This window comes from Flavipsychrobacter stenotrophus, from assembly GCF_002954265.1.
Classification (GTDB): Bacteria; Bacteroidota; Bacteroidia; order Chitinophagales; family Chitinophagaceae; genus Flavipsychrobacter; species Flavipsychrobacter stenotrophus.
In genome coordinates, this window is sequence record NZ_PPSL01000006.1 from 288,356 (window position 1) to 388,279 (window position 99,924).

General features: G+C 43.8%; 106 protein-coding genes (1 of these 106 running past the window's edge). 28 read left to right on the plus strand and 78 right to left on the minus strand.

Going from position 1 to position 99,924, the window contains the following annotated elements:
* The 13 genes from CJD36_RS19615 to CJD36_RS19675 form a co-directional block, all read right to left on the minus strand.
* A protein-coding gene (locus tag CJD36_RS19615) for a DUF7619 domain-containing protein (protein ID WP_105040900.1) crosses the window boundary here: on the minus strand, positions 1-905 show its 5' portion. 805 nt of this gene lie to the left of the window's left edge; the window shows 905 of its 1,710 coding nt (coding positions 1-905); its start codon is at positions 903-905; the stop codon falls past the left edge of the window.
* A gap of 130 nt (positions 906-1,035) precedes the next feature.
* Positions 1,036-2,751 carry a DUF7619 domain-containing protein gene (locus CJD36_RS19620; protein ID WP_105040901.1) on the minus strand — a complete coding sequence of 572 codons (1,716 nt, stop codon included), beginning with the start codon at positions 2,749-2,751 and terminating at the stop codon, positions 1,036-1,038.
* Positions 2,752-2,844: 93 nt separating this feature from the next.
* The gene (locus tag CJD36_RS19625) at positions 2,845-3,237 is read right to left on the minus strand and encodes a hypothetical protein (RefSeq protein ID WP_105040902.1); all 393 of its coding nucleotides are present in this window, start codon (positions 3,235-3,237) and stop codon (positions 2,845-2,847) included.
* Positions 3,238-3,304: 67 nt separating this feature from the next.
* Positions 3,305-5,182: a T9SS type A sorting domain-containing protein gene (locus CJD36_RS19630; RefSeq protein WP_105040903.1), complete on the minus strand. Its 1,878-nt coding sequence runs from the start codon at positions 5,180-5,182 to the stop codon at positions 3,305-3,307.
* A gap of 265 nt (positions 5,183-5,447) precedes the next feature.
* On the minus strand, positions 5,448-8,288 hold the full coding sequence (locus CJD36_RS19635) for a TonB-dependent receptor (RefSeq protein ID WP_105040904.1): 2,841 nt from the start codon (positions 8,286-8,288) through the stop codon (positions 5,448-5,450).
* 114 nt (positions 8,289-8,402) lie between these two features.
* Positions 8,403-9,539, minus strand: coding sequence for an N-acetyl-alpha-D-glucosaminyl L-malate synthase BshA (gene bshA / locus CJD36_RS19640; protein WP_105041010.1), 1,137 nt, complete (start codon positions 9,537-9,539; stop codon positions 8,403-8,405).
* A 116-nt stretch (positions 9,540-9,655) separates the two neighbouring features.
* A complete protein-coding gene (locus CJD36_RS19645; RefSeq protein ID WP_105040905.1) occupies positions 9,656-10,540 on the minus strand; it encodes a DUF4292 domain-containing protein in 885 nt (294 codons plus the stop codon).
* Positions 10,533-12,266, minus strand: coding sequence for a tetratricopeptide repeat protein (locus tag CJD36_RS19650; protein ID WP_105040906.1), 1,734 nt, complete (start codon positions 12,264-12,266; stop codon positions 10,533-10,535). Before CJD36_RS19650 ends, CJD36_RS19645 begins: the two co-directional genes overlap by 8 nt.
* The gene (locus CJD36_RS19655; protein WP_105040907.1) at positions 12,263-13,270 is read right to left on the minus strand and encodes a sugar nucleotidyltransferase; all 1,008 of its coding nucleotides are present in this window, start codon (positions 13,268-13,270) and stop codon (positions 12,263-12,265) included. Before CJD36_RS19655 ends, CJD36_RS19650 begins: the two co-directional genes overlap by 4 nt.
* A gap of 66 nt (positions 13,271-13,336) precedes the next feature.
* Complete coding sequence (gene dut, locus CJD36_RS19660) at positions 13,337-13,771, minus strand: dUTP diphosphatase (protein WP_105040908.1); 435 nt, start codon at positions 13,769-13,771, stop codon at positions 13,337-13,339.
* A gap of 56 nt (positions 13,772-13,827) precedes the next feature.
* Positions 13,828-15,045, minus strand: a complete 1,218-nt coding sequence (locus CJD36_RS19665; RefSeq protein ID WP_105040909.1) for an O-antigen ligase family protein — start codon at positions 15,043-15,045, stop codon at positions 13,828-13,830.
* Complete coding sequence (locus tag CJD36_RS19670; protein ID WP_105040910.1) at positions 15,032-16,156, minus strand: glycosyltransferase; 1,125 nt, start codon at positions 16,154-16,156, stop codon at positions 15,032-15,034. The genes CJD36_RS19665 and CJD36_RS19670 overlap by 14 nt, the downstream gene beginning before the upstream one ends.
* Positions 16,157-16,308: 152 nt before the next feature.
* Positions 16,309-17,379, minus strand: coding sequence for a glycosyltransferase family 4 protein (locus CJD36_RS19675; protein WP_105040911.1), 1,071 nt, complete (start codon positions 17,377-17,379; stop codon positions 16,309-16,311).
* A 57-nt stretch (positions 17,380-17,436) separates the two neighbouring features.
* On the opposite strand from CJD36_RS19675, the gene CJD36_RS19680 reads away from it, so the two are divergent.
* The 5 genes from CJD36_RS19680 (at position 17,437) to CJD36_RS19700 (ending at position 22,561) form a co-directional block, all read left to right on the plus strand.
* Complete coding sequence (locus CJD36_RS19680) at positions 17,437-18,183, plus strand: ABC transporter permease (protein ID WP_161499392.1); 747 nt, start codon at positions 17,437-17,439, stop codon at positions 18,181-18,183.
* Between the two features lie 6 nt (positions 18,184-18,189).
* Positions 18,190-18,918 carry an ABC transporter ATP-binding protein gene (locus tag CJD36_RS19685; protein ID WP_105040913.1) on the plus strand — a complete coding sequence of 243 codons (729 nt, stop codon included), beginning with the start codon at positions 18,190-18,192 and terminating at the stop codon, positions 18,916-18,918.
* A gap of 139 nt (positions 18,919-19,057) precedes the next feature.
* A complete protein-coding gene (locus CJD36_RS19690) occupies positions 19,058-20,821 on the plus strand; it encodes a glycosyltransferase family 2 protein (RefSeq protein WP_161499393.1) in 1,764 nt (587 codons plus the stop codon).
* A 101-nt stretch (positions 20,822-20,922) separates the two neighbouring features.
* The gene (locus tag CJD36_RS19695; RefSeq protein WP_105040915.1) at positions 20,923-21,663 is read left to right on the plus strand and encodes a sugar transferase; all 741 of its coding nucleotides are present in this window, start codon (positions 20,923-20,925) and stop codon (positions 21,661-21,663) included.
* A 73-nt stretch (positions 21,664-21,736) separates the two neighbouring features.
* Positions 21,737-22,561: a universal stress protein gene (locus CJD36_RS19700; protein ID WP_105040916.1), complete on the plus strand. Its 825-nt coding sequence runs from the start codon at positions 21,737-21,739 to the stop codon at positions 22,559-22,561.
* Here the strand turns inward: CJD36_RS19700 and CJD36_RS19705 are convergent.
* The 4 genes from CJD36_RS19705 to CJD36_RS19720 form a co-directional block, all read right to left on the minus strand.
* A complete protein-coding gene (locus CJD36_RS19705; RefSeq protein WP_105040917.1) occupies positions 22,558-23,295 on the minus strand; it encodes a menaquinone biosynthetic enzyme MqnA/MqnD family protein in 738 nt (245 codons plus the stop codon). The genes CJD36_RS19700 and CJD36_RS19705 overlap by 4 nt on opposite strands.
* Positions 23,296-23,356: 61 nt before the next feature.
* On the minus strand, positions 23,357-24,619 hold the full coding sequence (locus tag CJD36_RS19710) for an alpha/beta fold hydrolase (protein ID WP_105040918.1): 1,263 nt from the start codon (positions 24,617-24,619) through the stop codon (positions 23,357-23,359).
* A gap of 22 nt (positions 24,620-24,641) precedes the next feature.
* On the minus strand, positions 24,642-25,193 hold the full coding sequence (locus tag CJD36_RS19715; protein WP_105040919.1) for a hypothetical protein: 552 nt from the start codon (positions 25,191-25,193) through the stop codon (positions 24,642-24,644).
* Positions 25,190-25,480 (minus strand): DUF2089 family protein, encoded by a 291-nt coding sequence (locus CJD36_RS19720; RefSeq protein ID WP_105040920.1) that lies wholly within the window; start codon positions 25,478-25,480, stop codon positions 25,190-25,192. The genes CJD36_RS19715 and CJD36_RS19720 overlap by 4 nt, the downstream gene beginning before the upstream one ends.
* Positions 25,481-25,676: 196 nt before the next feature.
* On the opposite strand from CJD36_RS19720, the gene CJD36_RS19725 reads away from it, so the two are divergent.
* The 6 genes from CJD36_RS19725 (at position 25,677) to CJD36_RS19750 (ending at position 33,755) form a co-directional block, all read left to right on the plus strand.
* A complete protein-coding gene (locus CJD36_RS19725; RefSeq protein WP_105040921.1) occupies positions 25,677-26,258 on the plus strand; it encodes a hypothetical protein in 582 nt (193 codons plus the stop codon).
* A gap of 63 nt (positions 26,259-26,321) precedes the next feature.
* Complete coding sequence (locus CJD36_RS19730; protein WP_105040922.1) at positions 26,322-28,796, plus strand: YfhO family protein; 2,475 nt, start codon at positions 26,322-26,324, stop codon at positions 28,794-28,796.
* 103 nt (positions 28,797-28,899) lie between these two features.
* Positions 28,900-29,775 carry an acetaldehyde dehydrogenase (acetylating) gene (locus CJD36_RS19735; protein ID WP_105040923.1) on the plus strand — a complete coding sequence of 292 codons (876 nt, stop codon included), beginning with the start codon at positions 28,900-28,902 and terminating at the stop codon, positions 29,773-29,775.
* 10 nt (positions 29,776-29,785) lie between these two features.
* Positions 29,786-30,799 (plus strand): 4-hydroxy-2-oxovalerate aldolase, encoded by a 1,014-nt coding sequence (gene dmpG / locus CJD36_RS19740; RefSeq protein ID WP_105040924.1) that lies wholly within the window; start codon positions 29,786-29,788, stop codon positions 30,797-30,799.
* A gap of 11 nt (positions 30,800-30,810) precedes the next feature.
* Complete coding sequence (locus CJD36_RS19745; RefSeq protein WP_105040925.1) at positions 30,811-31,881, plus strand: NAD-dependent epimerase/dehydratase family protein; 1,071 nt, start codon at positions 30,811-30,813, stop codon at positions 31,879-31,881.
* A gap of 47 nt (positions 31,882-31,928) precedes the next feature.
* Entirely contained in the window at positions 31,929-33,755 is a 1,827-nt protein-coding gene (locus CJD36_RS19750) for a thiamine pyrophosphate-binding protein (RefSeq protein ID WP_105040926.1), read from the plus strand.
* 28 nt (positions 33,756-33,783) lie between these two features.
* On the opposite strand, the gene CJD36_RS19755 is transcribed toward CJD36_RS19750, so the two are convergent.
* A complete protein-coding gene (locus CJD36_RS19755) occupies positions 33,784-34,824 on the minus strand; it encodes an NAD-dependent epimerase/dehydratase family protein (protein ID WP_105040927.1) in 1,041 nt (346 codons plus the stop codon).
* A gap of 149 nt (positions 34,825-34,973) precedes the next feature.
* Between CJD36_RS19755 and CJD36_RS19760 the strand changes: the two genes are divergently transcribed.
* Complete coding sequence (locus tag CJD36_RS19760; protein ID WP_105040928.1) at positions 34,974-35,915, plus strand: glycosyltransferase family 2 protein; 942 nt, start codon at positions 34,974-34,976, stop codon at positions 35,913-35,915.
* A 21-nt stretch (positions 35,916-35,936) separates the two neighbouring features.
* On the opposite strand, the gene CJD36_RS19765 is transcribed toward CJD36_RS19760, so the two are convergent.
* The 5 genes from CJD36_RS19765 to CJD36_RS19785 form a co-directional block, all read right to left on the minus strand.
* Positions 35,937-36,875, minus strand: coding sequence for an FkbM family methyltransferase (locus tag CJD36_RS19765; protein ID WP_105040929.1), 939 nt, complete (start codon positions 36,873-36,875; stop codon positions 35,937-35,939).
* A 120-nt stretch (positions 36,876-36,995) separates the two neighbouring features.
* Positions 36,996-38,615, minus strand: coding sequence for a Na+/H+ antiporter (locus CJD36_RS19770; protein ID WP_105040930.1), 1,620 nt, complete (start codon positions 38,613-38,615; stop codon positions 36,996-36,998).
* A 104-nt stretch (positions 38,616-38,719) separates the two neighbouring features.
* Complete coding sequence (locus tag CJD36_RS19775; protein ID WP_105040931.1) at positions 38,720-39,010, minus strand: DUF1330 domain-containing protein; 291 nt, start codon at positions 39,008-39,010, stop codon at positions 38,720-38,722.
* Between the two features lie 59 nt (positions 39,011-39,069).
* Positions 39,070-40,143: a PA0069 family radical SAM protein gene (locus tag CJD36_RS19780; protein WP_105041011.1), complete on the minus strand. Its 1,074-nt coding sequence runs from the start codon at positions 40,141-40,143 to the stop codon at positions 39,070-39,072.
* A 12-nt stretch (positions 40,144-40,155) separates the two neighbouring features.
* Positions 40,156-41,484 (minus strand): DNA polymerase Y family protein, encoded by a 1,329-nt coding sequence (locus CJD36_RS19785; RefSeq protein WP_105040932.1) that lies wholly within the window; start codon positions 41,482-41,484, stop codon positions 40,156-40,158.
* Positions 41,485-41,807: 323 nt separating this feature from the next.
* Between CJD36_RS19785 and CJD36_RS19790 the strand changes: the two genes are divergently transcribed.
* Complete coding sequence (locus CJD36_RS19790; RefSeq protein ID WP_105040933.1) at positions 41,808-44,480, plus strand: NHL domain-containing protein; 2,673 nt, start codon at positions 41,808-41,810, stop codon at positions 44,478-44,480.
* A 1,961-nt stretch (positions 44,481-46,441) separates the two neighbouring features.
* Here CJD36_RS19790 and CJD36_RS19800 read toward each other — a convergent pair.
* The 23 genes from CJD36_RS19800 to CJD36_RS19910 form a co-directional block, all read right to left on the minus strand.
* A complete protein-coding gene (locus CJD36_RS19800) occupies positions 46,442-47,224 on the minus strand; it encodes a DNA adenine methylase (RefSeq protein ID WP_105040935.1) in 783 nt (260 codons plus the stop codon).
* A gap of 68 nt (positions 47,225-47,292) precedes the next feature.
* Complete coding sequence (locus CJD36_RS19805) at positions 47,293-48,120, minus strand: hypothetical protein (RefSeq protein WP_105040936.1); 828 nt, start codon at positions 48,118-48,120, stop codon at positions 47,293-47,295.
* A gap of 9 nt (positions 48,121-48,129) precedes the next feature.
* The gene (locus CJD36_RS19810) at positions 48,130-48,633 is read right to left on the minus strand and encodes a hypothetical protein (RefSeq protein ID WP_105040937.1); all 504 of its coding nucleotides are present in this window, start codon (positions 48,631-48,633) and stop codon (positions 48,130-48,132) included.
* Positions 48,630-49,451, minus strand: coding sequence for a nucleotidyltransferase (locus CJD36_RS19815; protein ID WP_105040938.1), 822 nt, complete (start codon positions 49,449-49,451; stop codon positions 48,630-48,632). The genes CJD36_RS19810 and CJD36_RS19815 overlap by 4 nt, the downstream gene beginning before the upstream one ends.
* 1 nt (position 49,452) lies before the next feature.
* On the minus strand, positions 49,453-50,193 hold the full coding sequence (locus CJD36_RS19820) for a hypothetical protein (RefSeq protein WP_105040939.1): 741 nt from the start codon (positions 50,191-50,193) through the stop codon (positions 49,453-49,455).
* Positions 50,194-50,209: 16 nt separating this feature from the next.
* On the minus strand, positions 50,210-50,518 hold the full coding sequence (locus CJD36_RS19825) for a hypothetical protein (RefSeq protein WP_105040940.1): 309 nt from the start codon (positions 50,516-50,518) through the stop codon (positions 50,210-50,212).
* A 4-nt stretch (positions 50,519-50,522) separates the two neighbouring features.
* Positions 50,523-50,816: a hypothetical protein gene (locus CJD36_RS19830; RefSeq protein ID WP_105040941.1), complete on the minus strand. Its 294-nt coding sequence runs from the start codon at positions 50,814-50,816 to the stop codon at positions 50,523-50,525.
* Positions 50,809-51,438 carry a hypothetical protein gene (locus CJD36_RS19835; protein ID WP_105040942.1) on the minus strand — a complete coding sequence of 210 codons (630 nt, stop codon included), beginning with the start codon at positions 51,436-51,438 and terminating at the stop codon, positions 50,809-50,811. Before CJD36_RS19835 ends, CJD36_RS19830 begins: the two co-directional genes overlap by 8 nt.
* A 10-nt stretch (positions 51,439-51,448) precedes the next feature.
* On the minus strand, positions 51,449-52,465 hold the full coding sequence (locus CJD36_RS19840) for a hypothetical protein (RefSeq protein ID WP_105040943.1): 1,017 nt from the start codon (positions 52,463-52,465) through the stop codon (positions 51,449-51,451).
* Positions 52,465-53,073 (minus strand): DUF6046 domain-containing protein, encoded by a 609-nt coding sequence (locus CJD36_RS19845; RefSeq protein WP_105040944.1) that lies wholly within the window; start codon positions 53,071-53,073, stop codon positions 52,465-52,467. The genes CJD36_RS19840 and CJD36_RS19845 overlap by 1 nt, the downstream gene beginning before the upstream one ends.
* 64 nt (positions 53,074-53,137) lie before the next feature.
* Positions 53,138-54,964, minus strand: coding sequence for a tape measure protein (locus CJD36_RS19850; RefSeq protein WP_105040945.1), 1,827 nt, complete (start codon positions 54,962-54,964; stop codon positions 53,138-53,140).
* A gap of 42 nt (positions 54,965-55,006) precedes the next feature.
* Positions 55,007-55,192 carry a hypothetical protein gene (locus tag CJD36_RS19855; RefSeq protein ID WP_105040946.1) on the minus strand — a complete coding sequence of 62 codons (186 nt, stop codon included), beginning with the start codon at positions 55,190-55,192 and terminating at the stop codon, positions 55,007-55,009.
* 20 nt (positions 55,193-55,212) lie between these two features.
* Positions 55,213-55,578, minus strand: coding sequence for a hypothetical protein (locus CJD36_RS19860; protein ID WP_105040947.1), 366 nt, complete (start codon positions 55,576-55,578; stop codon positions 55,213-55,215).
* A gap of 45 nt (positions 55,579-55,623) precedes the next feature.
* On the minus strand, positions 55,624-56,049 hold the full coding sequence (locus CJD36_RS19865) for a hypothetical protein (RefSeq protein WP_105040948.1): 426 nt from the start codon (positions 56,047-56,049) through the stop codon (positions 55,624-55,626).
* Between the two features lie 64 nt (positions 56,050-56,113).
* Positions 56,114-57,265: a DUF2586 family protein gene (locus CJD36_RS19870; protein WP_105040949.1), complete on the minus strand. Its 1,152-nt coding sequence runs from the start codon at positions 57,263-57,265 to the stop codon at positions 56,114-56,116.
* Between the two features lie 258 nt (positions 57,266-57,523).
* A complete protein-coding gene (locus CJD36_RS19875) occupies positions 57,524-58,009 on the minus strand; it encodes a hypothetical protein (protein ID WP_105040950.1) in 486 nt (161 codons plus the stop codon).
* Positions 58,010-58,039: 30 nt separating this feature from the next.
* The gene (locus CJD36_RS19880) at positions 58,040-58,579 is read right to left on the minus strand and encodes a CHAP domain-containing protein (RefSeq protein WP_205685653.1); all 540 of its coding nucleotides are present in this window, start codon (positions 58,577-58,579) and stop codon (positions 58,040-58,042) included.
* A 2-nt stretch (positions 58,580-58,581) separates the two neighbouring features.
* Positions 58,582-59,196 carry a hypothetical protein gene (locus tag CJD36_RS19885; protein ID WP_105040951.1) on the minus strand — a complete coding sequence of 205 codons (615 nt, stop codon included), beginning with the start codon at positions 59,194-59,196 and terminating at the stop codon, positions 58,582-58,584.
* On the minus strand, positions 59,193-59,447 hold the full coding sequence (locus CJD36_RS19890; RefSeq protein ID WP_105040952.1) for a hypothetical protein: 255 nt from the start codon (positions 59,445-59,447) through the stop codon (positions 59,193-59,195). The genes CJD36_RS19885 and CJD36_RS19890 overlap by 4 nt, the downstream gene beginning before the upstream one ends.
* Complete coding sequence (locus CJD36_RS19895; RefSeq protein WP_105040953.1) at positions 59,444-59,728, minus strand: hypothetical protein; 285 nt, start codon at positions 59,726-59,728, stop codon at positions 59,444-59,446. The genes CJD36_RS19890 and CJD36_RS19895 overlap by 4 nt, the downstream gene beginning before the upstream one ends.
* 56 nt (positions 59,729-59,784) lie before the next feature.
* On the minus strand, positions 59,785-60,360 hold the full coding sequence (locus CJD36_RS19900) for a hypothetical protein (RefSeq protein WP_105040954.1): 576 nt from the start codon (positions 60,358-60,360) through the stop codon (positions 59,785-59,787).
* Between the two features lie 99 nt (positions 60,361-60,459).
* Positions 60,460-61,620, minus strand: coding sequence for a phage capsid protein (locus CJD36_RS19905; protein WP_105040955.1), 1,161 nt, complete (start codon positions 61,618-61,620; stop codon positions 60,460-60,462).
* 70 nt (positions 61,621-61,690) lie between these two features.
* Entirely contained in the window at positions 61,691-62,788 is a 1,098-nt protein-coding gene (locus CJD36_RS19910) for a head maturation protease, ClpP-related (RefSeq protein ID WP_161499394.1), read from the minus strand.
* Between the two features lie 313 nt (positions 62,789-63,101).
* On the opposite strand from CJD36_RS19910, the gene CJD36_RS19915 reads away from it, so the two are divergent.
* From CJD36_RS19915 to CJD36_RS19950, 8 genes are all read left to right on the plus strand, one after another.
* Positions 63,102-63,554, plus strand: coding sequence for a DUF1804 family protein (locus CJD36_RS19915; RefSeq protein ID WP_105040957.1), 453 nt, complete (start codon positions 63,102-63,104; stop codon positions 63,552-63,554).
* A gap of 14 nt (positions 63,555-63,568) precedes the next feature.
* On the plus strand, positions 63,569-65,185 hold the full coding sequence (locus CJD36_RS19920; protein ID WP_105040958.1) for a hypothetical protein: 1,617 nt from the start codon (positions 63,569-63,571) through the stop codon (positions 65,183-65,185).
* A gap of 18 nt (positions 65,186-65,203) precedes the next feature.
* The gene (locus CJD36_RS19925; RefSeq protein ID WP_105041013.1) at positions 65,204-65,653 is read left to right on the plus strand and encodes a phage protein Gp36 family protein; all 450 of its coding nucleotides are present in this window, start codon (positions 65,204-65,206) and stop codon (positions 65,651-65,653) included.
* 1 nt (position 65,654) lies between these two features.
* Entirely contained in the window at positions 65,655-66,995 is a 1,341-nt protein-coding gene (locus tag CJD36_RS19930) for a phage portal protein family protein (RefSeq protein WP_161499395.1), read from the plus strand.
* A gap of 20 nt (positions 66,996-67,015) precedes the next feature.
* On the plus strand, positions 67,016-68,263 hold the full coding sequence (locus CJD36_RS19935) for a PBECR2 nuclease fold domain-containing protein (protein ID WP_133162724.1): 1,248 nt from the start codon (positions 67,016-67,018) through the stop codon (positions 68,261-68,263).
* Between the two features lie 126 nt (positions 68,264-68,389).
* Entirely contained in the window at positions 68,390-68,956 is a 567-nt protein-coding gene (locus tag CJD36_RS19940) for a phage virion morphogenesis protein (RefSeq protein WP_105040961.1), read from the plus strand.
* A gap of 5 nt (positions 68,957-68,961) precedes the next feature.
* A complete protein-coding gene (locus tag CJD36_RS19945) occupies positions 68,962-69,546 on the plus strand; it encodes a hypothetical protein (protein WP_105040962.1) in 585 nt (194 codons plus the stop codon).
* Positions 69,547-69,575: 29 nt separating this feature from the next.
* Positions 69,576-70,262 carry a hypothetical protein gene (locus CJD36_RS19950; RefSeq protein ID WP_105040963.1) on the plus strand — a complete coding sequence of 229 codons (687 nt, stop codon included), beginning with the start codon at positions 69,576-69,578 and terminating at the stop codon, positions 70,260-70,262.
* A 59-nt stretch (positions 70,263-70,321) separates the two neighbouring features.
* Here the strand turns inward: CJD36_RS19950 and CJD36_RS19955 are convergent, their stop codons facing one another.
* From CJD36_RS19955 to CJD36_RS20060, 22 genes are all read right to left on the minus strand, one after another.
* Positions 70,322-70,648 (minus strand): hypothetical protein, encoded by a 327-nt coding sequence (locus CJD36_RS19955; RefSeq protein ID WP_161499396.1) that lies wholly within the window; start codon positions 70,646-70,648, stop codon positions 70,322-70,324.
* Between the two features lie 95 nt (positions 70,649-70,743).
* A complete protein-coding gene (locus tag CJD36_RS19960; RefSeq protein WP_105040965.1) occupies positions 70,744-71,310 on the minus strand; it encodes a hypothetical protein in 567 nt (188 codons plus the stop codon).
* A gap of 145 nt (positions 71,311-71,455) precedes the next feature.
* The gene (locus CJD36_RS19965) at positions 71,456-71,827 is read right to left on the minus strand and encodes a hypothetical protein (RefSeq protein WP_105040966.1); all 372 of its coding nucleotides are present in this window, start codon (positions 71,825-71,827) and stop codon (positions 71,456-71,458) included.
* Positions 71,824-72,300 (minus strand): hypothetical protein, encoded by a 477-nt coding sequence (locus CJD36_RS19970; RefSeq protein ID WP_105040967.1) that lies wholly within the window; start codon positions 72,298-72,300, stop codon positions 71,824-71,826. The genes CJD36_RS19965 and CJD36_RS19970 overlap by 4 nt, the downstream gene beginning before the upstream one ends.
* Position 72,301: 1 nt before the next feature.
* Complete coding sequence (locus CJD36_RS19975) at positions 72,302-73,036, minus strand: hypothetical protein (protein ID WP_105040968.1); 735 nt, start codon at positions 73,034-73,036, stop codon at positions 72,302-72,304.
* A gap of 16 nt (positions 73,037-73,052) precedes the next feature.
* Positions 73,053-73,433, minus strand: a complete 381-nt coding sequence (locus CJD36_RS19980) for a hypothetical protein (RefSeq protein WP_105040969.1) — start codon at positions 73,431-73,433, stop codon at positions 73,053-73,055.
* 13 nt (positions 73,434-73,446) lie between these two features.
* Entirely contained in the window at positions 73,447-73,740 is a 294-nt protein-coding gene (locus CJD36_RS19985; protein WP_105040970.1) for a hypothetical protein, read from the minus strand.
* On the minus strand, positions 73,700-74,686 hold the full coding sequence (locus tag CJD36_RS19990) for an RNA-directed DNA polymerase (RefSeq protein WP_105041014.1): 987 nt from the start codon (positions 74,684-74,686) through the stop codon (positions 73,700-73,702). Before CJD36_RS19990 ends, CJD36_RS19985 begins: the two co-directional genes overlap by 41 nt.
* Before the next feature lie 214 nt (positions 74,687-74,900).
* On the minus strand, positions 74,901-75,269 hold the full coding sequence (locus tag CJD36_RS19995; protein ID WP_105040971.1) for a hypothetical protein: 369 nt from the start codon (positions 75,267-75,269) through the stop codon (positions 74,901-74,903).
* 30 nt (positions 75,270-75,299) lie between these two features.
* Entirely contained in the window at positions 75,300-75,668 is a 369-nt protein-coding gene (locus tag CJD36_RS20000; RefSeq protein ID WP_105040972.1) for a hypothetical protein, read from the minus strand.
* 35 nt (positions 75,669-75,703) lie between these two features.
* Positions 75,704-75,892 carry a hypothetical protein gene (locus tag CJD36_RS20005; RefSeq protein ID WP_105040973.1) on the minus strand — a complete coding sequence of 63 codons (189 nt, stop codon included), beginning with the start codon at positions 75,890-75,892 and terminating at the stop codon, positions 75,704-75,706.
* Positions 75,893-76,114, minus strand: a complete 222-nt coding sequence (locus tag CJD36_RS20010) for a hypothetical protein (protein ID WP_105040974.1) — start codon at positions 76,112-76,114, stop codon at positions 75,893-75,895.
* Positions 76,111-76,332 carry a hypothetical protein gene (locus CJD36_RS20015; RefSeq protein WP_105040975.1) on the minus strand — a complete coding sequence of 74 codons (222 nt, stop codon included), beginning with the start codon at positions 76,330-76,332 and terminating at the stop codon, positions 76,111-76,113. Before CJD36_RS20015 ends, CJD36_RS20010 begins: the two co-directional genes overlap by 4 nt.
* 70 nt (positions 76,333-76,402) lie before the next feature.
* Positions 76,403-76,936 (minus strand): host-nuclease inhibitor Gam family protein, encoded by a 534-nt coding sequence (locus CJD36_RS20020; protein WP_161499397.1) that lies wholly within the window; start codon positions 76,934-76,936, stop codon positions 76,403-76,405.
* A 1-nt stretch (position 76,937) separates the two neighbouring features.
* Positions 76,938-77,153: a hypothetical protein gene (locus CJD36_RS20025; protein ID WP_105040977.1), complete on the minus strand. Its 216-nt coding sequence runs from the start codon at positions 77,151-77,153 to the stop codon at positions 76,938-76,940.
* A complete protein-coding gene (locus tag CJD36_RS20030) occupies positions 77,150-77,485 on the minus strand; it encodes a hypothetical protein (RefSeq protein ID WP_105040978.1) in 336 nt (111 codons plus the stop codon). The genes CJD36_RS20025 and CJD36_RS20030 overlap by 4 nt, the downstream gene beginning before the upstream one ends.
* Positions 77,485-77,730 carry a hypothetical protein gene (locus CJD36_RS20035; RefSeq protein WP_105040979.1) on the minus strand — a complete coding sequence of 82 codons (246 nt, stop codon included), beginning with the start codon at positions 77,728-77,730 and terminating at the stop codon, positions 77,485-77,487. Before CJD36_RS20035 ends, CJD36_RS20030 begins: the two co-directional genes overlap by 1 nt.
* Positions 77,720-78,220, minus strand: coding sequence for a hypothetical protein (locus tag CJD36_RS20040; protein WP_105040980.1), 501 nt, complete (start codon positions 78,218-78,220; stop codon positions 77,720-77,722). Before CJD36_RS20040 ends, CJD36_RS20035 begins: the two co-directional genes overlap by 11 nt.
* Positions 78,220-79,143, minus strand: a complete 924-nt coding sequence (locus CJD36_RS20045) for an AAA family ATPase (RefSeq protein WP_105040981.1) — start codon at positions 79,141-79,143, stop codon at positions 78,220-78,222. The genes CJD36_RS20040 and CJD36_RS20045 overlap by 1 nt, the downstream gene beginning before the upstream one ends.
* A 35-nt stretch (positions 79,144-79,178) precedes the next feature.
* A complete protein-coding gene (locus CJD36_RS20050; protein ID WP_133162725.1) occupies positions 79,179-79,457 on the minus strand; it encodes a hypothetical protein in 279 nt (92 codons plus the stop codon).
* A 38-nt stretch (positions 79,458-79,495) separates the two neighbouring features.
* On the minus strand, positions 79,496-81,580 hold the full coding sequence (locus tag CJD36_RS20055) for a hypothetical protein (protein WP_133162726.1): 2,085 nt from the start codon (positions 81,578-81,580) through the stop codon (positions 79,496-79,498).
* Positions 81,581-81,591: 11 nt separating this feature from the next.
* Positions 81,592-81,828, minus strand: a complete 237-nt coding sequence (locus CJD36_RS20060) for a hypothetical protein (protein WP_133162727.1) — start codon at positions 81,826-81,828, stop codon at positions 81,592-81,594.
* A 76-nt stretch (positions 81,829-81,904) separates the two neighbouring features.
* Here CJD36_RS20060 and CJD36_RS20065 point away from each other — a divergent pair, with 76 nt between their 5' ends.
* The 5 genes from CJD36_RS20065 (at position 81,905) to CJD36_RS20085 (ending at position 91,215) form a co-directional block, all read left to right on the plus strand.
* The gene (locus CJD36_RS20065; RefSeq protein WP_133162728.1) at positions 81,905-82,912 is read left to right on the plus strand and encodes a S24 family peptidase; all 1,008 of its coding nucleotides are present in this window, start codon (positions 81,905-81,907) and stop codon (positions 82,910-82,912) included.
* 178 nt (positions 82,913-83,090) lie between these two features.
* Positions 83,091-87,437 carry a beta strand repeat-containing protein gene (locus CJD36_RS20070; RefSeq protein WP_105040986.1) on the plus strand — a complete coding sequence of 1,449 codons (4,347 nt, stop codon included), beginning with the start codon at positions 83,091-83,093 and terminating at the stop codon, positions 87,435-87,437.
* A gap of 217 nt (positions 87,438-87,654) precedes the next feature.
* A complete protein-coding gene (gene ffh, locus CJD36_RS20075; protein WP_105041015.1) occupies positions 87,655-88,995 on the plus strand; it encodes a signal recognition particle protein in 1,341 nt (446 codons plus the stop codon).
* A 114-nt stretch (positions 88,996-89,109) separates the two neighbouring features.
* The gene (gene gldB, locus CJD36_RS20080; RefSeq protein WP_105040987.1) at positions 89,110-90,177 is read left to right on the plus strand and encodes a gliding motility lipoprotein GldB; all 1,068 of its coding nucleotides are present in this window, start codon (positions 89,110-89,112) and stop codon (positions 90,175-90,177) included.
* A gap of 27 nt (positions 90,178-90,204) precedes the next feature.
* On the plus strand, positions 90,205-91,215 hold the full coding sequence (locus tag CJD36_RS20085) for a DUF3078 domain-containing protein (protein ID WP_105040988.1): 1,011 nt from the start codon (positions 90,205-90,207) through the stop codon (positions 91,213-91,215).
* Between the two features lie 167 nt (positions 91,216-91,382).
* Here the strand turns inward: CJD36_RS20085 and yiaA are convergent, their stop codons facing one another.
* The 7 genes from yiaA to ftcD all read right to left on the minus strand — a co-directional run bounded on the left by yiaA (position 91,383) and on the right by ftcD (position 96,435).
* Positions 91,383-91,820, minus strand: coding sequence for an inner membrane protein YiaA (gene yiaA, locus CJD36_RS20090; RefSeq protein ID WP_105041016.1), 438 nt, complete (start codon positions 91,818-91,820; stop codon positions 91,383-91,385).
* Positions 91,821-92,090: 270 nt separating this feature from the next.
* Complete coding sequence (locus tag CJD36_RS20095) at positions 92,091-92,651, minus strand: Crp/Fnr family transcriptional regulator (protein WP_105040989.1); 561 nt, start codon at positions 92,649-92,651, stop codon at positions 92,091-92,093.
* Positions 92,652-92,694: 43 nt separating this feature from the next.
* Entirely contained in the window at positions 92,695-93,348 is a 654-nt protein-coding gene (locus tag CJD36_RS20100; protein WP_105040990.1) for a GldM family protein, read from the minus strand.
* Between the two features lie 11 nt (positions 93,349-93,359).
* Positions 93,360-93,716, minus strand: coding sequence for a GldM family protein (locus CJD36_RS20105; RefSeq protein WP_133162729.1), 357 nt, complete (start codon positions 93,714-93,716; stop codon positions 93,360-93,362).
* A gap of 18 nt (positions 93,717-93,734) precedes the next feature.
* Entirely contained in the window at positions 93,735-94,148 is a 414-nt protein-coding gene (locus CJD36_RS20110) for a DUF3830 family protein (protein WP_105040992.1), read from the minus strand.
* 19 nt (positions 94,149-94,167) lie between these two features.
* Positions 94,168-94,605 carry a hypothetical protein gene (locus tag CJD36_RS20115; protein WP_133162730.1) on the minus strand — a complete coding sequence of 146 codons (438 nt, stop codon included), beginning with the start codon at positions 94,603-94,605 and terminating at the stop codon, positions 94,168-94,170.
* Between the two features lie 141 nt (positions 94,606-94,746).
* Positions 94,747-96,435: a glutamate formimidoyltransferase gene (gene ftcD / locus CJD36_RS20120; protein ID WP_105040994.1), complete on the minus strand. Its 1,689-nt coding sequence runs from the start codon at positions 96,433-96,435 to the stop codon at positions 94,747-94,749.
* 250 nt (positions 96,436-96,685) lie between these two features.
* Here ftcD and CJD36_RS23070 point away from each other — a divergent pair, with 250 nt between their 5' ends.
* A complete protein-coding gene (locus CJD36_RS23070) occupies positions 96,686-96,880 on the plus strand; it encodes a hypothetical protein (protein ID WP_133162731.1) in 195 nt (64 codons plus the stop codon).
* An 18-nt stretch (positions 96,881-96,898) separates the two neighbouring features.
* Here CJD36_RS23070 and CJD36_RS20125 read toward each other — a convergent pair whose 3' ends face one another.
* Positions 96,899-97,282, minus strand: coding sequence for a hypothetical protein (locus CJD36_RS20125; protein ID WP_105040995.1), 384 nt, complete (start codon positions 97,280-97,282; stop codon positions 96,899-96,901).
* A gap of 143 nt (positions 97,283-97,425) precedes the next feature.
* Here CJD36_RS20125 and CJD36_RS20130 point away from each other — a divergent pair, with 143 nt between their 5' ends.
* Entirely contained in the window at positions 97,426-98,634 is a 1,209-nt protein-coding gene (locus CJD36_RS20130) for a hypothetical protein (protein ID WP_240609390.1), read from the plus strand.
* A 13-nt stretch (positions 98,635-98,647) separates the two neighbouring features.
* On the opposite strand, the gene CJD36_RS20135 is transcribed toward CJD36_RS20130, so the two are convergent.
* Positions 98,648-99,139, minus strand: a complete 492-nt coding sequence (locus CJD36_RS20135) for a GNAT family N-acetyltransferase (RefSeq protein ID WP_105040996.1) — start codon at positions 99,137-99,139, stop codon at positions 98,648-98,650.
* Positions 99,140-99,160: 21 nt separating this feature from the next.
* Positions 99,161-99,652, minus strand: a complete 492-nt coding sequence (msrA, locus tag CJD36_RS20140) for a peptide-methionine (S)-S-oxide reductase MsrA (protein ID WP_105040997.1) — start codon at positions 99,650-99,652, stop codon at positions 99,161-99,163.
* Positions 99,653-99,924: the final 272 nt, after the last annotated feature.

Consider the following 99,924-nt stretch of genomic DNA (forward strand, 5'->3'; position numbering starts at 1 on the left):
ACTACACCAGTAACATACACGAACTCGACAGATGATGGAGGGGAAAAAACCCACTTATACGTATTGCCACTTATCAGGGTAGGTGCTGGGTACGTAGTTGAATAATTGTATTTCGGGCTCAAATTCATTGTCAGTGTGTCAGCTGAGTAGTTGCACACTGCCCGTGCAATTGACACTGACGCATCAAACCTATTCCTGGATGATCTGGTAGACACATATTCTGAAAGATCGTTACCGTATCCGAGAGAGAGGCAATCAAAGCCAAAATATTTTGTCCTGTGAGCGCCAACTACAAACGTCAAAGTATCATATATAACGGCAGTTGCCGGGATGGTTGACAACGGAGATGATCCATAATTAAAAGCGCGAAAAGTATAAATGTCCCCGGCAGAACCCGACACTGCATAAGCCCAGTTATAGTTTACATAAAATGTATCCACTGTAATTCCATTAGAATCAACCGAAACCCAACAACCATAGTAGTTACTATATTCGGTAGCAGCGTCGTAAATACCATTGCCATTGTTGTCAAAAAACGTGCCGAGTGAAAGTGTCTGACAATTGTCGACAATATTAGTTTCAATTACAGAATCGACGGCTGTAGATCCATAAAAAAGCACACGTTTAACACTGTATGTACCTGAAAATGGATAGGTGTGATAGTATTCAGCACCACCACCTACTACTCCACTATCAGCAATGGGTGTTATATCACTTGTGCCATCTCCATAGTAGGTCTGCAGAGAAAGGCCTGATGCGTAGCTATTGGTGTTAATTTTGAAAACTGCAAAGGAACAGGACGTATATGGGTAATAACTTATACTATGCACTGTTATGACGTATTGTGCGCTAGCCTTGCCAATAAACAGTATAATAAAAACAAATAAGTAAAATATTTTTTTCATACTCAATGATTTATAAGTTGTTGAATCATATATGCAGACGAGTGTAATGCCGTAAATGTTAGTAATTTCATAAAAATAAAAAGAGGTCGCTCATACGAACGACCTCTCAACGGTAAAAAATAAACATTCATTACATCTTCTGGAAGCGCTCTACCTTTACCCCACTATTTCCTTTTACAGAAATATAGTAGCTGCCGGCAGGAAGTGCTTTTACGTTCAGCTTTGTGCTTGTTCCGTTTACATCCTGCTTCATTACTACCTGGCCAACGCTGTTAATCACACTGATAGTGCTGAAAGTACCCTTGCTGATCTTTACAGTCAGTTCGTTTTCGGCAGGGTTAGGGAATAGCTGAAGATTAGAACCTGATACATTTCTCATGTCATCAATTCCATCAGGAATACCAACAGTCGTTACAACAGTATTGGTCAATACAACGGGATTAAAATCAAAATAAATACCACCACGATTAAGGATCTGGGTGCCATATGGCAGTGAAGACTGTGTATAAATGCTGAATGTTACAAAACCGTCGCACAAACCATGGTGGGTACTATCCAGCAAATTAATATGCGGAAAATCAAACTTGGCAATATTCAGACCACCAACGTGCTGAATACTCAAATTCATGGCTGCCGAGCTACCTAAAATAGCAAGAGATTTTACATTCAGTTTATCAGATAAGGTATCCATAATGTGGATATTGAATGCTGTATCGTTACCCGTGTTTTCAAATCTAAGCGTGTAGGTTAGCCTGGTACTCACGTTATCAGGAATATTAGTATTGGGCATTACTGCCTTGTCATTAGGGTCGAAAGAGCTTCTTACCGTGTCTACAAGAATTACAGTGTTATCGCTCAGATCACCATCACCTGCCGTAGGTGTAATGTAATAGGAAGAGTGCACCGTATCACCGGCTATCAACCATGCCCCAGGCACCTCACCATGCACATATATAAACTGAGGTGTGATAGCGGTCAGAGAAGGGAATGTCCATGTAAGTGTGTGCCCTGAGATGGTAGTAGGGGCTGGAGTAGCATTTACAAAATCGTACTTGGGGCTCATATTCATAGTTACGGTCACCCCGGCAGGAGTGCAATACTGATTTGTAGCCAGTATCTCTGCCACAAATGAATGACGGCCCGCCCTGGTTGTAACTAATTCGCCGGCATCATAACCTGACGCGCCTGAGCAATCGAAACCAAATTCTTTGGAGATATAATCATTGACTATCATTGAAATAGTATCATAGATCACTCCTCCTGCAGGGCATGTAAGCACAAGGCCGGTACCGGAACTGATAACTGAAAAGGCATAAATATCACCAGGATTACCGGTAGCCTGGTAATGCAAGCCGCTGGTGGTAACGAATGTATCGATCCTGATACCATTTGAATCAACAGCAATTGAAATAGGTGTAATGATAAAATTTTCAGATGCGCTATCAAAAACGCAATTACCATTAGCATCATAAAATGAGCTGAAGTTAAATGTCTGGCAGTATTTGGAGTCATAAAAAGACACCAATGAATCAATAGAAGCACCACCCAACTCCAACACCTGTTTAACAGTATATGTACCAGCTGAAGTATAAGTATGCGTGTAAGAGGCGTATCCCCCTACGAATGCACTCATTACCGGATTAACATTATCTGTACCATCTCCGTAATAGGTATGTACTGCCAGGCCTGAAGAAAACCCGCTGGTATTGAGGCTAAATACCGGATCAATACAATTGGAGTCGGCAAACGTGCTCACGTTGCTATATGTAATAGTGTACTGCGCATGCACTTTGTTAGTAAACAAAGCAAACAACGCCACAATAGGCAAGTAAAATATTTTTTTCATAAAATCCGTTTTAAATGATGGTGAATATCATTAATGACGAATATTTACGTACAAATGTTAGGATAACAGAATAAAAAAAGGAGCTAATAACTATCAGTTATTAACTCCTCCCTGATCCATCCATCTTTTCACCTTGTTCAGGCTACAGCTATCTACTACATAGGTAGGCGGCATTGGCAATGCGAGGCTACTGTGCAACATACAATGATATAGTTTGGAGCCATATACTCCGTCTCCCCTGAATCCATTTTGAAGATAGGCCTTAAGCGAGGTAAAATCCTCGAGATCCAATCCCCCACCCTGTGTTACTGCTGTAGCGTGGCATGAATAACAGTTGGCTGCCAGCATAGGCTTAATATCAGCATGGTAGGTTACAACCGTTGTGTCGCAACCGACTGGTGCTACCACTACAGGTGCAACATATGCCTTGTGCGTGCACGCGCTTAAAAAGTAAAACAAAACCAACAAAAGCAGCGATCTTTTCATTTTTATTTAATCAAAAAACCGGTTTGAGTAAACTACTCAAACCGGTTTGTAAAAGAAAACATATTGATTAGTTCATTACACTCAACTTAGTAATAGACTGTTTGCCATTAACCAGAGCTGATATTACATACATACCGTTAGCCATGTCTGTAGTAGAGAACTGATAAGACTGTGTACCAGTAGCAGATGTACCGTTAAATACTTCTTTAACAACAGCACCTGTTCTGTCAAGGATAACGATCTTCACAGAAGAAGATGCCTTGATATCTAAAGAAACTGTAGCCTGAGACTGAGCAGGGTTAGGATAAACCTTGATAGAACCCATGTTAGAATAAACGTCATTTACACCTACAGTTGGATCAACTGTGTAGCAAGTAACATCATAATCAGTATTCAAAGGATCGAAATTGCACCATCCGTTCATCCAGTTGTCATTGATACCTGTACGAGCAAATGCACCTACATAGTTAACGTTGGTAAAGAAAGGATTGCTGGCTTTAGAATTTACAAAGTCAGGAGCAAAGCCAGGAACGTTGTAAGTAGCAGGGCTTGTTGTATCATAGTTCAATGGCATTGTCGGATCGAATACATCGTTAACACCAGTTGCCCAACTTGGATAGTGTACAGAGCTGTAAACTATAGGAGAGGTACTGTTTGGAACCAAAACCGGGTTAGCAAGGTTGAAAGGATTACCTAACTGAACACCACCAGATACAGTTGAATAAGACTTATTCTTGTATGCAGGGTTTTTGAACCATGTAATAGGACCCAGGTTTACGCCACCTGCCAATACTGACCAATCGGTACCTGTAGCTGTAGTATCAGAATTTGCAGTTGTAGGAGTAAGGCTACGTGCACCATCCTTTACAAAAACTACATCCTTATTGAAAGAAGTATTAGCAGTACCTGCTATGATGTTGTTACGGAACTGAAGGATGCCATTACCAATATTAGCAACTGTAGAACCATATGATGATGATGACTCATCGACCAACACTGCGCAAGGCCATCCCAGGATAAGGCTGTTCAAAACACTCATTGCACTACCGCGACGCAAATGAACACCTGCAACGTAGTTAGGATCTGCACCTGTGAAAGCAGGGCTATTCAACGGACCTACCAAAGTTGCATTACAGAAAATGCTTCTGTTAACCTTAGTTGTATCACCTGCAAGACCACTTACAGTACCTGACAAATAACTATCACTTTCAAAAGCCTTAGAACCGCTCTGGTCAGCTGCACCTGCATCTCTTACTGCAACGATGAACTGATTCATACCAGCATAACCGTTATCAGTATCATAGTCATCATCCCATGTGCCAAAAGCAACCATGTTTTTTGTGTTCACGGTGCCACCAAAAAATTCGTAGCTATCATCTCCGCTGTAAGAAACCTGTATGTGGTTAACAACTGTAGCATTACCTACACCGCAGAACGTAAGACCATTTACTTCATTGTTAGGAGAGAATGCAATACCACCAAATTCAATACGGCAATAAGTCATTACGCCGCTATTGTCATTAGGGTTTACACCACCATAGAAAGAACGTGGGCCGCCTTCTACCTGAGCCTGACCAGCAGTCCAGTTTACAGGAGCCTGTCCGCAAACGATTACACCACCCCAATCACCATAAGAGCGATTTCCCGGAGCCTGATTAGATGTAAATACGATTGGATGCATAAGCGTACCCATAGCCATGATCTTAGCACCACGCTCAATGATCAGCGCACCCTTAGTGATCTTGTCACCCTTGATGATAACACCTGAATCGATCGTCAGTGTATGGCCCGCAGTTACGTAAACGTAACCTTTCAATAAATACTGCTGATCACACGTCCAGTGCGTATCGGTTGCAATACTGTCCTGGATAACATTGGTTGTATAGGCCATTGAAGTACCGATACAGCTTAAAAGCAAAGAAGATGCTAGTAGAAACTTTTTCATAACATTTTTATGTTTGAATGCAAAAGTATCTCGCCAATGTTACGGCAAAATGAACGACCTGTTACGTTAGTATGAAGTAATAACCAGCCGTTAATAGTTGTACACATGGTACTCACAAAACACTGGCTAATAACGAAGTGCAGAATTAGGGTGAAAGGCGAATTCCGAAAAACATCTGAAAATTATCAGATCAGTTTTATAAACAGAAAAAGGCGGCCTGCTGATCAACTCAGCAGGCCGCACTTTACTAAACACAATATTATTTCTAGAACTTAACCTTTAGGCCAATAGTGAAATATCTGCCCGGTTTGTACATTTTGTAATCACGATCAATAGTGTTGCTATTGAACTTGCCGTCGCGATCACTATCCTTCACAAAATGTACTTTTGAATCTAACAGGTTCTGTATACCAAAGTTGACCATATAATGATTTTTGAATATCTTAGATACGGTAAGGTCTAAAGACTGGAAAGGCAACTCACCAATGCTCTCACCTGCTTTCTCAGTAGTACCTACAGCATATAATCTTGCACCTGATACATTATATAACAATGAGCCCTGGAAACCGCTGGTAGTGTTCTGATAGAACATACCAAGGTTAACGATATATGGTGACTGGCCCTGCAATGTTGCATTTTGTATCTGTGATCTTGCTTTAGATGTATCAAAGGTTAACTGGCTCTTTGACAATGCAAGATTACCTACAACACTAAAGTCTTTAAGGAACTTAGTACCCAACTTGTTATCAAGGAAAACAAGGTTCTTACGTAGATCCAGTTCAACACCTGCAGTGTAGGCATTTTCCGCATTAAGGTAAGTGAATGCTTTATTATCACCCGTCTGACCTGGTATCAATACACGCTGAATAGAGTTCTTGATAGTTTTGTAGAAACCACCGATCTGGATCATTTCTCCTGAAGATGGATACAACTCATAACGAAGATCGATATTGTTCACTTCAGCTACCTTGAGCTGTGTACCATCGGGGCTGATGATAGTCGGGAACAATGAACCCTTATTACCTGCCAACTCATCAAAGTCATAGAAGAATATTGGTGCAAATTCTCTAAATTCTGGTCTGTTCAATGTTTTACCATATGCAGCTCTTACAAGGCTCTTTTCAGAAAAGTTATAAGAAGCATTGACAGATGGCAACATGAAGTCAGTAGTGATCTTAGGAGAAACCGGATTCTGATTAATATAACCATCAATAGATTGTACATTATGCTCATAACGTACACCACCAACTATAGTAATATGTTTACCCAAAGGCAACTTAGCAGAAATAAATGATGCGATCAACTCATTCTTTGCATTGTACTTATCAAAGATGTTAGTTGTTTCATCCATGAGGAACTTCTTAGTAACACCAACATTTGAATCAGCAAAAATAGTATTGATATCAAGGTGAGTAAGTCTGCTCGCATTTGCACCATTACTAATTGTCTGTATGGTATAACCCAACTGCCTCATATCGAACGCTCTGCTCTTGAATTCAAGATAGTTACCGGCATTCAGGTCAAAGCTATATTCCTTGATCTTTATCTTTTGAGTGATCTGGTGACTGAAGCTATATCCTTTTTCATAAAGGGTCTGATACAAACGACCACCACCATTTATAGGATCTACCTGGTTAGCTATCGGGGCCTTATATACAGTATCGCCGCCTGTCTTTGTGTACTTTATCCTTCTCAGATCAGGCATATTCCTGAATACATCAGTATACCCAATTGTCCATGTATATTTTCTGCTATCGGTCTTGTTCTTGTGTGTACCTGTAAGCTGACCTGCGTAGGTAGCTTTGCTGTCATAACCCATAGCGTAAGACTGCTCATCTGCATTAGCAGCATACTCAGTATCACGTACACTGTTTCTGATAGTTACAAAAGACTTGCCTACCTGGCTATACAAATTCTTAAACTCAATTTTAGTGTTACCCATTGAGAAACCAACGTTCTCCACTATACCTACACTGGCATTGTTGGTGAACTGCCTGTCCATGTAGTTATAGCTTTTAGAATTGGTTGTATCCCAGTCCTGGCGGCTGATATTGAAATTGGTCTTTGTGTTAGAGTAAGACAAGCCGAATGTATTGCCGATGCTGAATGTTTTGCGCTTAAATACATTAGACAAAGCCATTGAGAATCTAACATCCGGACTAGCTGCTTTAGAATTGATAGCCCAATCATTACCAAATGCCTTTGAAAGAGAGTTGATGTTAGGATCTGTTCTCTCTAATCTTGCAGGTGTGCCCTTAGGTATATTACGGCTACCATCATCATAACCCAGCCAATCTGTACTTGAAGCTTTATTAGCGGTGAACTGCTCACCGGTAGTGTTCTGGCGAGAAGATGATGAGAGACTAACACTCAGCTGATTCTTTTCCGGAAGTGATGTTGTGTATACCTTAACCATACCACCGGCAAAGTCGCCCGGCAATTCCGGAGAAGGAGTTTTGAAGATCAGTATCCTGTCTATCAATCCACTCGGTATTATATCAAAAGAAAATGATTTTTTATCAGACTCACTACTTGGCGCACCGGCGTCGTTCAACCATACAGTATTGTAACGATCAGGTAACCCACGCACTACTATAAAACGGTCATCTTGTATGGCTACACCCGGTATACGTTTTACCACATCCGCAGCACTGCGGTCAAGGGTCTTAGATATCTGCGATGCGCTGGTACCGCTTACTACCGCATTACTCGTCTTTATTTCATTTATTACAGCCGCTTCGGTATTAGTAGTTCTTTTAGCCCTTACTTCTACCGATTTCATTTCCTGCACCTCGGCCTTCATCCTTATATCTAAAGTAACATCGCTACCTTCCAGCTTTACGTTTCTTTTCTCTGTAGTAAAGGTGATATAGCTTACGCTCACAATATATTCACCGTTCTTAACGCCTGTAATTTCATACTTACCATCAATATCAGTAACCGCACCACCATTTGTTCCGTTAACTGTATCTACACTCTTGTAAGTCACAATAACACCCACCAACGGAGCACTATTTTTATCTTCTACTACGGTACCTTTTATTACGCCACCAAATGACGTAAACGAAAGAAGCATACAGAATAAAGGAAGGAAAAATTTGGCCATTTCTTTTTTTTCTGCAAAATTATAAAGGTCGCTCCTGCAAAAGGAGCGACCAATGTTATCAAATTGCTTCGTCAATATTACCTTAATGTTAACACAGACGTATATCCTGTTTACTTACTTTTTATATGCATCCACTACCTCGCGGTATAGCGCCTCGTAAAGTGGAATAATGTGCTGCCTTTCAAACTTTTTGGCCTGCGCCAGTGCTGCCTTTTTGAAATGGGCCATCTGATCTTCATCCTTTAGTATCAACATAGCATTGGCCGACATATCAGCCACATCACCAACGTTACTTAAATAACCTGTGACACCGTGTATATTGATCTCCGGCAATCCACCTGAATTTGTTGAAATAACAGGTACACCACAAGCCATGGCTTCTAATGCCGACAATCCAAAGCTCTCAGTTGCAGACGGCAGAATAAACAGATCAGTAATACTGAGTATCTCACTTATCTGCTCCTGCTTGCCCAGGAATCTTATATCATTAAATATGCCCAGCTCTTTGGCCAGCTCTTCTACATTCTGCCGCTCAGGACCATCGCCTATCATCAGCAATTTAGAAGGTATCTCTTTCTTCACATTATCAAATATCCTTATCACATCCTGCACTCTCTTTACCGCCCTGAAGTTGGACACATGCACCAGTATGCGTTCACCATCGGGCGCCATCATCTGCTTAAAGTGGTTCTTGTCGGTCTGGTGAAAGCGCTTTACATCAACAAAATTGGGGATAACATGTATGGGCTTCTCTATAGCAAATGAACGGAGCGTTTCTTCCCTCAGGTTATCAGACACGGCAGTTATGGCATCACTCTCGTTAATAGAAAAAGTGACAACCGGTGCATAGGTAGGGTCTTTTCCTACCAATGTAATATCGGTACCATGCAGCGTAGTAATAAAAGGAATATCCAATCCACTCTTTTTCAATATCTGCCGTGCGAAAAATGCGGCAGACGCATGAGGAATTGCATAATGCAGGTGAAGGAGATCCAGCTTATTATTAGTTATCACATTTACCATAGCACTTGCCAAGGCAGTTTCGTATGGAGGAAATGCAAATAAAGGATAAGTTGGCACCTTTACTTCATGAAAATAAATATTGGGATGAAAGCTCTGGCTCAATCTTACCGGCTGCTCATAGGTAATAAAATGCACCTCGTATCCCTTGTCAGACAAGGCCATACCCAGCTCGGTAGCCAAAACGCCACTACCACCAAATGTAGGGTAACAAACTATACCTATTTTCATATTCATGGTTATCGCCGGCAAATATCATCTTATTGCGGCAATTTGCAGCAATAGCAATATTGGTTTTAATAATAAGGTAAGATTGCGTTTTTAACCCGCAATGAAAATGATCAGGATCACTTTGTAGAATAACTCGTCGGAATGGCAAAAGGAGTTTCTAATTGTTTATCAAACTCCATATTCTGTAATTCCATCTCCAGCAAGAACTTATCATTCCCGTTCTGAATATTTACAGATCTGGACGACGGTATTTTTTTCCCGTTTACCGCTTCAAAATTATCATATCGCAGCGTAGCCTGCGGGCCATTTGGGGCGAGTGTACTTACCCGATTGCTCAACAATACACTGTCCAATTTCCTGTAATCAAGATCTTGTGCGTAGCTACTATCCTGCACTTTTACTAACCATGAATTGCCCAATACCGCTATATCCCTAATATTACCGGGCCTGAGTGGCTCACCAATTATGAGGTTCTGTAACGTAGCAAAATCAACCTGTGTAGGCAGTATCTTGGCCACATCGGTAAGTGCTATTCGGGTGCCCGTTTTCTGAATATAATTGATCATAAAGAAACTATCGCGGGTGATGTACGCCCTCGCAGCATGCACCATGCCGCCAAGAGCTGTAATATCTACCCATATTACAGAATCTTTCTTCACTCTTATATTGGCTGTAAAGTCCTGTTTATCCTCAGGCCCCTCAAAATGCACTTTCGCCTTGCTTGTAAAAGTCACAAACTGAACCCTGTTGTTGTAGATTGGTAAGATCATATCTACAAGCTGTTTCATCATTCCCGTGGTATCAGGTAGCATGCCAACAGTATCCTGCTCAGGGAGCACTATCCTCCTCCGGTTGGGATCATTAACTACTATTTTGGTAGTATCGGGAACTGTAACAGTTGTGGTCTGCCTTTTTTTACCGGACGCTAGTCGCTGTAAAGAGCACGAGTCCAGCAAGAACATTACTGAGAGCAACAGGCTGCCGCATAAAAATCTATTCATACAATTTCTCTTCGCTGATCTTTTTATCCAACCTTGGGTCGGCAACGCCTTTTTCTTTGGCAATTTTCCAGTTCTGGAGTGCCTTTGCCTTGTCTTTTAATTTATAATACACATCTCCGAGGTGATCATAAATCGTACCATCAGCTTTGCGGTCATTGGCATTGGCAGCCCTTTCTATATTTTCACGTGCCTTCTCATAGTCGCCCATCTTATATAATATCCAGCCGTAGGTATCCAGGAAGGTTGTTTCGTTGGGCCGCAACTGCAATGACTTTTCAGACATCATCCTGGCCTTATCCAGCTTCTCCCCTCTTTCCGACAAAAAGTAGCTATAGTTATTCAAGACGGTGGCGTTCTTTGGTTCTTTTTCAAGTGCTTTGTCAAATGAATTATCCGACAACTGATATTGTTTAGTGGTGTTGTACACTTCCCCAAGCATTGAATAGAAATCCGTCAGCTTCTTTGTATCAGAGTCCGGTATCATATCAATTGCCCGGTTAATGGCACTGATAGCAGCGGGATATTCTTTCTTATTATAATGACCCAAACCATTATAATAATGGACAATAGCCTGGTTAGGGAACAAACGAAGTACCTTCTCGCTATACTTGATCAATGAATCAGTTGCATTCTGATAGGCATAGGCATTCAATAACCTATTCCATATCTCAAAGTTGGATGCCTTTACAGCCAATGACTTTTTGTACTCAACAATAGCCTTATCGATCTGCTGATCAGAAGCAAGGAAGTCGCCATAAGTACCCAGCAATTGTGCATCTCCCGGATGTTGGTCAATTAACTGCAACAATAAAGGAATTCCCTCGGTGTTTTGCGCGGCATCTGATAAGTTCTGAATGTAAATGTAAAAGAGTTGTATTTGGGTTGTGGCGTCGAGTTTTGGATTCAATATCCCCTTTTTCGCATAAGCACGAAAGTTTAGCGAATCACCTGTTTTCAAATAGTATTCAGAGAGTCCCATCTCAATTACCGGGTCTCCGGGAATGGCCTTTTCGGCATCCTTGTACACCTCCAATACCTTTTCGGGCATCTTGTTATTTTCGTAGAGGTCGCCAAGCAGTTTGTAATACTTGCTATTCCTGGCATCCTGGCTGATCAGCTGACGGGCCACGTCAGTGGCTTTATCTACTTTATCCATCTCCAGGTAAATACTTACCTTCTGCATCAGGATATCGTCATCAGACCCGCTTAGTACCAGTGCTTTGTCCAGGTAGATCAAAGCTTCACTGTATTTTTTTGCCCTTTCGTAGTAGGAAGATGCCTGCATGGCATAATTAGCGTCCCCATTCTCCTTGTCCGCTACACGGGCAGCAACATCGGCAGCTTCCAGAAACTTACCTTGCCTTGCCAGCAAAGCAGAATAATTAATATTATACCACTTATTGTCTTTTGAAAGAGCAATTGCTTTTTTGATATTTGCTTCCGCTTTATCAGTCTTTCTAGCCTCGTCATACAATACCGATAGCTCATAGTATCCTACAGCATTATTAGGATCCAGAACAGTAAATTGTTCAAACAGATCTATAGCGCCTTTAGTATCGTTATGTTGTTTGGCTTTCTGTGCTTCAAAATACAATTCATTGACTTTCACAGACTTTACATCTGTGCGATGAGCCAATGTATCGAGCACTTCCTGTCCATACACATTGTTAGCAGCTATAGCTGCTAACAATGGCAAGACGGTATACAATAAGAATTTTAACCTCATATTTGTGTTGAAAAATCACCAAGGCTCATTTCCCTTGGCTTTTCACTGTAATTTACCTCTTTTCCCAACATTGATGTGTGGAGGTTGGCATTTTTAACAATAGTATTTACGCCTATAATGCTGTTCACTATACGTGAGTCTTCAATTACCGCACCTTTTTCAAGAGATACGTGAGGGCCAACAACTGAATTGCGCACCACAACGTTCTCGCCAATAAAGCATGGCTGTATGATCACGGAGTTATCTATTGTTGCAGAAGCCGCAGTCAACTTTTCGGTCTTTTGCTTTATCTCCAGTATACGCTGATTAGTGTAAACAGTTGCAGCCATGTTACCGCAATCCAACCACTCCTGTACCTGGTCGGTATAGAACTTCACGCCATTTTGCAGCATGTGATCCATTGCATCGGTGATCTGGTATTCACCTTTCAGCATAATATTATTATCGATAAGGCGCTGCAGTTCTTTTTTCAGGCCTGCGCCGTCGCGGAAATAGTAAACGCCTATAATAGCAAGATCAGATACGAAATCCTTCGGCTTTTCTACAAATGCTTCGATCTCGTTATTAGCATTCAGCTTTACCACACCAAATGCACTGGGATCTTCTACCTTCTGCGTCCATACTATTGCATCTTTGCTCTTGTCAATGCTGAATTTTGCATCAAACAATGTATCGGCAAAAGCAATGAATACATTACCATCCAGCGTATCAGATGCGCACAAAATAGCGTGCGCTGTTCCCAAAGCTTCATGCTGATAGCATATCTTACCCTTGGCACCAAGCGCTTCAGCTACTTCTACCAGGTGCTTTTCTACTTCCTTTCCAAAAGTAGGGCCTATGATAAAAGCTATTTCTTCCACTTTTTCATTGCTTGTTGCCAAAATATCTTCAACAAGGCGCTGAACGATAGGCTTACCAGCAACATGCAAAAGTGGTTTAGCTGTAGTTAAAGTGTGCGGGCGCATACGCTTGCCCATTCCTGCCATTGGGATAATGATATTCATCTGAAATGTTAGTTATTTTTTGAAAGAATAAATTAATAAATAAAAACCGAGCCATATTAGCTCTCACTATACGCCAGAGTGCCCAAACCCTCCGGCACCTCTAGTAGTTTCATCTAGCGATGCCGTTTCCAGCCATTCTACCTTTTCGTACCGGGCCACTATCATCTGCGCAATACGCTCACCGTCATTAATTACCTGGTCTTCGGTAGACAGGTTGATCAATGGCACCATTACTTCTCCCCTGTAGTCGCTATCAATTGTTCCAGGTGTATTTACCAGACTCAGGCCTCTTTTTATTGCCAATCCGCTACGTGGGCGGATCTGCGCCTCGTACATCTCAGGCAAGGCCATAAACAACCCTGTTGGTATAAGCCTGCGCTCCATTGGCTTCAATGTTAGCGGTTCGGGCAACCATGCCTTTATATCCATACCGCTCGATCCTGCGGTTTGATACGCCGGTGTGTCGTGCGGAGATTTATTTATTATAGCTACCTGTACCATGTTTTTTATGAATGCGTGCAAAGGTAAAAAATATGAGATAAGTTTTATGTTATTACTTACCCCGCGATTTTTTGCCTGTTAAAAAATAATAATGAACTAAAAAATGCGTAAAAAAGTAATCCATGCTGTGTAGCCAACACACTCTCAGTAAAGAAGGTGATGCCTAACACCAGCAATAAGTAAATGTATAAATTATCGCGATTCTTTAACGCCTTAAAAAAATGCATGCCTAGAGCCAGAAGAAATAAAGCTATCCCGGGTATTCCGAGTGATATCCAATGATAGAAATATTCATTATGGGGATCGAATGCATTGACATCGCGACCATAGTACATGGAGTAAAAAAAGTACTTCTGTTTTAGCAGGTACAATAGCCTGCCGGGGCTACACCCGGTCACACCATACCTTTTCACCATGTCCAGATCTACAGCCAGTATCATCTTCCGCTCATGTATCGAATTATCTGTTACATTTTGTTTCAGACTGGTACCCATCCCGGCCATTTCGTTTACCCTCTGGCTTACAAATGGCACAAAAACATACGATAGAACCATTAATGCGGCTACACCAACAAACAACCATTTATATTGCTTCAGCTTACGCCTTCTTAGCCATGCAGTGTGAATGAACATCAGTGCCAGGGCTATTAATGGCGACTTTGCCAGTAGTGGCAACAAAAATGCCAGCTGTATATAAAACAGGGAATACTTCAATATCCTGTTCATATTATCTGCATTCAATAGCAATATACCTATTGCCAAAACCAGGTACATGCTAATATAGGTAGGGTGAATACTTGTAAGGTCCTCAAAGAAAATACGATACGTGACGTGGTTCACACCATGAAATCCATCCGGCGCAAGGGCATATTTCACCACAAACCACCCATTAGCTATAACACAGATACCTACGGAAAAATAGACGAACCAGGCTAATTCACCAATTATCGTCCTTATTTTTTGCGGAGAAATTGAAGCGTAAACAAGAGGCAATAGCAGGTAAGAAAGTTTGTACTCACAAAGTGTCTCGCTTACATGCCGGTAGCTGGCGGGTGTAAATAGCACTGCAACGAGGTATAATAGATACAATGCACCTAAACCTAAAGCCGGTATATAATTGCCAATAGGTGTCCTTTCCTCATCCTCAAATGTTCTAAAAATAAACCATGCAGATGATACAAATAGTGCGATAACCTGCACCTGCATGGGCAGAAAAAAGGAGAGCATCAGCACCCTTGCAGCATACTTGTCTATAACTGCTTTATTTCCGCCCATAAAACGTTTTATAACATTCGTCTACATACTGCTTCAATTCCTGCCTGAACCGTTCATCAGAAAAACGAAGCGAATTATCCCTTATGGCTTTGTGATCGGTAAGCGGTGTTTGCTCGAACTTATTTACTGCCGCTATCAGGCTTTCTTCATCCTGCTCAGGAAACAAATAACCGCTTACACCATCGTTCACAGTCTCAGTGTAGCCTCCGTAGTCCAAAGCTATTACCGGCGTACCACAAGACTGTACTTCCACACATAAAATACCGAAATCTTCTTTGGCGGCAAACAGGCAGGCCTTAGCCTCCTGTATATACCTGATCATTTCTTCATCTTTCCTGTATCCAAGCCACTCTATATTTTTAGAATGTTCCAGTATCTCAGTAAATTGCTTTGTGCCATACCCCTCACCTATCAGTACCAGCTTTTTATCAGGCATCTGCTGAAAAGCTCGCACTATCATATCTATCTTCTTATACGGCACAAATCTACCGAGACACAAGTAGTAGTCTTTACGCTCTCCTTCATACAAAGAGAATTTGTTAGTTCTTACCGGGGGGTAAATAACCTTTGCATCCCTGTTGTAACTAGCCATTATCCTTCTTCTTACATGCTCAGAATTGGCTATGAAGTAATGCACATTCCCCGCCGTTTTCAGGTCCCACTTTCTTATATAATGTATGAACCACTTGTATAAAAAGAACTTACCGACTGCATGGTGGGCCACGTAATCATCGTACATATCCCACACATAACGCATGGGCGAATGACAGTAGCATATATTTAAAATAGCAGGATCAGCACCAATTCCCTTGGCTACAGCATGACTTGTTGATAAGACCAGATCATAGTTTTTCAACCTGAATTGCTTCATCAGCCAGGGCATTACCGGCAACATATACCGATATATCTTCGACACAAAAGGGATATACTGCATCAATGAGGTCTTCACCACATGATCTTTCAGTATTTCCTTCCGGTCCGATTCATTGAATTTATTGAACAGAGTATAGACAGTCACATCTTCACCTTCATACACATCAAGTATCTCACCGGCCACTTTTTCAGCTCCGCCATTTGCCTTGAACCAGTCATGCACAAATGCTATCTTCATTATTGTTTTGTTTCAGCCTCTCACGGCTTTCTTCGGGTCACAAAAAGCAACGCAAAGGTCTTGTTTATTTTAAGAACGCAAAGCATAATTCCCAGAACGGCCTACTTCGGTCTCTGACCACTACTATCCGGCCGGACCTTTTTTAGATTTTACTACTTCTGCCCTTTCCGTGACCCTAGAGTCGCTGCAGCAATAATTACTTCAGCTGCTCGCATGTAATTATATTTTTCCAGTAGCTTGCTAACGGTGTCCTCATCAAACACCCTCGGCTTCCCCACCACCTCATTTAGCTTCAACGCTATCTCCTTTATATCTTTCTGATTGCAGAACACTGCATGCTCACCAAATAACTCCCTGTACACCGGTATATCCGAACACAACACTTTACATCCAAACTTCAATCCCTCAAGCACCGGTATTCCAAACCCCTCGTATTCAGATAGCGAAACTATCACTTCTGCCTTTCTATAAAACTCAACCAGATCTGTATCAGAAACGTTACTAAATACTTTAATACTGCTGCTTTTCAGATTCTGTTCATTCAGGCCCACATCGGCAAACACTTTGTTTTTATCTCCTATCAGCACCAACTTATATTCATTACTTACCTCGCTCTCCAGAAAACCTTTTATCAGTTTATCCTGATTCTTCCGCATATTAAAAGTTCCAACTGATAGTATTATCTTTTCTTTCTGCGCCCCAAAAGCGCCATTCTCTTTTAGAAAAATGCCAGATAATCCATTATAGGTCACCGATATTTTTGCAGGGGGCAACTTATAATGCTCGATCAATTCATTCTTTATCGTGTTGCTCACTGTAAAAACATGCTTGCTGTTCATAGCTATACGAGGTATTAATATATTATACCACGTCGAAAAGCTCTTGCTATTCCATTCAGGATGATGAAAAAATGCCAGGTCATGTATCACCACATAATTATTGCCATATAATATCGGTGCTGTATTGGCCAGATTAATAAGCGGCTGGCTCTTCTGTTTCCACATGTATAGTGGCAGGTCAAGCTGCTCCCACTTATGTCCTGTCCGTTTACCTACAACGACAGCACCCAATTCAACTGCAACTTCTTTATTAATAATGTCATGCGGCGTTACAAACACCGACTCAGGGTATAATTCTTTTATTTGTCTGCTACATTCTATTGCATACCTTTGCACCCCCGAAATTGGTTGTGTAAGGAAGCGTGCGTTTATAAATAATTTCATTTAATTTTATCAACCGACATTTAATATCGGGTGTAAAATATCAACAAAATACTCAACGTGCAAAATATAACACGCATATACGCATTAAGTAAGCGTAATGTTATTTTAAGGTACAAAAATTCGCTCGTTGGGTTTTTCTGGGGCTTCTTCAAACCGTTGCTTTACCTGCTTATACTCATTGTTGTATTCAGCCAGGTTTCTAATATCGAAAATTTTGTATTGTATGCAACTTCAGGATTGGTATTCTGGTTCTACTTTGCCAATGTCACCAATCAGTCTATTGCCAGTATCATAAGTTCAGCAGGAATTATCAAGTCATTAAATATCCCTGTCATCTTCTTCCCATTGTCTGAAACCTTGAGTGAGCTGTTCAACCTAATGCTCACTCTGGTAGTATTCTCCATAGTCATGCATTGGTTTGGTATGGTCTACTCCTGGAAATTGTTGCTGGTGCTACCTGCCGCATTCTTATTTAGCTTCTTTACATTGGGCATTACACTCATTTTGTGCTCATTAAATGTTTTCTTCAGAGACATTGGTATTCTTTGGACTACCATGCAGCCCGCCCTATTTTACCTCACGCCTATCGCCTACCCCGAAAGCATTATTACCAATCACTATGCATTTGTGGTTAAATTCAACCCTATCTACTATTTCATAAAGCTGGCCCGTGGCCTTATCTATTCACCCGACCTGCCTTCACTGACACTTTGGATGCATTGCGCATTGATAGCATCAGTTAGCTTTATGTTTGGCTACTTCATTTTTAATAAATTAAAGAACCAGTTTATTTCCGCTATATAACAACACATGAATACAGAGAATCTCATATCATTCGATAATGTTACTGTTAGCTTCTGGCAGAATAATATGGGTGTTCACTCTATTAAAGACCTTGTATCTCATCGTAAAAATCCGTTTACCAATAAAACCATTCTTAAAAACATCTCCTTCGACGTAAAGAGAGGGGAATGTATGGGCATCCTTGGCCGTAACGGATCTGGTAAAAGCACATTGCTCCGCACCATCGCCGGACTGATCAAACCACAGGAAGGCACAATGACCATCAACGGAACATTCGCCCCTATATTGGCTATCGGTGCTGGTCTGGAACTGGAATTGAGCGGCTATGAAAACATGAACCTCTTGCTGTCCTTATATGGTAAATCAAGAAAGGACACCAACGCTATACAGAGCATTGTAGAGTTTTCCGAATTGAGCGATGAGGTTTTGCGCATGCCTACCAAAAGGTATTCCTCGGGGATGTTGGCTCGTCTGGCGTTCTCCATTTCTGTAGCCAACGATTCCGACATTCTTATAATAGACGAAATACTCGCCGTAGGCGATCAGGGTTTCCAGGTAAAGTGTATGGAGAAGATATACCAGGTTAAAGCCGAAGGAAAAACAATTTTATTTGTTTCTCACTTCCCGGATGATGTGGTAAAAATCTGCGACACAGCTATACTACTGGAAAACGGTGTGATCAGCCACCGCGGTGATGCAAAGATCATTTGCGAGCAGTACAAAAGCCTTTTTTAGCCTATCTTCGCCCAAAATCAGGGAAAAAGTGAGATTAACCAAACGCTTTATAAATTTCATCAATAAGATTGGCACACCTGAAAATTCTAAGTCTCAAAATATATTAAATTTTATAAAATTCGCACTTACTAAGCCAGGCATGAAGCTGGTGTTGGAAAAAAGTAAAAAACTATTACTGAGTAGCGATAAGCAGACAGAACGTGCATATAACCAATGGATCAAAGACCGGACAGACATAAATATTCTACAGGGCCAGTACAGATCAAATATTGATTCACTATCCATCCAACCCGTATTCAGTATAGTTGTTCCTGTCTATAATCCTTCGGTTAAGTACCTGAGGGAAGCGATTGAATCAGTCATAACACAACTATACCCAAAATGGGAGCTCTGTTTAGCAGACGACAATTCTCCCAACCCCGAAATACAGCAGGTTTTAAAAGAATACGCCGATAAAGACAACCGCATAAAGGTTACCCTGCGCAAAACAAACGGCCATATTTCAGCCAATTCAAACTCAGCACTTGAGCTGGCTACCGGCGAGTACATAGTCTTTATGGACCATGATGATCTACTTACAGCTAACTGCCTTTTCGAATTTGTAAAACATATCAATCAATATCCACAAGACGATCTGATCTATTCTGATGAAGATAAGATGGATGATAGGGGATTTTATACATCTCCCCACTTCAAGCCCAACTGGGCTCCCGACAATATGCTCTCCCGTAATTATATGGGGCATGTTATTGTCATGAAGAAAAATCTTGTAGATCAACTAGGCGGCTTCCGACTAGGGTATGAAGGCAGCCAGGATTACGATCTGCTCCTCCGCGCTACTGAATTGACTAACCATATTGGCCATATTCCTAAAGTGCTTTATCACTGGCGCATACACAAATTATCAGTAGCGGCACCTTCAAGCGACGCTAAACCTTACGCCTATGTAGCCGCACTCAAAGCACTCAATGATGCACTTGCAAGGCGCAACACGCCGGGCGTAGCAGAGTATATTACCGACACCCCCGGTGGCTACAGAATAAAATATGAAGTAACAAAGCCCGGCAAAGTCAGCATCATCATTCCTACTAAGAATCATGCAGCGCTGCTGGACAAGGCATTGAGATCTATTATTGATCTGACAGAATATAAAAATTATGAGATCATACTGTTGAATAACAACAGTGATGCCCCTGATTTTTTTGAACTGGTGGCGCGGTACACAAAAGAGCATGGCGATATTTTCAAATGCTATGACGCCACTTTCCCATTCAACTTTTCTAAGCTAATGAACTTCGGGCGCTCAAAAGCCACTGGGGACTATCTACTTCTGCTAAACAACGATATAGAAGTAATACATGGCGACTGGATAACCCAAATGATGTCTTTTGCACAGCGGGATGCAACAGGTGCTGTTGGTGTAAAGCTTCTGTACCCCGACGATACTATCCAACACGCGGGTGTTGTGCTCGGCTTGGGTGGAGCTGCAGCTCACGTATTCGCTAATGTACACAAATCAGAAAGAGGTTATTTTAATTATATCAAGTCTTTGAACAACTATTCATCGGTAACCGGAGCGTCCATAATGGTCCGCAAGGCGCTGTTTGATGAAGTGGATGGATTTGACGAGACGCTGCGGGTAGAATACAATGACATTGATTTCTGCCTTAAATTATTGGCAAAAGGATATTTTAATGTATATGTGCCGGATGTAGAGCTATATCATTATGAATCAGCGTCTAGAGGGCAGCCTTATCTCAACAAGCAAAATTGGGAACAACATGAAATTGATTATAACATATTCAGAGGAAAATGGTTAAATTATATTAACAATGACCCCTTCTATAACCCCAATTTAAGTGTTAATACCAATGATTTTCAACTAGATATACACAAAATATAGTTTTTTAATAAATTTGACTAACCTGACCACTATGTGCTGATATTCCAAAATGTAGCACGATATTTGCACTCCAAAAGTAAATAGCATTACTTTTCATTTAGATGGAGCATAACTCAACATTAGAATTTACAGTGGAACGAACGCCTATAGTTTCCATTCCACAGTCAAACATATCTAATATTAGGTATATGTTTCAGGAGATCAATCAATTGTACCTGGAACATAAACCGGCCGCTTATTACTATCCTATAAAAAGGTTGGTGGACATTACAATCTCATCTATCTTTATTTTATTGGTTATGTCATGGCTCACTCCAATTCTTGCCCTACTCATAAAGCTCAGTTCTAAAGGCCCTGTTTTCTTCATACAAAAACGCACCGGCTTAATGGGTGCTGAATTTAATTGCTATAAATTTCGTACCATGTACGTAAATGATGAAGCAGACACTACACAAGTCTCCATCAACGATAAGCGCATAACCGGTGTAGGTAAATTCCTTCGCATCAGCCATCTTGACGAGACCGCACAATTTTTCAATGTGTTTTTGGGTCAAATGAGTATTGTAGGCCCACGCCCGCACATGGTTTATCATACAAACTACTATTCTGAAGTTATCCCTTACTATAACCTTCGCCTTGAAGTTAAACCCGGCATGACCGGTATGGCGCAGATAAAGGATTATATAGGCGAAATAAACGGCGAGCGCGAATTACGTAAACGCATACAGTGGGATATCTACTACATGAAACATCGCAGCCTTTTACTTGATATGCAGATACTGATCACAACAGGCCGTAAAGTTTTTATCAAGGCAGCAGATTTCATTTCTAAAAAAGACTAAGTCTTACACAGTCACAGTTTTATAACATTAAGGGGGCATAGTTTTTATATATCTTTATGTAAAATCATATCCTATGCCTTTCATCATTGCAGCAACAGACTTTTCAAGTGTGGCAGATAATGCGGTAAAATATGCTTGCGATCTTGCCTTGGCGCAAAATGCTGACGTTACTATTCTTCACACATACTCCGTTCCCCTCACTCTTGGAGATATGACTGTTCCGCTTCCGGCAAGCGAATTCTGGGAAGAAGCAGAAGTAACCATTGATAAATTAATAGCAGATCTCAGACATCAATATCCTCAGATAGCTTTCAGAAAAGCTGTGATCTACGGTAATGTTATTGATGCCATTTATGAGTTCGTTGGCGATAATGAGCCGCCGATGTCCGTGGTGGTAGGCAATAGTTACTCACAGGAAAATCCATCATGGATGGATAGCACACTGCTTGAGGCATTCAGAAGCCTGAAATACCCCATTCTGGCAATTCCCCCCGATACGAAGTATGAGCAGGTGCGCAAAATTGGTTTTGTTTACGACAATGAACTGGGAGGTAGCGAACATGCCCTGCAACAACTGGCACAATTGACGTTGACACTTGGCGCAGAACTACATATTCATAACAATCAACCGGAACCTGAAGAAGGCGATATGAGTGTCGAAATAAATAATGGAGCAAGAGGGTTATTAATGCCAGCAAACCCGCTCTATCATTATACTTATGGAGAAGATGTCGACTCATCAATACTTGACTTTGTGGCAAAGTACCACCTCGACTGGCTAATTGTCATGCCCCGCAGACATTCATTTTTCGAAAACCTCTTTCACAAGAGCCACACCAAGGCGATAGTAAACACCAGCTATATACCAATAATGGCACTCCATGAAACCGATGTCTAGATAAGTTCTAAGAACCGCTTTAAGCCTGCTCTTTTCCTCTCATCCAGCACATACTTGATATTGTCAGTATAGTAGGTATACAAACTATATTCAGGGAAAGGATTAGCTGCAATGATTTCATCAAGGTGATCAAACCCGATCGCATTAGCTTTATTAAATTTCTCTATGAAATCGACTGGGAGGTCCTTATTAGCTATCCAGGCTGCAAAAATAAAATCCAAACCGGTATAGTCTTTCCATGCGGCTGAAAGATCATAAACATATTTGAAATTGCCGAGCTGCTGAAGCGCTCTGTCTCCTATGATCACGCCGGCATTATCTCCCTTAATATCATTATCAATGTAGTCAACAGCTGCCTGCTTGTAAACAACATCTTTCTTCCAGTGATGTTCCAATAAAACCTGCGCAAGCCTCACAGATGTCCGGGATTGATAGTCGAGATATACCACCTCGACCTCCTCGATCGGCACGTGACTAAATAGTGCTACAGAAACTACATTGCCATCGGTTGCAATGCCATAATCACTGATAATGCGCGCTCCTTCTATCTGCGGCATAGCAGCCACAGGCAGCAAGGCCAGGTCTATCGATCCTTCCTGTAGTCTACGAGCCAGATTAGCAGGATAATCTACCACCAGTTCTATATCATTCATCACATCGCTACGCTCAATACCATATAACAATGGCTTTGTGTTGAGGTAACTTACCGCGGCTACTTTTATCTTATTGCTCAAGTTGGTATCGAAAATTTGCCCGCAAAGATAAGCGCAGCACAATTGCAATAGGTCACTACACTTACTTTTTAATAAAACTAATTATAGTGCTTGCCAGCCCTGGTGTAAGCGGCAAGGCCGCGTTTTTGTATGTCGCCATATTCTTTTCATGGTCATGTGCTGCATCTTTCAGCACATGTGTCATATCTTTAAATATCACCAGTTTTGCTACAGGCAGCGCTTTCTTCAATTGCTGCGCATTACTGGTAGCTACCTGCACATCGTTATCGCCCTGCACCAGCATTACAGGTATTTTCAATTTCTTTATCTCCGCCTGCGGATCGTATTTTAACCATGACCTCATGTAGGGTTGTATAGACGGGCGGAACAACATCATCAGATCTGCATGTACATTCGCTACGCTATACCCTTTCTTCAGACTGTCCATAACAACATCTGCATTTTCCCTCACATTCTGCGGAAATGAGGCAAGCTGCACTTTCAGCACCTTATCTGCCGGGTCTGCAATACCAGATATTGATATATATTTCTTCACTCCGCCCTTTCCTGCTGCTACCATACCCACCAGCGACCCTTCGCTATGACCGGCTACAATTACACCCGAAAAACGCTCATCCTTATTCAGCATACCAACAAACCCTGCAGCATCATTTACTATGTCATCAAAGCTCATATCCGCTTCACTTTTACTTGCTGCGGCACTCTCCCCTATCCCACGCTTATCATATCGCACACAGGCGATACCGGCATTTCTCAGCGAATCGGCCAACAATCTGTACGATGCCGCGGTCACACCCATTGTATTATTGCCATCCCTGTCAGTAGGTCCAGACCCTGCTATCAACAATACAACGGGCACCTTACCTTTCACATCAGGCATGGTGAGCGTTCCATGTATTACAGCCCCGTCTCTTGTCATTGTGATATCACTCGCACCGGCAGCGTTCCTGTTCTCTTCAGTTTTATCGGGTGTGAACCTGAAGACGTCCATCTTGTTATGTTCGTCAAGAGACGCTATCAATATCGCATTTACATTTTTAAAGGCCACTTTGTAATAGGTCATCTTCCCTTCCGTACTTGAATACTGATACGAATTGAAATCACCCATCTGCCCATGCAATTGTTGCATCATTGCCTTTGTCTTCTCCAGGGGCATCAGTTGCTGTATTCTCGTCGACAGCATAGCATACAGGCTATCCGTATGGTCTGAGTTAAAATACTGTTGAAACTTACCCACAACAGCATCAACATCTTTGTGTTCTTGCGCGCATACAGTGCCTGCAACGCTGCAAGCCACAAAAAAGGAAACAATGATCTTTTTCATAAAATATTTTAATATATTACAATTATGAATGAGGATATAAAAGACTACAGCAATAAAATGCTGATATTTCTGCGATCAGTAAACAAACAATAAATATAGAAACTGAATTGCTCCCCTTAATATTACAGGATACAGAAAATGCATTGTACGAAAGTGCCACCATCCATATCACGAAAACAAACCCAACAAGCGCAAGGGCAATTACACCCGCAGTAATATCAGCAAGACCGCGTATGTCTGCCGGCAACCCAAACCCTGTCACAGCAGTGAGTATCATTGGCCCACGGGCAAGTGCCAGCGTACCGGTAACATCCACAAGGCGGATCTGCGACGTAGAGAAAACACGGCCAGCAACATAAAATGGCACAACTGTGCACAAAAATATAATTGCCTGCTCCGCAAGGGATATATACAAGGGAAGCCCATCTCTGAATTTATGAAAATCGAGCACCCCATTAAAATGAGAATGACCAAAGAAACCAAGGAGGGCCGCCATAATCATACCAGCTATACCTAAAGCTAAAGCCTTGCCACCTGCTAAATAAATGAAAGGATTAAATAATTTCGTTCTCATATTTCCCCTGTTGATTTCCTCTGAACCACACCTAATTTTAGAATAACATCATCGAGCATATTACGCACTGTTGGATAACTCAGTCCCAGATCCTGAGCCATTATTTTAAGACTTCCGCTGCACTTTACAAAGCTGATAATGAATTGCTGGTCTTCTTCTGTAAGGCTGGCAAGTACCGGCAAATTGTAGTTCCCGGACACTTCAGTATCGCAATGACTACATATAAGGCTCTTTACGTTAAGCAAAGAGGAGCAACTGGGACAAATATGTGGTAGCTTTTTAGACATATACTACACAAAAGTAAAAAACAATTAAATAAAATTTACTTTTTTATAAATAATATTCAAAATAAAATGTAAAATCACTCATTTTATCGAAGTCTATTGAATTTTATTAAAAAGACAGATTTATTCACACCGGTAAGTCCTGCTATTACAGGGGAGCAATTAACTTTGCAGATGCGACCAAACAATTTCCTTTATCATGACTGTTACAAGACTCTTATATATCTTTTGCCTGGTATTGATAATACCGGGTTGTATTGGTAAAAAAGGCGATGATACTAAGAGGATCAACCTGATCGAAAACTCCAACATTAAGCTCCGGGACACTTCATTTCAGAAATATTACAGCGATCTCTACTACTCCCCCTATATCATAAGGCTGGACAAGAATACCAAAAGTGCATTTATTCAAATTGACTCTGCGTATAACAACGTCAACCATCTGGATAAGGACACCCGCGAAGAGTATTACAAAAAAGCACTCTCATTACTAATGAAAGATGAGGTTGACGCTCATAAAGCGATATGGGCGCTACCCGAAATGCGGCAGCTACAGGAAGCGGATGGCGGCAACGGTACTGTAGTAACCTGGATAAAGGAACACCTCGACCACAAAACCGGATATTACCTTATTGATGTAAAACGAAATGATGTAGAGCAGCTTAGCCAGATGAAAGGGATCTCTTCATTCAGAATAAGATTGAGACCACGAAATATTGATATTGCCGACGAGAGCGGCTATTTCGTGTCACTGGCAGTATGGAGACGCGCCCACTCTTAATTGGAATCGATTATATGCCAGTCTCTTATTTGCTACTTTTATAAATCATTTATACTTTGCGGCATGGCCAAACAAAATAAGACACCTAATAAAAAAATACGGGAAGAAATACCCGTCCAAAATCAGGTTAACCCATCAACACCACAACCCGGCACAATATCTGCCAGCACCATCACCAACTTTATAAAAGGCAAGGAGATCTATTTCCTGATGGCCGTAATAGCCCTATGCTGCCTCATTGTTTTCTATGATTTTATCTCAGGAGAAAAGGTATACCTGTATAAAGATATTGGTAGCGACTCTGTAAATATCTATGTCCCATGGATGGCACAGATGAGCGACTACATAAAGAATTATGGCGTCCCTTCATGGTCATTTTCCCAGGGATTAGGGCAGAACGCATTCCCTCTATGGCTGGGCGATTTCTTTTCAAACATCCTCATGCTGTTCAGCAAAGAGAACATTCCCTACTACATTGCATTTGCTGAAATATTGAAGATATTCCTTTGTGGTTTTGTATTCTTTAAATACCTCAACGAACTAAAATTAAGTCGTTTTGCCTCGTATATAGGAGGATTCCTTTTTGCGTTCTGTGGGTATATAATACTAGGCAGTTGTTGGATCATCTTCTCGGTAGAAGCTTTGTATGTGGCCCTTATATTATATGGCTTTGAGCGTTGGTTAAACAAAGGCAAACTGCTTTGGTTTGTAGTCGGCATAGGTGCTTTGAGTTTCCTGCAGCCCTTCCTCTTATTTCCCCATGCGCTTTTTCTTGCAGTCTACATCCCTGTTCGCTTCAATGATGTATACGGACATGAATGGAAAAAATTTCCGCTGTTTATTGCAAAAACAATCGGTCTTGCCATATTAGCTGTAGCCATAAGTGCATACCAGCTATTCCCCGATCTGCTGCAGTATATAGAGAGCCCGCGCGTAGGTGGAGATGCCAGGCTGATAGACACACTAAAGGCACAACCAATATTCAGCCTTGCTGATCCTGTACTACGATTTACTACTACTTTCAGAACATTTGGCAGTGACATGCTGGGAACAGGCATGGAATTCAAAGGCTGGCAAAATTACCTGGAAGCGCCGCTGTTTTACTGCGGCATATTCTGCCTCGTCGCCTTCCCACAGGCGTTTGTAGCCTTCAGCAAAAAGCAAAGGATAGCTTATGGCATTCTTACAGCACTGTTTGTTTTACCCATTCTCTTCCCGTATTTCCGCTATTCATTCTGGGCATATACCGGCGACTATTATAGAGCGCTGTCGCTTGTCATCACTATAATCTTACTGATGTTCTCGGCACGTGCGCTGGACTATATCCTGACCACAAGAAAGATCAACCTAATTGTATTAGGTGGCACTGTTGCTTTCTTGTTGATCCTGTTGTTCAGCCCTTCAAAGGAATTGGAAGCAAACATAAATCAGGGGATGAGGTCTACAGCTACGCTGCTGGTTGTAATATACGCTGCTGTATTATGGGGCTTAACAAGACCAGGCTACGTTAGAAATCTGGCCATAGCTGTACTTATACTTTTCTGCTTCTTCGAGGCGGTGTTTTACTCCACAACTACCGTAAATGAACGCGACATTGTAACCACCAAAGAACTTACAGAAAAAGTTAGCTACAACGACTACACGGTAGATGCCGTCAATTACCTGAAGAATCATGACAAGGGCTTCTACCGCATTAACAAAGACTACCAGTCAGGCCCTGCTATTCACGCCAGTTTCAATGATGCAAAAGCTCAGGGCTATTTCGGCACTACCTCTTATCACTCTTTTAACCAGAAAAATTATATCAGATTCCTGGGAGACCTTGGCGTAGTAGACCCCAAAAACGAATTAGAAACCCGTTGGGTAAAAGGACTGGCGGAAAGACCATTGCTTATGTCGCTCACATCCGGTAAATATTGGATGAGCAAAAAGCCGGCTAACCAATTAAAAGTTTTTGGCTATGATTCCCTTGCAAAATTCGGAGATGTCTATTTGTACCGGAACAACTACTCTATACCATTTGGTATTGCATCCGACATTACGCTAGATGAAGCGACATTCAAAAAACTAAGCCAGGGACAAAAAGACCTCTTTCTATTCAAAGGTTGTGTAGTTAGCAATGATGATAATGAACTGGCGTCATTTAAGAAATTCAACCTGGCCGATACTGCACTGCCCACAACACTCGAACTATATTTTCAGACTGCAAAAGCGATGGCTAATGATAGTTTGGCGATTACAGAATTTAAAGAAAGCAATATAAAAGGTAATATCACCACTACTAGCCCCAAAATACTATTCTTTACCATCCCGTACGATGAAGGATGGAAAGCAACGATAAATGGAGTTGACACGAAATTGTATAGAGTGGACCTGGGACTAACAGGCCTTAAACTACCGGCCGGAAAAAGTACAATAGAGCTGCATTTCGAACCTCGATATAGAGGTAAGGGTGCACTTGTATCGTTGTGCTCAGCGCTGGCATTTATCGCTCTCATTGGAGTTAGTAGCAGAAAATCAAGAAATGAAGCTGTATAACATTGTTGTCGGCCAATATATAACATATGCTCATATTACAAATTGAGCAACAAATGTTACCTTTAAATCGTGCAAAGAACATGCTATACCTAAATTAATACCCGTGCAAAGAAAATTACGAACAGCAATAATCGGAACCGGAAATATTGGCACCGACCTTCTTGTGAAAATTACCCGTTCCGAATATCTTGAATGCGTTTTGTGTGCAGGACGTAATCTCAATTCACCCGGCATGAAAAAGGCCAGTGGAATGAATATACCCGTTTCACCCAACAGCATCGACGCAATAATTCAAAGCGCAGGTGATATTGATCTTGTATTTGATGCCACAAGTGCACAGGACCATTATACTAATTCTAAAATCTTTAGAGAACTTGGACTTATAGCAATAGACCTTACCCCTTCAAGAGTAGGGAAAATGTGTATCCCTGCGGTAAATATGCAGGATTGTCTTGAAGAAGATAACCTTAACATGGTTACCTGTGGTGGTCAGGCTTCAATTCCCCTGGCCTATGCTATTGCAAGCGTCAATAAAGAGATAGAATATATAGAAACTATTTCCAGTATCGCTTCTCGTAGCGCTGGGCCGGCAACAAGGATCAACTTAGATGAGTATCTGCAAACGACTGAAATGGGGATAAAGTCATTTTCAAACGCAGAAAGATCAAAAGCAATTCTCAACCTAAATCCTGCAGTACCGTGTGTTGATATGCAAACAACTGTTCTGGCAAAGATCGCCAATCCAGATCTTGTCGGTACCAAAGAAGCCATACTGAAAATGGTTGCTAAGTTGCAGACCTACATTCCGGGATACGAATTGATAGTAGAACCGATGATAGAGAATGGAAGATTGGCGGTTATGGTAAGAGTAAGAGGTCTGGGAGATTATCTGCCTTCTTTTGCAGGAAATCTGGATATTATTAATTGCGCGGCTATTGCAGCTGCCGAGGCATTTGCAAAGAAAAGGGCGCAGGCATAAACATCGAATAATGAGTACAAAGAAAATAATCATTACCGACCCCTCACTCCGCGATGGCTCACATGCGTGCAGTCATCAGATAACCGAGGAGCAGTTATTGGCGTATGCAAAAAGCGCTGATGAAACGGGGATTGACTATATAGAAGTAGGACACGGCAACGGTCTTGGAGCATCTTCATTGCAATTAGGTGAAAACCTGATCGAAGAAAAACGAATGCTTCAATTGGCGCGTTCCGTTATACATAAAAGTAAATTGAGCGTGCACGTAATGCCGGGCTTTGCTACAATTGAGCGAGAGATCCGGCAGGCCATGGACATCGGTGTTGACCTCTTCAGGGTTGCCTCTCATTGCACCGAAGCCGATATTACAATGCGGCACATCAACTACATAAGGGCTCAGGGTAAAGAAGTATGGGGCATATTGATGATGACCCATCTGGCAACAAAGGAAGTTTTGCTTGAAGAGGCACAGAAAATGCAGTCATACGGAGCCAAAGCTATTGTGCTTATGGACTCTGCAGGCGCTTTCTTACCTGCAGATGTAGAGTCAAAAATAGGCCACTTAAGCCAGCATCTTGTCGTACCTGTAGGCTTTCACGCTCATAACAACATGGGGCTTAGCGTGGCCAATTCACTCACCGCCATTAATGCAGGCGCATCTATTGTTGATGCTACAGCTTGTGGTTTCGGCGCAGGGGCTGGAAATACGCCGATCGAGCTTCTGGCTGCAGCAATGTTCCAGTTAAAACTAGATAGTAACCTCGATCTGTATAAGGTATTGGAAACATCTGATCTGGCAAGAATACTTTTTGCCAAAAATCTTCCGTTTAGCAACTCTACAACAGTGGTAAGTGGCATCACCGGTATTTTCTCCGGCTTCGCGAAAATTGTAGAGCGCGTTTCTAAAGAACTCAAGGTCGATCCGAAAGATGTGTTTTTCGAACTGGGACGACGCAAGGTAATTGGAGGACAGGAAGACCTTATACTTGAAGTTGCAAGTGAACTATCAAAAAAAAATAATTAAAGCCTACAAACATGCCATCTATAAAAAAGCCAATAGACATCGTCAAACAAGACGTGTTGAACATTTTCGAGATGCATAGCCAATTGCCCGAACCACTTCGTAATGCACATATTTTTATTACCGGCGGCACGGGCTTTTTAGGCTCATGGCTCCTGGAGCTAATTTGCGGATTGAATGACCAGTTTGACTTTAAGATCAAGGCCACGATAGCCAGTAGATCAATGAGTAAGTTCATAAAGAGCCACCCTCATTTGGTAGCGCGCAAAGAGTTTACTTTTCAACCCAACGATGTAAGGAATCTCATTGAGCTACCTCACGATACCACGCATATTATTCATGCAGCGGCAACCTCAAGCAGAGACTTTTTTGCTAGTTTCCCAACTACTGCTTTTGAAAATAATGTAGACGCCACTCTGCAGATATTCAGACGAGCGGTTCAATTGGGCTCTATTCAGAATATACTGCTTGTTTCCTCATCTTTGGTTTACGGCAAACAGCCGGATGATGCATTAAGTATTGCTGAGGATTCGTTCGGTGGTGTGATCAATCCCTTCGACACAAACTCGGTTTATGCAGAGTCGAAGAGAGCTTGCGAAGCAGCAGCAGCGGCATTCTTAACGGAAATGAAACTGCCTATTTCTATTGCACGCCCATTTTCCTTTATTGGGCCTTACCAGTCTTTAGATCTGCCATGGGCTATAACCAATTTCATGCAGGAGGCCTTTAAAGGAGGACCGATAAACATTATGACAGATGGATCGGTAGTCAGAAGTGCCATGTATGCTTCAGACTTTGCCAACTGGATATTGCACATAACAGCATATGCCCAACCTCGCGCTGTGTACAATGTTGGCAGTCCTGAGCCGGTGAACCTTTTGTCTCTGGCAAAAATGATAAGTTCCTATTTCAAAGATGAGCCTAAGATCATAACATCATCGGGCAACAATACTTTGGGTGGACGTAGAAATGTTGTCCCCAATGTATCTAAGGCCCAAAAAGAACTACAGCTAAAGATCACAGTGAATATGGAAGAAGCTGTAAGAAGATCTATGGAATGGCATAGCACTAATCAATACCACTAACTATTCTCCTTATCCCGGGCAATAGTATTAATACAACGACGAAACAAATGATGATAAAAGTAAGTGATGCGATAGCGACTTTCCTCGAGAAAAACGGCATGACCCACCTGTTCGGTATAATAGGAGCAGGCAACGTCCACATTTTTGACTCGGTCTATCAAAACGAAGCGCTGCAAATGGTTTGTGTACATCATGAACAGGCCGCGTGTATGGCAATGCAGACTTATTATCGTGCTTGCAATAAAGTAACTGCGTCTATCCTCACTACAGGGGCAGGCTCAAGCAATGGCATTACAGGCGTACTGAGCGCATGGGCAGACTCCATTCCCTGCCTGGTGATTTCGGGAAATGAAAACTCCAAGTACATTCCTGATAACAAACTTAGGATGTATGGTGTGCAGGGATACGACAGTTCCTTAATGGTAGAAAGTATTACTAAATATGCGGTTAGGGTCATGGACCCAAAGATGGCCGTTTATGAGTTAGAGAAGGCGCTGTGGATCGCATTAGATCAACGCCCCGGCCCTTGCTGGATAGACGTCCCAATGAATATCCAGTCTTCTTTTATCGAAGAGAGTGAGCTGTTGCATTTCATTCCGGAATCGCTTACAAATAATGAAGTAAAAAGTGAATTGCCCAAAGTAGTTTCATCAGTTCTTGACGAACTGGTGACAGCAGAGCGCCCTGTTATCTGGTTAGGACATGGTATAAAATTAGCCGGGGGCGAGTCTCTGATAAAAGAACTGATGGATAAACTACCTGCTGCCTATCTGGTATCCTGGGCAGGTATTGACATGGTCGACTCCGACCACCCATTACTATATGGCCGGGCAGGTGTTTATGGCCAGAGAGCAGCCAATTTCATTTTGCAGAATTGCGACTACTTATTGGCAATAGGAACCAGATTGGCCATACCCCAAGTGGGCTATGACATTACCGAACTTACCCGTGACGCTAAAATTACCGTTGTAGATATTGACAAGACCGAACTAGAAAAATACAGCGCACGCTACAATACAACTATATGTGCTGATGCAAAAGACTTTATATCTGAGCTCTTACAAGCAATAAATACTACACCTATACAGTCCGGTATCTACACAAACTGGATCAACAGATGCAATAAATACAAGGCCGATTTCCCTTGGGTAGATAAAGAGCATGCAGACACAAACGGCTTTATCAATTCCTACCGATTTATGCAACGGCTCAATGATCATTTCAAGCCGGACCAGATCGTTGTAACCGACATGGGCACTGCACTACTAAGTGGTCATCAGGTATTGAAAATAAAGCCAGGGCAACGGCTCATGACCTCAACAGGTCTTGGCGAAATGGGTTATGGATTACCGGCGGCTATTGGCGCATCGTTCGCAACAAACATGGGCGAAGTATTGTGCCTTAATTGCGATGGCGGGATGATGCTGAACCTGCAAGAACTACAGACAATTGCTCACTATAACTTACCCATCAAGATCATAGTGTTTAACAATGATGGGTACCTGATGATCAAGCACACGCAGAAAAACGTGGCACAGGGCAGGTATGCAGGAGTAGATAAGAATTCCGGAGTATCATGTCCCGACTTCAGCCGGGTGGCATATGCGTTCAATTTCCCATCATGGCAAATAAGAATTTGGGAAGACTGCGACACTATGATAGACGAATTTATGAATTGCAAAACGGCAGCTATTTGTGAAGTATTTATGGATCCCGAACAATTCTTTGTGCCTAAACTAGGGTTGTCGGTTCAAAAAGACGGCTCCCTTATTTCACCGCCACTCGAAGACCTATCTCCATTCCTCGATCGTGAAACGATGGAAAAAAATATGCTGTCGGGAATGCACCCGAAGTCAAAAAAAATACAACCATAACTAATAGCTAAAAGAACAATTGCCGGACTTATAAAAAGCTGGCAATTGTTCTTTTAAATCCTTCTTCCACCGTCACTTCAGGCAACCAACCAAGCTGACTTACCTTTTCAATATCGGGAGAGTTTCGGTGAATAGGACTCTTTATGTAACCGGCATTATTGCTGGCGGGTATGTCAACGACAACCTTCAACCCTAATTCCGGGTATAACGACACAAGGATATTTGATAATTCTAAAATACTGTGCTCCTCACCCGGGTTACCTACATTATATGCCTGCCCATCTACACCATCAACCAGAACAGTAAGAAAGCCCAGTGTGGCATCTCTCAGGTAGCAAAACGGCCGTATGGCGCTGCCATCGCTATGGAGCACAATATCTTGCCTGTTGACAATGTTAGATACCAGATCAGCAAAAACACGACCATCATTAAGCGCCATGCCCGGACCATAAGTATGAAATGGTCTGATGATCTTTGCCTTTACACCATACTGATGGTGATAACTCACACATATGTTTTCTCCCATTCGCTTGCTCTCACCATAACAAGCTCTCACATTCGCACAATTCAGGTAGCCAAACGTGTCTTCCTTTATGGGTATCTGATCTTCCCTCACTTCTCCATATACCTCTCCCGAACTGAAATATAGAAAAGAGTCCACATTATTCTTTACTGCTATCTTCATCAGATTGATCGTCCCTAGCACATTAGCACTCAGCGTTCCTACAGGGTCAATGCCATAATATTTAGGGCTGGCCTGGCTGGCAGCATGAATGATGAAATCTACCTTATCCTCTATCTCAAACGACTCACTCACATCCTGCACAACGATCTTCAAATTGGGGCTCGATAATAAATGAGCAAAGCGGGTTTCTGCTTTTTGTTTGTTCCTAACTATCGCGATCACTTTGGTATTAAAAGAGTCAGCCAACGCCATAAACGTCTCCACAAGATAAGCAGGTAAAAAACCGTTAGCGCCCGATATGAGAACAGTCTTACCTGCGAATTTATCCCACTTTTGAAACTGGGAAATGATGAGATCAATGTCTTCTTTTATTATTGCATTCAAGGCACCGTAAATTTAAATTCAAGTATAAATGTAGCGCTTATTAAGGGTTTATTATATCACCTCTCGTAACGCATCTTATTAGCAAATGACTATAAAATATACTATTTTCGGGCATTATTGTTTGGGATAGAACTGATAATAAAATACTTATGAAAAAACACATTTCAGTTATTACACCATGCTATAACGAGGAAGGCAATGTTGCTTTACTGGTTGAAGCTATCGGTAAGATATTTGACCATCTACCCCAATACACATACGAACACGTTTTAATAGACAATTGTTCAGTTGACAAAACACCCGAGATATTACGTGAAATTGCTGCAGTAAATAAACACGTAAAAGTTATACTTAATGAGCGCAATTTCGGCTGGATACGTTCCCCTTTTCACGGATTGATCCAATGCTATGGCGACGCCGTCATATACATGGTATCAGACTTTCAGGAACCGCCTGAAATGATCCCGAAATTTCTTGAAAAGTGGGAAGAAGGTTATAAGATAGTCATAGGTATCAAAGAGCAAAGCAAGGAAAACCCGGTAATGTTCGCAATAAGATCCTTCTTCTATAAGATACTGGCCAGCGCTTCCGACGGAGAGCCAACCATAAAGAACTTCACAGGATTCGGATTATACGATCAGAAATTCATCAAAATAGTTCGTGGGCTTGATGATCAGTATCCCTACCTGAGAGGCCTGGTATCTGAACTGGGTTTCAGAAGATATGAAATACCTTATGTGCAGCCCGATCGTTTTGCAGGAAAGACCAGTTCTAATTTTTTCAGGCTGTATGATGTGGCCATGCTGGGCTTCACCAATCACTCAAAATTACCACTACGCATCTCAGCCTTTATAGGCTTTTTCTCGGCCATCATCAGCCTGTTGATGGGGGTTGGTTATCTTATCTACAAACTCATTTTCTGGAACTGGTTCGAGGTAGGCCTGGCACCATTGGTTATAGGCGTATTCTTCTTTTCCTCAGTGCAGCTGTTCTTCATTGGCATTATTGGCGAGTACATAGGCGCCATTAATACACAGGTGAGAAAGCGCCCATTGGTAATAGAACGGGAACGACTAAATTTCGACGAATGACCCTGCAAGTAGTTCAAAAGATCATGTCAATGACAAGATCTTTTGAGCATGTTTTTCAGGGTGGAGAAAGAAATAGTTTGTCTCCGTTGTTGCTTCAGTCACTTCCTTTACAGGGCGCAACCTGCCGTTATGCGCAGTGTAACAGTTATAGCCAAACTGGCCGAAAAACGATATGATGTCATTGGGGTGGTAATTGAATTTTGCCGCCCACTTCCTCAGCATTTCGGTAAAAATTATAGGCTTGTGCTTTTCAAAAGTATCCTTGCCGCCTTTGTAAACCATTAGTTCAGCACCCTCCACATCACACTTAATAAAGTCCAGTTGCGCGATACCGTTCTCTGCTATGTAATTGTCAATGGTGTTCGCCTGGCACTCCAGTTTCACCATGCCGCTGTTTTCAGTTATATTAACTGACGATGAAGCTCCGGTAATAGTAGGAGAATAATAAAAAGTGAGTTTACTTATCGTATCAGAGAATGCAAAATTATTCAATGTAATATTGGAGGCATTGTTATTTTCGGTATTCCGCTTCAGTTGGGCATACGTCTCAGGTATAGGCTCAAATGAGTAAATAGAGGAAGAAGGCAATTTCTTAGATAGATGATTAGAATACCAGCCAATGTTAGCCCCTATATCAAATATCACGTCTTTATCACTTACCAGCTTATACAGCATCTCAGAATCTTCCAACTCATATTGATCAAAATTGAAGGTATCAACAGGTGTGATACGCTTATCGAGTACATCAACATAGAACTTTACACCACCGGGATGAAGGTCTGTTTTACGTGAAGTGAAAATAACATTACCGTCCTCGATCTCTATCTTGGCGATCTCGGTACTGCCTAAAATTTCTGAAAAGTCAAATAATACCTTATGGTATTCATGCATTTTATTGATAAAATCGGCCTTGGTTAACTCGCTGTTTTTATATGCAGTTTTGGTTTCCTTAATACTCATTTTTTAGTTTTTACTTACCCTTTACCAATTCAGCCACCTTCCATTCAAATCCCGACAAAGATATAGATTGCAGCCATTTTATCATATGCTACCCTCACTATTTCATATATCTATCTTACGCTACACCACCCTATTCAACTGCACCGTCAACCTCGACTCTTCAATATCTAATTCATCCTGTAGTTTTTTGAGGATGGTACTGCTGGCGGCGTCTTCTTTATGCATATCTACCAAAAGCGCTCGCTCAAAGTCTAGTAGCGCTTTCTGGACGTTGGCGTATTGCACGTAGAGATCAGTAACTGATGTCTGATTTTCCTGTGCACCCTCTACAGCTGCATGTACACCACCTGCCAGCTTTACACGGGCAGTGTACTTATTGCGTAACCTTCTTATCACCCGGTCGTCATTGTCTTTAGTGTTGAGCTGTCCATCTATGAATGCCACTACCTGTAGTGCCAGCATTCTTCTTACTTTCTTTTCCTCATCTACCTGCCGAGAATCATCGTTAGAGATGTTGAGCAGTTTTATAAGGAAGGGAAGGGACAAACCCTGAACTACCAGCGTAAAGAATATCACACAGAAGGTGATGAACAGTATCATATTGCGCTGCGGAAAATCATCGCCATTATTCAACGCCAATGGAATGGCCAAAGCTGCCGCCAGCGATACCACCCCTCTCATCCCCGTCCAGGAAATAACAGTTACATAGCGCCAATCTATTTTTCGGGTGTCGCGCAGTCCCTTCTTACTGAGCCACACCGGTATATAAGCTCCGGGAAACACCCACAATATTCTTACTACTATGGCTACTGCCGTTATCAACAAACCGTATCCCAGCGCATCTAACAGCGACTTTTTCTCGATATTCGATATAATGCCCGGCAACTGCATACCTATCAAAATGAATACAAAACCATTGAGTAAGAACTCTATAGTATTCCAGAAAGAGCTGGTTTGTATACGGGTTTGGAAAGAGAAGGCCTCAGGTGAACGGAACGAGACAAACAGCCCAGCGGCTACTACCGACAACACCCCCGACATATGAAAATGCTCTGCAAGCAGATACGCCGAATACGGAGTAAGTAAAGTAAGGGCTACTTCAAGTGTAACATTGTCTTTGATACGACGCAATGCCCATAACAACAACCACCCTATCAACACCCCAATTGCTAACCCTCCGCTGGCTATCCATATAAATTGCAGGCTGGCTTTCCAGAAGATAAAACCGCCGGTTACCATGCTGAGAATAGCGTATCTGTACGCCACCAGTGCCGATGCATCATTGAGCAAGCTCTCACCCTCTAATATAGTTACCACCCTCTTGTTTAGGTTGAGTCCCTTAGTAATGGAAGTAGCTGCCATAGCATCGGGAGGGGAAATAACGGCACCCAATATAAACCCTAACTGCCACGAGAAACCCGGTATAAAATAATGGGCAACAGCGGCAATAGCAATTGTGGTGAAGAACACCAACCCGGTAGACAGCGATATCACCGCTCCCTTTTCCGCCTTTACATCATGCCAGGAAAGTTTCCATGAAGCTGTAAAAAGCAGCGGTGGAAGAAATATAAGAAATACAGTATCCGGTTTTAAGTCTACATCAGGTAGCTGGGGAGTAAACCCGATGACCAGACCCGCTACCACCAGCATAATGGACTGTGGGATCTTTAACCGCTCTACAATAGCAGAAAAGACCACCAGAACCACCAACAGAAATATTATGATCTCAATAGTAGGCATATGGTCAAAGTTAGGCTAACCCAATAAGATAAATATCAGGCCCGTTGTAAGTTAAAAGTCAAAAGACATGGGCTTGGTGCACTTTAACCTTTTGGCAGACAGTCTTAACTACCCACTATCAACAGGCTACTTCTTACCGATTCATCTTTGAGGTGCAGAAATGCCTTCCGGTCAGCATCATGCTTAAATGCTTCAAAATCTGTGTCTGATTCAAAACTTATCAGGTGGATCTCGTAGGGCACTTCAACATGCGCCTCTATTACCTGCCCGGGACGGGTGCGCAGCATCAGCTGGCCATTGTATTTTGCTATGATGGGAATAGCAATGCGTTCAAATTCATCAAAGACCGATTCTTTACCGGCCACTATGTAAATGAGCTGTGTAATGAAAATCATGGTGCAATTTTAGAAAGATAAATTTACTTAATTTATCTAAATAAAATGCCCCAGACAATTCAAAACAAAGACAATTGCTGATTTTTCACTCTTCTGAAATCACTCACATTATATTCCATCTTTGCCTGATTGAGACCATATTTTTTGGTGTATAACTTGAACTGGGTCTTTATCAGTTCAGCAAATTTACCATCACCTACTATCCTATTTCCCCAGCGGCTATCGTTTACATTGCCATCGTGACATTCCTCAATCTGGTGCCACACTTTGGCAGCACGATCTGGGAAGGCTTTTTCAAGCCAATCTTTAAAGATGGGCCCAACCGCACCATTGAGTCGGACGACTGTATATCCCGCCCACCTGGCACCACTCTCACTGGCGGCCTTCAGCACATCGTGCATATGCATATCGTTCAGGCCTGGTATCAGCGGAGCATTCATTATACCCGTAGGAATACCTGCTTTGGCCATAGTCTCTACAACCTTTAGCCTGCTGCGGTACGATGCAGTTCTTGGCTCCAGTACCCTGCGCAGGTCTTCATCGAGCGAGGTTATAGAAGAGAAGACTCTCACGAGGTTGAGCCTTGCCAGGTCTTGAATGATGTCAATATCGCGCAACACCAATGCATTTTTACTGAGTATACCCACAGGGTTACGGTATTCCAGGCACACCTCCAGCAGCTGCCGGGTAATCCGCATCTTGCGCTCTATGGGCTGATAACAATCTGTATTACCAGACAATGATATAGGCGCCGGCACCCAGTTTTTATTATCAAAGAACTTACGCAGCAATGCAGGTGCATTTTTCTTTACCACGATACGACTTTCAAAATCGAGCCCGGCACTATAGCCCCAGTATTCATGAGAATTGCGGGCATAGCAATAGATACAGCCATGCTCGCACCCCTGGTAAGGATTGGCAGAGTATAGCATACCTACATCGGGACTGGTTACCTTATTGACAAGCGTTTTGCTATCGTCATATATATATTGTGTCTTGCGCTCATCGTGCTCCCAGTCGTCTATACCCTCTACATGCTCCTGCACATACTGCCCTTTCAAAAACCTGTTCTTAGGATTGAACTGTGCTCCCCTGCCTTTTTCGAATCTATCGTTAGCTTCCTGGTTGATCATCGTGCGCTGCATTTACATTTCGTAATCATCATCTTCTTCTAGCATAAATTTATTGACCACCGCGCCGTCGCTATCGGGGCTCATGTCTTTTACCGAGCCAAAGCCAATAGCATCTTTGAGTATGCCGGGAACCAATATTTCACTACCCTTCCTTACTATGTTTTTCCGATACTTATCTTTCATCTCATACATTACTTTACGTACTACGTCCTGCTTCATCTGGTTGTCGAACAGACCATATTGCAATAGCTTTTCGTCGACGAAACTCAGTACAGTAACGCCCAGGTTCTGCACCTTGTCTGTAAGCAATGTGGTGATCTGGTGCGATCGTTCATGGTCGGTCATCTTTTCAAGAATATAGCGCCGCATGTGCATACCATCCTGAACAGGGTCGGCGAGTTTTATTTTAGCCTCCCATCTGTTGCCATCGAAATATCTGATGGTGCAGTGTATCTCTTTGCAAAACACTTTGTTCTTCACCATTCGCTGCTCCAACCTCATGCACAGTGCTATAAGCATTGAGTCCATCGCCTGTTTGCTTTCCCTGATAGGCTTGCTTAGCGTGCGGGCTGCACTCATGGTCTTAAAGGGATTACTATAAATATCGACCTCCATAAAGTGAAGCCGCTTGTGCCAGTAGTTTCCTACAATACCACCAAAGGCTTTCCGCAACAAAGCCTCAGATGAATGCCGCATCTCCAATGGCGATTTGATACCGATCATCTGCAGCCTGCGTTCATTGGCGCTGGCAATGCCCGGCAGGTCTGTAAGCTTTAACTTTGCCAGGTGTCCATCAATATTGTCAGGGGTGATCTCTATTAACCCATCCGGCTTCTGCAATTCGGTGGCCAATTTGGCCAGGAAGGCGTTGGGCGCTATACCAATGGAACATTTCAAGTAGTCGTACTTTGCTGTGATGTCTGCCTTTATCTTGCGGGCTATCTCTGTAAAGTCGTTGTATACCAGCCGGTAAGAGGTAAAATTCATCAGTGCTTCATCTATACTCTTGGCTATAACATCATCGCAGTAAGTACGCAAGATGGCCATGATCTCAACATGTATCTGCCTGTACCTGGCAGGGTGGGTAGTAACGGGTATAATGTCGGGGCATACCAGTTTGCAATCGTACAATCGCATACCTGTTTTTACGCCCATTCGTTTGGCCTCGATTGATGCGGCTATGACACTGGCGTTTGGACTATCATAGGTAAGTACTCCTACAGGCTTATTCCTGAGGTGGGGATGGCGCTGCTGCTCGCAGCTGGCAAAATAGCTGTTCATGTCAACATACATGACAATTGAATTGTGTTTTACCGATATGGAGTTACTATTTACTGCCATCTTATTGCTAAGGTAGTATAAAATGTCAACTAAATTGGAATTTATTTTGTCAGGAAATGAGGAAAATCTAGCTATGAAACAAATATGTAAAAAAGTACCACAAATCTCATACACTTTATCAACGGTTGCTTTATATTTATAACATATACCTAATACAAAAAAAACTAAAAAATTCACTATTTAAAACCTATTCACGGCACAGCAACCCCTAACCATTGTGCGGCTCAGGATACAACTGCCGCAGTTACCCTGTTCTACTTAACGAATACGGATGTGGACATTACGTAAATCAAAAAAGGATCACAATCAAATGGAAGAAATCTATGAAAAAAATCATTTTAGCAAGTATGCTGTGCCTTATAAGCCTGCTTACCTATGCGCAGGCAGGTTATATTACAACGATTGCTGGAACAGGGACAGCCGGCTATACGGGAAATGGAGTACCTGCAACGACAGCTACAATTGATGTGACAACAGGAATGGCTATTGACGGCACTGGAAACATATTTATTTCCGACCTCAACAACCACGTAGTAAGAAAAATAAATACAAGTGGTATTATCACTACAATAGCAGGGAATGGGACTCAAGGGTTTTCAGGAGACATGGGACCTGCAACAGATGCACAACTAGATAAACCTAGAGGATTGGCGTGCGATGCTACCGGAAATTTGTACATAAGCGATTATAAAAATCGTCGTATTAGGAAAGTAAGCACGTCGGGGGTGATAACAACATTTGCGGGAATTGGCACTGAAGGTAGTACAGGAGATTTAGGTCCTGCTACTGCTGCGGAATTTAATAGCGTTTCTGATCTTGCCTTTGACGGTACTGGCAATTTATATGTATGTGACCAGGCAGAGAATGTAATCAGAGTAATAAATACTTCTGGATATATAAATGCCTTTGCAGGGGATGGGACGGCCACAACAGCCGGAGATTTGGGACCAGCAACAGCAGCGGGAATCAATAGTCCCACGTGTATTACGATAGATGGGGCTGGGAATCTGTTAATTACCCAGTTTAATGACAATAGAATAAGAAAAGTAAATACTTCAGGCGTAATCAGTACGTTAACTGGTACAGGCAGTGCCGGATATACGGGGGATGGTAACCCTGCTACGGGAGCACAAATAGACGGTCCAATTGGAATAACCTGTGATGCGACGGGCAACATTTACTTTAGTGATGCGTTCAACTACGTTATTCGTCAAATAAATACTTCCGGAATAATTTCCACTTATGCAGGTAGTGGAACAGCGGGATTTTCAGGAGACGGAGGTTTGGCAACTGCAGCGCAATTAGGAGGAACATCCCTTATTCGCGCAAATTCCTCGGGTAGCCTAGCTTTATTTGATGGGGGCAACCATAGAATCAGGCTTATTACCGCCGACAACCCTCCATCCTTCATAGGCGGCTCATCACAAACATTAACCGTTTGTCAGGATGCATCAGCTACATCTATAAATACACTGCTGGCTATTACCGAGCCAGATGCAGGGCAAACAGAAACATGGAGCGTTACCTCGGGGCCGGCGCATGGTTCTTTGTCGGCTGCATATAGCACCGTATCAACAGGCAGCCCAATTACCATTACACCAACAGGGCTTACCTATACACCTACTACAGGTTATAGTGGCACCGACGCATTTACCGTAGAGGTGACCGATGGTATTGCTGTCACTTCAACAACTATAACGGTAACTATAAACCCTCCGCCCACAGTAGCTGCCATAAGTGGCAGCAGCACTACGCTATGCGCGGGCAGCAATCTTACCCTCACTGACGCAACCCCAGGCGGTACATGGAGCAGCGGCACTACAGCTGTGGCAACAGTAAACAGCAGTGGCATGGTACATGGCTTAGCAGGAGGTACCACCAACATTTCATATAGTGTTGCTAACAGCTGTGGTACAACCTATGTAGCTTATGTGATTACCGTTATTGCATCTCCAAATGCCGGCACATTGTCAGGCACTACATCTGTCTGCAGGCTTGAGTCTACCACCCTTACACCATCAGGCGATGCCGGTGGCACATGGTCGGCAAGCAATACTACAGCCACGGTAGTAGGTGGAGTAGTAACCGGAGGTGCTGGTGTGGGCAATCTATACCAGACAGATACTATTACTTATGCCGTTACAAATAGCTGTGGTACTTCTGTCGCTACGAAAGCAGTTATTATAAGGGGAATTCCTTATCGTTCAGCCGGAACAAGTTCAATATGTGTAGGACGTCCACAGCTCGAGGTATTTAGTCCGTCAGGAGTTTCGCTTACTGCTGTTACAGCCACAGGATGCAGTGCAGTTATTTCAGGTACTTCAATGACAATAACCGCTACAGTAGTGGCAGCACCATGTATAACAATCACTTTTTCGTTAGCAAACAGTACGGCTACGGTTTGTCATGATACAATAGTACACTCGTACAACTCTAGTTCATATCCAATAACTTTATCTGGCTCACAATATGTTCGACTAGGTAATACAATCTCACTTGGCGGATTTTTCGGAATAGGTTATAATTGGACAGTATCGCCGTCAACTTCTATTGGTTTCCTTGTGTCAGGCAGTGTTGTTAGTGGTGTGTCATCGACCGGTACAGTTACTATTTCACCTTCGGCAAGTGGTAATGTCGGTGATCAAGCCATTATTACCGTTACCCGTACCAATGGATGTCTTGAAAGTGATACACAAAAGGTAGAAATAATTTGCCCCACATGCAAGCCTGCCAATGAAACAGAGCTACTAGTAGCCGATGTTGGTTATCTTGAGGTATATCCCAATCCGGGGTCGGGGAAATTTACAATTTCTTTACCTTCCGACAATTCATTGTCAGCGATAACAATTACCGATTTAGCTGGCAAAATAATAGCCACGAGAATAATAGCAAAAGATAAAGTGGATTTCGATCTCAGCAATTACCCCCGAGGTATGTATATCATCAATGTAACAGCTGGCGAGAAAAAATATCGCGAAAAAGTGCTTATAGAATGATCGCATCACTTGCAGTTAACTTTAAAATCCTGTCTCTATTTTGGGCAGGATTTTTTTTCATTATATCCTGAAAAAACATATCCACACAAAAAAAACCACCTCAAACCCTCACCCACAGAGCATTACAGCTGATTTTTTCGCAAATTTTGTGGATATGTTTATTTTATAATGTCATTTTCTCGAATTAATTTGCACCCGATTTTTAACCTGTCACCCTGAGCTTAAGTTTACTCTGAGTTTACCGAAGTGAAGGGCGACGAAGTTCTTTGACTTTATGAACCCTATGAAAACACAATTACCCCTACACGTAGGGGCTGAATATCTTCCGCTTGGCGTCAGCCCTGAAATAAACAAATACAGGGATTATCTAACTAACATGTAAACCTATTTAGGGACGAGGAATGGCAAATAAAAGTGGCAACATGTGGCAGAAAGTGGCAGAAAGTGGCAGAAAGTGGCAGTTTGTTAAAATGAGCCGTAAACCACACCAGGCATACAATTAAGCCAAAACACCCAACGAAAAACTGCCACTTTTACGAAAAACTGCCACTTTTTGAAAATGCCCTGGTGTGTCATTGGCAGGCACGAAGCAATCTTGCATCGGGATGCTTGCGCAGATTGAAGACACCTGAAATGAATACAAAACGAATACGTCCTGCTACTAGATTGCTTCGCGAAGGGCTCGCAATGACCACCTAACGATACAAAAGAACATTCCCAACTGGTCCTCGTTTGTAACGGGGATCCAACGGCAGGTCGTTTGTAACGCCCGTTATTGGGCAGTAAACAAATACAGGGATTATCTAACCAACAAGTAAACCTATTTAGGGACGAGGCACCCGGATAAAGTGGAAACAACCAGAAAAAAGTGGAAGAAAGTGGAAGTTTTTGGAAATTTGTTAAAATCCGCTAAAAATCTTACCCATAAAGGTATCCAGCTAAAACGAATCAAACAAAACTTCCGCAATTAAAAAAAAACTTCCACTTTTCTGTGCTAATTGAGCGCATGTCAAAAAAACGGTCGGATGCCAAATGTCGGGGGGGGGGGGGGGGGGGGCCCGATCTCAAAGGGAAACCAGCCCAACGCGAACGCCTCAGTCGGAGAGCCCCACATAGCATTCTCAAGCGTGGTTCAAAAAACGGGCATCTGTGAAATCTGTGCAATCCTTTTCAATCTGTGATTTAGATAATTACGACCACAATTTCCTCATGAAAACCAACCATTTCCCTACAAAAATCTGTCCCTTTTAGAACTACAGTGCTGATGGAAAAGCCATTATTAACCAAAAGTTATTAATAATATTATTTACCAATTAGTGAATAAAAAACATGTTTAAAATATTGTATCAGTAAAGACTTTGTATTAAATTTAAGGCGTTTAAATATCCAAATAATTATAATCGCCCAAACCAAAAATCCGAAAATTAAAAACCAATCGTCTTATTATTTTCCCCGATGAAAGCTATCCCGCTGGGTTAAAAATCAATGCAGGCTTAGCAACTCGCTGCATGAATAGCATCTGAATAGAAGTATTATACATCAGAACGTCATCAATGTATATGTAATAGCAGTGCTTACCGGCTACAAACCTTCTTTTTAATACCATTCCATCATGTTCGGCCTTGTCTTCAGTAGGCCCGTTCCGTTGCCATTTTATATCTAACATGCTACAAAATTAGACCGCGATAAGATCACCAACATCATTTTGTGGATATCTTCCTAAGATCGCATACAGGCAAGGATTTCAAAAGAAAAATTATCAACATTTCAATTAATAAAGGGCTTTAAACAACGTTTAAAGCCCTTTTCAATTCCTATATTTGCACCGCGACCTACCAATACCAGCCGAGACTATCTCGGCCTGATTTCCCCTTTATAGAGGAAACCGCCCGGACAAGAGCATTCAGTTGCTCAGGCTGGTATTGGTGGGTCGCACCTCAATTAAGGCTGTCCGGGCGACATTACTCAATCGGATAATTCGCAGTCATAACCTCAACCTTCATCTTACCCGCTCCCTTATTCACACTTACTCGCTGCTCCACCCGTTTCTGATACCATCCGAATCTCTTTACAAACTGATCCAGTATATCAGATGGATAGCTACTAAGCAGGAATTTCCCCTTTATTTCGCTCAGCGCAGTTAACAGCCGTTCAAAATCTTGCAGGGAATAACCCCCATAATGCCCACAATCGCTATTGAAATATGGAGGATCACAATAAAAGAATGCCTTATCATAATCCCTGCTCTTGATGATATACAGAGCATCTGCGCACTCTATTTGCACATTTTGCAGCCTTATGGCATAATCTTCATTGAACTGAACACCCTTGTTATGAATCTTCTTACTGGTGGTGTTTTTCGCCTTATCGTAGCCCCATGTTCCATCGAGCATAGAAGCAAACGACTGAGTGGCCAATACCCAAACAGCCCAGGCACGTTTCAAAGGAGTAAACAAATGCGGATTATTGTAGACCACCGATGCATCACTATGCAGCTTTCGACTGTGCAGTGTTATCTTGATCTCCTGAGACAGGCTAACATAATCCTGTTGAATTACCCTGTAGAAGTTGATCAACTCCGTATTCAGATCATTGATTACCTCCACTTCGCTAGGCTCTTTGGCGAAAAGCAGAGCCGCGCCACCGGCAAACGGCTCTGAGTAAAGGATGTGCTCAGGAAAGAGCGGAAGGATTGTACTTACTAATTTCTGTTTCCCACCGTAGTAGGTGATTGCACTTTTCATATTTGTATTTATTAATTGGTTCTAATATCACTTTGCCCGAATCTCCCCAATTAATAAAGGTTCACCCCCTAATCCAAACTAATCACAGCCGTACCATAAACACTATATGCCGCTATGCCTGAAGCTGGCTTAATAAACTCTATGGCTATTACGCCATAGCTATCTACTTTCGCTGTAAACTGCTTTAGCAAGCCATATCCATCAAAGTCACGCATCATACCCGCACTATTTCTATGAACAGAAAAAATCTGAGGCCAGGTAGGACGACATCCCGCAGGTAGTGTTGTCATATCGTAAAACGATGCTGTTAAGGCGGGATCAAGAGCCTGTGCATCATTTACATTCAGTGCAACGCGCAGGCTCAGCGTATTAGCTAGTACGTCCTTTGTATAAACAATTGAGCCTTCAACATCACCGACACTTACAGATACCAGTGTTATTTCATCAGTTATTAGTCTATGCCTTTCGCCCATCGCAGCCCCGTATAATACAAACGTACTTACCAGAAAGTCGATATCAGGGTCAATATCCGCATTGGCCATTATGTGGAACGTCCCAACAGTGGTCGTTCTCACATCCAACAGATTACCATTCCTGTAAGGTCGTTGCACAGAGGTTGGCGATAAGCTCACTACAAATGAATTACCTAAGGCCGGGTACATCCCCGTATCACCACCGGCACAGTAATACAAAACACCTGCAACGGCAAACCACCCGGGCGACATATATGTGCCTGACTGTTCCATCCCTGAAATTATTATAGGGTTGAAATAGCTCCCGCCACCTCCCATCTTGGTAAATGCAGTCGCTATATCTCCATATGCTTGCTGCATAAAATCAAGATCACCCTGCGTAAAGCCCAACCTGCCTGTATTGCTAAAATTTATACGTTTCATATCAAATAATTAAAAAGTTACAACAACATATATCGACTTCCCCGCAAGCCTGTAAGTATCAACCAACCCACGAAGCCTGTACTCACTATAAATCGGCAACAAACTCACCGCCACTGGCACCCTTACCTTAAATGCTGGCCCGCTACCTGCATTGGCTACCTCATCATCAGTGGCAAGCCATACCGGTTCACCTTCACCATCTAAGGGCAACCATACCGGGTCAAGTTCCGCATCAAGGGCCAACCATATATTTTCTGGAAAGTCCGTATCATCAATGTATATCTGCCTGTCTATGGGGTCGAATGCATCATTAAGAACTGCCTGAAGGCTTACAACCTGTCCGTTATGGCTCAGCAGGTACAGTGTATAGTTCCTATAGGCCGTAAAGGCATCATACTGCCACTTTATTGGCGACACCAGTACATTCAACCATGCAAGCCACTTCCGCTTGCGCAGTAGTGTAGGTGTGGTGTCCTTAACCAGGTCTTCATATACTATTTGCCAAAAACTCATAAGTGCGGTGTGTAAGTAATGTTATCGGCGAAGAAGCCCGTATCAAATAATAAGTAACCAGAGTCGGTTGCGTACTCCGCCGTAAAAGGTGCAAACGGCAGTATACCATACCGCGCCTGCGCCAGTGGGCATATTGCATTAACTACCCCCTCTACCCCGCGAATGGTATCTATCAGCCTGTTAAGTACAAATACCCCATTAAACGGGATAGTGTTCAGGTAGGCAGCAATAGCATGCTTAACAGGGGCATCATTTGCACCATCTATCCGCGATCCATTGGCATCTAGCACAAGCGGGTTATAGAATATCGTAAGCTGCAATTGCAGGTCGTCTGGTGGTCTGCTCGTCATATGCACCCTTACCCCTCCATCCTTCACAATGTCCATGTAGGCTTGTATGATCGCTAACCTGGTATCATCTATAGCCCCCAATACGCCACCACCGGTATCCGTTGCAGTCTTCAGCCATATTTGACCGTCTACTTCCACAGCTGCCGCCTCAGTTACAATTTGTGCAGCTTCATCAATGGTTTCGTAGGTATCAGTGTCTTCTATAAGAATGTGGCCATACTGAAAATACTTAGCCTTCTGTACATACCAGCTCAGCTTATGTACCTCTTTTGCCGCTATTAGCGTATCTGTTTCAGCCTTATGCATATCAAACATAAACTCCAACACATTCTGGCAGAATGCAACGACGTAACACCACAATTTCCATATGGCAACCTTACTGTTTGATGTCAGCTCTACGCTCAGCACCGGGTCGGCATTCTTCGCCGTTTCCAACGCATCCTGTATTTGTCTTATGCTACGTCCCATATTACCGAGGTATTGTAATGTTGAATAATACTATGTACTCACTAACCGTGTTCGCTGGCTTCACCATATACGCATTGATGGTAGTTATTATGGTTATGGGATTGTCATCCGCTACAAGATCTATAGTCGAAAAGTAGCCGCCGCCATACATCGGTAGCATTGCCGGATCAGCGGAGAACAAGCCTGCCACTACCGTTGCCTGTGAGCCAAATAAACCTACTGGCGATGGATTACTTGTATGATTCCAACTGATCAATGGTATGGCCATACGTGCAGGCGGGTCAGGAAAATCAGCTGGAGAATTCACGTATAAATAACCCTTCATGTGGAATGATCTATCTAGCGAATCAACCCACCATGTAAAATCAACGTCTATATTACCATGACCTGGCCCCAGAGTATAGTATGTATTGTAAGAAATATACGGCCTGTAGACGTTAAACCACCTATCATATACAAGACTATCAAAGGTCCTGGTACTCACCTTACCACTATCGCCTATCTGCACCATACCCGCACTCAGTGTTGGTATCTTTATCCTATTGTCGCTGTTCCTGTAAGTAAACGGCACCTTAAACTTTGCATTCTTGGGCGCACCAGGCACACTATCATACGTCCCAACCATATAAGTATTGGGCGTAACATCCTTAGCCGGAAACTGGCTGAATTTAACCGGCTGTGCCATTGCTTTCACGGTGAGCAACGCAACAAAAACAAGTAATAAACTGATCTGCTTTTTCATATTTTGATATTAAATTTTAGTCTTCTGAAATAATTACCTCTCCATCTTCATTTACAATGCCGTCGCCATCTTCGCTTTCCATTGCAGTTCCGGCAGGTAATCCCATTGTCCCCAATACATAGCCGTTGGCATTCAGGTAACTGGTTATGGCAGTATTAGTGGGTGCATCATCAGGGATAACAAGTACACGACCCGAAGGCACATATGCAGAGGGAGAAATCCCATTTGCAAAAGCCACATGCACCAATGCTTCCTGAGTACCGGTAGCGTTGATCACTGCATCACTTAATGTCTGCCTTGGCTGTACTATGTATGTTCTTGGCATATGATTACTTATAAATTGCATTGGTCACTATCTTGCCATTCTCCACGGCCACCTTATTCACCTTCATGCCATCACCGACAAACTTTTCACTTATCTTCTGCAATAGTGCCGATGGCCCTTCATCATCCTTGTAGCGGCCAGCACCTACAGTTGCGTCCGGGTACTGCTTTATTTCGCCTTCATTCAGTAACAGCAGTAACTTTTCATTCTGTACAGTGCTATCACCAATTACAAAATCACCATCCACTATCAGTAGATCAAAATCATCATCGAGCAGTATATCTTTCGGATTAGCCATGTGTTGTATTCTCGCTTTTAAGTTCAGTATCAGTTGAAGAAGTCAGAAAATCACTTGCCCAGCTTGCCGCCAATGTCTTCAGTGCAGCACCACCATCACCCGGGGCAACAATCCACGCTACAAATATTTGCTTGAGGGTATTAAGATCATATTCCAGGTTGTTCAACTTCGTTACCAGCTCCATCACCTTCACCAGTCCGCCGAATGCATCCCCATTAATCTTTACCTTACTTTCCGTATCAACGGTTATCTTATAGTCACCGGCCTTTATTGACACCCCGCCGTCTCTTATTATTATCCATGCATTACCTATCCTCACCTCGAACCCATCCAGCACACTGCATTTTACAATCCCCATATTCCCGCCACCGTCCAGCTCAGCCACCCATACCACACTATCTACAGCAGGTATCAATATCATCCCGCTTGTTACCTCCAGTGCTGCATTCACAAATACACCCTCTGTTACATTGTCTTCATCATTCTCGTTCAGAACCACTTTGCAGGTATAGTCACCGGTATTCACCTCCTTCACTATGCCCGTATAGATCACAGCGCCACCAGATAGCATTTCAACTATCTCTCTCATATCTTCAGCGGCCTTCTTTATCGTTTGGCTCATGGTGTGTTTATTAACTCTTAAAACTCATTTTAGGTCCTACCTCTACATTTCGCCACGCTCCACTCGTACCAAATGTTACTTCCGTACTCTCAGCCATGTAAAAACCTGCGCTTTCCGGGTATCTGCTGTCCTGTATATACATCTTATATCCCGGTTGGCAGTAAGGCTGTAGATACCCGCTTATTCGGCCTTCAAAGCCGGTGTAGTTCTTTTGGTACTGCATTTCATTGGCAATGCGTTTCATGTTGGCCACGTCAGGTATATTGTTATTTATGGCCTTCACTTTATTGCCCAGCACCTTCTTTTCACTTTCAGTCGCTATCCTTCTACCGGTTGCCAGAGTGCCCCCAAACAATACCTGCACTGGTTCACTGGGCGTTTTTATCTTCAGCCGGTTATCGCGCATACAGTTATAACCAATCCTGTATTTTACACCACCAATAGCAAACGGATCTACTCCTTCATGGTAGGCGGTGTAAGTCAATCCGCACCACAGTTTTTTAGGAGTGATAAAGAAGATCGTGATCACGTTCTGACAAATCTTCCTTATCTCGCTTATTATATCAGTACCACCGGCATTATCAAGAGTTATATTCTTCAGCGCAATGTCATCCTGTACATACAACTCTATCTCTGTGCCCTTTACAGCCTTATCCAGTAGTTCTTTTACACTGGTCGATGCATAGAAGCCTTTTAGGTTTTTATTCAATCGCAATAGCCTGTTATAGCCCTCACATTCAATCGTCAGCTGATCACCGGGCATCAGCCCCTTTACAAACCCTTCAAATTCTGTTTTCAACTGGCCGTTGTATCCTAGCTCCACTTTTATCTTATCACCCTCTGCAAATACATTGCTCAAAGTCTCCACTGCGCTTGTACCACCATTCTTCCTTTTCACCCTTGCTAGGCTCGGCAGCATCAGGTTACAAGCATCAGCCGCACTATGCACGCTCCTGTTTATCCTGGCATTCATTACACCCGAGAAACTAAATCCGCCGATCGTTATTTTACTGCTCAGTACAAACATTATCCTATTTCCTCCAGATCAAATATTGAATTACTTGTTAATCGTAGATCATAGCCTACCACATGCTGCACACCCGGATGCGCCGGTATGTTGATGCTCTCAACAATAACATTATAGCCCATGCCATTTAGATAGATGTCGGTTTTTACGTTTCTGAGTGCCATGGCGCTGCCACTTACAAACACATCCCTAAGCATTTTCTCCAGGTCTTCAGGATACTCATTACCCTTGCCGATCAATAAGCCCTTAATATTGATATTGTAGCTGTTGATATTCACAACCTGGTTCACAGCTCCCTCACGCTCAGTCATTCCGGTTTTAATGATCGTTTTTGTATTGTCGATCGCCACCACTGCAAAAGGCAAATCCCAGATCACATTTAGTCCGGAGGTTACCGCTCCATCAGGAAGAACGATGCCGCCACCGGCGAAGGTTACTGTAGCTGGCAGATAATAATCCCTGCCAAACTGATCCTTTTTATAATAAGGGCTACCATAGTCACCATACTGTTTACGGCTGAAAACGTCCGCAACTGGTGCAAATTCAAAGCCTGCGTCCACACCGTGCACATCACTAAACAACTGCGCTATTGATAATTGAATCGACATTTAAACGCCCTTTAAATTCTATTTAAAATTGCCCGTAAGTGGGCCATCTATTAACTACGCTATACTACAATGCGTCCTTTATGGAATGGATGACGCTCGCAAATATTTCTTCCTGGTCACGTCTGCTATACTGCTTTGCCTCTTCCATACTAGCCACATGAAACGTCTGATCCTTGATCATTGGCGCATTCAGGTTAATAACTATCTGCCTGCTACCACCACCACTAATTCTTTTACTTGAATCAGATACAGCAGTACTTAGATCGGCGTTTCCTTTGCCCGATGCGGCCATATCAGCTACCATCTTATAGCCACCGGCCATTATATCGTTTTGCTTTATACCCATCGGGCTAATAGACCAATCAGAGCTTTTTATAGGCACACCCTTGGTAAACTGCCCCGTTTTCATAAATGAGATCATCTCACTGTCTTCATTCATCCAGGGCTGCAACCCGCCATACTGCATTATCTTTTTATATAGTGCAGCCTCATCACCTGGTTGTACGTTCCATCCACCTCCGCCCCCTCTTTTGCTCCAGGCAGGAAGGTTATCGTAGTAATTATTTGCACCGGCTGCAGCACCGGTAAAGTCGATGTCTGTTTTTGCAATGTCAAGAACTCCACCAACGGCACTCGCCACTGGCTTTGCAATACCGGCAACCAGTTTTATGGCCGGTGTAAGATCATTCAGTATTACGGTCGACAGGTCTAGCATGCTTTTGCCAAGGCTCTTCACCTCTTCGCTCAGTAGCAATGCTGCCACAGGCTTCAGCAATCCCGCCATGCTGCTGCCAAAATCCAATATTGAAGGCAGCATATCCTGGAAGGCACCAAACAGCTGTTCTGTAATTGGTATTAGCTTCTCCAGTACAGATGGCAGCTTATCAACAAGAGGCTGCATGCTATCTATAAACTTACCCCATACCGGCATTAGCTTTTCACCAAATTCCTGTATAGCCATACTGGCATTACCCTTCATTGCATCCCACTTGCCAAACGGGGTTTTGCCCATGTCATTAAGCATTCCGGCATGGCGGCCTTTACCCGTTGTATCCCATATCATCGCCTGCCTTACCATTGTAGACGATATAAGACCATTGCTCATATCATCACGCAACTTGTCCATGCTCTTGCCGGTATGCTTGCTGATCACCTCTAGCGGATTGAATCCCGAAGAGGTATATTGGCGCAGATCATCACCTTGCAACCTTCCTACCGAGTTTGTTTGTGCAAAAGCATAAGTGAGCAGCTTCATTTTCTCAGCATCGCCACCGGCTATATCGCCCAGCATCTTTAGGTCGGGCATTATTTCCTTTACAGCTGTGCCATAGCTCAGCAGCATTTTAGCATCGTCATACAACTCAGTGCCAAATATGCTATCCTTTATGTAGTTGGTCAGTTCACTGTACAGCTGCGCACCTTCCTTCTGGCCACCCAGTACACCAAATTGAGTTTTGTTCCTGCTGGCATCCATGCCCGCAGCTATTACATTCTGTCCACCACCAATCGCAAATGCACCTCCGGCAGTTACTGCTTGTGCGGCAATATTGCCATAAAAACTACCCTGTGCCAGTCTGCCTAGTGATGTTCCACCATGTCCTGTACTACTCGGCCCGGATAATTTGTTTATCCTGGTCTCCAGTGCAGCTATGTCCCTGTTGGCTGCTGTTATCTGGCGGGTATCAATACTTATGTCACGCTTTTTCCTCAGGGCATCCAGCTGCTGGTTCATGCCCGCAATGCTCTGCGTGGCATATTTGCTTTGGCGCTGAGTATTGGCTATAGTATTGTTCACAGCATTCATTACCTTATTAGCATTACTGCTAACAGAGGCAAGACCCTGTTCATGAAACCTTACTACAAAATCAATAAAATCGCTGCCAAATGCCATATCTATTAAAACTTAAATGCCCGCCCATTCAGGCGGGCATTGTTACTTTTTCCTTTTCGTTACTAACCCAAGCTTTGCCAGTTCTATCGACTCCAGTATCTCCTGCGTTCTCAGATATTCCAGGTTCGCATATTTCTGAGCAAACTCTTCGTCAGTTAATGATTGATGATCTACTCCCGGCAGATAATATTCAAAAACCGTTTCAGCATAACCTAAGGGATCGGCCACCGGGCCTCCTGCCGCATCCCTTATAAGTTTACCAGGGTAGCCTTCTTACCTTCCAGCTTCACTTTTAGTTCCTGGCTGATGCCTATAAACATCTGGTCGTCTGTCAGTATCTCATTGCTACCACCTATAAACGTCAGTGTGGCCAGTTCTTCAAACACATGGAGTGCTTTGTCGCGGTCTGCCTTGCTCATTGCGCAGTTCAGTTCATTGCGCCCTGGGTTTTTAAAGTAGGCTATATGCCCGTCTACCGATAGAGCGTAAATGCCATACTTGTATTTTGCCTTCCACTCTTTGATCTGGTCTTCAGTTGCCACGCCGATCAACGTTGCTTCCTGCTTTCCACCGGTGCTATCGCCCGTTGGGCTAAATAAAAAATATCTCTTCATAAAAATTATTGATTAAATAAATAATGAATTGGTTACTTGCCGGACCTAAACGATATCCAGGCAAAGGAATGGCATGGTGATTGGCATCTGTGTGGCTCCCTGATCCCAGCCCTTCTCGAATTCCGATATTTCCACACCTACTAGCGTATCTGTCTCCAGTGGCCTTCCTTTCGCCTCCTGGTAAACAACTACAATGGTCATGCTTACATCAAGAATATCCTTGCCGCCGGCCGCCACCGCAGCTTTATTCATTGAATCAACAGCTCCCTTCAACGCAGTTATCTCACCACCACAGGTCTCATTGCCACTCTGTATGCCTATTGCTTTATTGCCAGAGCCGTGCAGATGCGTTTTTACTTTAGATTTCTTATACTTGATTCCCTCGATCTTGGTTGAAGTACCACCTTCTATGTAAATGGTCATATCCGCCCATTCACATTCCTTGCTATCAAAAAAAGTTACACCTGCCATATAAAAAATATTGTTGTTTGAATTAATTAAGAAAAACTACCTACTATCTACTATCTACCATCTACTACAGCGCAGGATTATCAAACCCCAGTTTAATATCTATCGTTGTCGCATAACCTACTGGCACTATGCTCAATTCCACATTCAGGACGTTGGTAGATAATATATTCTGATTAGGATTAATTTTACAAGTCACGCTGCTGATCTCTCTATTTATAGTCATTGTATTATTGATCTGGTTTTCCACCTTTTGACTGATCGTCTTGCAATAACCAACATCGAGCTTTCCTTCTACAACAAAAACTTCATCATCCACCTCCTGCACAAAAGTTGCATAGGTCAGTTTCTGCACCTTGTCAATTACACGGCCACGAGACAAGAAATGGTAATCGTCAGTAGTGGCACTGGCCGTATCATCACCGCTGAAGAAGTAGCCACCAACATTAGGGTAAGTGGTTAAAGTGATATAGCCTTTAGCTGCTATTAATGCTGGGTCATTGGGTAGCGTCTCCAGTGCATCTGCTCCCAGATATGCTTCCGCTGCTGTCAGCGCACCGGTCCTTACCCTGCTCACTTTACGCATAACAGGTACGCTTGCCAGTCTTCCAAGCAGCATGCCGAGAGCAGCACTCGCACTAGCCACAGTATCACCTATCAATATAGCTACCCTGTTATGAGCCAATTGCGTAAGATCAGCAAGGTCGGCTACCGTCCCGTTATAACTTGTACCACCAAGTATGAACCTCAATGGCTTCTGTCCGGTTGCGTACTCTGAGCATATAGATTGTAGACCTATTAATGCACCTGAGTAGTCGTCATTGATAGCATCATTGGTAGTTTGTTCTCCGTCATACACTGCATTATCATCACACATCAATCCGCCAAAGCATATTTTACCTTGCGCATAGTCCAGAAGTGTTGGTACAAAAGGCAGCATTGAATCATAGGTAGCAGTATTAGCAGTCAGCAGAAAATACAACTGCGCACCCTTACCCGCTTCATCATAAAACTCTTTTATCTGCTTAAAAGCAAACGGGTTACCATCCTTAGTAATGCCCAGACCTAGAAGGTCATCCATAGAAGTGATCAGCTTTGGTGTTCCCACTGCATAATCGCCTTCCGGTACACCGGTGATGATCATACCGCATACACCATCCGCAGTTTGCAATGTGCTACCTAATTGGCCATTCGCTAACGTTATATTAACTCCGCTCATATAAAAAAGTTGTTTTTATGACAATTCATTATACACTCTCCTCTTTTTGAAAGAGGAGTACCCGCCTTTTCGGCGGGGGAGGTGATTACTCCCCGTCTTGCACTGCCAAGGCCCGCCCCATTTACGGGAGCGGGCCATTAGCGTTATTATCAGAGCTTAGACGCTCAGTGCTGGGGCTACTTCACAACTTCACCCCTCGTTGGTTCTCATTATCAGAGCATCATGCCCATCCTTTTATCCTTTCAATCATGGTTCAGACTATACTGCCGCCAGCGCTTCCTCCGCTGCCTTCACCTCACCTTCGGCCACCGGCACTGCCGCAATAGCCGTTTCAAGGGCTGTTGTTGCCTTCTTTACTGCATTGGTCGCTGCTGTCTTCTGTGGGCCGGTAGCATCAGGCAGCAATCCTGCCTTGTTAGCTGTAGCCTGTTCCAGGTTCGCAGTTGCAGTACCTACCGCTGCCTTTGCACTTTCCAGAGCCAGTCTCTTTTCGCCCAGGTTCTTTTCTGCCTGTTCGCGTGGGGTCAAAACAACTTCCTTTGATTCGCTCCCGCTCTTCGCTTCCGCCGCTGCAATTGCCTGTGCCCTGGTCACAGTTTCCACCTTGCCGGTGCCTTTCCCTGCTTTCTTCAGTGCGCTGGCCTGCGTTTTTGCATCCTGCTCTTTCTTAAAGCCTGTTCCACATTCTGTGAAATACAGTACCTCCGCTTTCGGATTACTGTTGAATACTTCAATTTTCTTCATTGCTTATAAATTGAAAAGTTTAAAATTTGATTAGTATTTGATAAAGGCAAACATTCCTGCAGAGTTCACCATCCTGTTCCTTCTGGCTACCATGTAACCCTCTCTACTACCGTCATCATTGGTATTGCCTTCTATGGTCTTTAGCATAATACCTGCCTTAGTGATCGCCACCGCTTCAATTAATCCGGTATGGCCCGTTCCGTTGGCAAACCTCATTATGAACTGCATACCTGGTACTAATAACTCCGGCTGTGCAATAGCCTGTGCAACGGTAACAATCTGCAAAGGGTTTGTTTTATTGTAGCAGACCAACACACCGCCCGTTTTTACCACTGGAGAGCTAACACCCAGTTGCTTTGCAGCTTGCAGATACAACCAGTAAACTAAAGCTGCACACCATGCATAACCACCACCCAGTCCTACTGATCGCAGGTATTCTTCTACACGCGGCCCTTTGTTGCTATTCTTTGGCACTTCCTGTACGCCTATTTCCTTCCTGGCTAATTCCAGTACAGCCATCATCAGGCTCTTACCATTAACCACAATGGGCGTATAAATTGGCTTGGTCATAGCTACAGCAGTTTATTATTTAAAATATGGCCCTTGCACATATACCCGATACAGAAGAAGAGCACTGCAACTATCAGTACCAGGAATACCAACGGCTTAGTCGCAGTCAGCCAACCTTTGGTCTCTTTTTCCACCACTTCTTTCAGCGTCCCTACACTATCACTACGCTTGTCTACAAGGCTTTTAATGGCGTATAAGCTATCATACCGGCGGTGAAGCAAAACACTATCCTTTGTCTTCCTGGTTATCACCTGCTGCATGCTGTCCGCCTTGCACTCAAAGTGTCGGTTACCTTGTTTGTCTGTGGTAGTAGTAAGCGTGGTATTGCCATTTCTCACAGTTGTGTTTACCGGCTGATCCTTTGCTTCAGTCAGAGATACGCTGCTACCGGCCACTGGCTCACTGGTCGTTTCTTCACTGCTCCAGCTGCGTATAAAATCTTCCATCATTGCGGCACGGCGCATACTATCAGCTTTCCGCACACTATCCTGCTTCACTTCCCAGTTCACACTAGTAGTTTTACTGCCCTTTGTTGCCCGGCACGATCCCATACAGAACAAGAAGATAAAGGCTATAATGCCGGTTAAGATCACACTAAGAATTCCCTTTACTATCATGGTTGTGGTGTGTTGTTGTTATTAATATTTTTGTCTTTATCCTTACTCCCTTTGCTACTTCCCCATCTGAAATTCACAAGGGTGTTATAGTTCGTAACCAGTGCGCCAACTATCAGGGCTATACCATCTAGTGGCCGCTTTGTTACTATAGAATACCATCCGAAACCGATAATGGCACTAATAAGGATGATCATCTGTGATGCGAGTAAAACATCCTTACCCTTTACTGCATCTAATAGCTTTTGTATCATGTCCAGTGTTCTTTAAGAGCCTTCACATTGCAGCATTCGTCCAGACTCCCACACTTCATTTTGCTGCGTTTCCTTTGCTGTAGCTTCCAGCTTATCTTCATGGAATAGTCCACTATAGCCAGTATCGTCAATATGCAGCTCAGGCCAAACATACCCGCCTTAAAATATGGACTGGCCTTAGCCAAAAACTGAGAAAGAGCCGATGTTGATGTCCAGCTGCTCGCCACCAGGAGAAGACCGGTAACGTCTGATGTTATGCTATGATAGTTGTTATGCGCCATTTAATAGAACCGTTTTGCACCCACTAATCCCGCCTTGTTCGGGCGGGTTAGCGGGTCTAATCGTATTGAGGTGGCGAGGTGTCACCCGATGGCCAGTCAGGTAAGAGTACCTCCCAATCCTCCTGCTGTTTATATCTGATCAACAGTTTCCCTTTCCATCGTGCCTGGCTCAGCGCGTGTCGGTTAGCCAACGAGAACAGAACACGGTAATTTGTGTATGGATTGCCATTGCCGGAATTCACTGCATAGGTGAACACATTCTTCGCGGTATTGGCACAGGTAAACGTCGTCAGTGTACAGAAGTCAGTTCCGGTCGATGTATCTACCGACCCCTGCACAACCACCGTCACACTATCAACCCTGCCTGCAAGGCTATCCACCGTAAACCCGAAAGTCACGCTGTTGTAACGACCTCTTACACGTGCGCTCAGCGTATCCTTAGTTGTCAGCAATATGCTGTCCGCAGTAGTGCGCAGAGGCATATCAGTTGGCTTCCAGGTATCCTTAAGCGTCCTGCTACCGCCATTGTTGAAGTCGCCACCTACAGCATAATTCTGTATATCCGACAGCTGAGCCATTGAAGTGGTGGCCAGTCCAAGCATTGCCACCGCTATTAAAATCATTTTCTTCATACGTATCATAATTTTTTGATCAAGTCTTTTGCCACCTTAAGCCGTTCCAGTGACGGTAACGGCTTAAGATCATCTATTGTAATTTGACTTTATCTGAGACTATACTCCAACTGCTGGAGCCTTCTGTACGATCGCACCGATACCAAGCTCAGTGTCCCTGCGTGGAGCGCCACCGGCTCTTGTCAAGGCAGAGGCTACATCACCGTAGTTCTTAGGATCATTGTCCTGAGAGTACACTTCTGTTTGTCCTACCGCGCGGCTTACAGCGCCCTTCCACCAGAATATCGCCGCTGCGTTATCCGTAGATGCCCCGGCTGCTCCTATGGCCTTTACTACCGGCAAGTCAGCATTTGTATAAGAAAGCACCTTACTGCGCATGAAGATCTTAAAGCCATACAGCATACCAACCTGTCCCGTCTTAGGGTCCATTGATGCACTGAAGTCTGTGAACTGAGTAGCACTCATATCTTTCACAAGTTGTGAATACATGGTTGCATCAAGCAGCATACTACGATCAGCCATTGGCACATCAAGTGAATTCAGCAAAGTGCTGGCCTGTAGTACATCATACATACCAAATGCAAGCCTGTAGCCTGATGCTCCGGCTAAGTGAGCATTTACCTTTAATGGCGCAGCGTCCTGGTCGTTCTTTGGCACACCCGATGTTCTGAGGATATTGTTGTTAACAGTTTCACCATCAGACAATAAGGCTGTACCGGTAGGTGCCCATTTGTAAAGTATCTGGCTGGCAATCCTTTCACTCAGTTTACTTTGGTTTTCATAAAGTAATGAATCCATCTGGTTGTAAGAAAGCTCTACCTTTTCCGCATTACGAACAATGAATGGAGGCACCCTGAATTCGCTGATATCATAGGTCTTTTCTCTGTCAGCGGCAGCGTTTACATCTGCGCCACCCGCAGGATACACACCATCAACAATGATATCTCCGGTCTCATTCGCATTGGGTACATGCACCGTTTTTACCGTTACATACTGGCTATCATCAATTGACTCCTTCAAAAACTCATTGTTCATGAACATATTATGCTCAATTCGCTCTACCCACATCTCCGTTTGCAGGGCCATCATGGCCAGTCCCTTAGTGTTACCAGGAATAGCGCTCAGCAGGAAGCTAACTCCACCGCCAATCCCGAAGGCTGCTAATGATCCGCCAAACGCAGCCATTGCAATAAAGCCTACTACAGCCGCTATCACCATAGCCCAGCCGAGTCGCGTAATACTTAATTTCTTGTTCTTCATGTTATGTATAAAAATTATTAGTTGAAAATGTTTACCTATTTGTCACTATTAGCCTATCGAAGGGCGACTACTACTTAACTCCGTACCTCGCCTCCTTCATCTGCGCATATGCTTCAGGAGAGAGTTTTTTCAGATCAGCCATTTCGCCGGTCTGCATTAGAGCATCCCATCCTTTGCCCACCATATTTGTTACTTCCTGAGAGAAAACGCCTTCCTTATCCGCCTGTCTGATCTGGGAAGTGACGGAAGTAAATACACCCCTTGCCTTTAATAACTTCTCCAGGGCATCCGGGTTTTCTTCATACTGCTCAGCTAGCACATCATACTCAGCTACGGATATTTTCTTATCCTTTTTCGCCTCTGTCAGCATGGCAATCACCTGGTTAGTCACGTTCTCCTTTCTCAGGGTCTTCAGTTCCGCACTCACAGTGTCGTATTTCGTAGCCCTGGCATGCAGGGCTTTAATTGCACCCTTTATTGAGGCGCTGTCTGAGCTTGCTGAAACTCCCGTTCCAAGCATCTTACCGAGTTCGGCATCGAACTCTAATTGGATCATATCCATATTGACTTCAGTTTTAATTTTTGATTGTTTATCCTGGAATAACATATAAATGCCGTCAGCATCAAGATCAGAGTCGGCAGGCATCTCCATTTCTTCCCCATCATACACACCATCTATCAGCTTTGCATCCATTGCTTGCGTTGCTGTGTAGAAATTATCTTTCCCGTTCAGAAACTCTGCCATTACCTCTTCTGTGGGTTTGCCGGTTCGCCTGCTGTACACTTCGCACATATCCTTTTCAATACCATCCACATAGTCTGCTTTAGCCCTCAGATCGGCAGCAGTACCAAATGCTCCACCAATAGGCTTGTGCATCATCAGGCGGGCATATTTGCTCATGTACAACTTAGCACCCGCAAATGCAAGAACACTGGCCATGCTAGCCGCCACGCCGTCTATATACACATTGCAGATCATTCCGCAAGAGCGCTGCACTGTATACATCGCTACACCATCACTTGTTTCGCCACCTTTACTGTTAATGCGCAGGTTATACTCAGTAAAGCCTTGCTTTTTCAGCCAGGCAATTTCCACAGCAAATGCAAGGCTCATTTCACTGTCGATCACTCCGTACAGCAGTATCTCCGGAAGTTCCGTAGGTACCATTCTCCTAATTGATCTCGTTGCTCCTGGCATGTCTTTGTTGGTTTTTAAAAATGCCTGCGGTTACTTTAATTTTCGACCGCAGGGCTTATCTATCAGTGTCATGGCGAAGCGTAAAAACTCCCTTTCCTTTCGCTGATGATGTAAAATTGCATTCCCCCTCGCGCGTAGCCAAATCCTTTATCGGCGGCACTCTTCAAGGAATTGCATTATACCGCACACCCCTCCGCATTATACTTTTTGCACCCCAAAAAGTGCAGATTTAAAAGTCAATTTTGCCCAGTAGCGGCAAAGCCGCTACCAAAACAACAGGCTTATGACGCAAAAAGACAAGCAGGAAATGCAGCAAAAACGGGAGTATGCCCGCATCATGTATGTGCATGGTAACCTTAACCAGATAGCCATTGCTGTAGAGCTCAATGTGTCCGAACAAACTATTTCCGAATGGAAAAAAGATGGGAAGTGGGAACGGTTGAAAACAGGCAAAACCATATCAGATCAGGAGATCGTTGCGCAGCTTGAAGAATTGCTCCAGCTGCTCATTGATCAAGGCAAGAAGTACCTCGAGGATGACGACCCGAAAACAAATCCCGATGCCGACCGTATCATCAAGACCACTAAGGCTATTGCTTATCTCAAAAAGAAAGCAGGCCCTGCACAGATGTACCAGACCGGCATTGCCTTCATTACCTGGTTGGGAAAAGAAAATTCGGAAATAGCAAGACAAGTCGCACCGCTCTTCCAGGCATTCATTAGATCACTCGTTTAAACAGCATTTAAATCATGCACGACAACATTGAACAATCACCTGTCGAATGGCTGGTATATAAAGAAAAAGACCCTGCCGAATGGGAAAAGGAGTTTAATGCACTGGTAGTAAACGTTGCGAATGCTACAGCTGCCGACAGCAGCGAAACAGAAGAAGAAAAGCAGGCACGTATTAAGAGGCTTGAAGCCCCCGGCAATCAGGAAGAGTGGATAAAATACTACTTCCCAAAGTACTCCTTTGCCGCTCCTGCCGCGTTTCAAAAGAATGCAACCTTGCGCCTTATTAATGCCTGTAAAGAGATGCAAGCAAAAGGCTGGGGTAAGTACTCTATGTCCCGTAAATGGGGTCGTGGTTTGGCAAAAAGTACCCGCCGCATGATGGAAGTATTTTACCTCCACTTCGTTTTAAAACTGCCTATTAATGGCCTGTTCTGCTCCAAGTCTGAGAGCAATGCCATTGACCTGATGGCTCCATACATGGCTAACTTAGAAGGCAATCAGAAGCTGATTAAGGACTACGGTGTACAGAAGAACCTGGGCAACTGGGATATGAAGAAATTCATATCCAAAAGTGGCATGGGCTATAAGGCCGTAGGTACTACCCAGAACCCGAGAGGTTCAAAGAACGAAGAGATGCGTATAAACGTCATCCAGTGCGATGATGCTGATGATGATGCAGTTTGTCGCAATGCCGACCTACTCAATCAGGCATGGAGGTGGTACGAAAAGCAGGTCTTACCCTGCGTTGAGATCTCGCGACCTTACTTCATATTTTTTGATAATAATGTCATTGCTGAAGATTCACTGGCCGTTCGTTTCTCAAAGACAGCCAAAGACAATGAAACCATCAATATCAGGGACGAAAACGAGAAATCGACGTGGCCTGAAAAGAACACAGAAGAGATCATTGAGGAGATGCTCGACGGTATGAGTTATGAATCGATCCAGGGGGAGTATTACAACAACCCTATGGCGCAGGAAATAACCTTCCCCGATATTACATGGGGCGAATGCCCCGCACTGGAGGACTTGGACGATGCTACATGCTATTCCGATCCTGCGCCATCTAATAAAGAATTGCCCACTGCAAAGTCTGGGGGTGGCAATAGTAATAAGGCCACTTTTATAATTGGCAGAAAAGGAGCCCGTTTCTATATCTATTACGGTTTCCTTGGTGGCATGAATACAGCCAAATTTGTCGATGGGCTTTTTAGCTGCCGAGACTATGTTGGCAATAGACGCACTATTGATTTCTATATAGAAAACAACTCACTGCAAGATCCATTCTTTGAACAGGTTCTACAAGAAAAGATATATGAAGCAGGTGAGACAAAAGGTTACCTATATCCAAGCCAGGACACGCGTAAAAAGCCCGACAAATGGGTGCGAATAGAATCTACCCTTGAACCCATTAACAGGAAGGGTAATCTAATTTTCAACATTGCAGAGAAAGGCAACGCTAACATGATAAGACTGGAAGCTCAATTTAGAGGGGCTAAACCGACTAGTAAGAAACTAGACGGCCCGGATTGTATCGAGGGTGGAGTTCACGTTCTAAAAGTCCGCAATGTAGCCCATGCCGCCGAAGTCCTGTTCCAGGAAAGGTTCCAATCAGACGCATACCATTATTAACACACAAATTTTTCAAAAATGCCTTACACTCCAATAATAGTGCCCGCCGATCTCTCTACTCACGTTTACGCGCCCATCATTAATGAGATCGCCGAAAACAACAACGACACAATAGTAAGTGCCATCAGCATGGCCATTGATGAAGCAAAGATGTACCTCACCCGGTACGATCTCATTGCAATCTTTGGTGATCCTGGTACCAACGTAGCGGCCACATTTACTCCCGATGCCATGTTGCTAAACATCATCAAGACCATTGCCGTCTGGAATCTTATGAATCTGGCAAATCCTAACCTTGACTATGAACAGTGGCAAAACCGTTACAAGCAAATGATCAGCAGCCTGAAGGACATACAAAAGGGCTTAGCCGATCCCCGCTGGCCATACCAGGACTATACCGATACCACCACCCCCGACAGCATAGAGGTATATGCTGTGTCTAACGAAAAAGCAAATAATTCATATTAATATGAGCAAGAAACCAGTTAATAGCACACAAACGTCCAACGAGCCACAGACAGGAAAAGGGCAGGTACAGGTTACCCAGGAGATGGTATTACGTTCTGTCAATCGAAGCAAAAAAGATGTAAGAACATGGCGCACAGCAATTGTCGCAGCTGAATCAGTATATGTACCTAATACGGTTCCGTTATATGATCTGTACACCGATATATTACTGGATGCCCATCTCTCCGGACTGATCAAAAAACGCATCTCCAGTGTGCGCAATAAGAAAATGGTCTTTAAGGTAGGTGAAGACAAGGTGGATGAAATGGACTCGCTCATCCAGTCCAAGGCGTTTAGTGATGTGATCAAACAGATCATGCTTGCCAAAATGTGGGGAATATCAGGCATGGAGTTCATTCCTGGAGAGAGACTTACATTCAACGAAATACCACGTAAGCACATAAAGACAAAAACACAAAAGATTGTCTATGAGCAATGGGATAATGATAACGGTGTTTTCTACCCCGACTATCAGAATATCTGGGTTGTCGGTGAGCCGGGCGATCTTGGCCTGCTCTCAATTTGCGGTTTCTACGCATTGTTAAAGAAAGGTGCTATAAGTCACTGGGCCGAATATGTAGAACTATACGGCTCACCGGTCATGGTGCTGAAATACGGTGGCAATGATCTGCAAAGTAGAAAAGTAGGTCAGGGTATTGTTGACAAAGCAGGGAACAGCCTTAAGATCGTTATCCCAAAAGAAATGGACTTCCAGCTTGTGGATGGTAAAACGTCCAATGGCAATGGTGATCTCCAGGAGAAAATTGTCGAAAGGTTGAATCAGGAAATGTCCCTGATCATCACCGGCAATACCGAAACCTCCACCAATGGCAAAGGCGGCACTGGAGGGAAATCTGTCGTGCATTCCAATGAGCAAAAGCAGCTCATTAAAGACGACATGGACGATGTGCTTGATCTGCTGAACTCCGATAAGTTCCTTGCAATACTGGCAACATACGGTTACCCTGTTACCGGTGGCAACTTTGAATACGTTGGCGAAATTGACATTGAATTCCTTCAGCAGAAGATCAGAGTAGATCTGCCCCTCTTACAGGCAGGCTTGCCGGTATCAGCAAAATACCTCTACGAAACTTACAATATCCCGATGCCCGAAAAGGGAGATCAGATCGTTATACTTAGTGGCGCTCCCTCCACCGATCCTGAAGAGACTGGCGAAGAACCAACAGAGCCAACCACACCAAAGCCCGCAACCAGGGAGAAAACACCTCCGGCAGAAAAGCCACTTACCGCCAGTGACGTAAAAGCCATGCTGACCGATTTTTTCGCGAACGCCCTCACCTGAGAGGGCACTACACTATAAAAATGCTCGACCGGCATTACACGGGACATAACCATAGCCTTGGCGTAACCATGTCCGGAAGTGAAACAGACTTCTCAGCCATGTGCAACCGCATTGCAGAGCAGCTCTATAGCGCGAAGATCAATCAAGGTACAATCCCAAAAGATATGTACGAGGCTACAGCCGGTGAGTTGATGGATGCCGTATTTAATGGCTTAGGCAAGCAGAAGACATTCACTTACGAAGACCCGCGCAATCTCCTGGTTGCACACCTCCGGCAGAATATCTATGCCTACAGCGCCGCTAAGTCTTTAACCGAAATGAAAGTCTTTAACGACCTCATGATTGACAAGGACGGCAAGCTAAAGCCATTCAAACAATACCGGGATGACGTAGCGAAGGCAGGATATACATTCAATGTAAACCACCTGCAAATCGACTACAACACCGCACTTGCATCGGCCCAGGTGGCACAGTCATTCAATGAATTTGGTCCTGACGATTATATTGAAGTCCGCACCACCGGTGCAGAGAATGTGTGTCCTATTTGCGGCCAGCTCAACGGCTTTACCCGCCTGAAGAGCGCTACCATATGGGCCACGTTCTGCCCACCGTTCCATCAGCAGTGCAATTGCAAGCTCATACCCGGACAGCACCGTAATGTCAGGAAACACGATGCGCCTTTAAAAATGCTCAGGGAAGCCGGTGTAAAACCCTACTTCCAGTCCAATCCCGCCATCAATAAAGTAGTCTTTACCGATGACTACCCACACATGCAAAACCTTAAAAAAGGCACACCATTACATTGGGATAAGGCGTATAACCTACCATCATTAGACCGCATTTACATGGATAAGTTACCTACCCCCGTTACCCTCAATACAAAGGCGGCAGCAAACGAGTGGTGGACCCAAAGGACAGGCACAAAAAAAGGAGAGTTCCTTGTAAAAGACAAATTGGGTACAGTAATCAAAGTGGATAACAAATTTCGTAACCACGTATTTGAGCAAAACAAGGAAGCTCGGTTTACACACCTGGCCAACTTAGATGAGATACTACAAGACCCTGACGAAATTTGGAGTACTAAAACTAAAAAAGGTAATCTCATCACAACATACATACGCTACTATGATAACTTCCCTTATTGTGTCCAGGTCGATGATGATCGCGCCTTTACCATGATGCGCTATGATATTATGGGGACCGGTAAACCAAATGAAAAGTCTTTAGAGCAAGACAGGTCCGGAGTACTTCTTCATAGAAATAATTAAGCCATTGCGTTCCCGGTGAAATGCGTAAGACGGCATCATCGGCACAATGGCTTAATAACACCACAAATATATAAAATAACCGGCAAATTGAGCCATTGAGCTATTGAGCCATTCAGCCATTAAAATATGACACCCGAACAATTCAAACAGGAAACCGAAAGAAGAGCAAGGCAGCTGGAGAACTATGTCCTGCACGTTTTCCCTGTCAGGGCGGGTAAAATGGCGCTCCGGTTTATAGATGGCAACTTTCATGCTCAGGGATGGCAGGGGGCCACATTTCAGCCGTGGGCGCCCAACAAAACAAGAACGCGCATACTTGTCAAGCGCGCCTTTCTCCTGCGCAGCTTCCATTATACACCCAGGCAGGGAGAGGTAAGGATATTTAGCAATTCGCCTTATGCCTACGTTCACAATTTCGGTTTTCATGGCAAGGTTACCGTTAAGGCATATACCAGGCACAAATACGCAGCTAAGAAAATTGGCACTGGCCGGTTCAATAAAAACGGCACTGAGCGACAGAAGACAATACACATGATCACCGATTCTACTGAAGTAAGATCTCACACCAGGACAATGAACATAAAGCAACGTCAGTTCATGCCAAAAGATCAAAACGACAGTCCGATATTCAACAATGCCCTGAAGCGGGAGATCACCCGGGAACTAAAAAACATCTTTGATCCAAAAACTTAAAAAACATGAACAGCCAAAACGCAAACATCTTTCTTGCCATACAGCAGCGCATCGAATCACTGGTCGATAGCAGTAACAGCAACAAACGTTACTTCGCTACTATCGACATGGACCTCCAGCAGCTCAATTTCGATCAGCCACCAATTAAATTTCCTGCAAGCCTTATCGGCGGGTTCAATTTCGACTATAAGCACGGCGGCCAGCTTGCCCGTTTTGGCTCAGGCCAGATCACAGTAAAAACATGCTTCACCCCCTACAGCTCCAGCAGCAACCTCACTCCTCAGCAATACCGCGAAAAGGCGCTCAACTATTTCAACCTCGACCAGATCATTTACCTATCCCTACACGGTTGGAAACCCGAATACATTGTTGATGGTGTTGATCAGCTTGCCAATGTTACCGGACACCTTATGTGCGTCAGTGAACGTAGACTGCCCCGTAACGATGATATTATCGTTACGGAGCAAACATTCATGTTGGGTAAAGACGACTACAGCGCAAAACCTGTAAAGGGCTTAGTCCCACGCCCAGAGGTTAAGGTCATCACCGATGGAGAACATGCAGAAGAATTCGGTAACGAGTACAACTAGTTTATATTTTAAAAACACAAAGCAACAACATGAAGAAGATCTTGATTGCCATTTTAATAGTGGCCACACACGCACCGGCATTCGCCCAGTCCCAAACTATTAGCCAGGAAAACACCACCCTGAAGAATACCGTTGATACCGGTATAACAAACAAAAATGCGGTTAACAAGGTTCGGGCGGCTACAGAGGGCGCAATTATGAAAAAGGTAGTAGACTATGCTCTAAAGGTCTACGATTCCACCAAGGCATCACTTGAAACGAAACTGGATAAAACGGACAGAACCATTTTTGCAACTACCTACAGTCGCGATACCCTGAGCACTAATATCAGGAACTGGGTAAGGGAATTCATTGCGTCTGACGGCACCGATATTCAAACTATCGCTTTCGGATCGCCATACTCCAGTACTGTGCAGGTACCCATCAGTGCCAAAGTAACTATCGTTAAGGTTACAAACATTATGTTCGGCCCATCAACCATTGCCTCCGCTCCTGGTAATAATGTGGGCGATCTGCTGTATTATATTATTGAGGGAAGTGGCAGCCAGAATTATAGTGTAATATATGGCGCACCCTTTGCCCCGTTCGAGGGCCGCTACAAAGGGCCGGTGAGCTTCCAGCCACAAGCGGTTAGTTTGGTCGCCAATTCTACTAGCTTATGGGTTTGGGATGGGGCTTACTGGAATCTTGTCTCACACTCCGAAAATTACAATTAGCGCATGCCAATAAAAAAGCCCCTATCACAGGGGCTTTTTTATTATATCAGCTATTTTAACTACCACGTATAATTACATTGCAAACACTTTCTCTTGATCTTATTCGCTCCTACTGCACCAAACAACAACCCAAATACCCACATAATAACGGAGAACGGCAACATGAGCAAAGCCATCAGGCAACCCTTACCGGCACTATAGCCCTTTTTATAAGCATGAATACTCTCGCTTCCACACTTCGGGCAGGTCACTACCTTTCCAACCACTGGCTGATCCTCATTTTTATAATCAGCCCATTTCTTCAGCCGTGCAGCCTCTTTATCATCTACCGTTAGTCCAGCACCACAGCTATTGCAGAACTTTGCACTATCAGCATTATCTTTCATACAACCAGGACACATTTTCATGACGTGAGTTATTTTTTACAATTATACAATAAATACGCAGTCTATCTACTATCTACTAACGACTATCTACTGGTTTAAACAGCATTTAAATAGGCTTTATACACCTTTTCAATTTGAGTGATCAGCACGCTCAGCTCTTCACTGCAATGATCATTAAGCGGCTTCTTATACTTACCATACGTCACACACCACCCATTCACCTGCTCCATATCTAGCTTTCTCCTGGGCGGTTGTTCCGAAGACATGGTAAGTGTCGCCTTCTTGTTCACACTGCTGGTATTCACCCCCTCATACCAACCCAGCAAATGGGCAAAGTGCAATATCTTCCTTCGTTTTTTATCCTCTTCAGGATTCACCTTAAGTTTCTGTTCTTTCTTCGGCGTTGATCCTAGCTGCACAGTATTTGTATTTCCCGTCCGGGTCAATCGCTCCAGCGCTGCAATCATATCCTTTGCTTCCTTCCAGCTTAGCGCAGTGGTGCTGGTAGCTCTGCCGTCAGTATAATCGCGTACTAGGTTCTCTTTATACCGCTTCATTTCGCCCTTATCTTCCAGTCCGGGTATCTGTGACAGTAGCACATGTATCTTGGCTATTTGCCCCTTATTTACCAGATATTCACCAGTATAGTTTGCTTTGCTCATCCAATTAATTTTTGTGTTATTAACTAAGTAGAAGCCCGGCTATGGCGAAAAACGGCAGCTAGTATAGCCCTGTGCGGTAGCGCGATTTTTTAGCCCGGCGCTTTCTTTGTTACTTTCTTTACGCTGTAGTAAAGAAAGTAAAAGCCTATTTATCAAAGTCAGGAAACGTTTCACTCCATACCATTCGTGGCCACCGCTCTCTGAACCATTCCAGATCCGGCCTTTGCGCCTTCAGCTTACCCAACTCTACATCTAGCGTATCCACTACCTCTTTAATGCGTGTCGGCGACAAGTCAAAATCTTGGATCATAAGTTTCATTACCACCTCATTTTTCACAAGGGGAAAGAAATGCCGATAGTAGAACAACCTCGCAGCCAGCTTTCTATTACGAGCTTCCGCCAGCTCCATTATTCTGCCGGGCTTCCTTGGCGCATCAGGCACCACACCAAACAGGTCCACACTGGATACCACCTCCGGTTCAGGCAACAGACTATCAAACGCTTTATCCCCTTTCATTTGCTGAATTTTTCTTCTTTGTCTTTTTTCTCTTTCAGATACACTTTAAACCATTCGTCCCTAAAATGCCCGCGCAGGTATGTGTCAGGGTATTGTTGATTGTACCAGGGCGATTGCTTGCAGTACCATTGGTAGGAGAACATGTTTGCATGCACATACCGCTTATCGTAGGCTGCTTTGGCCTTCCATAGCTTATCCGCAATCAGCTTATTCCGGGCGTGGTCAAATATTAACCAGAAACGATCGAACGACAGATCATCGTCTATTTTGATGGTCGTTCTGCCTTCCGCCTTCACCCATGCATTGAACGATTCGTGAGTAAGTGCATTTCTGAGAGACTTAAGAACCGATTCCCGCTGATCCTGTGGCATCTTGTATGCGCAGTTTTTAAACTCTATCAGGAAACCATCCTGATCATACTCATACATCAGGTACCCCTCAAACTTTTTAGATATAAGTACATATTTATGCATATCAATTCTTCTTTTGCATTTCCAATTCCCTTTGTTGCTCTATCGCCTCATCGTGCCAGTTATGCACCACCTCCATTTCTTGTTCAGCCTTCTTAAAAAACAGCGGATCTACTCGTCTGGCCTCTTTGAAGTACACTACATAGTTACCGCTACCGCCAACCCTGTTTTTCATCTTACGGGCTATATACTTAAATACCCTCACCGAAAACTTACCATCATATTCAATTTTCTGACCGACTTTGCTTTCAGGTGCGCCATTTTTCTCATGGCTCAGGAAGATGATCCCTTTCTTACCTCCGTACTTTTCCTTCAGGTAGTAATATTCCTCTGGTGTTATGTCTAAGTAATCCAGGCTATCAATGAACACAAATTCAGGGGTACTGCGCTTGCTTAGGTAATCGTCCAGCTCCTGAAACTTGGTCTTCCCCTTTTGCCTTTTTTGTAGTGGATCAATCGGTAGGAACTTGCCAGCCTCTTCTTGCATATTGTTTCTGATAGAGGCCATCTGAAAATCAAAATCATGTCCCTGCTCGTAACTCAGCCAGGCCACCCGCCCAAATTTGCAGAGGTATTTTGCTAACCGGATGCAGAACTCTGTTTTCCCCTGTCCGCTCTTCCCGTAAATGATCCCGATAAAATTGAGAGCCAGGTTACCAATGAAAAACAGCCATTCATCTTTAAACCCCAAAAACTTAAATTTCTTCTTATGAAACTGATCTATACCTAATACCTTCATTTTTCGATAGTGTTATTTAGTACTTAAAATCTGTCCAGTGGATTATCTTACCCTCAAAGTCCTCATCGAACCACTCCATAAACTCACCCATGGTCTTAAATCCATCATTTCTCGCCAGTTCCAGCACCGAAGCATCATCCAGCCGCTTGCTATCAACAATGATCACAGGAGCCAGTACCTCACCCGGCACCTTTCCGTAATACCGTATCTCTACATGCTGTAGCCTGGTAACTACCAGATCATCACGAAAGCACTCATACGCCTTAGTCCTTACACCCGTGGCCATCTGTATTTTCATACCTACCTTCCACCTGCCGGGCTTATCCTCGCGCATGCTGTGCAGCTTACTGCCATCCATCAGCTTCGGCTTAAACGGCTTTTTAAATCCTAGTATCATAATTATTGGTTGTTTAAGTGAATTGAAAAGACCCATCATCATTTTCCACTATAGTAGTACTGATCGGGAAATTGTCCTTTGATACTTTCTGTATAACATCTATCAGGTGTTTCGACCCGGTAAATACTACATGCTTGCTATTGTTAACTTCTATTTGCAAATGCAGGCACTTATCAGTGTATTTGCTATTTTGTATTTTGTAGTCGTGTACTACTATCTGCTTATTGAGCACCTTACCAATCTTCACCTTATCTCCTGTAAAATGCTCACGTTCGCTTTTTATATTTAATTCTGAGAATGTTTTCATTGGTTAATTTTTTCTCCAGATGCTTTCCATCCGCATGTGTCAACCAGCCTTTATAGGCTGCAATAGACTGCATATCAGGATTAGAGGCCATCATGCGCGCAAAGCTCTTTTTTATGGATTTTCGGATTAGTGTATGTGAATGATAAATTTTATACCCTACAAAGTCAAGACCTCTGGTATCTATCGGGAAAACTTGGTAATTGTCTTTTACTTCAAGGTTCAGATTACATTCCATGTATTCCCTGATCAGCGCGAGCACTCTGTGTAGTTCATTTTTATTGCTACTTAGTATTACCAGATCATCAGCATACCTGAAGTAGTATTTTACTTTCACTACTTCTTTCAGCCAGTGATCAAAATAGCTTAGGTAGAAATTAGCAAGAAACTGGCTCAGGTAGTTGCCGATAGGTAAACCCTCTGCGCTGTCAATGATCTCGTCAAGCAGCCAAAGTAGATCAGCATCCTTTATTTTACGCCTTAATAGCGCTTTCAATATGTCGTGATCTATACTAGGGTAAAACTTCCGTATATCCAGCTTCAGACAATACTGTGTGTTTTGCTTGTCTTTAAATGCTTTTTTAACCGCCTTTAAAGCTCCGTGGATACCTCTACCTGTTATGCAGCTATATGTGTCCGCTGTAAACAGTTTCATTAGCACTGGTTCCAGCACTACCATTATTGCATGGTGTACAATCCTGTCAGGGTAGTAAGGCAGCTTGCTCACTATTCTTTCCTTCGGATCAGTTATTTTAAAGGTCACATACTTTGATGTATGATAGCTGCGTGTCACCAGTGATCTATGAATAGCCAGTATATTGTCTTCCCTGTTGGCATCATGCGCTATGATCTCCTTTTTGTTGCGTTTCCTTTTACGAGCCAGCATATCTGCCACTTCTAGGTTATGCACGCTGCATATCTCTTCGTATATGTTATTTATTCTTTTCATAGCCTTTGCTTTGTTGGTCTTTTTCCCTTTCGGTACCAAAGCCCGTTGTTAAGCGTAATTTTTTGCCATGTTGGCAAGGCTTGCACTGTTTATTTATAAGCAATGTGGGCACCGACATTCGTGTTCGTGTTCTCGTTGTCGTAGTCGTTCAGAACCCAACCGGAACCGGGAAACGGAACACCCTCGTCAGGCATACAGCGCGCCACCTTTAATATTATTCACCTTCACCCAGTAGGTCTCGGTACAGGTCTATGAAGGTTCCACCCATCTCCATTGCCAGGGCGCTCGTTTTGAGGGCGAGGCGGGCACCGACATACGTGCACGCGTACCCGCCGACGTAGCCGTCCAGAACCCAACCGGAACCGGGAACATACTCAAACCATGGGAAGTACTTATACTGGCTCCTTTCGGCATAATTGGCTTTCCACCCATCATTGTTCGCTTTTACCAGTATTTGCAGCTTATACTGTGCTATCACTCCTTTTTGCTCCTCAGTGGGCAGCATCGATACGTCTGGCAGCTCTGTGCCAATTTTAAGGTGAGCACATGCAGCCTCAAAACTTGTGAATTTTACTTCTTTCATTTTTTATTTGTTGATTGATTAAATGAATAATTACTTCTGACCGCTCAGCAAGTCGCTGTATAGCCCTATGAACTCACGGCCCATTTCTTTGGCTAATTCTGCCGATTTGAGGGCGAGGCGGGCACCGACATACGCGCCCGTGTACTCGAGGCCGCAGTCGTCCAGAACCCAACCGGAACCGGGAACATACTCAAACCATGGGAAGTACTTCCTCTGGTTGTCATCCTTATAATCAACCACCCAGTCACCGTTATTGGCCTCTACCAGCACCATTAGCTTATGATGGGCCACTAGTGCCTTGCCATACTTCTCGGCAAGCATTGATACATCAGGCAGCGCCGTACTGATATTGAGCTGCGCACATGCAGCCTCAAAACTTGTAAATTTTACCTCTTTCATTTTTGTTTATGGTTTTATGTAACTAAAAAAATATACTAGTCTTCTATCCACCCGCACCTGTTACACCAGGCTACGGTACACCCAATCGCCGCCACACACTTCCCTATACCAAGACATTCCATCAAATTACCTTCCGGTATAAACACTCTGTCGGCTGCGGTCGGTTGCAATACCTTTAGATGATCTGGTAATTGATCAGCCTGCATTTCATTTGGCTTGTTCATTTATTCCTTATTTAAATACCGTTTAAATTGCTCTTCAAGAATGATCGGCCTGCTTTTCCCTGGATGGCCTTCAGAGTGGGTGAGGTGGAAACCCCTGCACTTATCGCAGGGGTAAAATCGCACCGGTATCACCTCCCTTGGTCTTTTCCGTATTTTCTTCAGGGCTTCCTGTGCGTCCACATCATTTCTAAACCGCTTCTTACCACTTATACACCTGGTCATATGCCCTCCCATTCATCACGGTCATCAATCTTTTTTATAGACTCTTCATCTATACACTTCATCACTATAGGTATAGCCAGTATAAAATATAGTGGAGTTACATCCCTATTTTGAACCGCTACCAGGCACAGAAATAAAGTCCCGAATACGCCTATAATAGCCCTTAATGCGTTTACCGATAGATTGTCCTTTGCAGGCTCGTTTTGATTGTTCGGCATGTTGTAGATTACTTAAGAAGGTGAGATAATGATCGTGTTTGGTTTCGCGGGTGGTCATTGCAGAGATCGTTTAAGCGGTTACCTCCAGTTTCTTCAGCTCCACGTAGAACTTTTCTTCCTGGGCAACCTTTATTCCCAGAGCAGAGAACTTTTTAGATAACTCTTCCTTATCCCGATCAGCCAGCAGCAATTCCTTGTTAGGCTCTTCTACAGTTCTCACATACGCGTCCAGTTTCTGTTCCTTCAGGCGGGCGGTCAGTATATCCAGTGTTACACCCGATAACGTTTTGATGCTTGGAGGGTCTTTACGGAAGCCTATTTTTGCATAAAGCGTATCGAAGCTCTTCATCTTGTCAGTCATAAGCTCATGACGCTTTTCAACGCTGTAGGCTTTTATGGTTGCGAATAGTAGCGCCTGTTCAGCCTTCACAAGATCAATGTCAGACGAGAAGTCTTCCTTAATAGCCTGTATTTCTTCCTCCAGTTCAGCATTCAGCTGGCTCAGCTTGATGTCATTTTGGCTGTAAGTGATCAGCGCCTTATCAAACTGCTCTTTAGTGATCTCTTTGCTCAGAGACTCGCTCTTTCTTTTGTTTCTGCTCATATTAGTTGTTATTAATTGTTTTAATGATTTCTTTACCGCCATTGATGACGTTATTCACATGCGCCACCAGTTCCCATATTTCCTGTTGCAGCTCTTCTTGCTGTTCCGGTGCAGCATCCTTTTTAAGGCGTCGCAGTACAGCTATTTCACGCAGCAGCGCACTTGCCTTTTCCTTATCGCTGCCACTCAGGGCATTGATGTCTATTTTCTGTCTCATATGAATAGGGGTTCTTTACTTTTTTTGTCAATCGATTGAATGATCCCGTTTAGGATCGTCGCTGGGTAGGGCTGCATCGGGAAAGGCTTGCTGTTCCAGAACTGTATGAACGCACGTGCTGTGCTGGCGTTGAGCGTTAGCGTATAATTCACCTGCTCTTTATTACACATAGTGCTTATCTGTTCATAAAAATCACACACGTGGTCATGCCATAGCTGTTCTTGCTCATTTTCTGGTTTATATCCACTAATTACTGCTTCGTACAACGCAACCAGCATTTCAAGCTTTCTGTGGTCAATTTTTAGCCTTACTTTTCTATCCTGTTTAGCCATTATTTCTTAATTATTACTTCGTTATAGGTTATTTCTTTACTCAGCGTCAGTCCGGCCACAAAGGCGGTGATCTTGAAGTGATATTCAAAGGAGGTGACAAAGCCTACCAGTTCTTCTTTTTCAGCGTCTGTTTTAAATAGGCTATACTCCGCAGGCCCTGTTTGTCTTATGCTGTAAACACCATCCACATCCCTTAGAGTGAAGCGTTTTATTTCGCTCAGCTGTGCTATTCCATTAGGCTGCATGGCTCACCTCCTTTCCTTTATTCCCACCCGTTGTCATGGTGAGCCTCGCCGAACCATTCTTGTCATCCTGAGCCCCGCCGAAGGACGAACCATCGGTGATCAGGTCTAGCACACCACACAATTGCTCCAGCAGCGTCAGGTAGGTAGGATGATCTTCTCGGAAAACATTCAGGTGCATATCGTGGTACACGTTGTAGCGTTCGTTGATGGTTACCTTATGCAGGAAGGGGAGAATTGTCCAGTGATCATACTGCCGCCAGTTCAGGTTCCACCATCGCAGTACTTTGGGTTCCATCCACAGGCTTTCGCTTTCCCTCTGGCTTATGCCTGCCTTGTGTAGGTTTTTCACAAGCCACTCTCTGCCCATATCCAGTTTCAGGTTCAGCAGCTGCTCAGGCATCAATCCTGTAAACTGCATTACCGCCGCTTCATCAGCCTTAAACTGAGCCCTCCAGTACCCCGTCTTACTTACCTTTTTTGCGTTTCTCATTAGGCAGCCTTTTTAGTTGCATTCATACGCTTGTGCTTTGCCACTTCCTTCCTAAGCACCCTCAGAGACAACCCCGAACGGGTCAATATATCCTTGCGCAATTGCGTATCAGCTTCCGGCAGGTTCAGTTGCAGTATCTGCAAGGCCGTTTCCTTGCGCATTACCGATACAGAAGCCTCACTATCATACTGCTCGGTAATAGCCTGAAATTTGCGGTTAAAACGGTCAAACAATGCCTCCCAACCCAGCTTACGTTTAGCCAGCATCTTATTGATCTTCACGCCCAGTGTATCATCACCTATTATGTACCAACCTGTGCCGCCCTCAGTCACATCATACAGCCCCTTTATTTCCATCCAGCAGTTATCATTCATGTAACCGGCATCATCCAGTACCACCAGTGGGTTTTGAAGGCGCAGCAATTCCAGTTCCACACGCTCCCTTATCTTCCGCACCTGGTCACCATGTTCAAGGCCAAGATTTTGAGCCATTTCACGCAGCAGATCAGCGCGGGTTATACCTTGTCTGCATTTCACATAGATCACGTTCTGATGAGTAGCCGCATACACCTCCGCGCTATGCGTTTTGCCTATCCCTACCAGGTCGCAATTGATTGCGCTAAGGCTATCCTGTTGGCACATGCTCAGCTGAGCAGTCACAAAGCCAAAAACGGCAGTTCTCGCAGTCTTCCACCCATTCTCACTCAGATCACAAAACAGCTTCTTGCCAATGCGCACCCATTCCACCTCACTCAGCACCTTATCAATGTCCCCTTTGCTTATCCGGCTGTAAGAACCCGGATTGATCTGCAAATACTGAGCATGATTAGCTTGCTTATAACCACTGTCAGAATGTTGGCGCATTTTTAAGTCCTCAGCTATCGCCTTAGCTACCATTTGCTTGTGTGTCTGTGTGATCTGCATAACGTATGATATTTTATGTTAATTAAATAGTGCTTTTATTTTCCTGCGGTAGCTACTTCCTGAAGAACTTTTAACAGGGTTTGCTCTACTACGCTACCCTCAATCGGCCCTTGGAAATCAGTCGGCCCTTGAAAATTTTGAATGTTGATTACCGTCACTTTACGGCCTAACAGCATGTCCATTTCATACATGAACTTGAAAAAATCTTCCTGCGTCATGCGCTCAATTAGATCAGTTGCTGTTCCTTGCAGGTAGCATACATCTGTAGCCATCCCCGATACTTTTACCCTCTGAACAAACCCTAATAGTGTCATTTTTAAGCTTTTAAGTGATTATTTGAATAGATTTTCGGCTATAATGCCCACTGGGCGGCACTTTCAATAGAATTGCCATTCGGTACACTTACCACGCTAACCCCCTCTTTTTGCTTATACCCCCCCCTTTTACTCGTCTTTTTTGGCACAAAACCCACATTATCAGGCTCCTCAAACTCGTCAGAAGTGCTGTTTACTACCACCTCTTCCACCACTTTTAGCGTCTCGCCCGCTTCAAAACCATCAAATCTGGCAGTCCCAAGTACCGAATAGCTGCCTTGCGTCTCACGTACCATCTTATCAAATGCTGCCTGATACGCCCACTGCTTGTCAGCATTCGCCCTGTCAGCATCGGTCATTTCTGCCTGTGCCTCCTGGAATGGGATCACCTTTGTTGCCTCAGCAATGAATTTGCCATATTGATACAGGTAAACCTTTTCTATACCCTCTGGTCCGGGGATGTAGTATGCGTCAAACTTCCATGTCTTCAGTTCGCGCAGTATGTTGATGTTCGGTAGGCGGTAGCTATTTTTCATTACCTGCACGTACCCGCGTTTGATGCTCGTTTCTCGGGCCTTGTAGCCTACGTAAGGCATTATTGCCGATGTGGCATGGTGCACAAGGTTCGGGTTCTGGCAGTTTTCCAGTACGTCCCATCTGCTCATGCCGGGGTATAGTTCCTGGTTCGGGTGCAGCGAATTGTTCCAGCTGTTGATGTCGTCCAGATCGTTCTGTATGATCTGCTCGTAAGCATACCTCACCTTGTCCTTATCTGTATTCAGGCGGTTGGCTATGTTACGGGCGTAAAACCTGCCTTGGAACCCCGGGCGCTTATTGTCGAAGGTGTATTTCTTCTGGCGGAAGATGTGCTCCATTCTTTTCTCAGGCGCATTACCACCCAGGCACACACGTACATGCTTAAACAGGTTACCGGCGGTAAGAATATCGTCTTCAAACTGGCCGTCCACTTCCTTACCCATCATTTGGGCAGTCAGGTGGCGTTCCATTTCTATTTCAAATGGCATACCCCAACCGTTGCATAGTATTGTTTGGAACATATCGCGGAAGGCTTCCCTCAGCAATTCCACGTTCTTATCTGTGCTGAAAGCCTTGCCTATAATCGCACCGCTGGCCACATCAGCTATCTGGTAAGTTTTAGCAGGGCGGTTACCGGTCATATCCTTAAATGGTAGGTCGCGGTCATCCATTGTTAGCTTGCTAAAAGCATATACCGGTGCCATACGTTGCACATATGGGCGGTGAAGCGCACGCCACTGTAGGTTATTGAGCCTCTTTTTATTGATAGCTATCTGCGCTGCCGGTCTCTTCAGGTAGAAGTCAACTGTACTTTCACCCAGTGGAAATGGCTCACCTTTTACATAGAATTCCTGCGGGTTAAACACCTCACCGGTATTAATATCCACCACCTGTAGTTTGTTGTAGATGAAGTCGCGGTACATGCGGCATACTTCCACCAGTGTCGTTTCCTGTTTCATAAAGTACAGGCTCACTATCAGGTTTTCAATTTTTGGCGTCACCTTGCGGGTGTTCTGGTTACCAAACTTCTTACTGATCAGCGCCACCGGCCCTTCCGAATTGTACTTAGCCAGCAGCTTGCGCAGTGGATCATATGCCTTCGGTAGTTTAGGGTTTACCGGTCTGTCTCCCTGATGCAGATCAATTACATATTCCCAAAAGGTCTTAATACTGATGCCCAAAGTATCTTTCAGCATCTTGCGGTCCGTTAGTACCAGGTTGATCATGTTAAGCCATTCAGCCTGTCGGGTATACACCTGCTGTGCATCCAGTGGTAAGTGTCCACCACCGGCTTTTATGTGACCGGCGAATATATTAGCTGCCTTATAGTCCACACTGATCAGCTTAGTTATCGGCTGCTTTGAGATATACTTATGTAGATCATTGCCGTATTTGGCTGTTATTTTCTCCTGGCATTTAGCCGGTATAGTATCGAATTCTATAAGTACTCCGTTACCATTACCACCCCTGCCATGCACCCGCATAAGTTGGGTCTTATGGTACTTGTAGTTACTTTCCGTCATGAAGTCCGGAACTAACTCACTATACTCTAAACAGATTATGGTTGTGTGTGCTAAATATCTCATCGGAATCAGGTTTACTTGTTCACTTTCGCTTTTACATCATTCATCAACTTGCTCATACCCTCCTGTAGAAGATCATCAGCAAGTGTTACTCGCTTAGCTTTTTCACCTGTACCCCGTTTCCCTGCACGTACCTTATTCACAAGGTCAACGCTCGTATTGGTAACTAGTGCGGTCATTCTGGGCGGTACTGTTACTTCAATGCTGGTCGCAAATGATCCCTTACTTGTTTGCTTGACGTTTGAATTCATAATACTCATATCTTTGTCTTCAAAATCTATATTTGTAGGACAAAAATACAAACAAGTTTGAATTAAACAAACAAGTTTGAATTTATTTTTTCAAATACTCATTTACATGGAAACATTTAAGTCAAGATTACAAGAGCTTTTATCGGCTGAAAACCTTACCGTTCCTGCGTTTGCAATAGAATTAGGTTACGATAATCCGGAGAAGATTTACCGGTTAATGAGAGATGAGAACAATAAGCCTTCATTCGATATTTTGCAGGCAATTTCAAACAAGTTTGTCAATTGGAACCTCAATTGGGTCGTAACAGGCAAGGGAAATAAGCATCTTACCCCCGTCACAAATGGCAGTTCTGAGACAATAATCGGCTCTAATCAGCCAGAACCTACCCCTGCAAATAGCCTAAAACTATCCCCAAAACTATCCGCAACACCGTCCCCAACTCCTAAAAACAGAGAGTATACGCCATCAAATAATAATTCTTTCGTAAATGAAAGTAGCCTGATATATGGCGCTAAAGCACCCCAGATAATCACTATAAACGAGCATGGAATAGACAACATCGTGTATGTACCGGTGAAGGCTCGTGCAGGCTATCTACTAGGCAATGGTGATCAGGAATACATCTCTGATTTACCTACTTTCCGCATGCCAGGCTTGAACCATTCTACATACCGCATGTTTGAGACAGAAGGGGTATCAATGGCACCCACTTTATCCGATCGCGATCGTGTTATTGGTCAGTGGGTGGAGAACTTCGACAATATCCGTGAAAACCGCATCCACGTAGTGGTTACGCGCAGTGGGGTATTGGTAAAGAGGGTACTAAACCGCCTTAAAGAGAGGGGGAAAATCTACCTGAAATCAGATACTATATCGCACCGTCATGACCACCCCATTATAGAGATTGATCCGGAGGACATACAGGAACTATGGTACGTAAACATGAAGGTCTCTTCAGACCTCTCAGAACCCGCCGAAATCTACGAGCGAGTATCAGAATTAGAGCTTAACCAGCAACTAATGATGAAGAAACTAGGCATTGAGACACCCCGGTTAAAGCAAAAGCCTTCAAACGACGTTTAAAGGCTCTCCCGGTTAAAGCAGAATTAAAGCAGAATTCAATTTCGTTTTTAAATCGCATTCCTGCCAAATCCTCTGAAACCCGCAACTAGCGCAGATTTTGCGCTATATATACAATTCTTTAATTAAGACTTTTGGTTTGGTGCCCCCTATAATTCTACAATAAATAAAAATAATACCCATGAAAAAGCTTCTCGCTCTGGTATTTACCCTTATCTTGTTCTGTTCGGTTACACAAGGACAAACGGCTGCATCGTATGCTTTTTTTGCCACTTCAGGTTCGTTTGCATCAATATCGGGTACCGGAACTGCAGCTACTGGAACTTATAATGATGATATAACCCAAACAACAATTCCCATTGGTTTCAGTTTTACGTTTTGTGGTACGTCTTACAATCAGTTGTCAGTATGTTCTAATGGGTTTCTATCATTAGCCAATTCAACTTCAACAGCTAACACAAATTCCGCAGCTAATGTAGCGGGTGCCGGATTTCTAATGCCATATTGGGATGATTTATACGGCAACAACTCAACAGCTTATTATCAGACGACGGGGGCATTTCCAAACAGAGTATTCACTTTCGAATATAAGAACTGGACACTTTACAATCTCCTACTAGCGCTTTTTTTTGGCGTTGGTTCGGGCAATGAAAACATGCAGGTAAAATTGTATGAATCCACAAACGTCATAGAATTTTGGTATGGATCTTCAACCTTTGGAACAGCAAATACTCCTTCGGCAACCATTGGAATTGCAAATAGTACAACTGATTTTCAGACATTGCCTAATGTAAGTGCATCACCTGTTCCTTCCTCCGCAACATTTACAACAAGTTTGAATTCATCGCCCGCAACTAATCAAATTTATCGTTGGTCGCCGGGCTGTACTATTACCGCATCCGCAGCTAATAACGGACCTATATGCAGCGGTAACACGCTCAGCCTTACCGGCACCATATTTACAGGCACTGCTACCACTTTTAGCTGGGCGGGTCCTGCGGGCTATAGCTCTAACCTGCAAAGCCCGTCTATAACAAATGCGCCTACTACACGTGGTGGCACCTATACTTTTACCGCAACTTCATCGGGCGGCTGTAGCTATAGCGTCACTACTACTGCAGTTGTAGACAGTACCCCTACAGCTACTATCAGCGGCACTACCAGCTTTTGCAGCGGTGGCAGCAGTACAATTACTTTTACGGGTACAGCAGCTGCTACGGTCTACTATACAATTAACGGCGGCCCTATACAAAATATACTGCTGAATGCGGCAGGCACAGCAACAGTGTCTACCGGCACATTGACTACCGGAGCCTCTGCAACCTCCTACACTTATGCGCTTACCAGTGCTACAAAGGGTAGCTGCAGCCGCACGATAACAGGTAGTGCTGTTGTTACAGTGAACCCACTACCGGCTGCAATTACAGGTCCGCTAGCCGTATGTGAAGGTGGATTTATTACCACGCTTACCAGCTCACCCACAACAGGTAGCTGGTCATCAACGCCTACAACCATTGCTTCTGTAAACCCTACTACGGGTATTGTTACTTCGGGCCTTGCAGGCAATGCCGTGGTTACTTATGCGCTGCCGGTTACAGGTTGCTCAGTTACCGCTACGGTTACGGTAAACCCCACCCCACCACCCATTACCGGTTCATTGCAGGTTTGCCAGAGCGGCGGTACCACAACGCTCAGCGACCCTATACCCGCCGGCACATGGATGATCAGTCCGGCTTCACTGGCCAGCATTTCATCATCGGGTGTGGTAACCGGTATATTGCCCGGCACCGCTACTGTTACCTACACTGTAGGTACTACCTGCTATACCACGGCAAGTGTGGTGGTAAACCCGTCGCTATCGCCTATTACAGGGCCGGGGGCAGTATGTGTCAACAGTTCTATAACATTGGGCAATCCCGTTGCCAGCGGCACATGGAGCGCAAGTCCTGCCACGGTAGCTACAATAGATCCTGTAACGGGTCAACTGTTTGGCGTGGGCCCGGGCATTGTTAACGTAACTTATGTAGCGCTCACCAGTTGCCAGGTAAGCAGAAACATAACTGTTAACCCCCCACCTGCGGCCATTACGGGCACACCAGATGTGTGCCTGGGATATACTACCAGTCTTGCCAACACAAGCGCTCCGGGCAGCTGGAGCAGCGCCAACCCTGCTATTGCATCAGTTAATTCATCTACCGGATTGGTAACTGGCGCAGGCGCAGGCACTACGCAAATATTATATACCCTCAGCACTACCGGTTGCTCAACAAGCATAACATCAACGGTAAATCCAATACCGGCACCTATCACTGGAATTACGCCTGTGTGCGGCGGCGGTGCAACGATAACACTTGCTAATACTACACCACTTGGCGACTGGACCAGCGGCAACACCACTATTGCAACGGCTGATGCTGCTACAGGTATGATCACCGGTGTAAGCGCCGGCACAGCGCCTGTTACCTATACCATTACATCAACAGGATGTTATGTAACAGCTAATGTACCTGTATTGCCGATTCCCACACCTATATCTGGCCTGGCGGGAGTTTGTGAGGCAGGTAGTACTATTACCCTTACAGATGCCACACCCGGCACCTGGAGCATATCGCCGGCAGGTACTGCCAGCATCAGCACATCGGGCATGGTAACAGGTATCAGCGCGGGTGCAGCTGTAGTTACTTATACCGGTGGCAACAACTGTTTTGTTACTCATAATGTTACAGTAAATCCTTTACCGGCAACACTGACAGGCGTATTTACCGTTTGCCAGATGGCAGCTACCACATTATCAAGCACCAGTACCGGTGGCGGATGGTCGAGTCTTAATCCATTCATCGCTACAGTCGGCGCAAGCGGCGATGTGTGGGGCGTATTAGGCGGCAATGCAACCATAGTATACACACTACCTACGGGCTGTAAGACCAATGCTATTGTAACTGTCAACACCATACCGGCACCTATAGGTGGTAATAACTATGTGTGTCATGGCTACACTTCAGTGCTGACCAATTCCGTTTCAGGTGGCACGTGGAGCATTTCACCACTAACAACTGCAACTATAGATGCAACCGGTACGATCTATGGTGTAACTATAGGCTCTGCAACTGCAACCTATACAACCGGTTCAAATGGATGTTTTATAACTAGACCAATCACTGTAAACCCAATTGTACCTGCGGGCCTTACGCTGAGCGTATCTCCTTCTAACACAGTATGCGCGGGCACTACGGTAACCTTTACACCGAATCCTGTAAATGGCGGTTCTTCACCCATATTCGTATGGAGTGTGAACGGTGTGATCCTCTCGGGTGCATCTACCTATTCATATACTCCGGCAAATGGTGATATCATCAGGCTTTGGTACATCAGCAGTTACGACTGCGCCATGCCTGATACAGCCAGCGATGTGATCACAATGACCGTTCACCCGATCGTAACACCGGGCATAAGCATAGCTACAGGTATGGGTGATACTGTTTGTGCGCTCACACCAATTACCGTTACCGCAACACCTGTTGCGGGAGGAGCGGCACCGGTTTATCAGTGGTACGTTAACTTATCGCCGGTAGGAGCAGGGCCTACATATAACTACACGCCCACAAACGGCGATGTAGTAACCTGTATGTTAACCAGCAACGCCTTCTGCCGCACAGCTACCACAGCCAGTGCCACGAAAGTGCTAACGGTAAGTCCGAAATTAAACCCACTAGTGTCCATGACATCTAGCCTGGGCTATACCACCTGCGAGGGCTACCCATCAGTATTTACCGCATCGCAGATAAATGGCGGCTTCAATCCTACGTATCAATGGGCTGTAAACGGAACCAACACCGGCACAGGCCCTGTATATACCTATGCACCGGTAAATGGCGATGATGTGTCAGTAACATTGACCAGTAGTTTCCCTTGCCTGCTAACGCCTACTGCAAATACACACTCTGCCATGACTGTACTACCTATAACGCAGCCGGTGGGTGTGGTAACCGCAGTACCGGGTTATATTATTCCTGCGGGCATGTACGATACATTTACCTGCACAATATTGAGCGGCGGTGGATTGGCACCAACGTATCAATGGTCTAAAAACAGTGTACCCGTAGTAGGAGCTACCAACAATGTGTATATAACCAATGCACTTATCAACGGAGATTCGGTGAACTGCGAGGTAACCAATACTGACCAGTGCAGCGGCGTGAGCGTATTTAACTCTGTGATCATAGCCATAGGCAGTAATGTAGGGGTGAACGAAGTAAGCGGCACAGGCAATAACTTCAAAATGATCCCTAACCCTAATAATGGTACATTTATTATAAAGGGAACAATTGCAGACCAATATAACGAAGACCTGCAGATGGAGATAACCGACATGCTGGGCCGCACCATTCACAGCAGCACTACCCGATCACTAAACGGGGAAATAAACCAGGATATACAGCTGGATAATACACTGACCAATGGTATGTATTTACTGACCCTACGATCAAAGCATGTAAATAATGTGATCCATTTTGTGATCAATAAATAATTATTATAAATATATTTAGTAAGTACCAAAGGGGCAAACGGTTGTTTGCTCCTTTTTTGCCCTTGAAACAGATAGCTATCTCAACATAATGTTCTGTAATACTTTTCCCTAATTTCAATTAACTTTGCACTCCCGTTTGGGGGAAAATCATCATTTAATAAACTTAGTTGAGATCGGCCGTAATAGCGGAACTGATCTTAATGCTGATAGATATACTATGTTCGAAAATCTTAGTGAGCGGCTCGACTCCGCCATAAAGCAACTTAAAGGTGAAGGAAGGATCAATGAGATCAACATTGCAACTACGGTAAAAGAAATACGCCGTGCACTGGTTGATGCCGACGTTAACTATAAGATAGCTAAAGAATTTACTGATAAGGTAAAGGAAAAAGCTACCGGTGAAAAGGTAATTACATCTGTAAGTCCGGGCCAGCTGATGGTAAAGATCGTGAAAGACGAACTTGCCGAGCTGATGGGCGGAAAGGAAGTGGAACTTGACTTTTCTACCAAGCCTACCATCATATTGATAGCGGGTCTGCAGGGATCGGGTAAGACCACCTTCTCGGGTAAGCTGGCCAACTTCCTGAAGAACAAGAAGAGCCTGCGCCCATTGCTGGTTGCTGCCGATATCTATCGCCCCGCGGCGATGGACCAGCTGCAGGTATTGGGAGAGCAGGTAAAGGTGCCGGTATTTGCAGAGCCTGAAAATAAGAATGCAGTTTCAATAGTGCAAAACGCCATAGCACATGCTAAGGCCAATGGCAATAATGTGATCATCATAGATACCGCCGGCCGCCTGGCAGTAGATGAAGTGATGATGCGCGAGGTAGCCGATATAAAGGCAGCCATCAACCCACAGGAGATCTTGTTTGTTGTTGACTCAATGACAGGACAAGATGCGGTAAATACAGCCAAAGCATTCAACGACCGCCTTGACTTTACCGGTGTGGTACTGACCAAGCTGGATGGTGATACACGTGGTGGTGCTGCATTGTCTATCCGCTATGTGGTAGATAAGCCCATTAAGTTTGTGAGCATGGGCGAAAAGCTGGATACACTTGATGTATTCTACCCTGAGCGTATGGCACAGCGTATACTGGGCATGGGTGATATCACTACCCTTGTGGAGCGTGCACAGGCACAGTATGACGAAGTACAGGCTAAGAAACTGGAAAAGAAAATACGCGCCAACAAATTTGACTTTGAAGACTTTAAGGAGCAGCTGAACCAGATCAAAAAGATGGGTAACATCAAAGATCTGTTGGCTATGATACCGGGTGTAGGTAAGGCTATTAAGGACATAGACATATCTGATGATGCGTTTAAAGGCATTGAGGCAATGATCAACTCTATGACCCCTGAAGAGCGAAGCAATCCGGACATTATTGACACAAGCCGCCGTAAGCGTATTGCCAAGGGCAGCGGTAAGGATGTAAATGAAGTGAATGCCTTTATGAAGCAGTTTGAACAGATGAAACAGATGATGTCTCAGATGAACAAATTCAAGGGAATGGGCGGACCTGGTATGCCGGGTATGCCAATGATGGGCAGAAGGTAGGAGTAGGTTAAAAGGTAAAAGAGGTAATTAGTTAAAAGAGTATATAAATTTGGCTATCCCATGGGGTAGCCAAATCACTTTAAAAGAAAATTCACTAGTCAAAATCATTACTGTATGATCAAAAAGCTCTCTGTACTTCCTTTGCTCATAGTGCTGTTCCTGCTGGGCAGCTGTGGTGATAATAATTCTAAAACACCCGACGTTAGCGACGTAAAGATCAACCTGCAGACCTACCGCTTTGACCTTGACATGTATGCTATTGACACCAATCATATAGCAGAGGGACTGACACAACTGAGTAAGAAATACCCTGACTTTCTTAACTTTTTCCTGGACACGGTGATGCCCTATAATGTGCGTGGTAACTATACCGACACCAACATTGGCATAAGAGAGGGCGTACATGAATACCTTACCTACCACGACTTTGTGCACCTGCAGGACACCATAAGAAGGAACTTCCCTGACACGAAAGAGACAGACGCAGAACTAACCAAAGGCTACCAACTGATGAAGAGCTACCTGCCGGAAACAAAGGTGCCACGCATCATGTACATCAACCGCAACCTGTTTGCCAAAACACCGGTATTCTCAGTTGACCCTACCCTGGCCTGCATATGCCTTGATATGTTCCTGGGTCCACAGATGCCGTATTATGTATCTGTAGGAGTGCCTACTTATATGGCACCACATCTGCATAAGAACTATATTCCCGTAGCTCATTTCCGCGATCATTACCTGACCATACACCAGTTTGACGCAGATGATAAAACCCTGTTGGATATGATGATACAGTGCGGTAAGGAGCAGTATTTCCTGCATAAGATATTGCCTAATACTCCGGACTCTGTATTGTTTGGATTCACCGGTGTACAGGTACTGTTTTGCGAACGCAATGAGGCTGAGTTGTATAACTTCTTTGTACAAAACAACCTGCTCTACAGCAAGAAGGAAACGGAGACGAGGACCTATGTTACAGACGGCCCGTTTGCAAGAGGTATAGGTTCACCAACAGACCCCGGCAACCCTACACCCGGTAATGTAGGCACGTGGATGGGCTACAGGATAGTGGATGCCTACATGGCACAGAACCCAAAAGTGTCTTTAAAAGAGCTACTGGATACACGTATAGATGCGGCGAAGTTTCTTGATGGCGCACACTACAGACCAAAGAGTAAATAACACACACATATAGCACACACACCTTTTATGAAGAGAGTATTAACTACAGTAGCAATGGGGCTAACTGTTTACACCGCACAAGCACAGCTGAACAAAGCTGATGAAGTAAAAAAATCGCTGGCCACAACCAACAAAGACACAGTAGCCTGGGTATATGGCGGCTTTGTAACATTGGGTATGAACGAAGGTTTTCTGCACAACTGGGCGGCAGGTGGTGAGTTGGCATCATTCAATGTGAATGGCATATTCAGCGGACACCTTGATCACCTGGCGCACAGGGAAATTTGGAGCAACAACCTGGATCTTTCTTATGGTCTTAACTATAATTATTCCACGTCGTTCATTCCCCGTAAAACTGACGACCGTATTGACTTCACCAGTAAGTATGGCAGACGTATAGACACCACTGGCAACTTCTATTTCTCGGGGTTGTTCAACTTTAAATCGCAGATAACAGAGGGTTATGACTATACCGTTGCCGACTGGCAGCATCACCCGCCTACTTCTAAATTCTTCTCACCGGCATACTTCACACTGGCAGCAGGGGTGGAATACAGAGAAGGAAGCGACATCAGTTTGTTCGTATCTCCTATAGCGGGCAGGCTTACCGTTGCTGATAAATACTTTACCAGCCTGAGACCACAGGGCGCTTTTGGTATAGACTATGGCAAGACCATGAAGTATGAATTTGGTGCGTACATATCGGGCAGATACCTTACTAAGCTATCGAAGAATATACGCTATAAAACACGTCTTGACTTGTATAGCAACTACCTGGCTAAAGATAGCAAAGACACGCTGGGCAATGTGGTGAAGAAAGACAACCCCGGCAACATAGCCATATTGTTTGATAACCTGCTCGACTTCAGGATAACGAAATATATGAATGCCACTATTGGTGCTACATTCATCTACGACAATAACTTACCTTATAACAAGTATGATGCAAACGGTGTGTTGAAAGACGACCCGGGCAGAGATATCGGCTGGCTGCAGATGAAGCAGATGTTTACATTTGGTATAGAGTATAAGTTTTAAACAAACAATGGCGGCAGGTTAACTGCCGCCATTGTTTGTTTAAAGAGCCTCACCCCAGCCCTCTCCAAAGGAGAGGGAGATGTGGTTACGTACTCAAAGAGAACCGACCCTATGCGAATGTCGTGCTTCGGCGCGGCTCAGCATGACATTCACAGTGTCAGTCTATACTAAGGGTTTAAGGGGCTTTTGTAGTCGTCTTGTTTCTTCTCTTCAACATCATCGACCAACTGGCAGTCGCGGATGTTCTTTTGTACTGCTACTGCGGCAAACAGACTTAGCAGGTAAGACATAGCATAGAACCCTTTTTCACTCCTTATCAGTGATGAGTTCCAAAGACCAATGATGAGCAATAGTATTGCCAGGCCGGTAGAGAACCAGCTGATACCAAAGTAGATACCGGTTACCTTGATACCTTCCAGCTGGTCGCGGACGGCCTTTTGTAATGATACCGCAGCATATAGTCCGAACATGAGTACTGTGAAATAAAATCCTTTTTCATTGAGTTCCATTGTAGCGTTCCATAACCCTACGCAGAACGAAATACCACCTGCAAATAAACCGATCCAACTGGCGCCTATAAACGCATTTGATGGTTTCTGTTTCATAACATTTTTTGATTTGATTATGAACCAAAAGTATAATGGCTCAGATGGTTGATTTTTGATGTAGATCAAAAATGCGGGGCTTTAACAATAGTTTAAACATGCTAGATCGGCGGCAGTCTTGTTCGAATGTCCGCTTACTAACTTATATCGCCCTTACAGGGGTGATTTGACCCGAGGGGTTGAAACCCCTCGCTATTTATGTCGCTCTTTCAGAGCTTAGCCATTTGCATGGGTATTGTAGTGACCAAAATTCGACAGTAGAAAGAATAACTATTGCCTCGCACGAATTCGGCTGAGGGTTTCTTGTGTGATACCTAGGTAGGAAGCGATATGACCTAATGAGGCACGCCGCAGTAACTGGGGATGATCTTTCATCAGATTATCATATCGCTCTTTGGCGGTGGTAAATTGCAGGCCTAAAAAGCGACCTTCAAGCCTTACGTAATAAGCCTCTGTAAGCAACCTGCCTATGCGTTCTGTCTCGGGGAAAGAGGCGTATAATTTTTGCAAATTAGCATGGGGTAATTGCACCAATTGGCAAGGCTCTATAGCCTCTATAAATTCGGCTGATGGCACGTGGGTAATGAAGGAATAGAAGCAGGTTGCAAACTCATCTTCGCGGGCAAACCAGTGGGTGATCTCCTTCTCTTCCTGGTAGTAGTAACCACGTAGTAAACCACTTTCAACAAAGTAAATATCATTGCATCGCTCTCCCGACCGCACCAACAGCTGTCCCTTCTTTACTTCTTTGGTATGTGTAAGCTTATAAAAAGCTTCCTGAAGCTCATCAGAGACAGTAATGATAGATGCTAGGTAAGAGTGGAAGGACATTGGTTGGGGTTATTTTTTATGAAGGTAGTGAAAGTGGTTTATTTTAGTTTGCGACAAATTCCATAGACTTCATTGTGCCGGTACACTCTCCATAGCCCAGGTAGGTAATGTTGGTGAAGATTATGCTGTCGCCAGCATTGATGTTACTCATTACCCGTTCAACCTCCTCATCGTCTACGAACCGAGCTCCCCTCCTGTTAGACAGGCTTTTAGAAAGTATCTCTTCACCGTCTCGTATTACCCTGACCTTAAAGCCCGTTACATGAAAATGAGGAGTAAGTTCAAATCCCTGAGGGTTGCCATCGAGCCCTATTGCAACCCTCACTTGCCCTGCAGTGATGAATCCACTGCGATGCCCCATAAATGTTGTAGAATCTATTGGGAAACATTCCAGTTTCACTTTTATTTTCTGTACCTCTTTTATCTGAGTGGGTGTTCTCACCTGTACACGAATAGTGATACTGTCTGAGGGATACTTTGGGGTAAAAATGTAGTCGCCATTTGATCCATCTATCCCGCCATTGTCAACTGTTACCATTAATGCAGACCCCGGGTAACCATCTACAGCAACTTTAAGGGGATTATCCAGCCCTACATAAGCCATTCGTGGAGCCTTTACACACTGTATTGCCACTACCTGCGCAGAGGCTGAGAACCAGAAGAAAAGGATTAGTAAAATGAATGCTAATGTTTTCATAGAAATGTATGTTACCTTTTAATGCTTGAATCAACTTCTCCATGAATTTGGCCAGGAAGACGCCTGACCCAAAAATATTGTTGGGGTAGTTCTATTATTCCTTTGGGTGTTTTTGCTTTTATAGTAATGATAGTGTTGTAATTGAGACTATCAGGGTGGGCAATGTAGTGACCATCCCTTCCTTTGATAGTGCCATTGTTTATTGATACTGTGAGTGACTTACAAGGATAACCTTCGGCAACAATAGTCAGCGGATTGTCTGTGTTGAGGTAAAGTATTTTATCATGAAAGAGTTGCACAGCTGATGTTTGGCCTTCAGCAACTATAGAGCAAAAGAGAACAAGCGATACTACAATACAGGTTTTCATAGCTATAAATATAATCAATTATAAGGCTTCAATGGTAATGTCTTGTTTGCCGTTCTGCCAGATGTCATCTCCAAGGACGGTGAGTTTGGCGGCGTCTTCGTCTATGACCTTAGCAAATATGTTGCAGGCATCGAGTCCTTTGCCTTCGCCGTAATAGATTCCCATGCAGTTGGTAGTCTTTACGCGTACTGGTTTTGATGGGCCAAAGACAACCTCTCCGGGAATGGTGAATACGGATGCATTCTCCTGTATGATATTGAGGGGCGGCACATTGTCTATCCATATCTCCTGCCCCGATACGCGCGCATGATAGAAGGTTCGTGTAAACGGCAGTAATGATGCAAACGCGGCGCAGGTAACGGGTGCAGCATCTGTATAGTATTCAAAGCGAATGGATAGGCCTGTGGCTGTTGTAAGTTTAAATCCGTTCATGGGTTGCTTTTGTAACAAGTTAGTCAATGATCTTTACATATTGATACTTCTTGCCGCCATCCTGCACTTCTATCTTCTTTATCTTACCGAGTGGTATGGTCTTCTTAAATGAAGGCATGACCCTTGACATACCGCCCTTAATAACACTATCCTTTACTTCCACCAGGTCGAAGTAGAATATAGTCTTCTTGTTGTTGGTATCAGTAACACGCATTTCTACAGAGGGGGCATTCTTCAGCTGCGCTGCTTTGCCTTTCTTGTCTACGCATTTTATGTAGCTGATTGGATAAGTAGCATAGGAAGTAGTGCCACCAAAAGGACTGCTTGTAGTAACAGTGCGCGACAGTGTTTTGCCGGCAAACATCTGCCTGAAATCACTGACCGGTATCTGATGGGTTTTACATGAAGTAAGCAACATACTAAGGAAAGATACAAATAGACAGCCCGGTGTTTTCATAATGAGGTACAAGATAAAATATTTAGTTGATAGCTGTTGGAGGCCCCAGCAACTATGCCCGGCAGGTAGAGGCTCCCAGTAAAATAAAAACGGGGCAACTGCGATACAGCGACCCCGTTTCAATGTTGTAGAAAAATGATCTTATTTCATTTTACCCAGCACTATGTTCCATATTTCCTGCTCGCGCTTATCTGCATCAGCATTCATTGCATCGGCACGCTCAACAAGAGGCTTTACTTCAGCATGATCCTGCAGGTCCTGCGCATTGATCTTCACATTGAGGTAAGCGCCCTTTACGGCAGCACGCGCACATAATGCACCTACACCCGCATCGCTCACGCTGTTAGGATTGCCTGTCTCTGCCATTGCCTGTATCAGGTCGAAAGACTGTGCGGCCAGTTCCATTGTTCTGAATGGCACCTTTATCGCATTGATCGTTGCGGCTTCTATCGCAGCCTTGCGTGCAGCCTTCTCGGCATCATTGCTCTTTGGCAAGCCAAATGCAGCCATGATGTGATTAAATGCTGCGGTATCCTCATCCACCAGGTCCAGCATTTCTGCCATCAACTTCTGGCCATTTTCCGCATGGTTAGAAAACTCTTCCCAACGACTATCCCATCCTTTTTTATGCGAAGAAAGGTTAGCAACCATTGTAGCCAAAGCAGCGCCAAGAGCACCGCAATAAGCTGCTATAGAACCACCACCCGGAGCAGGAGACTCGCTTGCAGTTTCGAGTGCAAAGCCTGTAATGGTCATATTCACCAGCTTCTTAGCTGCAACATCTCTGAGCCTGTATTCTATAATTTTTTTCTGCGGATCGAAAGGAGACAATTCATCCAGCCCTAAAGATTTTACGGCGATCTTTATCAGTTCGGCTTCACTAACACCTACGCTGCGTTGTTGTTTACGCAGGAAGTATTTACCTGCTTCCAGTATTGCATCAAGCGGAACAAGACCTACCAGTTCACTACCTGTAACACGCATACCACGCGCTGTGGCACGTTCGCAGCTCGTATCGAAAGCAACATGTAAAGGGGTAACGTGCATGTTGGTCAGATTCATAGAGATCTGGGCAATGCCATACTCTTCAATAAACCAACCAATAGCCTTAACTGATTTAAGTAAACCCGGCACCCAAACGGCTTCGCCCTTTTCATCCTTTACTACCTTACCCTTCTCGTCTGTTTTCTGACGACCTTTTTCCCTGATATCAAACGCTACAGAATTGGCCCTCCGTGTGCTGGTAGTGTTGAGATTTACATTGTAAGCGATAAGGAAATCGCGAACACCAATAACAGTAGCGCCGCTGCGCTCATTGAATATTGCATTGCCGTAGTCAGGCTTCCACTCGGGCTTAACGATCTTTGCGGCAAAGCCTTCATATTCCCCGCTACGGATATCGGCCAGGTTGCGACGGTAATCGGCAGTAGCAGCATATTCATATAAGTATGTTGGTATGTTCAGCTCTTCGGCTACCCTCTTTGCCAATTGATTTGCAAACGGAATTGCTTCTTCTGCCGTAATACCGCTGATCGGTATCAACGGGCAGACATCGGTAGCCCCCATGCGTGGGTGCTCCCCCTTATGATTACGCATGTCGATCAACTCACCGGCCTTCTTTATAGCCAGGAATGCAGCATCAACCACAGCCTGTGGATTGCCCACAAAAGTGACTACAGTGCGGTTTGTGGCTTTACCCGGATCAACATCTAACAGCTGAACACCCTCAACTGTTTCTATTTCGTTGGTGATCTGTTTTATGATATCCATATTCACCCCTTCGCTGAAGTTAGGGACGCATTCTATGATGGCATTTTTGAAGTCGTTCATTGCTATTTTATTTTGCGCTGCAAAAATAGGTGTGTTATTGGTATTTGAACGATAAAGCGAAGAAAAATGGAATTACACTGCAATTATTCCGCTAGACAAATACTCCAGACAATTTAAAAGGCTAGATATCACTGTCAAATAAAATAATCAGAAAATATGTGACCGGCAATCGTTCTTTGGCATCTTATTTGGATAATGTGAACAAACAAGCAGCAAGAAATTATTATTCTGAAAAAACTAAAAAAGGAAATTGTATGAAAACGAAATTATTAATGGTGTTCTTCATTGCCCTGATGGCAGTCTCGTTTACCTCATGTATAGTAGCAGTACCGGCAGGCCGGGGAGGTTATTATCATGGACATCATCATCATGGAGGCGGACATTATCATGGACATCACCACGGATGGTAGCCGTAACAAAAGAGGAGCGATCAGCATGCAGCTAACGCTCCTCTTCTAAATTTTTAGAAACACTGTAGCGCTACAGTGGCCTTTTCTTTACATATCATAGTAGACCTAATGCCATTGTAGCTATAGGTTATCTTCAATTCCTTTACCTTGCCACGGGCCGGGTCTGTTCTATTACCTCCAAATGTTGCATTTTCGACAATAAAAGAAAGCTGGTTATTGAGGATCAATGGCGTGAGAAATGGCTCTACATCAAGGCTATTGTCGGGAGCCGAGGGATCATAATAAATGGCAGAATCAATTATCAGCGGCACAGGTTTCACTACTGCATAGTCTACATCCAGATACGGGTAATCTATTACCGTAGCCACCAATTGAGATATTTTGTTAATAGGCATAATAACATCTACAAGCTTTTGTGCCTGAAGTACGATGTACAAAATAAGGAAAATATCGGGACAACAGTTTAGTTTTTCCCGCCGGGAAGTAAAATAACGGGCAACGGCGATTTTGCGGATATCAAAAAACTTAACATTATTTAATTGTTAATTTTTCGTAAATTCGACTAAATGATAATAAATAGTTGAAAACCAAAGTAGCCATATTATTTTTCGTGATCCTTACAGGGTATTCTGCGGGCATTTACGCGCAAGACAAATTGCCTGTGGATGACATTGTATTTTATGGCGACACAATAAAATTCAATTTCGACAAGTGCACCGTTGTGGCATTTGAAGACTCTTTGTCTGTTGACAACATCAACACCTTTTATCAAAACATTTCCGCTGCCAACTATGATTCTCTTGTAAGGGATATGATAGGCTACAAGACGAAAAACAAACCAGACGACTGGGTGTTTTACCAGTTAGTGAGAAAGGTAGCTCAACATATAAGTCCCAAGGCCGATAACTACCGTAGGTATACCTTGTACAAGTGGTACCTGCTAAATAAGTGTGGCTATAATGCTACACTAAACATAGCCGGCGACAAACTGTTATTATATGCCCAGTGTGATGAAAATATCTATGACATTCCTTTTTACACAAGAGGGGGTAGACAATACGTTTGCCTGAACTATCATGACTATGGCACTGTAAGCATGAGCGCAACAAAATTTATAGAAGTACCTGCACAAGCTGCTGAAGCAATGAATTCATTTTCCTACAAGCTCACTCAACTTCCCACATTCAGGCCAGAAGACTATAAAGAAAAAGATCTTGAATTCAGTTACAATGACATGGCCTATACCTTTAAGATAAAGGTAAATTCAGAGGTAAAGAAGATATTTAACAATTACCCGGTAGCTGATTATGGGCTATATTTTAATGCCCCTCTAAGCGCGGGTACCTACAATTCCCTTATTCCCCAGTTAAAGAAGAATGTAAAGGGGATGAGTGTAAAAAATGGTGTTGACTATCTAATGCGCTTTACCAGGTATGCACTGCAATATGAACCTGACGCTCAAAATTTTGGCAAAGAAAAACGTCTATCGCCGGAGCAAACTTTACTATATGAATACAGCGATTGCGAAGACCATGCGGCACTCTTTTACTATCTTGTAAAGGAGATATATAACTTGCCAATGATAGTACTGGAATACCCTAAACACCTTACTATAGCAGTAAAGTTTGAGAAGCCAATTGGCAAGCCGATACTATACGAAGGGAGTACTTATTCTGTCTGTGAACCTACTCCCCAGGATGAGGACCTGCCATTGGGGAAAATATCACAAGAACTAAGCCGAGTTAGTTATCAGGTAGCGTATGCTTATCGTCCACAAAAGAAAAATTAATAGATAGGCTCGTCTACTTCAGGTGTAGTCCGTAATACAGCTGGCCGCAGCGCACACCATTAAAATTAGCTATATCGGGGAGATGTGCCCACCTGGTGAAATTAAATTTTCCCAATAACCGGATGCTTGGCAGATTGCGATCTATAACTATGGCAAAAACGCTGTAGTAATTTAATCCGGCGGATATTTTTAACCCCTCGGCAACCAGTGCCGCACCAATACCCTGCCCTTTCCAAGCATGATCTACATAAAAGCTTATTTCTACACAATCCTGCAGCGCTTTACGGCCAGGGCGATAAGGACTGATGCTTAACCAGCCTCTAACTACGCCATCTATCTCTTCAACAATTAAAGGATACTGCTTGTTATTATGAGACTGAAACCAATCGATGCGATCGGCAATAGATAGTTCATCTGTATCTGCGGTCTGAAAACCTGCTGTAACAGCCTGGTTGTAGATCTCTACTATTCTTTCCAGATCGGTTGATGTAGCTGTGCGTATCATGTGAAGGAATGTTTGAAAGATCTAATCCAATTTCCATTCCGGACGTATAAAGTGGCAAGTATATCCATAGGGATTGCGCTGCAAGTAGTTCTGGTGCTCTGCTTCGGCATTCCAAAAAGCAGTTGCAGGTACCACCTCAGTAACAATTTTTCCCGGCCATTTACCTGAATCCTGCATTTCTGCAATCAATGCTTTTGCTGTATCACGTTGTGCATCGTCGGTATAAAAAATGGCAGAACGATAAGACGCACCGATATCATTACCCTGCCTGTTTCTGGTGGTTGGGTCGTGAATCTGAAAGAAGTATTCCAATAGCTTGCGATAAGACAGCAGAGATGGATCAAATGCTACCTCTATACCTTCCGCATGTGTACCATGGTTGCGGTAGGTTGCGTTCAAAACATCGCCTCCAGTGTATCCGACAACCGTGGAAATTACACCCGGATAATGGCGTATCAATTCCTCAACTCCCCAAAAGCAACCACCAGCCAGAATGGCTTTTTCTGTAGTCATACAACACTAATTTTAGAAAAATAAAGGTAGTACAAATGATTAAAACAAAAGGTTAAGGAAGCGATCCGGCACCCTGCAAAAAAGCAGCGGCGCCAATTAAATGACACCGCTGCTTTGTAATATTATAAAGAACTGTTCTTACTTTACTTTTATCTCTACCCTTCTGTTCTGGGCTCTGCCTTCTTTGGTGGTGTTTGGTGCCGCAGGTGACTTGCTGCCATTGGCATGGGTCTTTATCTGCTTAGCCTTTACCCCATGTTTCAACAGGTAGG

Coding starts and splice junctions, on each gene's coding strand:
- CJD36_RS19990 (WP_105041014.1), bottom strand. CDS start 74,686: ATGAAAAGAATAAATAACATATACGAAGAGATATGCAGCGTGCATAAC.
- CJD36_RS19645 (WP_105040905.1), bottom strand. CDS start 10,540: ATGAATAGATTTTTATGCGGCAGCCTGTTGCTCTCAGTAATGTTCTTG.
- dmpG (WP_105040924.1), top strand. CDS start 29,786: ATGAGTACAAAGAAAATAATCATTACCGACCCCTCACTCCGCGATGGC.
- CJD36_RS19710 (WP_105040918.1), bottom strand. CDS start 24,619: ATGAAAAAGATCATTGTTTCCTTTTTTGTGGCTTGCAGCGTTGCAGGC.
- CJD36_RS19920 (WP_105040958.1), top strand. CDS start 63,569: ATGCACGACAACATTGAACAATCACCTGTCGAATGGCTGGTATATAAA.
- CJD36_RS20055 (WP_133162726.1), bottom strand. CDS start 81,580: ATGAGATATTTAGCACACACAACCATAATCTGTTTAGAGTATAGTGAG.
- CJD36_RS19995 (WP_105040971.1), bottom strand. CDS start 75,269: ATGAAAGAAGTAAAATTCACAAGTTTTGAGGCTGCATGTGCTCACCTT.
- CJD36_RS19765 (WP_105040929.1), bottom strand. CDS start 36,875: ATGAGTATTAAGGAAACCAAAACTGCATATAAAAACAGCGAGTTAACC.
- CJD36_RS19930 (WP_161499395.1), top strand. CDS start 65,655: ATGAGCAAGAAACCAGTTAATAGCACACAAACGTCCAACGAGCCACAG.
- CJD36_RS19940 (WP_105040961.1), top strand. CDS start 68,390: ATGACACCCGAACAATTCAAACAGGAAACCGAAAGAAGAGCAAGGCAG.
- CJD36_RS19885 (WP_105040951.1), bottom strand. CDS start 59,196: ATGATAGTAAAGGGAATTCTTAGTGTGATCTTAACCGGCATTATAGCC.
- CJD36_RS20085 (WP_105040988.1), top strand. CDS start 90,205: ATGAAGAGAGTATTAACTACAGTAGCAATGGGGCTAACTGTTTACACC.
- CJD36_RS19750 (WP_105040926.1), top strand. CDS start 31,929: ATGATGATAAAAGTAAGTGATGCGATAGCGACTTTCCTCGAGAAAAAC.
- CJD36_RS20100 (WP_105040990.1), bottom strand. CDS start 93,348: ATGAAAACATTAGCATTCATTTTACTAATCCTTTTCTTCTGGTTCTCA.
- CJD36_RS19850 (WP_105040945.1), bottom strand. CDS start 54,964: ATGGCATTTGGCAGCGATTTTATTGATTTTGTAGTAAGGTTTCATGAA.
- CJD36_RS20095 (WP_105040989.1), bottom strand. CDS start 92,651: ATGTCCTTCCACTCTTACCTAGCATCTATCATTACTGTCTCTGATGAG.
- CJD36_RS19860 (WP_105040947.1), bottom strand. CDS start 55,578: ATGAAGAGATATTTTTTATTTAGCCCAACGGGCGATAGCACCGGTGGA.
- CJD36_RS19845 (WP_105040944.1), bottom strand. CDS start 53,073: ATGTCGATTCAATTATCAATAGCGCAGTTGTTTAGTGATGTGCACGGT.
- CJD36_RS20025 (WP_105040977.1), bottom strand. CDS start 77,153: ATGAGACAGAAAATAGACATCAATGCCCTGAGTGGCAGCGATAAGGAA.
- CJD36_RS19870 (WP_105040949.1), bottom strand. CDS start 57,265: ATGAGCGGAGTTAATATAACGTTAGCGAATGGCCAATTAGGTAGCACA.
- CJD36_RS19730 (WP_105040922.1), top strand. CDS start 26,322: ATGGCCAAACAAAATAAGACACCTAATAAAAAAATACGGGAAGAAATA.
- CJD36_RS19955 (WP_161499396.1), bottom strand. CDS start 70,648: ATGAAAGATAATGCTGATAGTGCAAAGTTCTGCAATAGCTGTGGTGCT.
- CJD36_RS20020 (WP_161499397.1), bottom strand. CDS start 76,936: ATGAGCAGAAACAAAAGAAAGAGCGAGTCTCTGAGCAAAGAGATCACT.
- CJD36_RS19895 (WP_105040953.1), bottom strand. CDS start 59,728: ATGGCGCATAACAACTATCATAGCATAACATCAGACGTTACCGGTCTT.
- CJD36_RS19835 (WP_105040942.1), bottom strand. CDS start 51,438: ATGAGCCAAACGATAAAGAAGGCCGCTGAAGATATGAGAGAGATAGTT.
- CJD36_RS19685 (WP_105040913.1), top strand. CDS start 18,190: ATGAATACAGAGAATCTCATATCATTCGATAATGTTACTGTTAGCTTC.
- CJD36_RS19820 (WP_105040939.1), bottom strand. CDS start 50,193: ATGAAAAAGCAGATCAGTTTATTACTTGTTTTTGTTGCGTTGCTCACC.
- CJD36_RS20010 (WP_105040974.1), bottom strand. CDS start 76,114: ATGACCAGGTGTATAAGTGGTAAGAAGCGGTTTAGAAATGATGTGGAC.
- CJD36_RS20000 (WP_105040972.1), bottom strand. CDS start 75,668: ATGAAAGAGGTAAAATTTACAAGTTTTGAGGCTGCATGTGCGCAGCTC.
- CJD36_RS19700 (WP_105040916.1), top strand. CDS start 21,737: ATGCCTTTCATCATTGCAGCAACAGACTTTTCAAGTGTGGCAGATAAT.
- CJD36_RS19625 (WP_105040902.1), bottom strand. CDS start 3,237: ATGAAAAGATCGCTGCTTTTGTTGGTTTTGTTTTACTTTTTAAGCGCG.
- CJD36_RS20015 (WP_105040975.1), bottom strand. CDS start 76,332: ATGCCGAACAATCAAAACGAGCCTGCAAAGGACAATCTATCGGTAAAC.
- CJD36_RS19670 (WP_105040910.1), bottom strand. CDS start 16,156: ATGAAGATAGCATTTGTGCATGACTGGTTCAAGGCAAATGGCGGAGCT.
- CJD36_RS19900 (WP_105040954.1), bottom strand. CDS start 60,360: ATGAAGAAAATGATTTTAATAGCGGTGGCAATGCTTGGACTGGCCACC.
- CJD36_RS19975 (WP_105040968.1), bottom strand. CDS start 73,036: ATGAAGGTATTAGGTATAGATCAGTTTCATAAGAAGAAATTTAAGTTT.
- CJD36_RS19630 (WP_105040903.1), bottom strand. CDS start 5,182: ATGAAAAAGTTTCTACTAGCATCTTCTTTGCTTTTAAGCTGTATCGGT.
- CJD36_RS19910 (WP_161499394.1), bottom strand. CDS start 62,788: ATGGTACCTACGGAACTTCCGGAGATACTGCTGTACGGAGTGATCGAC.
- CJD36_RS19865 (WP_105040948.1), bottom strand. CDS start 56,049: ATGGCAGGTGTAACTTTTTTTGATAGCAAGGAATGTGAATGGGCGGAT.
- CJD36_RS19675 (WP_105040911.1), bottom strand. CDS start 17,379: ATGAAATTATTTATAAACGCACGCTTCCTTACACAACCAATTTCGGGG.
- CJD36_RS19875 (WP_105040950.1), bottom strand. CDS start 58,009: ATGAAGAAAATTGAAGTATTCAACAGTAATCCGAAAGCGGAGGTACTG.
- ffh (WP_105041015.1), top strand. CDS start 87,655: ATGTTCGAAAATCTTAGTGAGCGGCTCGACTCCGCCATAAAGCAACTT.
- CJD36_RS19815 (WP_105040938.1), bottom strand. CDS start 49,451: ATGGGACGTAGCATAAGACAAATACAGGATGCGTTGGAAACGGCGAAG.
- CJD36_RS20045 (WP_105040981.1), bottom strand. CDS start 79,143: ATGCAGATCACACAGACACACAAGCAAATGGTAGCTAAGGCGATAGCT.
- CJD36_RS19800 (WP_105040935.1), bottom strand. CDS start 47,224: ATGAAAAGTGCAATCACCTACTACGGTGGGAAACAGAAATTAGTAAGT.
- CJD36_RS19655 (WP_105040907.1), bottom strand. CDS start 13,270: ATGAATATCATTATCCCAATGGCAGGAATGGGCAAGCGTATGCGCCCG.
- yiaA (WP_105041016.1), bottom strand. CDS start 91,820: ATGAAACAGAAACCATCAAATGCGTTTATAGGCGCCAGTTGGATCGGT.
- CJD36_RS19945 (WP_105040962.1), top strand. CDS start 68,962: ATGAACAGCCAAAACGCAAACATCTTTCTTGCCATACAGCAGCGCATC.
- CJD36_RS19965 (WP_105040966.1), bottom strand. CDS start 71,827: ATGAAAGGGGATAAAGCGTTTGATAGTCTGTTGCCTGAACCGGAGGTG.
- CJD36_RS19905 (WP_105040955.1), bottom strand. CDS start 61,620: ATGAAGAACAAGAAATTAAGTATTACGCGACTCGGCTGGGCTATGGTG.
- CJD36_RS19770 (WP_105040930.1), bottom strand. CDS start 38,615: ATGCCTACTATTGAGATCATAATATTTCTGTTGGTGGTTCTGGTGGTC.
- CJD36_RS19745 (WP_105040925.1), top strand. CDS start 30,811: ATGCCATCTATAAAAAAGCCAATAGACATCGTCAAACAAGACGTGTTG.
- CJD36_RS19715 (WP_105040919.1), bottom strand. CDS start 25,193: ATGAGAACGAAATTATTTAATCCTTTCATTTATTTAGCAGGTGGCAAG.
- CJD36_RS20040 (WP_105040980.1), bottom strand. CDS start 78,220: ATGAGAAACGCAAAAAAGGTAAGTAAGACGGGGTACTGGAGGGCTCAG.
- CJD36_RS19970 (WP_105040967.1), bottom strand. CDS start 72,300: ATGCATAAATATGTACTTATATCTAAAAAGTTTGAGGGGTACCTGATG.
- CJD36_RS19925 (WP_105041013.1), top strand. CDS start 65,204: ATGCCTTACACTCCAATAATAGTGCCCGCCGATCTCTCTACTCACGTT.
- CJD36_RS19830 (WP_105040941.1), bottom strand. CDS start 50,816: ATGGCTAATCCGAAAGATATACTGCTCGATGATGATTTTGATCTACTG.
- CJD36_RS20135 (WP_105040996.1), bottom strand. CDS start 99,139: ATGATACGCACAGCTACATCAACCGATCTGGAAAGAATAGTAGAGATC.
- CJD36_RS19635 (WP_105040904.1), bottom strand. CDS start 8,288: ATGGCCAAATTTTTCCTTCCTTTATTCTGTATGCTTCTTTCGTTTACG.
- CJD36_RS19780 (WP_105041011.1), bottom strand. CDS start 40,143: ATGATCAACCAGGAAGCTAACGATAGATTCGAAAAAGGCAGGGGAGCA.
- CJD36_RS19840 (WP_105040943.1), bottom strand. CDS start 52,465: ATGTTTGTACTGAGCAGTAAAATAACGATCGGCGGATTTAGTTTCTCG.
- CJD36_RS19890 (WP_105040952.1), bottom strand. CDS start 59,447: ATGATACAAAAGCTATTAGATGCAGTAAAGGGTAAGGATGTTTTACTC.
- CJD36_RS19725 (WP_105040921.1), top strand. CDS start 25,677: ATGACTGTTACAAGACTCTTATATATCTTTTGCCTGGTATTGATAATA.
- CJD36_RS19810 (WP_105040937.1), bottom strand. CDS start 48,633: ATGAGTTTTTGGCAAATAGTATATGAAGACCTGGTTAAGGACACCACA.
- CJD36_RS20035 (WP_105040979.1), bottom strand. CDS start 77,730: ATGCAGCCTAATGGAATAGCACAGCTGAGCGAAATAAAACGCTTCACT.
- CJD36_RS19985 (WP_105040970.1), bottom strand. CDS start 73,740: ATGAAAACATTCTCAGAATTAAATATAAAAAGCGAACGTGAGCATTTT.
- gldB (WP_105040987.1), top strand. CDS start 89,110: ATGATCAAAAAGCTCTCTGTACTTCCTTTGCTCATAGTGCTGTTCCTG.
- CJD36_RS19665 (WP_105040909.1), bottom strand. CDS start 15,045: ATGGGCGGAAATAAAGCAGTTATAGACAAGTATGCTGCAAGGGTGCTG.
- msrA (WP_105040997.1), bottom strand. CDS start 99,652: ATGACTACAGAAAAAGCCATTCTGGCTGGTGGTTGCTTTTGGGGAGTT.
- CJD36_RS19695 (WP_105040915.1), top strand. CDS start 20,923: ATGGAGCATAACTCAACATTAGAATTTACAGTGGAACGAACGCCTATA.
- CJD36_RS20050 (WP_133162725.1), bottom strand. CDS start 79,457: ATGACACTATTAGGGTTTGTTCAGAGGGTAAAAGTATCGGGGATGGCT.
- CJD36_RS19980 (WP_105040969.1), bottom strand. CDS start 73,433: ATGATACTAGGATTTAAAAAGCCGTTTAAGCCGAAGCTGATGGATGGC.
- CJD36_RS19825 (WP_105040940.1), bottom strand. CDS start 50,518: ATGCCAAGAACATACATAGTACAGCCAAGGCAGACATTAAGTGATGCA.
- CJD36_RS20105 (WP_133162729.1), bottom strand. CDS start 93,716: ATGAAAACCTGTATTGTAGTATCGCTTGTTCTCTTTTGCTCTATAGTT.
- CJD36_RS19950 (WP_105040963.1), top strand. CDS start 69,576: ATGAAGAAGATCTTGATTGCCATTTTAATAGTGGCCACACACGCACCG.
- CJD36_RS19880 (WP_205685653.1), bottom strand. CDS start 58,579: ATGACCAAGCCAATTTATACGCCCATTGTGGTTAATGGTAAGAGCCTG.
- bshA (WP_105041010.1), bottom strand. CDS start 9,539: ATGAAAATAGGTATAGTTTGTTACCCTACATTTGGTGGTAGTGGCGTT.
- CJD36_RS19690 (WP_161499393.1), top strand. CDS start 19,058: ATGAAGCTGGTGTTGGAAAAAAGTAAAAAACTATTACTGAGTAGCGAT.
- CJD36_RS19805 (WP_105040936.1), bottom strand. CDS start 48,120: ATGAAACGTATAAATTTTAGCAATACAGGCAGGTTGGGCTTTACGCAG.
- CJD36_RS20070 (WP_105040986.1), top strand. CDS start 83,091: ATGAAAAAGCTTCTCGCTCTGGTATTTACCCTTATCTTGTTCTGTTCG.
- CJD36_RS19775 (WP_105040931.1), bottom strand. CDS start 39,010: ATGATTTTCATTACACAGCTCATTTACATAGTGGCCGGTAAAGAATCG.
- ftcD (WP_105040994.1), bottom strand. CDS start 96,435: ATGAACGACTTCAAAAATGCCATCATAGAATGCGTCCCTAACTTCAGC.
- CJD36_RS20005 (WP_105040973.1), bottom strand. CDS start 75,892: ATGAACAAGCCAAATGAAATGCAGGCTGATCAATTACCAGATCATCTA.
- dut (WP_105040908.1), bottom strand. CDS start 13,771: ATGGTACAGGTAGCTATAATAAATAAATCTCCGCACGACACACCGGCG.
- CJD36_RS19720 (WP_105040920.1), bottom strand. CDS start 25,480: ATGTCTAAAAAGCTACCACATATTTGTCCCAGTTGCTCCTCTTTGCTT.
- CJD36_RS19760 (WP_105040928.1), top strand. CDS start 34,974: ATGAAAAAACACATTTCAGTTATTACACCATGCTATAACGAGGAAGGC.
- CJD36_RS19650 (WP_105040906.1), bottom strand. CDS start 12,266: ATGAGGTTAAAATTCTTATTGTATACCGTCTTGCCATTGTTAGCAGCT.
- CJD36_RS19960 (WP_105040965.1), bottom strand. CDS start 71,310: ATGAGCAAAGCAAACTATACTGGTGAATATCTGGTAAATAAGGGGCAA.
- CJD36_RS19785 (WP_105040932.1), bottom strand. CDS start 41,484: ATGGCAGTAAATAGTAACTCCATATCGGTAAAACACAATTCAATTGTC.
- CJD36_RS20060 (WP_133162727.1), bottom strand. CDS start 81,828: ATGAATTCAAACGTCAAGCAAACAAGTAAGGGATCATTTGCGACCAGC.
- CJD36_RS20030 (WP_105040978.1), bottom strand. CDS start 77,485: ATGGCTAAACAGGATAGAAAAGTAAGGCTAAAAATTGACCACAGAAAG.
- CJD36_RS19790 (WP_105040933.1), top strand. CDS start 41,808: ATGAAAAAAATCATTTTAGCAAGTATGCTGTGCCTTATAAGCCTGCTT.
- CJD36_RS19620 (WP_105040901.1), bottom strand. CDS start 2,751: ATGAAAAAAATATTTTACTTGCCTATTGTGGCGTTGTTTGCTTTGTTT.
- CJD36_RS20110 (WP_105040992.1), bottom strand. CDS start 94,148: ATGAACGGATTTAAACTTACAACAGCCACAGGCCTATCCATTCGCTTT.
- CJD36_RS19935 (WP_133162724.1), top strand. CDS start 67,016: ATGCTCGACCGGCATTACACGGGACATAACCATAGCCTTGGCGTAACC.
- CJD36_RS19915 (WP_105040957.1), top strand. CDS start 63,102: ATGACGCAAAAAGACAAGCAGGAAATGCAGCAAAAACGGGAGTATGCC.
- CJD36_RS20115 (WP_133162730.1), bottom strand. CDS start 94,605: ATGAAAACACCGGGCTGTCTATTTGTATCTTTCCTTAGTATGTTGCTT.